Genomic DNA, 112073 nt, shown 5'->3' with positions numbered 1-112073 from the left:
AAATCACAAGGAATCATGATACCATGGGGATCCTCACCAGTCTGCGACATCTTCACATCATAGTCTTGAGTCTTGTTATAGATGTAGACTTGCTTCGAGAAATCTGTGAAGCTGAACGACGGATCGACTGTTATCACTTCTGATGGTAGTTCCGATTTATTTATACTCTGAGTATTGATAAACGTTGAGAGGTTGTCCACACCAAACAGAGCGTGAATCTCTGTGGTGGTATTCAATGTCTTACCATCGATGTTGCGCAGATAGAGTTCATCGTAAGCGCCACAAGCAGCAACAATGTACTTCACCTGACTTATGTTCAGGCGCTCAGCCTTGATTACCACGTCGTTCATATCGTAGTCACCCAAGTTGCGATCCTCGAAGCAGAACGTATATACATTATTTTTAATTTCCTGAGCTGCATCAACCTCCTTCAAGCCACCGTTAATTTCTACTATGATATCTACAAAGTTAACATCAGTACCTTCCTCAAACATCAGATAGACTCTCTGATTTGCTCCGAAGATGGCAGCGCGAGGATCGTCTAATAGCATACCCTTTTCAGTGGCCTGACTGAATTTTGGATACTGATTAATTTCCTTATTCAAACGTCCATCAGCATAAACTTCTCCATTATCCTCATTTTTATATGACTTGTTTTTATAAGCAGTTCCCTTACTTGGAGAGATGGCATCGTTATCTGTTGAAAAAGAATCCGCCCAATCTTTTCCATTATTTTTTCTAAACATGAAACCTACATAGTAGCCTTCAGGAATAACGAAGCTCTGAACGGTAACATCGTTTGTGTCATCGCTCTTGATATCACCGAAATATGGCAGCACATATTCGTGTACTTTAAAATAATCACCAACGCCTAAACCAATGCCACTAGCCGTCTTTGTAAGTTTACTATCAATACACTTGAATTTTGGCAAGTTCTTTATGAAAGCGATCTGCTCTTCATCCGATTTATCATTTAGCTCATTAGGATTGAAATAATAATAATAAACAGAAGAATTATTAATTTCGGTAGATAACATCTGTACAGGAGACACCGTAATAGGAGCCTTACCATCTGCAACGAGATAGTTCTTAGTCAACTCATATACAGGCGATGTACGGATAGTGTTCAGATTCATTGTCTTGTACTTACCATCTCTTCCTTTCTTTCCACCCAATGCTGCAAGAATGGTTTCAAGGCCTTGTTTTTCAGCATCAGTGATAGTTACATCACGATAGATGGCCGATTTTTCCACTTTCCAAGTTCCGTTACCACCTTCATTGCTCAGCATCCAAATACGCTCGTTGTCCCATTTACTATCTTTCCAAGGATCGATGACTGCTTCTTCACCTTCCTGACCAGCCATACGGGCACGCATAGCATTATAAGTCAAATAAGAGTTTTTATACTTCATCTTCAAACCTGCAGGATCTGGCAGAGTGGGCAAATCATATGCAGCTCTTGTGCGAGCTTTTGCAGGTTCTGTGAACTTCACATTAGCATCGCCAGCCTTAAAACCAGCCACATAATAGATACCTTTGCTGTCGACACAGGCGGCCACCAAGTCTGAGTATTCCGATGGGCAATCGTATGTAAGCGACACAGTCTGGCCTTTACTGATTTCAGCCTCGTTCAGTACACGAGCGTCTTCATTGAAATAAGGAGCCTCCGTCAAAATCTGTACTTTCACGATGTCGGCCATTGGAGCATCGGCAGTTACAGAAACTGTATACTTCTTTGTTGAACTCCAATCCTGGTTAGCACTAAATGTTGTTCCAAACACTTTAACAACGTTGGCATCAATTTCCTCCTGAGTTGCCTTGTTATTAGTAGGTGTAGGAGTTGGCTCTGGAGTTGGCACAGGCTCTGGCTCTGTGCCATCAAAACCCTTTACGCAGCCGGATAGGATTAATCCTAAAACTGCAATTGATAATAACTTCTTCATAAGCGTCAAATATTTAATAAATCAAATTGTTTTTTCTGTCATAATCTTCAATTATTTGATATACCAATCCTGGTTCGTAGCTCCAGATGAAGTTGACCAATCTATAAAGCCTGGGAAGAACTCATCTATGCGTTTGCTCTCGTTTTCACGCTTCAAGATAGTATTTTCAAATACACTGATATTTACACCATGCAGGTAGAACGCAAATGGATAATTACCCTCGCGAACGAAATACAAGCCCTTACTTGGGTCTGAGCAGTCATCGCCAGTACCAAAATAACTGGTATTCATCTTAGCAGTAGGAGCCTCCATTGGGATATGTACTTCCCAATTCTTCTCTCCTTCAGAACGATAGATGAAAGGTTTTATCAAAGCTATATCAGCAGACGAGCCTAATGGATTCTTATACGACAGTTCCAGTATATAGGTGGTTCCGAGTTCACCTTTGAAATCTGCTGTCAGATAATAAACATTGCCATCCTTAGTAAACGAGGTTTCCTCTGCTACAGTTGAACCTTTGGCAATCTTCTTCATAACAATCGATTGAGGAGTGGTCTTTGTTTCCAAAGTCAAAGCCAATCCACTTGTCAACTCTACATAATTCTGATAAGTGGTAAGATAGAATGTTTCCTTAATAATTTTTCCACTCTCATTAAACTCTTTCTCATGCTTAGCATTTACCAAAGCATCATTAAGATCATAGTCACCAGCGTTTGGCCACAGATCCTCGAAAGCATACACACCATTGGTTGAAGATTTTCTGTCTTCAATCTCTGGCAACTCAGCAAATACATTCACTGGCTTTAGAGCAAAAATCAAATCATCAAAATCCTGATCATCGTTGGCATCCTCAAACGACACAATAGTATATGTTTCACCATTAGATGCTTTATATCCAAACTTTGCGCCACGGCTCTCGCCATTAGGATTTGGGAATTTTCCTCCATCGGCAGAGTATGACAATCCATCAGTGGTAGCACACCATGTGTTATACTTATTGTTCCAATATTTAGGTCCCTCACATCTTATACAATAGTCGTTGCCCTGATTGCCCCATCCTTGGGTTCTCAAGATGAAACCGATTCTTGTGCCCCTAGGAAACACCTTGGTTGCACCCGTCTTATCATTATTGGCGATATTAGGATAATACATCAGTTGTACCGCATCACCTCGGTTTACACCAATATTTCCCTGATAAGATTCCAACTTCTTCTCTGTTGCTCTTGGCCAGTTACCATCCTGGGTATTAGGGAACACCATAATGACATTAATGTCCATAGGTTTAGTAGGCTTATTGTCATCTGTATAGTAATAGTAGCCTAATGTAGAGTTCCAGCATGTACCACTACCAAGAACAGTAAAAGAAACCTCAGAATCCTGCTCAAGCAGTAGGTCTGGAGATGAACAATACTCTTTATTCATTGCACTTCCCGATGTGAAAGCTTTGCCTACAACAGAGTAAAGGTCTTGCATCTCTTCTTCGCTGAAATAGAGCTTAGAATCGGCAGTAGTCTTATCGATGAGGTAGTCAGGACGGCCAGAAGCCGAATTCCATGTACCAAGCCAATTTTTCCATTCCTGATAGATTCTCGTCTTGCCATCAGTCTTAAGACCCATTTTTAGCTTTGCAATATCGTCTGTCGACTCACCAGGTCCCAATGCTCTAGTAATAGCACGAGTTGAGGCGACATTTATGTTTTCAGCAACCACAGATGCTGTTCCATTCTGCACATCAGCCTCCATCAGAAGCATTCCTGTAAAAAAATTACCTGTGGCGATATAAAGATGCTGGGCGTAAATGGGCAACTCGATAGTAGCACTATACTTGCCGTTTGCCCCCGTATAATCCTCAAATATAGGAGTAACATTCTCATTCCACTGATCATCTGGGGCATCCTCGACTGTCACGAATGGATTCTGGGTGTAAACACCAAAGAAAACCGGGCCATAAGTTTGAAATGCGGAATAATCTACATTGAGTTTTACCTTCTGAACAGTAGAGAAATCAAAAGTATTTGGAACTTTCGGTGTTGGGGTTGGTTCAGGAGTTGGTGTAGGCTCTGGTTCCATGCCATCAATACCCTTTACGCAGCCTGATAGGATTAACCCTAAAACTGCAATTGATAATAACTTCTTCATAAGCGTCAAATATTTAATCGATTAAATTGTATTCTTTTGGCAAAAATACTAAATATTTCCGCTATTTGCTAATATTTTAGAGACAAAATGTATTTTATTAACTTTTATTCACAATAGAATCTCTTTTACTCTCTTAATTTCACCCAGTAGGCGGTGCCGGTCATTTTGTGGGTGGTACATTACGTACAGTACGCCTTAGGGCGCACTGGAGTACGTCAACTAAAGTACTCGAGTGCGCCGTAAGGCGTACTAATCGTCCCAATTATATTGCTTCACGTATTTATCGAACGAGAGTTTTTTCAAGCCTAGTTCTTCGAGAACTTCCTCAATCAACTTGATATCAGCAGGCGAGCACATTCTCTCTCCTCGCCTACGTTCGAAATAACCTGTACGACCGAATTTACCTATCAAACGATACATAAACGTGGAATACTGACGTGGCAACATCTCTTCCTGCATATTCTTAAATCCACGTGCATATGTTTGTAATTCATCTGTACGATAAAACTCACATTCTTTAGATGATTTTGCAAGCAGCGGATTTACCATCCTAACTATATTGTACTTATCTGTTAACATATTCATTGCTAATGCGTGCAGGCAGTGAGCTGCTAGGGGGCAATTAGACTTGATACATACTGGATACCAGTCGGGAACTTCTTCAGATTTAATATTATTCATTGTTGTCTATTTTGTTATATGCAAAGGTATATAATAATCATGAGAACACAAAATAAAATCAGGGTAAATTTGGATATTTCGCAATTTTGCACTATCTTTGCCCCCATGATACATTACATTAAGTTACTTAGACCGCTGCAGTGGCTCAAAAACGTATTTGTGTTTGCGCCCATATTCTTCAGCACCAACCTGCTGAAGCCTGAGTATTTCTGGCCCACGCTAGTAGTGTTTGCATCGTTCTGCTTGATATCAAGCTCCATCTACTGCTTCAACGATCTGAAAGATGTTGAGGCAGACAGACTGCACCCTAAGAAATGTAAACGTCCGATTGCTTCGGGTAAGGTTTCCGTGATGGGCGGCTACACCATGATGATTGTATGTACCATTGGTGCCCTGGCACTACTGCCATTGGCTCAAAGCGAGAACACACCCTATCTTTATGCCGTAGTCATAGGCTACTGGCTGATGAACATTGCTTACTGCATGAAGTTGAAGCAATTTGCCATTCTCGACGTATCAATCATCGCCATCGGATTCGTGATGCGAGTATTGGTGGGAGGTATAGCCACAGACATCTGGATATCGCATTGGCTGGTGATGATGACTTTCCTGGTAACACTGTTCCTAGCCTTTACCAAACGTAACGACGACTACCGCATCTACGAACAGACGGGAACCAAACCCCGCGTATCGATTACCGGATATAACAAGACCTTTATCAACGAGGCCACAGCTATCATCGCCTCAGTTACCTTGGTGTGTTACATCATGTACACCATGTCGCCAGAGGTTATCCATCGTCTAGGTACGCGATATGTCTACCTCACATCTGGATGGGTGCTGGCAGGTCTGCTGCGCTATCTGCAGAATATGATTGTGTTTGGATTGAGTGGCAGTCCTACCAAATCGCTGGTTAAAGATCACTTTATCCAGTTCTGCATCTTTGGCTGGATAGCCTCGTTCTTCGTCATTATCTACCTGTAAAGATGAATAAGAAAGAAAGATACGATAAGATATTGGCGCATTTCCGCGAGAAAATGCCTGTAGTAACTACCGAACTGGATTTTGGCAGTACATTCCAATTGTTAGTAGCTGTGGTGCTGAGTGCTCAGTGTACTGACAAGCGCATCAACCAGGTCACCCCTGATCTGTTTGCCCATTACCCTGACGCCAAGGCGATGGCAAAAGCTGAGGAAGAAGAGGTGTTTGAGTGGATCAAGAGCGTATCGTACCCCAATGCCAAAGCTAGGCATTTGGTTGAGATGGCTAGGGTATTGATGGAGAAATACGATGGCGAGGTTCCTAGCACGCTCGATGAGCTGCTCACTCTACCAGGAGTGGGACGAAAAACAGCTAATGTGATTCAGAGTGTGGCTTTTGGAAAAGCGACACTGGCTGTAGACACTCACGTGTTCCGTGTGGCACATCGATTGGGGTTGGTATCACCAAGCGATAATACACCTTATAAGGTTGAGATGGCACTCACCAAGTATATTCCTGACGAGGATATACCTAATGCTCATCATTGGCTTTTGCTGCATGGGCGATACGTTTGTACAGCGAGGAAGCCTAAGTGTGATGTGTGTGAGATTAATACCCTGTGTGCAAAAAGAATATAGGAAGATATGGAGCTTGATCAGACCACCCCTAGCCCCTCCTGCTCAGGAGGGGAATCCGTAGGAGGCCCCTTTATTTAGCGGAACCACGATGACCACCTTTGCCCCAGTTACGGAAGGCTTTGCGATGGAACTGATCCTCTGCAATAATAGATTTATATACTTTTGTGGCTGATACCACCTTCAGGAACTTGTTGTGATAAGTCTGCTGGATGCTCTTCAGCTCCATCTCCAACTGGTCGCGACGCTGGATAGCGCGTTTGCTAGAAGCCTCGTCAGAAGGTGCCTTAAAGAGTTCACGCATCTCGTGATAAACAGCACGCTGTTTCTTCTGCATCTCACGATAAAGCGGGAAGAACTTTGCAGATTCCTCAGGAGTAAAGCCTGCCTCGTTAGTGATATACTGCTCCAAAGCAGCCTGGAATTTTTCAGGAGAGAACTTCTGCTGTTCCTCAGCCTTTGCACCAAGAACAACCATCAACATCATAACAACAGAAATAAGTAGTTTTTTCATCATTAAACACATTTTAATTACTTTCAGCCAAGTAGGCATAGATTTCGTGATTGTCGAGCATCATATAGTCTGCAGCTTCGTCGAAATACCCCTCAGCATTCTCCTGCTGCTGTGGCTGAGACACCACCTTTGCCTGAACGGGGGCAGCAGACGACACATCTACAGATGGGCGCCACATCCAAGCAGCTCCTGCCACCAACAAAGCACACACACCAGCTGCCGCATAGAAAACGGGGCGCATAAATACAGACTTAGCACGACGTTTAGGCTGCTCAGGCAGATTCTGCATCACCTGGGCAGTAAGGTTATCGAAATAACCCTCTGGAACACGGAACGGATTCCGCTTTCCAACCTTTTCCTGTATGTACATTTCTTCGTTCATCGTATATATGACGTATTGATATTCAAATAGTTTAATCGCGTTGCTTAAAATATTCAGTTATTTTTTTTACTGCTATATGATAGCTCGCTTTCAGTGCTCCTTCAGAGGTATTAAGTATCTTGCTGATATCGCTGTACTTCATCTCTTCAAAGTATCTCAGAGTGAAAACCGTGCGCTGCACATCTGGCAGCGATGCAATCGCCTCCTGAAGCATCGCCTCGGTAGCATCGCCATCAAAATAATCATCAGCCAGCAGTCCCTTGGCTACAGAAAGATCTTCAGCAGCAGCTGAGGCCAAGTGCTTGTTGCGACGCAACTGGTCGAGACTCTCATTGATGGCAATTCGAGTCAGCCAAGTCGACATCTTCGAATCGCGATTAAAGGTATCGTATGCATTCCATGCCTTCAGAAAAGTATTCTGAAGCACGTCGTTAGCATCTTCGTGAGTAAGCACGATACGACGTATCTGCCAATAAAGCTGCTCGCTATACTCGCGTACTATCGATTCGAACTCTCTGCGCTTATCCATTTGAGTTCCTTACTTATAACCTTATCGAATCCATAGACATCAGGCCAAAATTCGATGGTACCAGTCTTTGGATTAGGGAAGGCTGTATAATAAATAATGTATAGAGGCACATGGGGCGAAACGCCATGATACGAAATCAAGCGATAAGGGCGCTCAGCATCAGCGTGCTGACGTAGCCATGTGCGACCACGTTCTGTAACAGGTGGTATATCCATCGAGATGCGAATGCTCTCGCGTGTCCACTCATCAACATCAGGCAGCAGATAGCAAGCCAACTCGAACGGCTTCTGCACTCGAACACAACCATGCGACAATGTACGACGATCGCGCTGGAAAGCACCACGGTTATTGGTATCATGCAGGTAAATCGAGAAATTGTTAGGGAATCGGAATACGATTCTACCTAACGAGTTGCCTACTCCACCCTTCTGACTGATACGCAGATTGCCTGATCGCAGCGTTTCAGCACTTGCATCAGCCACATTCACCACCTCACCCGTACTCTTATCCGTAATAGTATAGCGATTGCGGGCAAAATAGGCAGAATCGCCTGCATGATGCAAAACCTCTGTTTTAATGATATTATGAGGAATAATCCATTCAGGGTTAACCTGCAGATAACTGATCTCGCTATTCAACAATGGCGTTTTAGTGGGAAATGCTCCGCAGCAGATACGCATATCAAGCACTGTATCGCCACCAAGCGCCCAAAGATGCTGAGCAGGAATGTTTACAAGTATCTGGCGCTGGTTGGGCTTAGGGTGTGGTATCTGCCAGCGACAACGCTCCATATTCACTGCTATCTGATGACGTCGCTCTGCATCAGTCGTCTTATCCATCTCATTGAGGAGTGCCTTATATATATAGGTATTAGGAGCCGACTCTATCAGATAAGACACTCTGTCGCTCTCTTTAACCTTCTTTGCAGCCTCTGTTGTATCAGGTGCTGCCACCTCGTAATCAAACACACGGGCAAAGGTTTCAGGATTGCCAACTTTAGGATCCAGGCGATTAAAGATTCGCGGACGCATAAATCCGAATCGTTGACCAGTAGCATAGCGGATATAAGCTTTCGTAAGATTTGCATCCAGTCGAGGTAACAGCTCATTAATGCTTACACCAACTGAATCAAAGGCCAGCTTATGTACGATTTCAAAATCGTTTGCTATCTGCGGGATCAAGAATGCGGCAGTATCCAGTCCGTTACGGGGCACCTCACGACTCAGGATAGCGAAGACAGAATCCGCATCCTGAAATACCCCCATACGATCGAACCACACACCCGTCAGCGTGCTATCCATCTGGTTCACATACTCTCCAAAGGCAGAACGGTCAGCCTCTGTCAACTCGCGGGCAGCCTTCTCATGGCAGGCCATCAGCAAGCAACAGACACCTAACAGAATGAAGGTTACTGAATAGAAACCTTGCGTACTACCTTGTCGACCTTTAATATGTAACACCCTTTAGTAAGATTTAAATTCACACGCTGATTTGGAGACTCAATATGATAGGTTTCCAAAATCTTGCCTGTGAGAGATATCACCTGAAGATCCTTACCCTGAGCACCACTTACTACAACAGATCTGCCTTCGATGGCAATCGTAATCGTAGCATCATCAACCTGTGCCAAAGGGGCTGGGTCGATGAACAAACTGGTAGCTGTTATAGGGGCAGCCATCAGGCATAATATGGTTGATATGAGTAAAAACTTCCGCATATACAACTATTTATAGTTGGGGCAAAGATAGTTAAATCTTCCGAATTGACAAAATTTTAAGCTAAAAAAGTGTAATTTCCAGGCTTTTATACATCAAAAACGTCCATTTCGTTGGTCAAAAAGCTATTATCAAACACTTCTTTGGCTTGATTCAGCAGAATTGTTTCGTCTTCATATCTGGAACTGTAATGCCCCAAAAGCAACTTACCCACCCCAGCATCGCGGGCCACCATAGCAGCCTGTCGGGCTGTGGAATGGCAATACTTCTCAGCTTGTGGCAGATGGTCATCACCATAGGTACTTTCGTGATAGAGCGTGCTTACCCCTTTCACCTCTTTCCAAAGATCTGGTATATAACGGGTATCTGAAAGATAGGCATAACTACGAGCAGGGGCAGCAGGCGTTACCAGTCTTGAATTAGGAATTACCTCACCATCAGGCATTGTCCAGTCAGCCCCACATTTGATATTATTCACCTGACTTCTTGGAATATCGTAACACTCTAACATTTCAGGACGGATATGGGGCTGCGAGGGTTTCTCGCTAATCAGATAGCCACAACAAGGCATGCGATGAATCAGAGGAATGCTCTCAACCGTGATGCTACGATCTTCGAAAACAACAGCACGTTTAGTGGTATCAACAGGATAAAAGGCCACCTCGAAGCCCAGATCATGTGTATAGAATTTTAACTGCCTGTCGAGTTCGTCTCCAAGTTCCTTTGGTCCATGAACATGCAGCTTCGCAGTTCGACCTAGGAGACCAAAGGTAGAAATCATACCTATCAGTCCAAAGCAGTGATCGCCATGTAGATGAGTGATAAACACGTGACTCAGTTTAGTAAAGCGTACTCTACCCTTACGCAGTTGCATCTGAGTACCCTCAGCGCAATCCAGCATCAGTACCTTTTCGCGTACCTCAACCACCTGCGACGAAGCATAATGACGCAGTGTTGGAAGGGCACTTCCGCATCCTAATATATGTACTTTAAACGGTTCCAATGTGTATTACAATTTCATATATTCATCCTGATGCTCTTCAAGCTTCAATCCATGAAGATCTGGAGCAGGTTTCTCTCTCCAACGAGAGTACTCCAAAGTTTCCTCTTCGTCCCGAGGCTTACCAATGGTTTTATAAACCAATGTATCAGCAGAGAGTTTCAAGATATCATAATAGTCAGTTTCCTCCGACTGGCCACCACCTTCACGTATAGAGGTAATCTCCAGTTTTCCGTTAAAGATGCGCCATGTACGATAAGTGATGTTTGTCATCTCTATTGACTCAGCCACACCACCCTCTTTGATGCGGATACCTATCTCATCGCTGCCATCAAGCGGATCTGGCATCACCCAGTTGCCCAACAGCAGATTAATATTGATGACTTCCGTAGCCTCGGTTTGTTTTTTATTGGTCATGATGGCCAAGCGATCACCAGGCCTAACAGAACCCAACATCTTATGGTCGTTCTGTGCTGGTGTAATATCAAGTGTCAGCGTATCACCATTATCCGTTACGACCTTCAGAGAAGAGGTCGAAGGAATACTTCCACAGAGCCCATAGATGGTATGATCGCGAATCAGGTCGTTCACATCAACAGTATCTTCCTCACGCTCAGCATGATGACCACCACCGCCACAACTCAAAAACATCACTGTAGCTAATGCTATACTCAAAAATACCAGTTTTTTCATATCGCCATTTTTAATTTCTCATTCTCTCATTTTTTCATTCTCTCATTTTCTTTGCTTCTTCCCAAAGACGGTCCATCTCTTCGAGAGTCATATCCTTGAGAGGTTTACCCATCTTGATGCTATGCGCCTCGATGTAGTTAAACCTATTGATAAACTTACGATTGGTTTTTTCGAGTGCATTATCAGGATTCAGTTTGTATAAGCGGGCAGCATTAATCACACTGAAAAGGAAATCGCCCAGCTCCTCGGTGGAGCGTTCCTTATCCTCGCGATTCAGTTCTGCTTCCAGTTCAGCCAACTCTTCATGAACTTTCTTCCAAACATCCTGACGGTCTTCCCAATCGAAACCTACGTTACGAGCCTTATCCTGAATGCGATAAGCCTTGATGAGTGATGGCAGCGCATCTGGTACTCCAGAAAGCACAGATTCATTACCATCTTTCTCCTTAAGTTTGATCTGCTCCCAGTTTTCCAAAATCTGGGTTACGCTAGTAACCTTTGATGAATCATCACTATTCACTTCCTTTGGAACAAAGGGTAGCGGCTTTGGATCTTCAGCATCTATCTGCGAGGGATGATAAACATGCGGATGACGGGTTATCATCTTGCGAGTGAGGGCATTGCAGACATCAGCCATATCAAACTGTTCTTTCTCTTCAGCTATCTTGGCATAGAAACAGATGTGGAGCAGCACATCGCCCAACTCCTTACAAATATCAGGTATGTCATTCTTAATCAAAGCATCGCAGAGCTCGTAAGTCTCTTCAATGGTATTGGGTCGAAGACTCTCGTTGGTTTGCTTTTTGTCCCATGGACAATTTGCTCTTAACGCATCTAAAACGTCAAGAAACCGCCCGAAAGCCTGCATTTTTTCTTCTTTTGTATGCATAAAACAATAATTATCCGTGCAAAAGTACTAATTTTTAATGGAAATTTAGTAATTTTGCAGCGATTTTTTAAGAAAATAGGCTTTTGAGCATAGAAATAACAAACAAATATATGGAATTAGCAAGTAAATACGACCCAAAAGAGGTCGAATCGAAATGGTATCAGTACTGGCTCGACAACAAACTCTTTGCCAGTAAACCCGATGGACGCGAACCTTACACAATCGTAATTCCGCCCCCCAATGTAACAGGTGTGCTCCACATGGGACACATGCTAAACAACACCATTCAGGATATTCTGGTGCGTAGAGCCCGTATGGAGGGTAAGAACGCATGCTGGGTACCTGGAACCGACCATGCTTCAATTGCCACTGAGGCAAAGGTGGTTAAGAAGCTAGCTGAACAGGGTATCAAGAAACGCGACCTGACTCGCGACCAGTTCCTTGAGCACGCTTGGGATTGGACCAATGAGCACGGTGGCATCATCCTGAAGCAGTTGCGCCGTTTGGGAGCCAGCTGTGATTGGGATCGCACTGCATTCACCATGGACGAGACTCGCAGCGAAAGCGTAATCAAGGTTTTCGTTGACCTCTATAACAAAGGACTCATCTACCGCGGACTTCGCATGGTTAACTGGGATCCTAAGGCACTGACAGCTCTTTCGACTGAGGAGGTTATCTATAAAGAGGAGCAGAGCCATTTATTCCATCTGAAGTACTATGTGGAGGGACTAGTAGAACTAGCAGATCTAGATAAACTAATAGAAGAAGGAAATATCATCCACAAGGATGAGAAGGGCTACTATGCTGTAGTAGCTACCACCCGTCCTGAGACTATCATGGGTGATACCGCTATGTGTATCAACCCCAAGGACCCCAAGAACCAGTGGTTGAAAGGTCGCAAGGTCATCGTTCCTCTGGTAAACCGTGTGATTCCTGTGATCGAGGACCGTTATGTAGACATCGAGTTTGGTACAGGTTGTTTGAAGGTAACACCTGCCCACGATACCAACGACTACATGCTGGGTAAGACTCACAACCTTGAGACTATCGACATTTTTAATCCTGATGGAACCATCAGCGAGCAGAGTCCTATATATGTAGGTATGGACCGCATGGACTGCCGTAAGCAAATCAGCAAGGATCTGCAGGAGGCCGGTCTGATGGAGAAGATTGAGGACTATATTAATAAGGTAGGTTACTCTGAGCGTAACCCTGACACAGCTATCGAGCCACGTCTCTCACTGCAGTGGTTCCTCAAGATGCAGCACTTTGCTGACATCGCTCTGCCACCAGTGATGAATGATGAGCTGAAATTCTACCCTGCCAAATACAAGAACACCTATAAGAACTGGTTGGAGAACATACAGGACTGGTGTATCTCTCGTCAGCTTTGGTGGGGTCATCGCATCCCTGCCTACTACTACAACGATCAAGACGATTATGTAGTGGCTGAGACTGCTGAGAAGGCCCTTGAGCTGGCTCGTGAGAAGAGCGGCAACGCCAATCTGCAGGCATCAGACCTTCGTCAGGACGAGGATGCACTCGACACATGGTTCTCATCATGGCTGTGGCCCATCTCACTGTTCGACGGTATCAACAAGCCAGGCAACGAGGAGATTAAATACTATTATCCCACCAGCGACTTGGTAACAGGTCCAGATATCATCTTCTTCTGGGTAGCACGTATGATCATGGCTGGCTATGAGTATATTGGCGACATGCCTTTCAAGAACGTTTACTTCACTGGTATCGTTCGCGACAAGTTGGGACGCAAGATGTCTAAATCGCTTGGTAATAGCCCTGACCCCATCGAACTGATCGAGAAATTTGGTGCTGATGGTGTTCGTATGGGTATGATGCTCAGCGCTCCTGCAGGTAACGACATCCTCTTCGACGAGGCACTCTGCGAGCAGGGTCGTAACTTTAACAATAAGATTTGGAACGCCTTCCGTCTGGTTAAGGGTTGGAAGGTTGCTAGTGATCCTAGCACGATTAATGAGGCTAGCATGACTAACAATAAGATTGCAGCAGAGTGGTTTGAGGCCAAACTGAAGCAGACTAACGCCGAGGTGAACGACCTCTTCAAAAAGTATCGTATCAGCGAGGCTCTGATGGCAGTATATAAACTGTTCTGGGATGAGTTCTCAAGCTGGTATCTCGAGATGGTTAAGCCTGCCTATATCAATGGTGAGCCTCAGCCTATCGACCAACAGACATACAACAAGACCCTTGAGTTCTTCGAGATTCTGCTGAAGATGTTGCACCCATTCATGCCATTCATCACTGAGGAGCTGTGGCAGCACCTCTACGACCGTAAGGATGGTGAGAGCATTATGCGTGTAAGTCTGGAGCTCCCCGCTCCTACTAAGGCCGACGATGAGTTGACGGCTCAGATAGAAAACGTTAAGCAGATTGTATCAGGTGTTCGTATGGTTCGTAACCAGAAGAACATTGCTCCAAAAGAGCAGCTCGACCTGCAGGTTGTTGGCAAGAACGACTACGCTGAGTTTGATGCAGTAACCATCAAGATGGCTAACTTGAAGGGTATCAACGTAGTAGCCGAGAAGGATGCTACCGCTTCAGCCTTCATGGTTGGAACAGATGAGTTTGCAGTACCTGTTGGTGACATGATTGATGTGGAGGCCGAGATTGCTAAGATGGAGGCTCAACTGCAGCACCTTGAAGGTTTTCTGGCAGGGGTGAAGAAGAAGCTTAGCAACGAGCGCTTTGTAGATAATGCTCCTGAGGCAGTAGTTGCGCTGGAGCGTAAGAAGCAGAGTGACTCAGAAGAGAAGATTGCTGCATTAAAAGAAAGCATTAACGCGCTGAAAAACAAGTAAGTTTGATCAGATCCCTTGTATTCCCCTCCTCTTGGGAGGAGGGGAAACAAGGGTTAAAGTCCTTTATTCAAGAATTCAATATAAGCTTGGATATCCTCATCATATGAACGGCTGCCCGCTAGCGGGTGGCCTTCTTCATTTAATATCACGTAGAATGGTTGGGCGTTAGCACCAAACTTTACTCGTTGCAGATAGCTCCACTTATCACCAACAGTACGCAGCGTGCGGTTCTGACCATTCTCCACCACTTCGATAGGTTCAGCAAGTGGCGTCTTATCGTCAACATACAATGAGATCAGAATATACTTGTTATTCAGAATATCAGCTACCTGAGGATCGCTCCATACAGCAGCCTCCATCTTACGACAGTTGACACAACCAAAGCCTGTAAAGTCGATGATAACAGGTTTGTGTTCAGCCTTGGCTGCAGCCATACCCTGTTCAAAATCCTTATATTTGGCTTCTGTCACCGTCTTTTGCAAGTTAAAGTCCTGTGTGTTCATAGGTGGTGCGAATGCAGAAATCGCCTTCAATGGAGCACCCCACAAACCAGGAATCATATAAACGGCAAAAGCTAATGATGCCATAGCCAAGAAGAATCGAGGCACATTGGTACGACGGTCATCATCGTCGTGTGGGAACTTCACCCATCCAAGAAGGTAAGCACCCAGCAAGCCAAAGATGATGATCCACAACGAGAGGAACACCTCGCGATCAAGGATATGCCAACCATAAGCCAGATCAGCTACACTCAGGAACTTCAGCGCAAAAGCCAATTCGATAAAGCCCAGTGTTACCTTGATGACATTCATCCAACCACCTGATTTAGGAGCGGACTTCAGCAACGATGGGAACATGGCAAAGAGCGTGAACGGTATGGCCAGAGCGATGGCAAAGCCCAACATACCTATGGTAGGTGCCACGATACTGCCCTGAGTAGACACTGCCACCAATAGGAATCCAATGATAGGACCAGTGCATGAGAATGACACCAAAGCTAATGTGAATGCCATCAGGAAGATGCTCAACAGACCTGTGGTGCTCTCAGACTTTTCGTCAATCTTTGTAGACCACGATGACGGCAGGGTTATTTCGAATGCACCTAGGAACGAGGCTGCAAATACCACCAACAGCAGACAGAAGAAGATGTTAAACACCGCATTTGTGGCTAAGGCATTCAATGCACTGGCACCAAAGAGCAATGTGACTGCCAGACCAAGCAATACATAGATCACCACGATGCTCAATCCATAGGTGGTAGCCTCGCGGATGGCTTTAGCTCTATCTTTGTTTCGCTTCAAGAAGAAGGAAACCGTCATAGGAATGATGGGCCATACACAAGGTGTGAACAGGGCAACAAAGCCGCCCAACAAGCCCTCGATAAATATCAGCCACCAAGCCATACTCTCAGTGGGGGCGGCATCGCCATTAAACGCCTGGAGTTCAGAGATAACTGGAACCCAAAGGTCGGTGGTGGCGATGGTGTCTGCTGGGCTAGCACCGCTAGCCTGACGAGCCATGCTAGTAGTACTAGCAGTATCAGCAGCAGATGTCTGCTGCTGCTCAGGCTGAGACTCAGCCTGAGACAGACTTGCATTTCCGGTTGCTTTCAACTGCGCCTCGGAGGGAGGGAGACAGGCCTGGTCATTGCAGGCACCATATTCTACATAGCAATCGATATTGTACTTGGGTTTGGTAAACTTAATCTTCTGTACGAAGGTAACAGCCTGTTCAAAGTAGCGTACCTCCATCTCGAAGAGTTTATCAAACTGCTTAATCTCCTTACCACGAGCCTGTAACTTACCCACAGTTTCTGCACCATCCATCTTAACTTGATGGAATGAGGCAGAGATAGGACCATCATTGCCCAAGCCTGTAGAATATACATGCCAACCTGCATCGATAGTTGCCTTGAAGATCAGTTCGGCCTCACCATTCTTCAGATCTTTCAACTGAGAAGTGAAGTGAACAGGGTCCATCATCTGGGCCTTGACACCCACCGTGGCAAGAACAAACAGAAGTATCGCAAAGAGTTTCTTCATATATACCTATTTATCTTATAAAGAGCAACTCACGATACTTAGGCAGCGACCATAATCCGTCTTCAACAATCATCTCCAGATGGTCAATCTCATAACGGATGGCATCCATCTTTGGACAAACGGTGTCATGATAGCTCATGGCACGCTCATGAATATTGTAGATACGATTAGCCACACGACGAGCCTCAGTCAATTCCTCAACCAACTGCTCAATACGCTGAGTACGTTCAGCAATCTCCTTAATCAGTTTCATGTTACGAGCAGAAAGTTTAGTAGCCTCATCCTTATCGAACACATCCTTCATGCCCTGAACGTTCTTAATGAGTTGACTCTGATAATGCGTGCTTACAGGAATGATGTGGTTCATAGACATGTCGCCCATAACACGCGCCTCAATCTGAACGGTCTTGACGTAAGTCTCCCACTTCACCTCGTTACGAGCCTCAAGTTCCTTGCGGTTCATCACCTTAGTCGATTCGAACATTTTTACGCTGGCAGCATCGAGATAGTGCTCAAAGATCTTCGGACAAGACTTCTCGACATCCAATCCACGCTTAGCAGCCTCAGCCACCCACTCGTCGCTATAACCATTGCCATCGAAACGAATAGGCTTACAGGTCTTGATATCCTCGCGCAGCACATCGACAATGGCCGAAAGTTTGCTCTCGCCCTTATTGATACGCTCGTCAACACGCTCTTTGAAGTTCTGCAGAGCCTCAGCAACAGCAGAGTTGAGAGCAATCATGGCAGAAGCACAGTTGGCTGACGAACCAGGTGCACGGAACTCAAAGCGGTTACCAGTGAAAGCGAATGGAGACGTACGGTTACGATCGGTATTATCGATAATCAGATCAGGGATCTGTGGGATATCAATCTTCATACCCTGCTTACCCTTGATGGTGAACAGATCGTCCTTATCTGATAGTTCGATATGATCCAGAATCTCAGTCAACTGTTTTCCGAGGAACGAGCTGATGATAGCTGGAGGGGCCTCGTTACCACCCAGGCGATGAGCGTTAGTTGCACTCATGATGGAGGCCTTGAGCAGTCCGTTGTGCTTATAAACGCCCATCAGTGTCTCAACAATAAAGGTCACAAATCGCAGATTCTCCTCAGGAGTCTTACCAGGTGCATGGAGCAGTGTGCCATTGTCAGCCGTCATACTCCAGTTATTGTGCTTACCACTACCGTTGATACCATCGAAAGGCTTTTCGTGGAGCAGTACGCGGAAACCATGATTACGAGCCACACGCTTCATCAGCGACATGAGCAACATATTATGGTCGACTGCCAGATTACACTCCTCGAAGATAGGAGCCAACTCGAACTGGTTAGGTGCCACCTCATTATGACGGGTCTTCACAGGAATAGCCAACTCAAGCGACTGAATCTCAAGATCCTTCATAAAGGCCTGAACACGATCTGGGATGGTACCAAAATAGTGGTCGTCCATCTGCTGGTTCTTGGCACTCTCATGGCCCATCAGCGTACGACCTGTCATTACCAAGTCAGGACGGGCTGAATACAAACCCTCATCAACGAGGAAATACTCCTGCTCCCAACCAAGATTAACCTGTACCTTCTTGACATTATCGTAGAAGTACTTACAAACATCTGTTGCTGCCTTATCCACAGCGTGGAGTGAGCGCAACAGAGGAGCCTTATAGTCGAGTGCCTCACCAGTATAAGCAATAAAAATAGTAGGGATACAAAGTGTATCGTCGATGATGAATACAGGCGATGTAGGATCCCATGCAGAGTAGCCACGCGCCTCGAAGGTATTACGGATACCACCATTAGGGAAGCTGGAAGCATCAGGCTCCTGCTGTACCAACAGCTTGCCGCTGAAGTTCTCTACCATTCCACCCTTACCATCATGCTCCACAAAGGCATCATGCTTCTCGGCAGTACCCTCGGTGAGTGGCTGGAACCAGTGTGTATAGTGAGTAACACCCATCTCCTGGGCCCATTTCTTCATACCTTCAGCTACAGCATCGGCAATCGAACGGTCCAAACGGGCACCATTATCTATGACATCGATGAGTTTGTTATAAACTGCGATTGGCAGATACTTATACATCTTTTCGCGCGTAAACACGTATTTGCCGAAATACTCTGAGGGACGCTCTGATGGAGCCTTCACCTCAACAGCCTTTTTCTTAAAGGCCTCCTCTACAACTTGGAATCTGAGTTGATTTGACATTGTTATATTTAGCTATTTAATCTATAAATCTTTTGGTGATGTCGCCATAGGCATCGATGCGACGATCGCGGAGGAATGGCCACCAACGACGCACCTGTTCTGAGCGATCCATATCCATCTCAACGATGATACTCTCCTCTTCATCAGTGGAGGCTTCGTAGACAATCTCACCCTGAGGGCCTGCCACGAACGATGTTCCCCAGAACTGAATGCCAGCTGTCTGGCCAGAAGGATCGGGCTCGAAGCCAACACGGTTGACTGCAATAACAGGCAGGCCGTTAGCAACAGCATGACCACGCATCACTGTCTGCCAAGCCATACGCTGGCGCTGCTGTTCCTCGGGCGTATCGCTGTCGGCATAGCCGATGGCTGTAGGATAGATCAGCATCTCGGCTCCCTGCATCGCCATCAGTCGGGCAGCCTCCGGATACCACTGATCCCAGCAAACCAGTACGCCCAACTTTCCTAATGATGTCTGTATAGGATGGAATCCCATATCACCTGGCGTGAAATAGAACTTCTCGTAGTATGCAGGGTCATCGGGGATATGCATCTTACGATACTTACCAACAATCTCGCCATTGCTTTCGATAACCACTGCCGTATTATGATACAGACCAGCAGCACGCTTCTCAAAAAGTGAAGCCACAATCACCACGCTCAACTTCTTAGCCAGCTCACAATAGAATGTAGTTGACGGCCCTGGTATTGGCTCGGCCAGGTCGAACAAATCCACATCTTCTGTCTGACAGAAGTAAAGGGTATTGTGCAACTCCTGGAGTACAATGAGTTGTGCACCACGTTTAGCCAAATCTGTGATACCCTCACCCAATCTCAGGATGTTATCCTTTGTATCTGCAGTATTATGCTGCTGCAGGAATCCAACTCTTATTTCTCTCATAATTTAGGATATTGCATTGTGCAGCAATGAAGAGAGCCATGCTGCTTAATTACACTATTACAATCTATACCAACGATTTCTCTATCAGGGAACACCTCGCCTATCAGTTTCATAGCCTCAGTATCCAAATCAGGTTGGTTATAGGTAGGCACCAGTACAGCACCATTGATAATCAGGAAATTGGCATAGGTAGCGGGCAGTCGCTCGCCATCCTCGTCATAAATGGCACGAGGTGATGGCAGTTTAACCAATTGATATGGTTCTCCCTCCATAGTACAGAAAGACTTCAGTTGTTCTTCCATCTTCTTCAGATCCTCATATTGTTCATCAGCCTCATCATCGCACCCTATATATAATAAGGTGTGATTGGGAGCAATGCGAACCAAGGTATCAATATGCCCGTCGGTATCGTCGCCTGTTAAATGCCCATAGTCTATCCAAAGTACACGCTCTGCACAAAGATCACGCTTGAGTCGATTCTCTATCTGAGACTTCGTCATGGGCTGATTTCTATGAGGAGCCAACAAGCAACACGAAGTGGTGAAGATTGTACCCTCACCATCACTCTCGATCGAGCCTCCTTCGAGTACGAAATCCAGACAATCCACATATTCTCCCTTCACCTTGCCTTCATCATAGATTCGACGATTGATGGCATTATCAAGCGCAGCCTCGAACTTCTCGCCCCAACCATTAAAGCAGAAATCTAACAGTCGGGCATGCCCTTCATCATCAACCAAAGTGATAAAGCCATGATCGCGCGCCCAAGTGTCATTTGTATTGAACATTGAACATTGAACATTGAACATTGGCTGGACGCCTTCGGGAGCGACGATTAATAAATCTTCGCGACTAGAGATGGCCGATGCCATTTCATTATATGTCTCTGTGATTTCCTCGAGCATCGGAGCCCAATCTGTCTTGGCGTGCGGCCAAGTCAGTTGTACCATAGATTGACTCTCCCATTCAGCGGGTAGTCGCCACTTTTTAGTTTCGTTTTTCGTTTCTATGCTCATAATTTTGGCGCAAAGTTACAAAAAAATAGGTAATTACTGATTGTGTGATAAGTTTTTTTTGTATTTTTGCACAAACAAAATGCCATGTTAGAGGTTAAAGACGCTACAATATCCGTTTCGGGGCAGATTCTGATACAGGATCTTTCCTTAATTGCCCCAGATGGAGAGATCACATGCATCACCGGACCAGAAGGTTCGGGCAAGACGGCTTTCCTCCGTACGTTGATGGGGTTTCTACCTGTAGACAAAGGCTTTGTGACTGTTGATGGCGAGTTGCTGACGGTTAAATCTGCACCAGCTTTCAGACAATTTATGTGCTATTTGCCACAGAATATCGATATGTTGCGCAATCAGCTATATCCTGCAGAAGCGACTGAGGCCAATCCCGATGAATATGGCGTATGGAATACGGTACTTCCATCTGCAGAAAAGACAGATGAAATCAAGCCTTTGTTGCCAGAGGAGATATATAAGTTGACCCATCAAATTATTCAAGAAGCAGAAGACAAACCTATTCTAATAGCAGACGAGCCTGCATTGCATCTATCGCCAGAGTTAGCAATGGAGACGCTACAGCTGATACAACAACAGGCAGCACAAGGCAAGTGTGTGCTGATAGCCAGCAGAAATCCTCAATTTGTGGCATACGCCAATAGAGTTATTGATTTAAACAAGTTCAAGTTATGACAACATCGTTGATTCTACATACCATTTTAGCACTATTATTGCTGATAATCCCCTTTGGAGCACTATATGTGTTGGATCGTCCCACCATCCGACCATTTGCTACCGCCTTGATACGGGGCATCATCCAACTATTAGTATTCTCGCTGATAGTATGGGGCGTTTATAAGATCAACAATACATGGATCATCATCATATGGTTTATAGCTATGGCAATATGGGGCGGACTGTTTGTGGTCAACAAATGCCGATTAGCGATTAAAGATTATCTGCTACCAGCGTGTGCAGGTTTGTTTGGCGGAACAATCGTTGTAGGATTATGGCTATTAGTGGCTGTACTACCTATCGCGGCTATCACTGCCAGATGGTTTATTCCTGTGATGGCAGTGCTATTGGGACATTCGTCAGCTATGTTGGTACGCGGACTCAGTAATTTTGTAACGATGTTCCAGCGTAATCGCGCCCAATACGATTTTCTGTTGGGCAATGGTGCTTCGCCATGGAAAGCCCTGACACCATTCATACGTACAAGCCTTTTGGCTATACTCTCGCCTACCATCGCCAACCTTTCGGCAATGGCACTTGCCACACTACCGCTACTATTCTGCGGTATGCTGATAGGCGGATTCACACCTATCAATGCTTTTGCCGTTATGTTATATACAATCATAGGATGTGTGGCATCATCGGTGTTATCACTCGGTATCACATTGGTTTTAGCTAAAAAAATGATATGTCGTTAGATATGAGAAAGCTATTTTTCGAGTTAATGCAGGTTTCAGTGGGGCAGTTGGATTGCGTGAGCCGTTTTCCTGAGCCCAACGAGTGGCGTAAATTTTATGAACTGGCTAAAAGTCAGGCCGTGATAGGTATATGTCATCATGGCGTTATAAAACTATTTGAATACGGACTTGTGGCTCCTCAGGAACTCTCGCTCGACTGGATGTCTGAGGCGGAAGAGATTAAAGAGCAGAATCGCGGTGGTACCCGACGCCTCATTACACTACAAGAAGAATTGCAAAAACATCATCTGCGCTCATCGGTGATGACCGGACCAGGGCTAACCAGATTCTACAACCGCGAACTCCAGTCACTACGTTATACCAAAGGCATCGACGTATATGTTTTCGGTTATAAAAATCAGATTGACCTGAACCAATGGGCCGATATGAATGTGCGCATCTTCCCCGAATTGCGTGCCGGCAAATCGAGTAAGCGTAACCACAGATTTGAGAAATGGCTGTTGCAGAACAACGACCTGATGTTCCGTAAGGCTGGTGAGCTAGTGGTTCCTTCACATTCGGCAACCATATTAATCCAGTTGGTTCACTTGCACAATCTGTTTCTCGAAAAACGACTATTGATGCGCAATCTGATGGACTTGTTCTTTGTTATCCGCTTTGCACAAGGCAACAGCACTGTTTTCAAGTTTCCACAGAACACATTAGAAGAAGTTATCAGGGATCTAGGATTAACCCGATTTACCCGCGGCATTATGTGGCTACTGAAAGAGGTGTTTAATCTTGATCCAAAGTTCATGCCATTTGAACCTCTTGAGGAAGAAGGACAATACCAACTGGGACAGATTTTGGGCGATGGATTTACTTTCCACAACTGGTGGCATCATCTGTGGCACTACACTTGGCATGAGTTGATGTAGTCTTAACGCCAAACAGATAATGCGCCAAGAAAGGACTAAGACGAATGATATAGCTTACACCCAGGCTAACTACCAATACGATAAGTGATATAGCAAGTATCACTAAGAACTCCATGAACTGACTATCATATGCCTTTACCTGTCCTGCATAAGGCATAAGGAATCGTGGCAGGAAAAAGTAATGCAACAGATAGACATCTAACGTTCGTGTACCCACATATTGTAATGGTTCTGAGATATGCAGACGTTTTAGCCATGAGGCAGAAAGACGGAAGAAGGTAAACACCATTATCATTCCTGTGATACCTCCACCATAGAAACGGAACATCTCGAACACCAGGTTATCCTTATGTGACGTTGATGCTATCAGGAAAAACAAAATCACAACAAATGCAATTACAACAGGCTTACTTGTCCATCGAAGAAAGACTTCGAAGTTTCTCTTTATCCACGCACCCAAATAAAAGAAAATAAAAAGGCGCCATGTAGTTACACTCAGGAAACCTCCAAGGTCGATAAGCCACAACTGGTATCCTTCGGAAGCCGAACGGATACTGTCGTAATATCTGGCATATACGAAAGCGGCAAGAGTTATTGCTATTGCAAAGAGCCAAGACCATTTCTTACTAATCCTGACAATAAGCATATAGAGTATAAAGTACTCAAACAACGCGAAGGTAAACCAATAGCCACCTTTCAAGGTTCCCAACTGATGAAAGAAAAACGGCGGAGGCGCCAATAACAGCAGGAAGATAAAGGTTGGCAAAAGCTGAACCATGGCCTTATGCTTTGCAACCTCTAAAAACGGGCGTTGAGCAACGGACTCGAACAGCCAACCGCTAATCATAAAGAAACAAGGCAATCGGAAGAGAATAAACACAGCATTATATCCCATCCGTGAATCTCCCAAACAGAAATGACAGATATGCGCAAAAACAACGAGAATCATAGTAAATCCTCGCATCGCATCGATGTATTCTATCCTATGTCTTGCCATATCTTGTGCAAAATTACGAAAAAGAATCCACAATATAGATTTTTTTTCGTAATTTTGCAACATGAACCGTATTAACTGGATAGATTGGGCAAAAGCTTTCTGCATGACAGTGGTAGTATTCTGCCACCTGCCTCAGCAGGAAGACACCTTCTATTTACAATATCTGGCATCAGTAATTCTTTCTACATTCTTCTTCATTTCCGGCTATCTGAAGAAAAAGAATCTTTCGATAAAAGAGTCTGCAAAGAAATACAGCTATTCGCTCCTTATACCTTATATTATATATAACGCCATTTACTATCCCTATTGGATGGTAAAATTCTACATAGAACATGGTGAATTAACATGGACAGACGCCATCAAGCCTATAACAGGCACACTATTGGGCCAACTCAATAGCAGCATCTCGTGCGAGCTAAATGGTGTAACATGGTTCTTGATAGCCCTATTCCTGATGCATATCCTAACAGACGTACTTAACAAGCACAAGCATGGCAAGTCAATAATGCTTATACTTTCAATCATCACGATGATACTATACGGAGCCAACAAATATTATCATTACGCTCCATACATAACCTATCATGGATTTATCCGTTGCCTTTGTTTCTTCTTCTTAGGCAACTTATTCCAACAATGGCACTATCTCCAATCACTAAATTTCAAAAAGGATTTAGCAATAGGCTCCACCACCCTACTGTTAAGCCTCATCCTATTCTACTGGCATATCAATGAAGAGCGCTTCATCCTCCACATTACACTATATTATGTGGTTAATCTCGTTTCCGTATATGCTTTCATCCACCTTAGCCGTTCACTAAACAACATTAAGAGTAAACTGATTACCCTCATATCCATCGGCACTCTTCTCATCTTCGGCCTCCACAGAATGATGATTGGCGTCATAGATTTTGGAATAGAACATATCCTCCATCGTTCAAACATCATTTATAACTGGTGCGAATGTCTCATAATAGCACTCATTATAGAAATTATGCTATTACCAATTATTATATACAGGAGAAAGTGGCTTATTCTTTTTGGCAAAGACGCTCGTATAATTCCTTCCACTTCGGTATAATTGAATACACAACAGATGAAAAGAACAGATAATACTCCCCCAAGCAAAAAGAATCTCAATATTGAAATTCTTAAAGTCTTATCAATGTTTATGGTTGTAGTATGGCATTTTTATGTTCATGGCTTAAAAATTGACCATACAGAGATTCAACCAGGGAGTGTTAGTACACTTAATTTTGGTATTTCTCAACTTATAATTGTGATATGTAGTGTATGCGTTAATCTATTTGTACTTGTAACAGGTTTTTTCCTTATTAATAAGAGTTTCAAGACTATCAGATTTGTAAGAATATGGTTCCAAACAGTATTCTATAGCGTTACCATAGATTTAGTCTTATACGCAACAAATTCAGAGACCAACTTAATATCAAATATTTGGACAGACATCATGCCAATATGCAACAATACCTATTGGTTTGTGAGACAATATCTTCGATTAATAATTATTGCCCCAATTATTTCTTTTTATTTATTACGATTAACCAAGACAATCCACCATCTTATTATGATTATTATTTTAGTTATCGTGCTCTTTTTGACCATAAGAAACCCTTTTTGCGATGGGCGATATATATCTGGATATTCCATTTTATGGTTCGTTATGCTATTTTATACAGGCGGATATCTGCATATCTATGGAACATCAAATAAATGGACAATCAGTACTAAAACATTTTGTATTTTGTTATTTTTAATATGGGCATATACAATCTTTGTTTTAGTGTACAAACATCTTTATAACAGCGATATATTGCATAATACTACTTACGAATATAACACATTCCCATATTTCTTATCTGTAATTCTATTCATAATTATCAAAAGAAGCAATCTTAACGGGAAAAGAAACTTAAATATATTTTACGATATTGCTCCTTTAACATTTGGGGTATATCTTATTCATGATAATAACAAGATACGTACCCTTATATGGGATCAGATATATTCTTGGGGAGCATTATATGACAGTCTTTTATTAACGCCTACAGCCATTTGTATTTCTTGTATAATCTTCACAATCTGTATATCAATAGACTACCTCCGAAAGGAGCTATTTAGAGTTCTCAGGATTGACATCCTTATTAATTTATTTTCCAAATTTATTGACAGCATCCTCATAAAAATATGGAACAAGATATCTGGAATTTTGAAAATTACCACCAACTCATAACAATTTATCCAAATCCCTATCTGGATATTATCAATAACGACGAACAAAACACTCATAATTGATATCGTTATTACCCATTATCATATAGTAGAAAATGGTCTATTTTACCAGGGGGAACAAAATAATTGGTAAATATTTGGAAAAATCATTTTGTTTTCGTAATTTTGCCCCAAATAAGAAATCATCATGGAAATAACAAACATAAAAATGATGGAGCCAAACGCCGTAGCAAATAGAATAAACTGGATAGACTGGGCAAAGGCCATAGCCATTACCTTTGTTGTATTCGGTCATACACCTGAAGAACGAGGCAGCTTTTTACTTAATTTTATTGTAATGTTTCACATGCCACTATTCTTTTTCATTTCTGGCTATCTTACCAAAAAGGAATACTTTAACAAAGAAACATTTAAAAAGTATACTCACACTTTAATTATTCCATATTTTATTTATAACATTATTACATACCCTTTTTGGGTATTCAGACATATCATAGAAAGCCCCAATGATGGGTGGTTAGAATTTGTGAAACCAATTCTTGGCACTATATTTATTCAACAGACAACTTTTTGCTCAAAACCACTTAATGGAGTAACGTGGTTTCTTGTAGCTCTTTTAATAATGAAAATTATTTTATCCTTTTGCAATAAATATGAATTTGGCAAATACATTCTCTTTATAGTATCGGTTATATGTATTATATCTTATATTTATAATGAATTCTATAAATTCACTACAGACTTAGTGCCCATAGGATTTGCGAAATGTATGCCATTTTATCTTATAGGTTATTTATGCAAAAGAAGAGAATATTTACCAACAACCTATCACAAATCAGATGGGATTATTTTTATACTATGCTTTACTATCAGTATACTATTTTACAACTTCAATAGAAATAATTTCAGCCTATCAACCTATGGATACTTATTTTGGACAATTTGTATCTTTGCAATTTGGGGATTCTTCTGCCTATGTAGGATTTTAGACCATATCCACACAAAATTCATCCTGACTATTTCTATTGGAACAATTGTCATCATGGGATTACATGGAACGGTTATTACCATTACAAATTTAATCTTTTCAAAACTATTAAATGTTTCTGGTATTACCTACCCATGGTATGTCGCTGTTTTGATTTCTATTGCAATTGTGATAATCTTCTACCCAGTTATTATCCTATTCAAGAAAAAATATCCTATTATGTTAGGAAAAAACAGTTTAAACTTTTAATTGTTTTGATATATGAATAATCCTCTTGTAAGTGTCATTATACCAAATTACAATCATGCTAAGTTTCTTGATCAGAGAATCAATAGCATTTTAAGTCAAACATATAATAATTACGAGATTATTATATTGGACGACAAGTCATCAGATAATAGTATAGAAATCATTCAAAAATATCGAGATAACGAACACGTTTCGCAAATAGTCATTAACGAAGAAAATAGCGGTTCAACTTTCAAACAATGGAAAAAGGGATTTAAGTTATCTCGGGGCGAACTAATATGGATTGCAGAAAGTGATGATGCATGTACTCCAGAATTATTAGAAACACTTGTTCATGAATTCAAGAAAGATCCAAAATGTGTAATTGCTTTCTGCCAGTCATATCTTTTAAATACCAATGGTGATATTATTGGCAAAGAAGGTCTCAATAAAGAGTTGCACGTCAATGGTTTATTTTTTATTAAACATTATCTGTGTCATCACAATTATATATCAAATGCTAGTTCTGCTGTATTTCGAAAAGACATATTACCCAAAATCGACTGGTCATTCTCAACATACCATGGAAGTGGAGATTGGCTAGCATGGATAGAGATATCAAGATTCGGAAATGTTGCATACATCAATAAAGCAATGAATCTTTTCCGGAAACATACAACAAACACAACTGCGAAATTAGCAATTGATGGCAGAGGTGAAGCAGAAGCTGCAGAGATATATAAATATTTGCGCAAGCAAAATTTAATCGGATTTAAAGAAGAATTCCGCGCTAGATTATCGCATATATATACTATAAAATACGGTAAACAACATTCTTTCTACAACAAAGAAACCAAAAAGGAACTAGCAAACGCTTGGAGAGCTAATATATTGATAAATGCCATAGACTGGACTATATTCCAAATACATAAAGTATTCGGCATTAATATAATTAAGAGATAACTAAAATGCTAACTAAATCCATCTTATGGCCTTTCCCACCAAAAATGTTATTCCAACAGAAAGAAACGGTGGTAAGACACTAATTACGTAAAAGAAGAGATTAAAACACCTATAGCGTTTAAACTTCAGGATCTGGAGTAAAGATGCCGGATGTTTCAATTCCTGTCGAATCTCCCGATTTGACAATGGTTCTGTAAAACGACGACGATGCCTAAGAGCAACACATGCTGCACGGAACTTGTGTTTAACAACTCTAGAGCAATGAACGTCATAGAAAGATCGATTCTTTAGTCTCTTACTTCTTTCAGTCATTTTGGCATCTGTAATAAAACGCTCTCTTATCTCTTGTGTAGGAATTCTGTCCCTTGCCTGATTGCCCATAATTGACCCAGGGCGAATGACATAATTATAAGTAACATCTGGTAGTAACACTGCGCATTCTATCTCAGAATAAAAATCCGACAAGAACAATGCATCTTCATCTTTTCTCGCAGCAAATCTCAGATTGTTTTTACGAAGAAAATCTGTTACAAACAGATTATTCCATGCATTTATACCTATATGCCATCTAAGATCTTGACACAAATAATCTGCAAATTTATCTTTTCCCCTAAGAACTTCCTTTGACTTATAAGTAAAAGTTGGTAGTTCTTCACCAGATCCATATAATATTTTCCTAGAAGAAGCCATAACAACATCTGCATTATACTCTTCCGCTTCATGTAACAATTTCTCTATTGCATAATTCTCAATATAATCATCAGAATCTAGAAAATATATATAATCTCCACTTGCATTATCTATAGCTGTATTTCTAGCTTCTCCTAGACCTTTATTTTTTTTATGACGAATTACCTTTATCAAATAGCCTTGTTTATGGGTATGCATCAGATCTGATACTATCTTCATTGAAGAATCTGAGCCACGATCATCAATAATTAAAATCTCCAGATTCTGATATGTCTGTTCAAACACAGACAACAAACACTTCTCAATATATAATTCTACATTATAAACCGGAATACCAATAGAAACAAGAGGCTCTTTCATACTACACTTTTTTATTGCAAATATAGTCAATATTTTAAAAACCAACACATTTTTAATTGGTCTTTTTATTATTTTTATGATTTAATTGTTGAAATAAATATTGCCATAATGGCATTATCTTAGATGCCTCAAATCGACGAGCCGAGTGTATTCCTATACTTCCCATTCTTTTTCTCATATCATGACTAGATATCAGCATACTTAACTTTTCTACAAAACCATTAATATCATCTTGTTTAATTAGAAAGCCATCAACACCATCAGAAATAATATCTGCCGGACCATATTTACAATTATAGGCAACAACAGGTAATCCACAACTCATTGCCTCAGGAATTACCAAGCCAAAAGGTTCAAATAATGATGTAGAGATTAGTATAGAACTCTTTCGATAACAATCAAATATAAAAGACGTTGGTGGATTAATACTTATACCTCCCACTCGTTTTGCTGAATCTTCAATATCTTTCTGCAATTCTCCCTCTCCATAAATATCAAGAACCCAGTCTGGATATTTGGGGTGAATCATAGACCATATCCGTATCGCCTCCTGAACACGTTTTTGATAGTCGAAACGTCCCACAAAAATAATTTTTTTTGATGATAAAGGAGAATTTGTTCCTCTATTCAAATGAACCATATTAGGTATTACGACGACAAAAGGATGATACTTCTTCCACTCATTAGCATCGCCATTAGTCAGTGCCACGACTACATCTGCCTTCTTTAAACTTTCCAGAAATATAAATCTGTTAATAACTTTGTGGAGATAGTTTCTTCCATTATTAATGGTACGACAACAAATAGAATGTGATTCCACAACTAAAGGAATAGCTCCCTTTACTTTAACAATACATGGAATCATATCTGCAGTAGTACATACAATTATGTCAGGACCTATGGTTTTAATTCTATCTGCTAATAATTTTTTATATCGCCATACCATTTGCCGTCTTACAAATAATCTCCTAAAAAGTCCATATTGATATTGACGATAAAAACAAATATTAAGATCTTCTACTTGAACTTTCTTATTCAACATATAGGTAAAAGGATGAGCGCCCTGATCCGTAGTTAGTATATATACTTCCATGTCAGACATTTCTGACAAATAGTTCATCTTATCAACAAGGATTCGCTCAATACCTCCCCAAACAGCCAAAGATCTAAATATATATAGAATTCTCATTTCCCAGTTTTTGACAACAAATCATTAAACAGAGTTTCCCATTCGGGCATAATGCGACCTTCAGAAAAGCGATAAGAAGATCTTATTGCAGCCTGCCCAATCTTGATACGCAAGTCTCGAGATTCAATCAACAAACACACTCTTTCTGCGAAATGATTTATATCCCTATTTCTGATTAAGAATCCATCAACTCCATCTGTAATGATCTCAGAAGGTCCTGACGGACAATCAAAAGCTACCACAGGCAAACCACAACTCATTGCTTCAGGCATCACCAAACCAAAAGGTTCAAAAATAGATGTATGAAGTAAAATCGAAGAATTTAAATAACATTTAAAAATATCACCTTCTGGTTGATGTATATGAAAATTATAATTTTCAAAATCTTCATCAGAAGAGAGAACATCTTTAATATCACCCGGTCCATACAAATCGATATGCCAATCGTGATGCTTGGAAAAGATTATTTTCCATATTTTATACAAATCTGGTATACCCTTTTGTTCAACATATCTACCAACAAAGATAACTCTTTTTGATTGTTGATCGCTGATTTTCCCCGTAGGATTCAAATGAACGACATTGAGTAGAACTTTTGTTTTAATAAAACCAGACCAATCCAACGTATCCTCCTTATTTAATGCAACCAGGAGATCATATTTAGATATAATCCTCTTAAGTTTCTGTCGCTGAATATAATGATTTATTCTTTTTAAAACGCTCTTACGTGTATTGCATAGACCCTCAAACAAATAACGCTTATCAATATGAGATTCTATTATTCTAACAAAAGGGTGCGGACATTTAGCGATAGCAGACAGAATATAAAAAAAGTAGGTCGAGGTTATGACTATATCAGGATTGATCTCAGACACAAAAGACAATAGACGTTTCGCATATAATCTATCTTTTATCCATCCTTTTATTATCCTACAAACAATATTCTTTTTATATAATTCCCAATAACAAACATCCAAGTCTATTCTTTTTATCTTATCTGACAGCGGGAATACCACAGAATGATTACCTTGCTGATTTGTTAGCAGAAAGACCTCATATCCATCTCGCTCTGCAAAGTAATTCATTTTATCAATCAATATCCGTTCTGTACCGGCAATATCTGTGAACTGTTGATAAGCATACACAATCTTCATACATTATTGACTAAATTATCAGCACTATCTTCGTAATGATCCTTTCGATAGAAAATTCGAGAGATGCCCTTACTTTGAATCCTAATATGATCGACAAAACTACGCCATAAAGACTGATTACCTATTGTTCCATAGCCTGTAATAGCTCGACATCTACTATCATAAACGAACTTAATCTTTCCATATTTTTTCAACGATAATGCCATTGAACCATCTTCACCACGAATTATGTCTACTCTATACTCCTCCTTTCGACCATAATCTGCATTATAAGCAAAAACAAGACCACGCACACTTAACTCAGGACGTTTAAAATGTTGAATCCACAAAAACAAGTCACGACACATTTCAAACATTTTTAGTCCTAATTTGCTATGATTTGCATCAGGGAAATAGCTCCATGTGGCAGAAACAGCAACAATACCTGGTTTCATCAATTGTTGAAGCATCAGTTCATAGTACATGGGAGGATAAATAGTATCGCTATCCACATCAAAATAGTACTTTCCTTTTGAATGTTGCAATCCACAGCGACGGGCATAACCACAAGAATGCTGATATTCTGTATAATATGGAATTCCAGACTTTTCAAAAATCTCTGCAGTCCTATCTTTTGAATCGTTGTCGACGCCAATAATTTCAACAGGATAATTACACTTTATCTCACTCAAAGCCCAAAGACATGCTTGCAAATGTGTTTCTTCATTATATCCTATAACTACAATAGAGGCTATTGGATTAGAACTCTGTAGAGCTGCAAGACGATCACGTGTCCCTTCAACAATATCTAAAGGAACTTCACTAAAAGGTTTCCCGTAAATAGATAGATACTTATTATACCAATTTGACATATAGTAACAATATTTGTTGGCGAAAATACATATTTTTTTGATATTAAACAAATAAAATTGGAAAAATTTGTGTAATCCATAAAAAAAATAGTATCTTTGTCGCAAAAAAAACAAGATGACGAAGTTTTTTAATACTAACAAAATAGGGCTTAGCATTATCATACCAGTTTATAATGTTGAGAATTATATTCATACATGTATAGAAAGTGCGTACAATCAAGACTTGGATGACAATTTATTTGAGTTAATAATAATTAATGATGGTACAAAAGACAACAGTATGGATGTTATAAGTGACATCGTCAATCAACACAACAATATAACTATCATAAACCAACAAAACCAAGGACTTTCCATCGCCCGCAATAATGGCATCGCAAAAGCATCTGGTGAGTACATCATTTTTTTAGATTCAGATGATTTGCTTTTAAGAAACAGTCTGCCAGAATTGTTAAACCTTGCATTGTCGTCAGAAGCAGACCTCGTAGTAGCAGATTATCAAGAAAAGAATAATGAAGAAATTGAAAATGATTCATATATTGTACCAGAGATTATCAATATTAAAGAAAAGACAGGAAAACAAATATTGCTCGAAGATCTCAATCCAAGAAAATGTTATGTTTGGCGAACATTGTACAGAAGAGAATTCTTGATAAAAGAAAATATACAATTTATCCCAGGTATTTTTTTCGAAGACATTCCATTTACACATAATTGTCTTCTTAATGCTAATAAATGTTTAATAACAAATCAAATCCTTTATATATACAGAAAAGGTAATCAATCCTCAGCGACATATAAGCTAACCCAAAAGAAAGCTCACGATATGTCCATCTCAATATCTAGTCTTTGGGAATTATCTAAAAAACAGAATTTAGAATCAAAAGTTTGTCATAGATTAAAAGACAATACATTTGTCGCATTTTCTATATTAATGTATGCAATTGTAAATGATATCGATGAGCATAAAATCAGACTTGAGATTATACATTACCTGAAGCAATTAATCCCAGACCTACATTTTAAACATGGTTTTAAACAAAGGATTATTGATTTTATGTATCATTACATGCCTCATACATATATATTTATACGATTGGCATATAAGATGTTATCACGTTTACTCAAATAGTCAATCAATAATACTAAATCAACTTTTTAATTTTACCGAGGCAATAAATGACAACCACACATAGTGTGGAAGGAAGTATACTTATCAGATACATCATCATGTTTTTAAGACGAGATTGTCTAAATAAAAAAATAGTCCTAAAAGTAGCTGGATGTTTCATTAATTGCCGTATTTCCTCATACGAGATAGAAGGTACAATAGCATCTTTCTTCTTCAAGATATGACAAGCTATATAGAAATCGGCTAACACAATATTATAACATCGGTTGGGATAATATGCCTTATTACTTAATACAGACGAGGTCTGTTTTAAATAATCGATTGTTTTTATATTTTTACAAACTTCGCTTTTTGATATAACATCTCTTTTTTGATAACGAGATAAAGAATTCTGATGACATATATAGGTATATGTAATATCAGGTAACAAAACTGCACGCGATATCATTGTAACCAAATCGAACGTAAAAACCATATCCTCCCAATAACTTGCATTAATAAATCTATGATGATTATCTTGAATGACAGACAACTTGACCAGATAATTACATGCAGAAGCTTGTATACCCGCATACTTGCGATATGCGAAACCAGCCAACTCATCTTCCTGCAATAATTTTATAGATGGATATTGGTACGTAATTATATTACCAGACAATTCTATTTTCGCGTACGAGCCAAAAACTATCTCGGCATTATATTGGTGGATATTCTGCATTAACAGCTCTATAGTATTAACAGCAATAGTATCATCAGAATCCATAAAGTACAAATACTCTCCCTGAGCTTCATCAATAATCTGATTACGAGATGCAGAAACACCAAGGTTTTCCTGATGACGAATAACTCGAATATCCTTTCCACGTGGATGTTTTTGTTCTATTTCAAATATGATGTCCAACGAGCCATCAAACCCTGCATCATCAATAATGAGGAATTCAATAGATTGATAAGTTTGAGCAAGTGCAGATTCCAACGCTCTGCGGATATAATCAACAGATTTATAAACAGGGATTCCTATCGTCACATCATACCCCATCTTTTTGCATTAACTCATCAAATAATAATTTCCATCGATTTCCAACAGATTCGATTTGATAACATCGAGATTTCTTACGTCCCTTAGCGCCCATATTCTTACGCAAATCCACATCATTCATCAGTTGAACTAGGCGACTTGAAAATAATTCTATATCAAATGTTGGAATCAAGAAACCTTCTTCACCATTAGTAACAATAGATCGAGGCCCATTTTCGCAATCAAAAGATATAACAGGCAAGCCACATGCCATAGCTTCGACTATTACCAATCCGAATCCTTCTGTCCTAGAAGGTTGAACCAGAATTGAGCTTTTTAAGTATTCTTCTTCTACATCTACAACACTACTATGAAGATGACAGCGTTTTTTATCAATCGACAAATCGTCCATCATTTTTACATATGGAGTTGGATCCCCCATAGCGAAAACATCAAGCTGCCAGTCTGTACTTTTTTTCTCTACTACAGACCAAATTCTTAACAGAATATCATATCCTTTTTCATAAGAATACCTCCCTATTGTAATAACCCTTTTTGAAGTTAATGAACTAGAGCCATTAACCTTTATCGATAACGGATCAGGAATCATTCTTATATTTGTGAGTTCAGGCCATTCTGCAACAGCATCGTTTGTCAAAACGATAAGTTTATCAAGTTTTAAAAGATTAGACACAACACGATCTTTCCACCACCAAAAGAATATCTTTTCGTAGTATTTTGAGAAACGGCTATCAATCTTTCTATAATTTGTTCGGCTTAAATGCTGTTCACCTATTTTCTTACTTCCGTCATTAATAGAATTAATAAAATTAATTTCCCTACGTAAAGTTGTTATTGTTATATCTGAGCGAATACTCATCAACTCCTTAGTCAACAACTTCCTATATTTCCTCTGCTTATGCAGATATAAAAGAGTCTTTCTAAAAAATGAAATATTCCATAGTTCTTCAAAATTAAGTCCTAAGTTAATAACTTTAACTTTATCAGAAAGAGGGAAAAAAGAATTACCATTTTTACCTTCTGTAACAATGACCGTAACATCATAACCTAAGACATCTGCAAAATAATTAGCTTTAACAGAGACCACACGTTCAGTTCCTCCTGCAGAATATAATGCAGGTGTACAATAAACTATCTTGTATTTATCATCTCTCATCTAAGATTTCTATTCTTTTTCGATGCAAAAATACAAATTTAAAGTGAAAAACACAAAAAAGTAGATATAAATTTGGCTATTATTTAAAATATGACTAACTTAGCCGAAGATTTTGAAAAAAGATAATGACAAAGGTTCTGTTTCTAATATTCCATGGGTTTGACCCAAATAATGGTATCAGCAAAAAGATATCATACCAAGTAAATGCCCTAAAACAATGTGGAAATGAGGTTCACTTATGTTACATGGACGAAGAAGAAACAAAAAAAAGGATTATTGATGGAAAAATAATTGCTGACTACGGGAATAGCTTTTTAAGTAAAATTCTTAAAAGAACGGAGTTCTCTACTGTTTCAAAATATGTAAAGAACAACCATATTGATTTTGTATATATTCGTTCAAATCACAATGCGAATCCATTTACTATTAGGATGGTAAAGCAAATGAAAGAGTCCGGAGCAAAGGTTGTTATGGAAATACCAACATATCCATATGATTCAGAATATGAAGCTCAGGGCATAAGCATACAAATAATCCAAGACAAAGTATTTCGAAACCAACTCGCAAAACAATTAGACGCCATAGTTACTTTTTCTGATTATGAACAAATTTTCGGACAAAGAACAATCAGAATATCAAATGGAATTGATTTTGATAGTGTAAAAATGAAGACAACTATCAATGATACATCAAAAGAACTTAATCTAATAGGAGTTGCTGAGATACATAGATGGCATGGATTTGACCGGTTAGTAAGAGGACTTGCAGATTACTATTCCAAACCACAGAATTATATAGTAAGATTCCACGTTGTTGGTTATTTCTTCTCAGCAGAAATTGAGACAGAATTTAAGAAGATAGTCATAGATAACCATATGGAAGATTATGTGATTCTATATGGAAAAAAGCACGGGGAAGAACTTGACGACCTTTTCGACAAATGCGATTTTGGCATAGGCAGTCTTGGCAGACATCGAGTTGGAATAGATATAATTAAGACTTTAAAAAATAGAGAATACGCTGCAAGGGGAATACCGTTTACATATTCCGAAACGGATAGTGATTTTGACACTAAACCATATGTTTTGAAAGTTCCTGCTGACGAAAGCCCAGCAAACATACAAGACATTATTGATTTCTACAATAAGAACTCTATGAATCCCCAACAGATTAGGGAATCTATTAAAGAATTATCGTGGAAGCATCAAATGGGACACGTTATAGAAGAGGTGCTAAGCCAATGACTTTCTCCATAATTGGCGCCATGTCATAATACTTATATTCGGCCAAATGACCACCAAGGAGCAAATTGGGAATTTGATCAGCCAATTCTTTGTATTCCAGATAAAGAGACATATTCTTATCATCGTTTACACTGTAGTATGGCTCCATGCCGTCTTTCCACTCGGTCGAATACTCGCGAGAGATAACTGTTTTGGGACATTTATAAACATCATCTCCAAACATCTCAAAGTGTTTATGCTCGATGATACGGGTATATGGCACCTCTGCATCAGTAAAGTTCATAACGGCATTACCTTGATAGTTAGGCATGTCAAGGACTTCTTCTTCGAAACGAACTGTGCGATATTCAAGTTTACCTAATCTATAGTCGAAGTATTCATCAAGTTTTCCGGTATACAACACCTTATCAGCAATCTGTTCCAAATGCTTGCGATTGTCAAAGAAATCCGTATTAAGCTTCACCTCAACACCATCAAGAAGGCCATCAATAAGTTTATTGAATCCTCCTATAGGTATACCTTGAAAGCGATCGTTAAAATAATTATTGTCATGAACGAAACGCACAGGTAGACGCTTAATAATAAATGCAGGGAGTTCACTGCATTTGCGACCCCATTGTTTCTCTGTATAGCCCTTAATAAGAATCTCATAGATATCCTTACCAATCAGCAACTGTGCCTGTTCTTCAAGATTTCGAGGTTCTGTAACGCCATCTGCTTTCATCTTTTCTAATGCTTCCTGGCGTTGTTCTTCTATCTTCGCTTGGGCCTCAGCAGGTGTAAGAACACCCCACATCTGATAGAAGGTATTCATATTGAAAGGTAGGTTATACTGCTTACCTTTATAGTTGGCAATAGGGGAATTAGTATAACGATTAAACTCAACAATGGAGTTGGCAAAATCCCAAACCTTTTTATTTGAAGTATGGAAAATATGAGCTCCATATTTGTGCACATTTATGCCCTCAATGTTCTCGCAATAGATATTACCGCCAAGATGATTACGTTTATCTATTACCAAACAGCGTTTGCCTCGAAGATGAGCTATACATGCAAAGGTTGCACCATAAATACCTGCTCCTACTATTAGATAATCGTATTCTTTTGCCATTTGATGAATCTTTTTGCTGCAAATATATGATAAAATTTGGAATAATCCAAAATTATTTGTACTTTTGTCAACGTAATAATACTATTTATAGTCTTATGAAGAGAATATGCTTTGTTGTTGATAGCATTTTCAGTATCGGTGGTGTGCAAAGAGTGACTGCTGTAATTGCCAAGGAATTGGCAAAAGATAATGATGTAAGTATTGTTACTTTTGATAAACCGGAACTACAGGATACTTCTCTTTATAACCTTAAAGAAGCGAATATCACTTATCGGTTCTTTAGTTATCCGAAGATTAGCAAACTGAAACGTCATCTATGCAAAGCGTATAGTGGATTATATCTAAAATTGCAACCGCAATGCAAATGGTGTTCTGACCTGTATGCACATAGTTCATATCCCTCAGAGTTGCGAAAAGCTCTATTGGCCGAGTTAAAACAAGGGCAGTATGATGTAATTATTGGGGTTCACGCACCATTGGCTGCAAGATTAGCAACAATAAAGAAACATCTGCATAGAACGAAATGCATAGGATGGTTGCATAACTCGTACGAGGCACTATTCGGAGAAGACTCACATTATTTTATTGGAGACAAAAGACGCAGACATTACATATATCAATTCAGGAAATTGGAAGATGTTGTACTACTGTGCAACCATGATGCTAATAATTATCATGACTATGATCCAAAGTTCAAGCCTACAGTCATTTATAATCCGCTGACATTAAAACCTGCAGAGGCTTCATCAGGTACATCAAAGAGATTCTTGGCTGTAGGACGTTTCTCTCATAAGCACAAAGGGTTTGACCTACTCATAAAAGCATTCAGCAGATTTGCGAAGAATAATAAAGACTGGAATCTTGACATTGTTGGAGAGGGGCCAGAAGAAAAACTCTATCGGGAATTAATTAAAGAACACGATATGGAGGAACGGATTACTATTCATCCGTTTACAAATAATGTACAATCATTCTATTCGAATGCACAGGTATACGTATTAAGTTCAAGATGGGAAGGTTTCGGACTCGTACTCGTTGAAGCTATGGCTCACGGTTTGCCTATTATATCATCTGATTTGCCTACAAGCAAGGAAATAATGGGTGATTTTGGAATGTATTTCGAGAATGGAAACATCGAAGAACTGGCACAGAAGTTGGAGGAGGCGACTCACATTGACTGGCAAGCAAAATCGAAGGAAGCACTCAATATTGCGCAACGTTTTGATATTAAAAATATCATTGAACAGTGGAAAGAGCTGATAGAATAATACCATTTTTTGAGAAATAATGCATAAAATTTGGAATAATCCAAAATATTTTGTACTTTTGTCAGCGTTAATTGGCTAATTCATGAACGTATGAAGAAGATATGTTTTATTGCAGATAGCATTTTCAAGTCGGGCGGCATGCAGAGAGTAACTGCTGTAATAGCCGAGGAACTGACTAAATATTATGATGTGACCATCGTAACATTAGAAGATCCTCAGCAAGAAGACTTGGCGATGTATAACCTTGAGAAATACCCTATTAAGTTTGTGTTTAGTCACTTTCCGAAATTGGAAGGTTGGAAGCGCATATCGTATCATGTGTATGATTATCTGTATAAAAACATACTACCCAAAACTGCTTGGACTTCTGACATGTATGCTCACAGCTCATTCCCAAGGGAAAGACGCGAAGCAGTGGTTAAGGTACTGAAAGAAGGAAACTATAATGCCATCATTGCTGTGAACTCATATCTATCGATGCGATTGGCTACAATTAAAAGAGATCTGGGTGGCGTGAAAGCCATCGGTTGGATATATAACTCGTTCAACGCATTCCTGAGAGAGGGTTCGCCTTACTTAGGAACAGAACTGAAGTATCACTACGGCAGACAGCTACAGAAGCTGGATGAAACAGTGTTGCTATATCTGCAGGATTCGGAGATGTACTACCATGCATATGGATTCTCGCCATTTGTGATACCCAACCCATTGACCATCAAGCCTGGTGAGCCGGCAAGTGCAAAGAACAGACGTTTCCTGGCAGTGGGCAGACTGACTCCTAATCATAAGGGATTTGATCTGCTGATAAAGGCGTTTGACAAGTTTGCACAGCATAATCAGGATTGGTACCTGGATATTGTAGGTGACGGACCAGAAAAGGACGCCCTGAACAAGATGATTGAAAACAGGTATCTGACAAGAAGGGTAAAGATACATGCATATACAGAGAACATACAACAGTTCTACTCACAAGCAAGTATCTATGTGTCAAGTTCAAGATGGAAAGACTTCGGACTGGTGCTGGTACAGGCCATGGCACATGGACTGCCCGTGATTTCATCAGACCTGCCATCGAGCAAGGAGATACTTGGCGATTTTGGTATTTACTTTAAGAATGGCGATGTAGACGAACTGGCTAAGAAACTGGAAGATGCTACATATATGGATTGGCAGCCTAAATCGGAAGAAGCTATGATGTTGGCACAGCGTTTCAACGTGAGTGTGATAGCGGAACAATGGAAAACACTGATTGAAAGCGATGGACAACGAGAGCGTAAGAGAAAAGTTTAAGCATAATCCCAAACTGAAAAAATTCATAGACTGGGTGATTATGAATCAGGTGGAGACTAGGCCACGGTGGTTCATAAGACTATTGGCCCCATTATATCAGCACAGAGGGAAGCACTCGGTAATACACCATTCAGCAAGAATGGACACTCCACCCTATCGAATCTTCAGTCTTGGAGACTACTCGGTGGTAGAATCATTTGCATGCATCAACAATGCGGTGGGCGATGTTATCATTGGCGACCATACCAGAATAGGGCTGCATAACACGATTATCGGGCCTGTGGATATTGGCAGCCATGTGAACCTGGCCCAAAGTATCACCGTTACTGCACTGAACCACAACTTTGATGATACCAACAAACGGATAGATGAACAAGGTGTGAGCACGAATCCAGTTACAATAGAAGATGACGTATGGATAGGGGCTAACGCTGTGATTCTGCCTGGAGTGACAATTGGGGAGCATTGTGTGGTAGCAGCAGGAGCTGTAGTAACAAAGGACGTTCCGCCCCACTCGCTTGTAGCAGGTGTTCCGGCAAAAGTGATGAAACAGATATGAGAATTGGCATCGAAGCTCAACGCGTGTTCCGCCGAAACAAACACGGAATGGATTATGTGGTTCTACAAGAGATCATAGAACTACAGAAGATAGACCATAAGAACGAGTATTTTGTGTTTGTGGCGCCTGGTGTTGACAGATGCCTGAAGGATACTGAGAACGTACATATTATTGTGATCGGTGAGAGTTTCTATCCCGTATGGGAACAGATTACCCTGCCCCGAGCTGCCAAGAAATACAATCTGGATATGCTACATTGTACCAGTAACACAGCGCCGATATTCTGCAAGATACCGCTGGTGCTTACACTGCACGACATCATATTCCTGGAGCCTAGAGATAAAAACAACAAGTCGCTATACCAGAACATGGGATGGCTATACAGACGAAAAGTGGTTCCAAAGATCCTGGAGAGATGCTTACGCATCATCACAGTATCGAACTTTGAAAAGCAGAACATCATACAGAAACTGAACATCCCCGAAAAGAGGATGGCAATGATATATAACGGCTACAACGAATGGTTTAAGCCGTTAAGAGATGTGGCTGACATCTACCAATCGTACATAGAGAAACCGGGGTACTTCTTCTTTCTCGGTAACACCGACCCAAAAAAGAATACAGAAAGAACACTTATCGCATATTCAAGATATCTGGAACAGTCTACCATTAAGCGAAAACTATTAATGGCAGATTTAGATAAGACATATCTTGAAGGTATTATAGAAAGGAATCACATAGAGAACATCCGCGAAAAGATAGTGATGCCAGGATATATAGTAAACAGCGACTTACCATATATATATAACAGTGCCTTTGCCTTTCTATATACATCACTACGAGAAAGCTTTGGCATTCCTCTGCTCGAAGCAATGGCATGCGGAACTCCTGTTATTACTTCTAACACATCGTCGATGCCAGAGATTGGTGGAAACGAAGCCATCCTCATCAATCCAGAGAACCCTGAGGAGATAACAGAGAAAATGCTTCGGCTGGAAACAGACGAAGAGTACTATCATACTCAGAAAGAGATAGGATTGAAAAGATCGAACCTGTTCTCGTGGCGTAAAACTGCAGAACAGCTGCTAAAACTATACGAGACCGTTTATAAGGAACTGCCGAACTCTAACATCAGCTGACGGGCATCGGCATTATTCTTGGTATTCAAACGGTAATACCCGCGACGACCCGTAGATTCGATTAAGGACTGTGGCAACTTAGAATTCTTGAGCAGATATTGCTGAACGTATGCACGAATCTCATTGAAGTCGGGCGTATAGAAAAAACTAAGATTCATGTTATAGACATGCTTGGACACCTGCATTACGCTGATGCCCTTGTCGCCTACACTTGTAAGGATACTTAATATCTGCTGATCGTACGTCATTCTATGCTTAAAAAAAGGCCGGTAAAAGCGATTACCGACCTTTTTTCTATGATTCGTTAAATGGCTTATGCCAAAGTAACTTTTTCACCATCATTAGCGAGCTTACCCTCTTTAAAGAGCCAACCCAGACCGAGAAGAGTCTCCTCCTCTGAAATCTTAGCTGCCTTAGCTATCTCCTTAACGGTAAGAGCCTTACCTGCTGCTGCAAGTGCCTGATATACATCACCTGCCTTGAAACCTACATTCTCTGCATTGATTGCAAGAACTGCCTTTGCGGCTGCCTTAGGAGCAGCGGCCTTCTTCACGGTTGTAGTCTTTTTAGCTGCGGCTGCCTTTGTCTCAGTAGCCTTTTTAGCTGTTGCTTTCTTTTCTGCCATAGTTCTAAAAAATTAATACTATATTGAAGTTTTACTTCTTGATTTTAATTTTCGTTTGCAAAAATACCGCTATTTTTTTAGATAACTCGCTGATAATTAGGCAATTTTAGCAGAATTTAAACTATTCTTGACGAATATCAAGGCGCAACTGAAGCTCATCCAGCTGTTTGGGGTCTAACTCGCCTGGAGCATCAAGCATCACATCACGACCGCTATTGTTCTTTGGGAATGCGATGCAATCGCGAATGCTATCAAGACCAGCCATCAGACTTACAAAGCGATCAAGACCAAAGGCAAGACCGGCATGAGGAGGTGCTCCATACTTAAACGCATTGATCAAGAATCCGAACTGAGCCATAGCGCGCTCAGGGGTGAAGCCCAGAATCTGGAACATCTTCTCCTGAAGTTTACCATCGTGGATACGGAGTGAACCGCCACCAACCTCAACACCATTGCAGACAAAGTCGTAAGCTACGGCACGAACCTTAGCTGGATCGGTATCAAGCAATGGAATATCGTCGGGGTTAGGCATTGTGAATGGATGGTGGGTAGCCATGAGGCGCTGCTCCTCATCACTCCACTCAAAGAGTGGGAAGTCGACAATCCACAGACAAACGAAATTGTCCTTATCGCGAAGTCCGAGACGATCACCCATCTCAAGACGAAGTGTGCAAAGCTGAACGCGAGTCTTGTTGGCATTATCGCCACTGAGAATCAGTACGAGGTCGCCATCCTTGGCACCACATGCCTCCTTAACCTTAGCCCAAACCTCTGGCTCGTAGAACTTATCGATAGATGACTTAACAGTTCCATCCTCGTTGAACTTAACATATACAAGCCCCTTGGCACCAACCTGAGGACGCTTCACGAACTCGGTGAGCTCGTCGAGCTGCTTACGAGAATAGTTAGCGCAACCAGGCACACAGATACCACCGATATAGTTGGCATCATTGAATACAGGGAAAGTACCAGTACCCTTGAGCTGATCCATGAGTTCAACAAACTCCATACCAAAACGGAGATCGGGTTTATCAGAACCGAAACGACGCATAGCCTCATGCCATGTCATACGCTGAAGGGGAGGAAGCTCTACGCCACGAACCTCCTTGAACAGGTGACGGGCCATATCCTCGAAGAGTTGGAGTACATCCTCCTGATCAACAAACGACATCTCGCAGTCGATCTGAGTAAACTCAGGCTGACGGTCGGCACGCAAGTCTTCATCACGGAAACACTTGGCAATCTGGAAGTAACGGTCGAAACCTGATACCATCAGGAGTTGCTTCAAAGTCTGAGGAGACTGTGGCAACGCATAGAACTGACCAGGATTCATACGTGAAGGAACCACAAAGTCGCGAGCTCCCTCAGGAGTAGAACCAATCAGAATAGGTGTCTCGACTTCGATAAATTCCTTACTATCAAGGAAATTACGAATCAGGATGGTCATGCGGTGACGCAGCTCGAGATTCTTACGAACAGCAGCACGACGAAGATCGAGATAACGATACTTCATACGGATATCGTCACCACCATCGGTATTATCCTCGATAGTGAACGGAGGTGTGAGACTCTCGCTCAATACATTCAATTCCTTAACCAAAATCTCAATATCACCAGTAGGCATCTTGGGATTCTTACTCTGGCGCTCGCTTACCTCACCTTTAATCTGAATACAGAATTCGCGGCCAAGTTTGTTAGCACGTTCACAGAGTTCAGCATCGTCAGCCTCATTGAATACAAGCTGAGTCAAACCATAACGATCGCGAAGATCAACGAAGGTCATGCCTCCCATCTTACGACTTCGCTGTACCCATCCGGCCAGTGTTACAACACTGCCTGCATCTTGGAGCCTAAGCTCACCACAAGTCTTACTTCTGTACATATTTAATTGCTATTTATTCATTTAAGGTGCAAAATTACATAAAAAAATGATAATAGACAAATATAATTCTTAATTCTTAATTCTTAATTCTTATTTTTTATATATCTTTGCACTGAATTATCATTTAAACGTCTAAAAAGATGAAGAAAATTGCATTTATAGCATTTATGATTGTGTGCGGACTGACAACTGCACTGGCCCAGAAACCTGCAGAAATCAAGTTCGACAAGTTGACTCACAACTTCGGAACATTCTCGGAGAAGAGCCCTATTGTTACTTACACCTTTACCTATACCAACGTAGGCGAGCAGCCATTGGTTATCAATCAGGCAGTGGCCAGTTGCGGCTGCACAGTACCTGAGTACACCAAGACCCCAATACAGCCAGGCGAGAAGGGCGAGATTAAAGTAACATACAACGGAGCTGGAAAGTTCCCCGGTCACTTCAAGAAGTCGATCACTATCCGAACAAACGGAGTAGTAGAAATGACCCGCCTCTACATAGAGGGAGATATGACTGAAGCTCAGTAAAAAAATAAGCCCGCTTTTATAGAGCGGGCTTTTTATATTTCAGAAGGCATAACTAAATCCGATAGAGCTATACTCCTTAAACTGCAGATATCCTAGATCATCATCCTTCGAGCCTGTATCGTCGAAACGAGGGAAGAGGAACAGATTGGCTGAGATATACTTTGACACACGAAGAGAGAAAGTATTTTCCCACTCAATCTCTGTACGCTTATATGATGTAAACGCATAGAGGCGAGATTTCCAAGATACAACATCATTAATCTTCCATGTAACATCGGCAGTTACCTGCGAACCGAAATCGATTAACGAGTGTTTACCTTCTTCCAAACCATAACTGGTAGAAAGCGCCAAACGATCAACATAACGGTAGTTGACAGCCAAAGGAGAAAGGTTGACGGTACCAGTAAGCCTCTTATTCTTTGAAGCCACCTTATAATCCATACCGAGACCAAGGTTCAAGTTGAATGGAGACATAAAGTCTGAATAGATATTAAGATCGTTTGCCTTCAAACCTCGCGTAAACTGAGTGTATGCCAAAACCTGCAAGGTATAGTACCAGTTCTTGGCTGCCTGAAGACCAACCTTACTAGTGAAACGAATCAGGTCTTCGTTAGACTTGAACTTATGAACCGAGTCGGTACGTGTATGCATGAATCCTAGTTTCAACTCCAACTTATTATCCCACTTCCATTTGTTCTTGTTATCATAATTGGCCTCTAAAGTAAGCGCACCCACCATCGAATAGTTGCTTTCACCACCTTTATACCAGTTGCCACTTACGTAGTTCTGCATGAACTGCAAGTAGCCATCGCCCTTTTTGGTCCAGAAATCAGGTTTCTGAATCAAAATTGCTGTAGGAACATCATCTGGAGTATCAATAACTGGACCTTCGACCTTTTCAACCAGTTTAACCTGATTTTTAATGGGCTTCTCAACGTCTCTGCGCACATTACCGGTTTCCTGTAACTCAGTCTCAGTAGAATTCACCAAATCCGGGCGATTCAGATAAATATGCATCAAGGCTGCATCAATAGCATCAGCAACGGGATCATTATCTGTTTTATCAGCCTCGATTGACAATGACTTGTTTGCAATGTTATGATAAAAAGTCATAGGAGCAAACAGACGAAAAAAACGTCCGTCTAACGTATCTTTCGGTTCGGCAGCAGAAGCGCTTAGCACCCCAAATACTGCAAATAATAATGCTACTTTTCTCATATCTGCTGCAAAGATACAATTTTTTGCCAATAGATTGCATTCATTTCGTATTTTTTTCGTAATTTTGCACCTTGATTTACGCGTACATTAATAAAAAAGCAAAATAGAAATGAATAAAGACACTATTATCGGCTTCGCCCTCATTGCGCTGGTGCTTATCGGCTTCAGTTGGTATAATCAGCCTTCGCAGGAGGAAATAGAGGCCGCAAGAAAACAAGACAGCATTGCAACAGCCGTGCAACAGAATGCCGCCAAGAAACAGAAAGCAGAAGAGGCTGCACGTAAAGCACAGGCTGAAGCAGCTGCTCAGGGTGACACAACAGCTGCATTCTATGCAGCACTTAACGGTAAAAACGAGTCTGTTGTTCTGAAAAACAACAAGGTTGAACTGACATTCAACACAAAAGGCGGCACACTGGCTAAAGCCGTTATCAAAGGTTTTGAGAATCTGGAAGATGGTATGGACGTAACGCTCTTCGACGAGAAGACCCAGCAGATGAACTTCATGTTGGCAGGAAAGTCGGAGAACATTATCACCAAAGACCTGTTCTTCACCCCATCGAACGTTACAGACTCTACCCTCACCATGACTGCTCAGGCAGGCAACGGCGGTAGCATCGAGTTCAACTACGTTCTGGGTAAGGACTATATGTTGCACTTCAACCTGAAGGCAAACGGATTGCAGGGTATGTTTGCTCCTAACTATCAGGAGATGAGCCTAGAGTGGAACGACCTTTGCCGTCAGCAGGAGAAGGGTTTTACGTTTGAGAACCGCTACACATCAGTTACCTATAAGGAAAAGGATGGTGGCACAGACTATCTGAACGAGACTTCAGAGAAGATAGATGAAAAGATTGACGAGCAACTGGAATGGGTTGCCTTTAAGAACCAGTTCTTCTCAGCAGCTCTGATTGCTAAGGATGATTTCGCAGCTAATTCACTGCTTACAAGTGTGCCTCAACAGAAGGGTTCTGGCTACTTGAAGCAGTTTAACGCCAAACTGAAGACAGCTTTCGATCCAACAGGAGCCAAGGCTTCGGAGTTCGAAATGTATATTGGTCCTAACGACTTCCGACTGATTAAGGAAGTTGAACAGCAGAGCACATTCGGCAAAGATCTGGACCTTGAGCAGCTGGTAAACCTCGGTTGGTGGCTGGTTCGCTGGATTAACCGTTGGTTCACCATCTACGTATTCGACTGGTTGACCTCATGGGGCTTCTCAATGGGTATCGTACTGATTCTGATCACCCTGTTGCTGAAGGTTCTTACCTTCCCAATGGTGAAGAAAAGTTATATGTCGAGTGCTAAGATGCGCGTGTTGAAGCCAAAACTCGACGAGGCTACCAAGCAATACGACAAGCCAGAGGACCAGATGAAGAAACAGCAGGCTATGATGCAGCTATATTCTCAATATGGCGTATCGCCACTTGGAGGCTGTCTGCCCATGCTGATTCAGTTCCCAATCTGGATGGCTATGTTCTTCTTCGTACCTAATGCTATCCAGCTGCGTCGCGAGTCGTTCCTTTGGATCAGCGACCTCTCGACCTACGACCCAATCATCGAATGGGGCACCAACATCTGGGGTATCGGAGATCACTTGTCGCTGACATGTATCCTGTTCTGTGTATCGAACGTTCTCTATTCATATATGACTATGCGCCAACAGAGAGACCAGATGGTTGGTCAGCAGGCTGAGCAGATGAAGATGATGCAGTGGATGATGTATCTGATGCCAGTAATGTTCTTCTTCATGTTCAATGACTACTCATCAGGTCTAAACTTCTACTACTTTATCTCATTATTCTTCTCGGCTGCCATTATGTGGACACTCCGTAAGACTACCAACGACGAGAAGTTGCTGGCTATACTTGAGGCAAAGTACAAAGAGAACAAGAACAACCCTCAGAAGAAGACATCTGGTCTTGCTGCCCGTCTGGAGGCCATGCAGAAGCAGGCTGAGGAGCTTCAGAAACAAAGAATGAACCAACAAAAAAGATAAACTGTATGAAGAAAAGTTTAGTTATTCTAATATTACTAGCCAATCTAGTATCACTAGTTAATGCGCAAGAGAACGTGAAAATAGGTAAGCAGAACATCAAACTGAGTAGCAACTTGATGACCCCTGAGGCTCTTTGGGCCATGGGACGCATTGGAGCTGCTGAGGCTTCGGCCGATGGCAAGCAGATTGTTTACCAGATTGGTTACTATAGTGTGAAAGCCAATAAGAGTCAGCAGAAGATTGCTATCATCAATGCTGATGGTACAGGCAACACCACTCTGACTACAGGCACAAAGAGTGAGACTGATCCTACTTGGTATCAGGGTAAGATTGCATTCCTTTCAGGTGGTCAGTTGTGGACCATGAATGCTGACGGTTCTGACCGCAAGCAGATTTCAAAGACCTCGAAGGATATCGAGGGATATAAGTTCTCGCCCGATGGCAAGAGAGTAATCCTACTCCACTCTCTTGAATTCAATGAGATTATCAAGAAGAATCCTGATGACCTGCCTAAAGCAACAGGTCGACTGGTAACCGATTTGATGTATCGCCACTGGGACCACTATGTAGAGAGCATCCAGCATCCTTTTGTTGCTGACGTGACTGAGAACGGTATCAAAGATGGTATCGACATTCTGGAGGGTGAGCCATTCGAGTGCCCCATGGAGCCGTTCGGTGGTATTGAGCAGTTGGACTGGAGTCCTGATTCTAAATCTATTGCCTATACCTGCAGAAAGAAGACTGGTTTGGCCTACTCAATCTCAACCGATTCTGATATCTACTTATATATAATAGGTACGCGCGAGACGAAGAACCTCTGCAAGCCTGCTGATTACAAGGCTCCTGAGGTTGATCCCACCAAGACTCTGAAGTACCAGAGCGTGAACGCTAAGGAGAATCTCCAGAACAACGTTGGTTACGATCAGAACCCCAAGTTCTCGCCAGACGGCAAGTATGTAGCTTGGACTTCGATGGAACACGATGGCTACGAGTCAGATCGTAACCGTCTGTGTGTCTACAACTTAGCTTCTGGTGAGAAGAAATACGTTACAGAGAGTTTCGACTCAAATGTAGATGACTTTGTATGGAGCGATTCTAAGGATGTGATGATCTACTTCATTGGTGTTTGGCACGCTACAGAGAACCTCTATGCTGTTAACTGGAAGGGTGAGCTGAAACAGATGAACACCATGGTTACACCTCAGTCTGCTTCTGGTTGCCAGGAGGGTAATGCTTGGGCCGACTTTGGTTCAATCCATCTGATGAACAATGGTAAGCAGCTGCTGATGGAGCGCCACTCTATCACCGCTCCTGCCGATCTTTATATTGTAACCCCAAACTTCAAGAAGCCTGCTAACACAGCTGTTAGTCAGCTTACTTTCGAGAACAAGCACATTACCGATCAGTTGGCTAAGCCTTCTGTTCAGCAGCGCTGGGTGAAGACTACCGATGGTAAGGAGTTGTTGGCTTGGATTATCCTGCCACCAAACTTCGATGCTTCGAAGAAATATCCTACCCTGCTGTTCTGCGAGGGTGGTCCTCAGAGTCCTGTTTCACAGTTCTGGAGCTATCGTTGGAACTTCTTTATCATGGCATCTCAGGGATATGTGGTTGTTGCACCAAACCGTCGCGGTTTGCCTGGATTCGGACACGAGTGGCTCGAGGAGATTTCAGGTGACTGGACCGGTCAGTGCATGGACGACTATCTGTCGGCTATCGACGATGCTGCCAACAATCTGCCATACGTAGACAAGGATCATCTGGGTGCCGTTGGTGCATCGTTCGGTGGTTTCTCTGTTTACTATCTCGCAGGTCACCACGACAAGCGTTTCAAGGCATTCATCTCTCACGATGGTGCTTTCAATCTGGCTGCTATGTACACAGAGACTGAAGAGAACTGGTTCTCTAACTGGGAGTACGACGAGGCTTACTGGCACCGTCCTCAGCTGCCTAACGCCAAAAAGACATATCACAACTCTCCACATAAGTTCGTTGAGAAGTGGGATACTCCTATCCTCTGCATTCATGGCGAGAAGGATTATCGTATCAACGCTACTCAGGGAATGTCGGCATTTAATGCTGCCCGCATGAAGGGGATTCCTGCCGAGTTGCTCATCTTCCCCGATGAGAATCACTGGGTATTGAAACCACAGAACGGAGTTCTTTGGCAACGTACATTCTTTAACTGGTTGGATCGCTGGTTGAAGTAAAATATTCCCAGTGTGGGAACAATTCATTCCCAGTGTGGGAACATTATGTTCCCAACGTGGGAATAATTTAAAGAGAAAGAAATAAAAAAAAACAATAATGACTCAAGCAATTCAGAAAACTCTTCGCGACAGCGCTGGCATGCGCTGGACTGCGCTATTACTTCTGGCACTCGCTATGTTCTGTGCCTACATCTTTATGGATATCCTCTCACCTATCAAGGACCTGATGCAGGAGACCCGTGGTTGGGATTCAACAGCATTCGGTACCATGCAGGGTTCAGAGGTATTCCTTAACGTATTCGTGTTCTTCCTCATCTTCGCAGGTATCATCCTCGACAAGATGGGCGTTCGCTTCACAGCAGTTCTTTCAGCTGCCGTTATGCTGGTTGGAGCCTGTGTAAAGTGGTATGCCGTTAGCGAAAGTTTCATGGGAACTGGACTCGAGGCATGGTTTAACAATCACCTGAACTATATCCCCGTATTCGACGAGCTGGGTGTATCGCCATTCTATGCTGGCATGCCTGCTTCGGCAAAGTTTGCAGCCTGCGGATTTATGATTTTCGGTTGTGGCTGCGAGATGGCTGGTATCACCGTTTCAAGAGGAATCGTTAAGTGGTTCAAGGGCCGCGAGATGGCTCTGGCTATGGGTTCAGAGATGGCTCTAGCTCGTCTAGGTGTTGCCACCTGTATGATCTTCTCGCCTTTCTTTGCCCGTCTGGGTGGCGAGGTAAGCGTTAGTCGTTCAGTTGCCTTTGGTGTAGTGCTGATGTGTATCGCACTCATCATGACTATCGTTTACTTCTTCATGGACCAGAAGCTGGATGCACAGACTGGTGAGGCTGAGGAGAAGGACGATCCATTCAAGATTAGCGACCTGGGTAAGATTCTTACAGATAGCGGTTTCTGGATTGTAGCTCTGCTCTGCGTACTCTACTATTCTGCTATCTTCCCATTCCAGAAGTATGCTGTAAACATGCTGCAGTGTAACCTTACACTGACCACTCCAGATGCTGATTCATTCTGGGCTCAGCCTGATGTAACCATCGTTCAGTATGTTATCATGCTGGTGGTTGCCGCTGCAGGTTTCGCTTCAAACTTCCAGAAGAAGGCTAACCTGAAGTTCGGTTTGTTGGGACTTTCAATCGTTGCACTTATCACCTATTGTTATATGGGTTACATGCGTCAGTCGGCCGAGAGTATCTTTGCTGTATTCCCACTGCTGGCTGTACTCATCACTCCTATCCTTGGTAGCTATCTTGACCATCATGGCAAGGCTGCTTCAATGCTGGTGCTGGGTTCAATCCTGCTCATCGCTTGTCACCTTACTTTCGCATTCGTTCTGCCTATGTTCAAGGACAATGCCGTTGGTGGTATCATCATCGCTTACACAACCATTCTGGTTCTTGGCGCATCGTTCTCACTGGTTCCAGCTTCGCTCTGGCCATCAGTGCCCAAGCTGGTTGATGCTAAGGTGATTGGTTCAGCTTACGCACTGATTTTTTGGATTCAGAACATCGGTCTGTGGCTGTTCCCACTGCTCATTGGTAAGGTACTCGACCAGACAAACCCCGGCGTTACCGATCCTACTCAGTTCGATTACACAGCACCACTGGTTATGCTGGCATCACTTGGTGTAGCAGCATTGATTCTGGGCTTCGTGCTGAAGGTTGTAGATAAGAAAAAAGGTATTGGTCTCGAACTTCCTAACATCACAGAGTAATATGAAAATAGGATTCGATAACGAGAAATATCTCAAGATTCAGTCTGAGCATATTAAAGAGCGTATTGCTCAGTTCGACGGAAAGCTCTATATGGAGTTAGGTGGAAAGTTGTTTGACGACCACCATGCATCAAGAGTTCTGCCTGGTTTCAAGCCCGATTCAAAGCTTCGCATGCTGGGCCAGTTGCGCGACAGCATCGAAATCGTGATAGTTGTCAATGCTGAGGACATCGAAAAAAACAAAGTCCGTGCCGACCTCGGCATCACATACGATGAGGACGTACTGCGTCTGCGCGATGAATTTATGAGCCGCAACTTCATGGTGGGCAGTGTCGTTATCACTCACTACAACGGACAGCATGCTGCCGACCAGTTCCGTCATCGTTTGGAGCGCGAGGGCATCAAGTCGTACGTTCACTACCCCATCGACGGCTATCCTCACAACGTGGAGCTGATTGCCAGCGACGAAGGTTTCGGTAAGAACGACTATGTTGAGACTTCACGTCCTCTGGTTATCGTTACTGCTCCTGGCCCTGGTTCAGGTAAGATGGCAACATGCTTGTCGCAGCTTTACAATGAGAACAAGCGTGGCATCCGTGCCGGATACGCTAAATTCGAGACTTTCCCCGTTTGGAATCTGCCCTTGAAGCATCCTGTCAACATCGCCTACGAGGCAGCTACTGCCGATCTTAACGATGTGAACATGATTGACCCATTCCATCTGGAGGCCTACAATAAGACCGCCGTGAACTACAATCGCGATATCGAAATCTTCCCCGTGCTGAATGCACTCTTCGAAGGTATCTATGGCGAGAATCCATACAAGTCGCCAACAGATATGGGTGTTAATATGATCGGCTTCTGCATCAGCGATGATGAGGTTTGCTGTAAGGCTTCAAAGGATGAGATCATCCGTCGATTCTACGATGCTACCAACAAGATGGCTGATGGTGCCGACAACGAGAGCGAGGTCAACAAGATACGTATGCTCTTTAATCAGGCCAAGATTACTACCGCCTTCCGACCTGTTACAACAGCTGCCTACGAGAAGAAACTGGAGACAGGACTTCAGTCTGCAGCTATTGAACTAGAGGATGGTACTATTATCACCGCCAAATCATCACCCCTGCTGGGTTGTAGTGCAGCTCTTCTGCTGAACGCCACCAAGCATCTGGCAGAGATTGACCATGAGGCAAAACTGATTCCACAGAGCCTCATCGAACCAGTTCAGAAAACAAAGATTGAATATCTGGGAGGTAAGAACCCACGCCTGCATACCGACGAGGTTCTGGTAGCACTAAGTGTGCTCTCGAACGACGACGAAAACTGTCGCAAGGCGCTGGAGCAGTTGCCCAAACTGCGTGGCTGCCAGGTACACACCACCGTCATGCTGAGCGAGGTTGATCGCAAGATATTCAAGAAGCTTGGCTGCGGACTGACCTGCGACCCTGTAAAGAAGAAGAAGTAATATATGTCAGAGGTCATCCGACATCGACTTAACGAATCTCCTTTTGCGAGATGGACAGTGCTCATCATCGTAGCTACGGCTATGATGATGGGCTACTTCGTTAATGACGTGATGTCTCCACTCGAGACATTGTTGGAGATGCCTCGCAGTCAAGGCGGACTAGGTTGGACTCCATCCGACTACGGTTTCTTCTCGGGTGCCGGAAGCTTTATCAATGTATTCCTGCTGATGCTTTTCTTCTCGGGATTGATCCTCGACAAGATGGGCATTCGTTTTACCGGTGTTCTGGCCTGCTCACTAATGGTCATTGGCACCATGATAAAATTGGTAGCCATCACCCATGAGTACGACATGATTCATATCCCTCTGTTTGACATCGATATGCCAGGAACTGTTGCAAGAGCCAGCCTAGGTTTCGCTATATTCGGTGTGGGATATGAAATGACCGGCATTACCGTGTCGAAAGCTATGGTACGTTGGTTTACAGGCCACGAGCTTGCTTTGGCTATGGGTATACAGTTGGCTATGGCACGTTTAGGAACAGCAGCCGCTCTTAGTATATCAGCCCCCATCGCACGACATTTCAAGCTTTCTACGCCACTGCTGGTATCGCTGGCATTTCTCATTATCGGATTGCTGGCATTTCTTGTATTCTGTGTGATGGATAAGAGGCTGGATGGTACTAGCAGGACGAGCAATACTAGTACTACAAGCATAACAAGTGAAGCTAGCGAGGAATTCCGTTTGGCGGATATAGGTATCACCCTTCGCAATCCTGGATTCTGGCTCATTACGCTTTTCTGCGTTTTATTCTATTCGGCCGTTTCGCCATTCTTAAAGTTCTCTACCAAACTAATGGTGATGAAATATGGCGTAGACGCAGATATCGCAGGGTTCTTTTCGTCGATAGCTCCATTTGGTACAATACTCATGACGCCATTGTTCGGATTTGTAAACGACCGATATGGTAAGGGTGTAACCCTAGTTATCACAGGCGCATTGATGCTTACTGCTGTTCACTTTGGCTTCTCATTGCCGATGCATAGTAGCACGATAGCCATTGCTCTGATGGTTATTCTAAGCATAGGATACTCTATGGCGCCTGCTGCTCTGTGGCCTTGTGTACCAAAGATTATACCACTAAAGTGCTTGGGAACTGCCTATTCCATGATTTTCTTTATCCAGAACTTCGGTCGAGCCATCATACCAATGTGTGTAGGACGAGCCAATGAGACCGACCCAAGTTACACCACATCGATGCTGATATTCGGCTTCACAGCCTTAGGTGCAGCCCTGACTGCTATCGCCATGCTGATTGTAGACCGACAAAAACACTACGGACTACAACAGCCTAACATCAAAAAGTAAATCTTACTATTAACGGTAGATGATCGCTATAGCCTGGCTGATAGCGCATACCATTATATGTTCTTCGAGGACGGTATCCACCATACTGCGTATCATCTTCCAATAAAAATAATGGAGAATGAATAACAGCTGAATACACCTTATTATATATAATAGGACTTGCCAGAATATGGTCTATACTCTCCCACTCGCCTTTATATTTATAAGTACCTCTAACGCCATAACCTCCTTTGGCATCTTTAGTAATATTCTGCAAATCATGCTGATAATATGGTAGCAAACTATAGCCATCTGCACCATCATTAAAATCGCCAGCTATCAATAGCTTGGGATTCTGGGAAACGGAACAAATCGAATCTATTGATTGGCACACCCTATCAGCCACCACCCGACGGAAAGGACGTGAATATTTCTCACCACCAAACTTACTCGGCTGATGAACCACAAACACATGTAGCGTATCACCCGAAACAGTCTCACCACAAACATAAAGGATATCACGGGTAGCACGCATACCTTTTATTGGTTCTACCCTAATAGGATAACTACGGATAGGTGCAAAAGTGAAAGGTGAATAAAGCAAAGCCACATCGATGCCACGCTGGTCGGGCGATGTCGTCATCAGATACTCATATCCTGCATGACGGAGTAATGACCTTTTTGTCAAGTCGCGCATCACCGAATCATTTTCGACCTCGCAGAGGGCAATCAAATCGGGAATACCATCTTCTGAACATGAAATTAATTCCTGAGCAATATTATTCAGTTTATGCCAATAGCGCTTCTTCGTCCAATGACGCGTGGATTCTGGCAGATACTCCACATCCTGCTTACCCTCGTCATGAAGATAATCAAACAGATTCTCGCAATTGAGTTCAACGAACGTGAAGAACCCTGAGAGTAAAAGACTTAAGAGCATTTACGTTTGATTTTCCAACCTAAAGCGGCAACAACAATACTTGTTAACGGCGAGAGGAAGTTGAAGAAACAATACGGAAGATAAGTAAGCGTAGCCACACCGAGAACAGTACTCTGAGTGAGACCGCAGGTATTCCAAGGAATCAAGACCGAAGTAACTGTAGCACTATCCTCACAAGTTCTACTTAACAAACGCGGTTCGTAACCTCTCTTTATATATTCATCCTTGAACATCGAGCTGGCCAACATGATTGACAGATACTGATCGGCAGTTGCTACGTTGCAGAACAACGATGTACCAACGGTAGATGCCACCAACGAAACCGTACTCTTGGCAAAGCGCAATACCTGTCGCATCAAATCCTGCAACTGACCAGTAGCCGTCAAAGCACCACCAAACGTCTGGGCACAGATGATCAGCCAGATAGTAGGCATCATTCCACCCATACCACTCGTTTGTACCAGGTCGTTCAACATTGGTACACCAGTTTCGATATGTGTACTGCCATAAACTACATGCATCATGCCTTTATACGAAGCTAGCAATCCCCAATCACCTGAACCAGAAATAGCATGAACCAGCGTTGGCTGCACCAACAGTCCGACGATAGCTGCTAACAGAATGGCCAGAAACAGCACCACCATCGAAGGCCAACGACGAGCAATCATCACACCCGTCAGTACAGGCACTATTAATAGCCAAGGCGAGATGACGAATGTATGCTGCAAACCTTTCATAAACTCATGCACATTACCATGACCAGAAACATTCATAGTAAAACCTGCAATCAGAAAAATAGTGAGCGAGATGCAGAATGTGGGCACGGTGGTATAGAGCATATAGCGGATATGAGTAAACAACGGCGTTCCAGACACACTCGAAGCCAGCACAGTAGTATCGCTCAAGGGCGACAACTTATCCCCAAAATAAGCACCAGTGATGATAGAACCAGCAATCCAGCCGTCATCAAAGCCATGGGCCTTACCGATACCCATCAAAGCAACACCGATAGTAGCAACGGTAGTCCACGATGAACCAATCATCAAACTAACTAATGCACACAACACACTACTGCTAACGAGAAATACCTCAGGACGGATAATCTGCATACCATAAAAAATCATCGTTGGTACAATACCCGACACCATCCATGTGCCGCCAATAGCTCCAATCAACAAAAGGATAATGATAGCCGGTGTACAACTGGCTATCTTATCCGTTATCTCTTTTTCCAGATTCTCCCATTCCAGTCGTTTAGTGAAATGACCTACTAAGACACTTACTGATGAAGCCACTAACAACGATACCTGACTAGCACCATCCAAAGTTGCGTTGCCAAAAACGGCAACGCAACATGTGATGAGTACTATTAGTACCAGGAATGGGATGAACTGTATCATTTAGCAAACCTTTTCCAGACGTTTCATCATTGCGAACATGAACAGCGCAGCTACAACACATACTGCAATGAACACGCCCCAAACTACGGTCAAGGGGATATCGCCCCAGAGGTAACCACCAACGCCTACGAGCTTGTTACCGATAGCGGTAGATACGAACCATCCACCCATCATCAAACCCTTCAACTTTGGAGGAGCCACTTTTGAAACAAACGAGATACCCATTGGGCTAAGCAGCAGCTCACCGAATGTCAGGATGAGGTAGGTGCTGATGAGCCAGTAAGGCGAAACAAATGTAGCAGCATCGCCAGCAGCCTTCTGCTCGTTAGGCGTCATCAGCCCCTGCGAAGCCAGCATCATCACGATGAATGCCGAAGCAGCCACCAACATACCATAAGCAATCTTACGTGGAGGTGTTGGTTCCTTACCCTTAGATGCCAGTGAAGCGAAAATAGCCATAGATACTGGAGTAAGAGCGACTACATAGAATGGGTTGAACTGCTGGAAGATAGGAGCAGAGATAGCAACCTCGCCAGTAGCCTGAGTATACTTATAACCCAGAATACCGAGCGCTACAATGATGATAGCAGCAGAAATACCCTTACCCTTTGGTGTCTTGCTCTGGAAGAGTGAGAAACCAGCATAAACGATGAAAATAATCATCACGAGGTTAATCACATCAAATGGCATAGTGTCAGCACCTGTAGCCGACTTAGCAGTAAACTCATCAGCAAAGTAAGTGAGCGACAGACCATTCTGGTGGAAAGCCATCCAGAAGAAGATAACTACAGCGAACACGAGACACAGAGCCACAACGCGCTGGGTTGTCTCCTCCTTGGTCAGCTCCGGCTCATTGCTTGCAGCCTGAGCCTTATCGGCCTTACCCTTGCCACCTTCCACATGACGGAATGTGCTACGGAAGGCGTAGTAGATGGCGATAGAAAGAATCAGTGAAGCACAAGCGATAGCGAAAGCAAAGTGGTAGCTGTCGTTAACGCTAGTTCCCAGATTCTGCTGCGACCACTCCATGATGCGAACAGCTGCTGTAGGAGCAAAAAGAGCACCGATGTTGATAGCCATGTAGAACAGTGAGAAACCGGCATCGCGCTTGTTAGCATACTGAGGATCGTTGTACAGATCGCCCACCATAACCTGCAGATTGCCCTTGAAAAGTCCGGTACCGAAGCCAATCAGAACAAGAGCTGCCAGCATCACAACCAGTGCGAATGTGTCGCCGCCAAGAGGGATTGATAACAGCAGGTAACCTGCAAACATGATCAAGATACCAATGGTAACCATACGACCGAAGCCGAAACGGTCAGCCAGCCATCCACCTACGATAGGCAGGAAGTAAACGAGCATCAGGAAATCGCTGTAGATTTCGCCTGCCCAACCGGCATCCAGACCATAGTTAGCTCTCAAAAACAATGCAAATACGGCGAGCATGGTGTAATAACCGAATCGCTCACCTGTGTTGGCCAAAGCCAACGCAAATAAACCTTTGGGTTGATTTTCGAACATAATTTATTATTTATTTGATTTTAGAATTCTTTGTTCTGATGATATCAAACAGATAGGTACACTTAATAACGATATTACCAAAGTTTGAACGCGAGAAATAATCGCGCTTGGTGTTACCGTATATGTTTCCTAGTCCGTAGTAGTAGCGACCTTCTATCATAAAGTGACCAAAGTGGCGATTGCTGAACTCCAAACCTGCGCCTACCGCAATACCATAGTCGAACTTATTCTCGACTGCCATGGTATCCTGAGCCACAACATGAGACGAGCGTAGATTGGCGTACTGATATGTACTGCTGCTAGGATTAAACTCAGGCTGATGAACATCAAAGTTACTCTCCGACTTGTCATTCACAAAGAATCCGATTTGTGGACCAAGGTGAATAAACGCCTGAAAGCCATTGCGCTCACGTCCCCACCCCAGTCTAGCCAACAGAGGAACCTGTACATAAGTCATTTTGCGCTTATAAGCCAGATTCTGTGTAGGATCAGTATGAAGTGGAACCGGCTGGTCATTTTTGTCCAATATACTTTCGTTCCAACCTATCTGTGCATAATTAAGCTCGGCGGTTACAGCACATATACTACTGAAATACTTCTCACAAGTATAGCGGGCAGTGATACCACCAGTGATACCACCTAACTGAGATTGAGGAACCTTTGTAACAAAAGCCACATTACTCATCACATAACCACCATTTACGCCAATAGCCAAATCATTTCGGTATTCTCCTACCTGGGCAACCGCCGTTGCAATGAAAAAATGAAAAAAAGAAATAACTAAAAACTTGCGCTTCATCATCCTGACATTCCTCATTTTTTAGAACTTAATGGTTTCAACCCGATTGTCGGGAGTATAGTGAACAAATAATTGTGTACGGCATCTCAAGCCACCATTACCGTAACGTTCAAATTGCAATGGAACCTGTACATATTCCGGATGACTCTTCTCACCTAAGAAATTCTTACCTTCGCGATGCAATCCGGTAAGGAAAAAATAAGCATGGTCGAAGCCGGTAATTGCAAATCTTGGCAGACTATTCATCATATCGGTATGAAAATTCCAGCGGAACTTCTGCTGCAGGCGTTTGGTTGATGCCGATAGCGGATTATAATAGAACACCGATGGAATATAAGTATTAAACTTATAATAGTTCTCCAAATGGGCACTTGTGTACATCAGCCAATCAGTATAACCAAACATGTTTATCAGCAAATCAGGATTGGTAACCTTGAGTCCATTAAGTTTCGAGAAAGCAATACCCAGTTCGGGTGAACGACCGGTATTCAGAATGACCACATTGGGCTTAGTACGACTGAAGGCCTTCGAAAAATCACTCTCACCCGACTTCAGATTAGTTATCGAGCACTCCATATTTTCCTGATCCAACTGCCGGCGAAGAGCTGATGTAAAGCTACCCTTCTGACTTGTAGAATCGTTGCAATCAATAATCACTGTGTGATAGTTCTTGAATCCCTTTACAAAGTGTTCGATGGTAGCAGCATCCTGGAAGGTACGACTTTGGTACACTTGATAAATATACTTATTATCGGCCAGTTGTGGTGCATTAATCGAGAACGGAATCAGCAGTTTAATCTTATGTTTCTCAACAAAAGCTGATATAGCATCCATCTGCTTTGAGTAGAGTGGACCGATAATCAAATCACATTTAGCAGCGTTTTCATCACTCAGAATCTTATTGATATCCCCATCTTCGGCAGCATTCCATGCATGTACATCTACTGATATACCTAATTTCTTAATGCTATCGCATGCCATCAGCACGCCTCGATAGTACTCTACCATGCGTTTACCGTCACCGTTTACATTGTGTAGAGGCAGCATCACGCCCAATCTGATGGCACGCTTGCGTACATCATCAACATCTTCTTCATTGGTTGGTTTTGCCACAGGTGCTTCCGTCTGAAGTGTGGGGAATGGAATTCTCAACACAGCCCCTTTCTTCAGTTCATAATCAGGAGCACTCATCTCTGGGTTGGCTTTCATCAACTGTTCGATGGTAATATCGTACATACGAGATATGCCGAAGATGGTCTCCTTCTTCTTTACTTTATGTAATCCGCGTATCTGTTCTGCCTCTTGGGCCAAAGCCACACTTACTGACAACCAGAAAGCGGCAAAGAACAAAAAATATCTTAAAACTCGCGTCATATTTTCAAATTTTAGTCATTTCGCGTACAAAAGTACAAAATAATTGTGAATTGGGGATGAATCTTTATGAAATATTTAGTAACTTTGCACTTTAAATGAATAAAATATGAGATTTTGGCAGATAATACTAACTGTTTTTGCGATGTTGACGTCGATTTCGGTTTCAGCACAGAGTGTCGAGATATCAGCAATATATGTTGACGACAATGGCGTGGAAACCGAGACCAGAAGTGATTTCGGCGGTCAAGCTCCACTCAGTGTATCGTTCCGTGCCAACCCTACAGATATGGAAGGTTTGAATCCAACTTACGAATGGCACTTCAGAATTGAAGGCGAGAGCAAGGACATGATGGTACGCTACGAGGAGAATACCGATTACACCTTTACCAAGGCGGGCAAAACATACATTACTCTTTATGCCAACCTCGGCAATGAAGAGCGCGACTCATCAAGAATCTGCGTAACCATCAGCGAGAGCAAACTCCTGATGCCTAACGCATTCTCGCCAAATGAAGATGGACATAACGACATTTATAAAGCAAAAGAATATCAGAGTATTGTGGAATTCCACGCGTACATATATAATAGATGGGGCCAGAAGCTATACGATTGGACCAATCCTGCCGAGGGATGGGACGGCACCCACAACGGCAAGCCCGTTAAAGAAGGTGTCTACTTTGTAGTGGTAAAGGCCCGCGGTGCCGATGGCATCATTTATAATATCCGTAAAGATGTTAATCTGCTTCGTGGATTTACGCAGAGCGAAAACTGAGATAGTGAGAAAATGAAGAGAGAAGACGATAAAATAAATGTGTACGGAGCCCGCGTACACAATCTTAAGAATATAGATGTAGAGATTCCCCGCAACTCACTAACCGTGATAACGGGATTAAGTGGCAGCGGCAAATCGTCGCTGGCTTTCGACACCATTTTTGCCGAAGGTCAGCGCCGATATATTGAGACGTTTTCGGCTTATGCCCGCAACTTTCTTGGCAGCATGGAGCGACCTGATGTCGACAAGATAACAGGTCTTTCGCCCGTCATCAGTATCGAGCAGAAGACAACCAACAAGAATCCCCGTTCTACAGTAGGAACCACCACCGAGATTTACGACTATATGCGATTGCTCTTTGCCCGCGCTGGTCGTGCCTATAGTTTTGCCACCGGTGAGGAGATGGTGCGTTATACTGAAGAGCGCGTGTTGGATATGATTACCCACGATTATGCTGGGCATAAGATTTACATTCTGGCGCCTGTAGTTCGTAGTCGTAAAGGTCATTATCGCGAACTCTTTGAGAGTATGCGCCGCAAGGGATATCTGCATATCCGTGTTGACGGACAGATGCAGGAGATAGTTCAAGGCATGAAGGTGGATCGATACAAAAACCACGACATCGAAGTAGTGATCGACCGCATGAAAGTGCCCGATACTCCCGATGAGGAACGTCTGAAAAAGTCTATCTCTATTGCCATGAAACAAGGCGATGGACTGATTATGATTCTCGATCAGGATACGAATCAGATTAAGCACTTCTCCAAGCGACTGATGTGCCCCACTACAGGAATCAGCTACTCCGACCCGGCACCTAACAACTTCTCGTTCAATTCGCCTCAAGGTGCATGTCCGCATTGTAAAGGCCTAGGCGTAATCAATCAGATTGACCTCGACAAGGTGATTCCCGACAAGAAACTCACCATCCGCGAAGGCGGCATCGTACCACTTGGCAAATACAAGAATCAGATGATTTTCTGGCAGGTTGAGGCCATTCTTGCAAAATTCGACTGCAACCTCAACACGCCTATCGGCGAAATACCCGACGATGCTATGACCGAATTACTCTATGGATCACTTGAGGATGTGCGTATCGATAAAGATCTGGTACATACATCAAGCGACTATTTCGTTTCGTTCGATGGCATCATCAAGTACCTACGCAACGTGATAGACAACGACGATTCAAGCGCCGGACAGAAGTGGGCCGACCAATTCCTGGCTGAATGCGAGTGCCCGGAGTGTCACGGTCAGCGATTGAATCGCGAGGCATTATCATATACCTTCGGCGGCCGCAACATTGCCGACCTCGCAACAATGGATCTCAGCGATTTGCGTGCGTGGATTGCAGAGATAGAGGAAAAAGGTGAGCAGGGAGAGGCTAGAGACCTATCTGAGAACGAATACAAAATCGCTAAGGAAATTCTGAAGGAAATCAAGACCCGTTTGGATTTCCTGCTTGAGGTAGGACTCGACTATCTCTCGCTCAATCGCCAATCGGCTTCATTGTCGGGGGGTGAGAGTCAACGTATCCGACTCGCTACACAGATTGGTTCACAACTGGTCAACGTACTCTACATTCTTGATGAGCCGTCTATTGGTCTGCATCAACGCGATAACGAACGCCTTATCCGTTCGCTGAAGGAACTACGCGACCTTGGCAATACAGTCATCGTAGTTGAACACGACGAAGACATGATGCGCCATGCCGACTACATCGTAGATATTGGTCCGCGTGCCGGACGTAAGGGCGGCGAAGTAGTGTTTCAAGGTACGCCCGACGATTTATTAAAGACAGATACCCTGACCGCTCAGTACCTGAACGGCATGACGAAAATAGAAATTGGCAAAAGACGACCAGGCTCTGGCCAGAGCCTGATACTTAAAGGCTGTACTGGTAATAACCTCAAGCATATCGATGCCGAGTTCCCACTTGGCAAGTTGATTGTAGTAACCGGTGTGAGCGGCTCAGGAAAATCAACGCTCATCAACGAGACTCTGCAACCCATTCTTTCGCAGCACTTCTACCGCTCGCTCAAGCGCCCCATGCCTTACAAGGCTATTGAGGGGTTGGAATATATAGATAAGGTAGTGAGTGTAGACCAAAGTCCCATCGGCCGAACACCACGCTCTAATCCAGCTACTTATACAGGTGTCTTTTCTGATATCCGATCGCTCTTTGTCAATCTGCCCGAGGCCAAAATCCGTGGTTATAAACCTGGCCGTTTCTCATTTAATGTGAAAGGTGGACGATGCGAGACATGTGGTGGAAACGGTTATAAAACCATCGAAATGAACTTCCTGCCCGACATTCAGGTGCCTTGCGAGGATTGTCATGGCAAGCGTTATAACCGCGAGACGCTCGAGGTACGTTACAAAGGTAAGTCGATAGCCGACGTACTTGATATGACTATCAATCAGGCTGTAGAGTTCTTCGAGAACGTGCCCGAGATTCTGCGTAAAATCAAGAGTATTCAGGATGTTGGTCTGGGCTACATCAAGTTGGGTCAGCCGTCTACCACCCTTTCTGGTGGCGAGAGTCAGCGCATCAAGTTGGCTACTGAGCTATCTAAGCGCGATACAGGTAAAACCATGTATATTCTTGATGAGCCAACAACCGGTCTGCATTTTGAAGACATCCGCATACTGATGCAGGTACTTCAACAACTAGTTGACCGTGGCAATACGGTTATCATCATTGAGCACAATCTTGATGTAATCAAACAAGCCGACTGGATTATCGACATTGGTCCTGAAGGTGGCCGCAATGGTGGTCAGATTTTGGCTACTGGAACGCCCGAGCAAGTAGCAAAAAGTAAGCGGGGCTATACACCCCGCTTTATCAAAGAAGTCCTTAAGAAGTAATTCTTACAACTTAATCAGACCGCCAAAGCCGCCTAACACATCCTTCTTAGCGCGGCTACGTACGGTAATCTTCTGCTGATTCTCGAAAGCATTCTTGATGGCAGGGCCACCGTCCTTTGTAGAGCAGCGAGACATTGTGCCACTAACAACTTCCAGCACTTTTACTTCACCAATCTTGCGGTCGACATTCTCGCCAGCTACCTGAATCTGAGCGAATACTTCGAATATCTGGCCCTTCTCAACGCCCATATCGCTACCAATGCTAACATAGCAGGTCTTCACGCCCTTCTTAGCGTCAACCTCGTCAAGAGCCTTGATAGTAGCCTCTACCTTGAAGTTATTCTGAACGAAACGTTCCATACGCTTCTTGGCATCGTTAGCAGCTGCTGTGATAGCCTCAGTCTCCGAGTCACCTGTACTGCTGTCTGTAAGGGTCTCAGAAATAACGGTGAAGCCAGACTCTGTATTAATCAATGTAAGCGTATAGTTCACGTTACCCTCATAATAATAAGAGGTTTTACCACTAATAGTCATCGACTTTTTAGCGCTGCTGACAGAGTTCAGAATACCCTCTACCATCCAACCGATACCATTCTCGTTCAGATAAACCAACAGGTCGTTCTTCACTGTAGGCAGATCAACCATAGTAGCGGCATCAACAACGTCCAATCTTTTCGTACCTACAAGACCTGATACGATAGATTGCTGTAGCGTATTTGCAACCGCATCGTTTGCACTACTCTTATTAACGAACTTCTCTACAAGCACCATCTGTTTTCCTTCTTGTGCCATAGAGCCTACTACACTCAGCAGCATAGCTGCCATAACAAAAAGCTTTTTCATCTTAGATTAATTTTTTAATTAGATATTTAGTTATTCTGCACTTGTTGTCGTTGAGTTCCTTTTCTTCAGAATCGACTTCACTGCAGGCTTGTGCTTTGCGGGTTCAGCCTGCTGCCCATTCTGGCCGGCAGCAGGAGTCTGAGCAGCTGGCACGAATTTTGGCAGAGTCTCAAATTTCTTAGCGGCATTATTAGCCATCTTCCAGTTGCGCCAATCATTCGAGCCCACAGGGGCCGTTACAGTTGGAGTCTGACTCTTATCGTTCGTTATAATCGAAGTCTCTGCTACATTCTTTGTCACATACTCACTCAGTTCGCCTAGTGTTACTGCACCACCTGTCTTCTGTAGTTTCTCCAGCAGAAAGTAAGTAAACATACCATGTTCTTTCGTGTTGAGAGGATAAGCGGTCTCGTTACCTTGAGCAGCCGAGAACACAACCATTTTTCCTGTTACAGGAGCACTTTTTGCTTTGATGGCTACACCACGGGCGGCCTTCATCATGTCGCCTTCGCGCTTTGATCCGCTGAAGCAGGCATCTAGGAATACAAGCGTCTGCGACGATGGCATGGCCCCCAAGCGCTTATACAGTGCCTCGGTACTCAGACCGCTTGTTGGCTCAGTGCTATAGCCGTCAACAGGCAGCAAATATGCCTTCTTACTATCTTCATCGGGCATACCATGTCCGCTGTAGTAAACAATGGCACGTGCCTCATTCTTCTTGACGTTGATAACCTTTTCCAACCACGCCAAATTATAGTTCATGTCGTTAAGCGATGCATCAGGTACATATTTAATATTCTGCTCGGGCACACCCAGTGTTTTCATCAGATAGCGCTTAAAAATAGCACCATCGTTCAGAGCGAATGGCACACCAGCCTCATGCTTGTAATGCTCGTTCGAAATGATGACCGCGAAGGTGTTAGGGTCTTGTTCTTCGTTTACTGCCACATACGTATCCACATCTCTCTGAGCCCATCCCATCTGAGTCATCGTGGCAAAAACTAAGGTTATAATAAACAGTCGTTTCATAACATTTATTATTTATAGGGTTATTCTATCGCTGCAAATATACGAACTATTTCTAGAATAAACAAATAAAAACAAGAAAAATTTAGTTATCTGTGTTTTTTACACACTTTCACCGCCTACTTTTTGTAAGCAAAACACACTTTTTGCTTTCATTTTATAAAAAAGTTGGCAAAAAGTTTGGCAGATTGAAATAATATATATACTTTTGCAGCCGAAGAAAAAAAAGTAGAAATATGATGTGTATACAGAACAACTTTTGGTGGTGGCGCTCTCGAGATTAAACAGTCGCGAGGCTCATAGCCGTGTATACATATAAGATATATAGAAGGCTCGTCGCGACTGCGGCGAGTCTTTTTTAGTTAAGAGTTAAGAATTAAGAATTAAGATATATGGAAAATTATTTTGCTGACGAGAGAGGTTTTTACGGAGAGTTCGGCGGTGCTTACGTACCCGAGATACTCTACAAGTGTGTTCACGATCTGCAGGATGCTTATCTTCCTATCATCGAGAGTCCTGAGTTCAAGCAGGAGTATCATGCGCTGCTCAAGGACTATGTAGGTCGCCCATCGCCTCTCTACTTTGCTGAGAGAATGAGTGAGAAGTACGGTTGCCAACTCTACCTGAAGCGCGAAGACCTGAACCACACCGGTGCTCACAAAATCAACAACACCATCGGTCAGATTCTGCTGGCTAAGCGTATGGGCAAGACCCGCATCATCGCTGAGACCGGAGCCGGACAGCATGGTGTGGCCACAGCCACCGTATGCGCACTGATGAACATGAAGTGCGAGGTGTTTATGGGTGCTACCGATGTAGAGCGCCAGCACACCAACGTAGAGCGTATGAAGATGCTGGGGGCCGAAGTTCATCCCGTTCGCACGGGTAACATGACGCTTTCAGACGCCTGCTCAGAGGCTATCCGCGACTGGTGCTGTCATCCTGCCGACACCTTCTATATCGTAGGTTCAACCATGGGTCCGCACCCCTACCCTGACCTTGTGGCTCGCATGCAGAGCGTCATCAGCGAAGAAATCAAATGGCAACTCCAGGAGAAGATTGGTCGCGACTATCCCGACTATCTCATCGCTTGCATCGGCGGTGGATCTAACGCTGCTGGCACCATCTACCACTATGTGAACGACGAGCGCGTAAACATCGTACTCTCAGAGGCAGGCGGTCATGGTTGGCAGACCGATTACACCGCTGCTACTATCCATAAGGGAACCACCGGCATTCTGCACGGCGCCAAGATGTTGGTGATGCAGGATGAGGACGGACAAATTCAGGAGGCCTTCACCATCTCAGCCGGATTGGATTACCCAGGCGTTGGTCCTATGCATTGCAACATGGCCAAGAAAGGTCGCACCAAGGTACTTTCTATTAACGACGACGAAGCTATCTATGCCGGCTACGAGCTCACTCGCATGGAGGGTATCATCCCCGCCATCGAGAGTGCCCACGCCATCGCAGCCCTCAGCAAGCTCACATTCAAGAAAGACGATGTGGTAGTGCTCACCGTCTCAGGCCGCGGCGACAAGGACGTAGAGACATACCTTAAAAATAAGGCAATGGCAAAAGAATACGGTAATTTTTAATGATTTTACCTACGGCTATATTAAATAATAATATTATGAATACTTTCAAATATACGACGACTTCGAAGACCATCCTGGCGGATTTATATACCCCAGTGGGCGTGTATATGCGTCTGCGCGACCTCTATCCACAGAGCGCTCTGATGGAGAGTTCAGACTACCACGAGAAGGATAACTCTCGTTCGTTCATCGGCATTGAGCCTATGGCTAGCGTAGCTATCGGTCACGGAATGACTACTGTTACATATCCCGATGGCAGCACTTTCCAACACGAGGTTAATAAGGAGTATCGCTCTGATAAGGCTATCCACCAGCTGATAGACCACATCGAGGTAACTGGCGACGATGCCAAGACTTGCGGTCTCTTCGGCTACACCTCGTTCAATGCTGTACGCTATTTCGAGGACATCCCCGTAAAAGATGAGACTCAGGCCAAGAACGATGCGCCCGACCTGCTGTACATATTATATAAGGTAGTGATTGTGTTCGACCACTTTAATAACACGCTGAAGCTCATCAGTCTTGATGGCGAACAGAAGATAGACGACGTGATGCGAGCTATGAACAAGGCCAACGTGAAGGCTTACGATTTCCATCCCGTGGGCGATGTACGCTCTACGTTGACCGATGAGGAGCACAAGGCCAACATCCGATTAGGCATTAAGCACTGTCTGCGTGGAGATGTATTCCAGATTGTGCTGTCGCGCCGTTTCATCCAGAGCTACGAGGGCGACGACTTTAAGCTCTACCGTGCCCTGCGCAGCATCAACCCTTCACCATATCTGTTCTACTTCGACTTCGGTGGTTTCCGCATCTTCGGTTCAAGTCCCGAGACACACTGCCGCATAGAGGGTCGCAAGGCTTACATCGACCCGATTGCCGGTACCACCAAGCGTACAGGCGATGCCGAGGCCGACCGCAAAGGTGCCGAATACCTGCGCAACGATCCTAAGGAGAATGCCGAGCATGTGATGCTGGTAGACCTAGCCCGCAACGACCTCAGCCGTAACTGTCATGGCGTGAAGGTAGACTTCTACAAGGACCTGCAGTATTACTCGCACGTGATCCACCTCGTTTCTCGCGTGAGTGGCGAGCTCGACGAAGGTGCCGATCCTATCAAGGCATTTATCGATACCTTCCCCGCCGGAACACTCTCAGGTGCGCCCAAGGTTCGCGCCATGCAGCTCATCTCGGAGTACGAGCCACACAACCGCGGTGCTTACGGTGGTTGCATCGGCTACATCGGTCTCGATGGCTCGCTGAATCAGGCCATCACCATCCGCACTTTTGTCTCGCGTAACGGCGAACTGTGGTTCCAGGCTGGCGGCGGCATCGTGGCCAAGAGCGATGAAGAGTACGAACTGCAGGAGGTAAACAACAAGCTCGGTGCCCTGCGCCGCGCTATCCTTATGGCAGAGAAGATGTGATATTAAAACCTACGGATTTTACGGATTAACAATTATGAAAATCGTTATCATAGATAATTACGACTCGTTTACATACAACCTGAGTCATTTGGTCAAGGAGCTTGGTGCCGAGGTCACCGTGCTGCGCAACGACCAGTTCCAACTTGAAGAACTCGAGCAGTTCAACAAGATTATCCTTTCTCCCGGTCCTGGCATCCCCAGCGAAGCTGGACTCTTACTCGATGTCATCCGCACCTATGCCGGCAAGAAGCCCATCTTGGGTGTTTGTCTGGGGCATCAGGCCATTGGCGAGGCTTTTGGCGGCCAGCTCGAGAACCTGAGCACCGTGTTCCATGGCGTGGCTACTCCTTGTCACATCATCGCCGATGACCCCATCTTCAGCGGCATCAATCGCGACATCACCATCGGCCGCTACCACTCGTGGGTGGTTTCGCGCCAAGGACTGCCCGACTGTCTGGAAGTGACTGCCGAGAGTGACGAGGGGCAGATCATGGCCCTGCGCCACAAGACGATGAACATTCGTGGCATACAGTTCCACCCCGAGAGTGTGCTCACCCCCGATGGTAAGAAAATGCTGCAAAACTGGATGTTTCTTTGATTGAACATTGAACATTGAACATTGAACATTAAAAAAGATATGGCACAGACAATGAAAGACATCCTGAACAGGATGCTGAACCACGAGGAACTGTCTCGTGAAGAAATGAAGAATATTCTGATTGGTATCACACAGAGTGAGTATCCCACCGAGCAGATTACAGCGCTGCTCACAGCCCTGCAGATGCGTGGCGTTACCGTCGACGAACTGCTTGGCTTCCGCGATGGTATCCTGGAGACAGGCGTTCCCGCCATTCTCAATGCCGACCGCTACATCGACGTGGTTGGTACCGGTGGCGACCGCAAGAACACCTTTAATATCTCTACCACCTCTTGTTTCGTCATTGCAGGTGCTGGCTACAAGGTGGCTAAGCACGGCAACTACGCAGCTACCTCTGTTTCAGGTGCGTCGAACGTTATTGCACACCACGGCATCAAGTTTACCGACGATATCGACAAGCTGAACCGCTCGCTCAACGAGGCAGGCATCGTTTATCTGCACGCCCAGCTCTTTGCCAAGGCCATGAAGTTTGTTGGTCCCATCCGCAAGGCGCTGCAGTTCCCCACCATCTTCAACCTGCTTGGCCCGCTGGTTAATCCTAGCCAACCTAGCTGTCAACTCTTAGGAGTTGCCAACCTCGACCAGATGCGTCTGTACAACCAGGTTTACCAGAAGATTGGTATCGACTACGGTATCGTGAACTCTATCGATGGTTACGATGAGATCTCGCTCACCGGCGACTTCAAGGTTACCACCAAGCAGTACGAGCGTATCTTCAAACCACAGGATCTGGGCTTCGAGATTGCCAAGCCCGAGGAACTCGTTGGTGGTGCTACCGAGGAGGAGGCAGCAGCCATCTTCGACAGCGTACTCGAAAACCGCGCCCTGCCCGCTCAGAAGAATATCGTGCTGGCCAACGCTGCCTTTGGTATTCAGGTGCTCGAGAAGGGCGAAAAGAGTATCGAGGAGTGCATTGCCATTGCCCGCGAGAGCATCGACTCTGGCGCCGCCCTCCACACCTTCAAGAAATTTGTAGAACTGAACAGTTAATATGGCAGACATTTTACAGGAGATAGTAGCCCACAAGCGTGTTGAGGTAGAGCGTTTTAAGCAGGAGCTGAGCGAGACGGAGATACATCGCCGCGTGGAGGCCATCCTCGACTTTGGCGTAGCCTCGATGAAAGAGGCGCTCACCGCTTCCGACTCAGGTATCATCGCCGAGTTTAAGCGCCGCTCGCCCTCCAAGGGCTGGATCAAGGAAGAGGGGCGAGCCGACGTTATTCCCCTGAGCTACCAGAAGAACGGGGCTTCGGCACTGAGCATACTGGCCGACGAGAAGTACTTTGGTGGCTGCGATGAGTTTATCAGCATCGCCCGCCGCAGCGGTGTCAAGATTCCCGTACTTTACAAGAACTTCGTTATCGACGAGTACCAGCTATTCCAAGCCCGCTTGTGTGGTGCCAGCGCCGTGCTGCTGATAGCCGCCGACCTCACGCTGGTCGAGTGCCGCCAGCTGCTGCGCACAGCCCATGAGCTTGGCATGGAGGTTCTGCTAGAGATGCACGCTGAGAGCGAACTGGACTACGCCGCCCTCGAGCCCGACATGTGCGGCATCAACAACCGCAACCTCGGCTCGTTCGTTACTGATGTACAAAACTCTTTCCGCCTAGCCGAGTTGCTGCCCCGCGATGCAGTCAAGGTCAGCGAGAGCGGCATCAGCAATCCCGACACCGTTCGCGCCCTGCGTGCCGCCGGCTTCCGTGGTTTTCTCATCGGCGAGAACTTCATGAAGGCCCCCGACCCAGGTAAAGCGCTTGCCGATTTTATCGGCAAAATTGATAATTGACAATTGATAATTGATAATTATGATTACCGACAATTATATCGTCAAGGTGTGTGGCATGCGTGATGTGGATAACATCCGCGAGGTCGAGGCGCTTGGTATCGACTGGATGGGCTTTATCTTTTGGCCAAAGTCCAGCCGCTACGTCAGCGAGGTGCCCGCTTACCTCCCTAAGAACTGTAAGCGCGTGGGCGTGTTCGTAGATGCCAGCATCGGCGATGTCATGTCGCAGGCAGAGACTTTCTCACTCGACATCATCCAGCTGCACGGCCAGGAGTCTCCCAGCTACATAGCGCAACTCACCTCGCACCTCTCCGCTCTTACCTCTATTAAAATCATAAAGGCACTCAATATTGCCACTACCGCCGATCTCGAGGCCACCAAGCGTTACGAAGGTGTGGTAGATTACTTTCTCTTCGACACCAAGGGCAAGATGGTTGGTGGCAACGGTGAGAAGTTCGACTGGAGCGTGCTCGAAGCCTACCACGGAAGCACCCCATTCCTGCTCAGTGGCGGCATCGGTCCCGATGATGCCGAGCGCGTCCGCGCATTTAATCACCCTAAGTGCATAGGCATCGATCTCAACTCAAAGTTCGAGCTCTCCCCCGCCCTCAAGGACGTCAATATGCTCCGAAACTTTCTCTCATCTTTTTAAATTGCAAAATAGTGAAATTGTAAAATAGTCAAATATAGTCATGAACAAAATTAATACGTTATTCGCAAATAGCAAGGACCGCAAGCTCCTGTCGCTCTATTTCTGCGCAGGCTGTCCTACACTCGAAGGCACTGCCGACGTCATCCTCACCATGCAGCGCCGTGGCATCGCCATGATCGAAGTTGGTATCCCCTTCAGCGATCCCCTAGCCGATGGCCCAGTCATCCAGAGTGCCGCTACCACAGCACTCAAGAATGGTATGAACCTACGCACTCTTTTCGCTCAATTACGCGAGATTAAAGATCTGGTCGAGATTCCTCTGGTGCTCATGGGCTATCTCAACCCGATTCTACATTACGGCATCGAGGATTTCTGCAAGAGCTGCGTAGAGAGCGGTGTCAGCGGTATGATTATCCCAGACCTGCCTTTCAAAGACTATCAGGAGGTGGTTAAACCCATTGCCGACAAGTACGATCTGCGCGTCATCATGCTCATCACTCCTGAGACCAGCGAAGAGCGCATCCGCTTTATCGACGACAACACCGATGGTTTTGTCTATATGGTTTCTTCGGCCGCCATCACTGGCGCTCAAAAATCGTTCGACGATGCCAAGCAAGAGTATTTCCGCCGTATCAACGCCATGCAGTTGCGCAATCCCCGCATGATTGGATTTGGTATCAGCAACAAGCAGACCCTCGAGGCTGCCCAAAGCAACGCTGCTGGCGCCATCATCGGCTCTAAGTTCGTCACCCTGCTCAACGAGAGCAAGAACGCCGACGAGGCCCTCGACAAGCTCTTCGATGCCTTGAAGAGTTAGGCGTTAATACCTGCTATGATTTTGTCTTACCCTGCGCTTAAGGGAGCTTTTAAATAAGAGACTCGCATCACTGCGTGTCTCTTTTTAGGTTACAATTGTCAGCTTTCTAAGTATGGTGCAAAGGTAATAAAAAAAATCGAAACCACCAAAATTTTAAAGTACAAACAGCCTATTTTGCAGGCTCAGTATTTCAGTATTTCAGTTTTCAGTTTCCTAGGCATGGGTTGATAGAGACAGATGATTAACTGTTAAAATATATTAATTATATATTTAATATTTATATATATACATATATATAAATATTAAAATTCAATTTGCCATAAAACACGGCTCATTATAAAACTGAAAACTGAAACTACTGAAACCGATGTCGGCAATGTGCAAAATAGAGGGGTAAAAACGTGCACTTTACAAGTCGATAATTTGGTAGAATGATGAAAAAGTTGTACCTTTGCATCATCAAAACAAGAAAGGCTGAGCGCGGCCATTAATAGTAAATTTTGCTAGGATTAAATCTAAAAATTGCGAGCATTAATAGTAACAATTGTTTCAGCTAATAGGCGACCAAAGGCTTTAAATAGCGAGCCATATAAACAACTAATAAATTATTAAACAAAATACACCCTGGGAGTACATAAATTGATAATACATTCTAAAGCGGATAGAATAAAAGTTACGCGCGAAGGGCAGTAAGTTAAACGTTTACGTAATGTTTTCGTGGCTGAAAAGCAGCAGGGTAGCAAAAAAATGCGTATCTTTGCACAAAAATCGAAAACAAATACTAACAATGAAGAAAATTTTAACAACGATGATGCTCTGCATGCTGATGCCTCTGATGGCTGCTGCCCAGCAGTGGAACGAGGCTCAGTACCGACAGATTGAGCAGAGCATTCGCGAACCTAAGTTTGCAAACAATGTGTACGTTATCACAAAGTATGGTGCAAAAACCACTAACACTGCCGCCAAGAACCAAAAGGCGATACAAAAAGCCATCGACCTCTGCTCGAAGAAGGGCGGCGGACGCGTGGTGATTCCTGCCGGACAGAAGTTCATGACGGGTGCCATCGAGCTGAAAAGCGGCGTGAACCTGGAGGTACAAGAGGGCGCCGTGCTGGAGTTTGCCTTCCAGCCCGAGCTCTACCCCATCGTCGAGACATCGTGGGAGGGACTGGAGTGCTTTAATCTCTCGCCCTGCGTATACGCGTTTAAAGCAAAGGATATAGCCATCACCGGTAAGGGTACCATTGACGGCGGTGGAAGCAACGACACCTGGTGGCCTTGGTGCGGAGCCGTAAAATTCGGATGGAAAGAGGGTATGATCAGTCAGAAGATTGAGGCTCGCCCACGCCTACTGAAGAACGGCGAGGACGGCATACCCATGTACGACGAGAAGGGCAATCGCAGCCCGGAGCGCGTGTTCGGCCCTAAGGACGGATTGCGCCCACAGCTGGTGAGCTTCAACAAGTGCGAAGGCATACTGCTGGAGGATGTAACCCTGCTGCGCTCGCCATTCTGGGTGATTCACCCACTCCACTCTACCGACATCACCGTGCGTCGCGTAAAAATGATAAACGACGGACCTAACGGCGATGGCTGCGACCCTGAGTGCTGCGACCGCGTACTGATAGAGGACTGCTACTTTAATACCGGCGACGACTGCATCGCCATCAAGAGCGGACGCAACCGCGACGGACGCGAACGCAACATGCCTTCGAAGAACATCATCATCCGCCGATGCGAGATGAAGAACGGTCACGGTGGCGTGGTGGTAGGCTCAGAGATTTCGGGCGGCTGCCAGAACGTGTATGCTCACGACTGCGTGATGGACTCACCCGAATTGGAGCGCGTGCTGAGAATCAAAACCAACTCATGCCGTGGCGGTGTAATTGAAAATATCAACATGCGCAACATCACCGTTGGTGTATGTAAGGAGGCAGTACTGAAGATTAACACCGACTACGAGCCCAGAGAGGTTTGCTGCCGTGGCTACTACCCAACAGTGAGAAATGTGCTGATGGAGAACGTGACCTGTCAGAAGTCGAAATATGGCGTGATGATTGTGGGCTACGAAGCCGACTCGCTATCATACACCGTGAACCACATTACCGTGCGCAACTGCCAGTTCGACGGTGTTTACGGCAAGCCCGTATATCAGGTGGGCAAGGCCGAGGCCATCAAATACGAAAATCTGATGATTAACGGCCAGCTGGTGCTGGAGCCAAAGCCCTACAAGAGCTACGCAGAGTGGATGACATACTCAGAGATGCAGCGCAATCCCAAGAGCTATCTGCTGGATTTCTCATACAGACCCAAATGGAGCTACGTAATGGGTATTGAGCTGGAGGCTATGCTCGACACCTATCTGAAATACGGAGGCGAGCAGATTCGCCGCTACTGTCAGGAGTACACCGACACGATGATTAACGCTAACGGCCAGATACGCAACTACGACCTGCTGGACTACAATCTGGACAACATACGCACTGGCCACTTCGTAACCCGCATGTATCAGCAATGGCCAGAGGCCAAGAATCTTAAGGCTATGCAGACCATGATGAAGCAGTTGCAGAACCAGCCACGCACCAAGGCCGACAAGGTGTTCTGGCACAAAGCCATCTACGCCTATCAGGTGTGGCTCGACGGCATTTTTATGGGTCTGCCTTATCGCTGTCTGACTGCGCCTATCACCACATCGGCCAAAGATGCTAAGAAGGGCGCTGTGAACAAGATTTACGACGACGCCGTGAACCAGCTGAAGACGACCTACGAGCGCACGCTGGACCCCAAGACGGGCCTGAACCGCCACGCCTACGACGAGACACGCAAAACCTTCTGGGCCAACAAAGAGACAGGACTCTCGCAGCACTGCTGGGGTCGCGCTCAGGGCTGGTACTCGATGGCGCTGATAGAAGTACTCGACGCGCTGCCCGAAAACTACGCTCGTCGCCAGGAGGTAATAGAATTACTGAAGAAAGATCTTGACGCAGTGATAAAGTGGCAGGACGAAAAGACAGGTCTTTGGTATCAGGTAATGGACTCACCTGAGCGCAACAAGAACTATCTGGAGAGCACTTGTTCTTCAATGTTTGCCTACGTGTTACTGAAGGCTTACAACAAGGGATATCTTGGCGAAAAATACCGCGATGCAGGCGTGAAAGCCTACAAAGGCATCATCGACAAGTTTATACGTGTGAATGCCGATAAGACCATTTCCCTCACCCAGTGCTGCTCAGTAGCCGGACTTGGCCCAGCTGCCACCCCCGAGGTAGAAGCAGCTTTGAAAAAAGTCAACCCCAAAGGAACGGTAAATGAGAACAAGCGTCGTGATGGTTCATTTGATTACTATCTGAGCGAGCCTATACGCGATAACGATGCCAAGGGCGTGGGTCCATTTATCTGGGCATCGCTGGAGTACGATAAGCTTTAATGGGAGTTAGCGGGAGTTAATTCCTGCTAACTACCTTTTTTCTATATTCGTAAAGCTCAATCGAGTTAACTATGTTCTGCCAGAGTACATAACATCCGGCACCCACTGAGGCAACGGGGTTCAGATATACATAGGCCACCCAGATGCTCAGAGCGGTATTCTTCTGGAACGAGGCTTGTCCGCCATCAATCTCATCGCCCAACTGGCGACCAATCCAGCGACCAACTAGGAAAAGCACAAAGCATAGAATCAACGACAGCACAGCTATCATAATCAACGTACGAAGCGCCGCATCGCTATGCACAATGTTTCGCACGGTGACACCCGAGGTAACAGCCAACTGAGCCGCCCAAAGGTAGAACGAGAGGTCGGGGATGGAAACAATCCACTCACACAATCGCTTTGCATAGTGCTGAACAAGCCATCCCAGCACTAGCGGCGCCACAAGCACCATAGCCAACTTCTGCAGGATGATAAAGAACACCTCCCAGAAACCAGCACTGGCACCACGCTCCAATAGCGGGAATACAGCAGGAATCATCAGGGCCGAAGCAAAGGCCGACATGACCACGTAGGCCGTCATGGTGTTGATATTGCCACCAATCTTGGCAGTAACAACGGGCGCTGCTGTAGCTGCGGGGCCAATGATACAAGTGAGCACACTCTCCCAAAGCAACTTCTGTTCAGGATCGGCATCCACCTGGAAGATAATCCACACGTTGAGCGCCACAATAGCTACCTGAGACACCAACACACCGATATGCCAGCGGTGAGGTCGCATCTGATGGAAGTCGATACGGCAATAAGTTGAGAACAATGTAGAGAACACCATAAAAGGGAAAATGGCATCTACTACCTGCCCTAACGCATCGCCCGCCCCATCGAGAAACGGCACATAATAAAACAGCAGATACACAACGGTACCCACAGCTATTGCCACCGGAAGTGTCCAGTCTTTAAGAAATTGCTTCAGTTTCATGCTGCAAAATTACTAATTATTTCCCACGGATTATAGGGTTTATATGGATTAATTACAAAAAAGGAGCTATTTTTTGACCATTTCAGAGAAAAATTTCCGTAAAATCCGTAAAATCCGTAGGTTTTTTGTATCTTTGCAGCCAATTATGAGTGTTACTGAATTTATACATCAAGATAAACAGGCCAGGCGATTCTCGTTCGAAGTGTTACCCCCACTGAAGGGAACAGGCACCGCTAAGCTCTTTGCCGATATCGACAAACTAAAGGAATTCGACCCCGCCTATATCAACATTACCACCCATCACTCTGAGTTTGTGTATCGCGAACTGGAGAATGGGCAGTACGAGCGTCGCCGCATCCGTCGTCGCCCTGGAACCATAGCCATTGCTGCAGCCATACAGCAGCGCTACGGAATACCCGTACAGCCTCATGTGATATGTAGCGGAGCTACCATCGAAGATATTGAGTACGAGCTGCTCGACTTGCAGTTTCTGGGTATTAGCGACCTGCTGTTGCTGCGTGGCGACAAGGCCAAGGAGGATAGCAGATTCCAGCCCACCCCTGGCGGACATGCACATACCACCGACCTGATGGAGCAGGTGAAGCGATTCAACGAGGGCTACTTTGCTGATGGCACCCCCATCAAGACCCCCGGACGCCCATTCGACTACGGTGTGGCTTGCTACCCCGAGAAGCACGAAGAGGCCCCCAACCTGGAGATGGACATGCAGTACCTGAAGCAGAAGCAGGATCTTGGTGCACAATATGCAGTTACACAGTTATTTTTCGACAACGAGAAGTACTACGCGTTTGTGGAGAAGGCTCGCCAGATGGGTATTACCATCCCCATCATCCCTGGCATCAAGCCTATGGCCAAACTGAGTCAGTTGACAATAGTGCCCAAGACGTTCCACTGCGATATACCTGAGCCATTGGCCAAGGAGGTAGTAAAGTGCAAGACTGATGACGACGCACGCCAGCTGGGCATAGAGTGGACCACAGAACAGTGTCGCGATCTATACGCCCACGGGGTGCATAATATACATTTCTACACCGTATCGGCCGTTGATTCAGTGGCAGAGGTTGTAAAGCGATTGTTATGAGTTTCGACGAGGTTATAGGACAGAAGGAGGCTGAGGAGCGATTGCTGCAGCTGGTGAGGGAAGAGAGACTCCCCCACGCACTGATGCTTTGCGGACCACAGGGATGCGGAAAACTACCCTTGGCGGTGGCCTTCGGCTGCTATCTGCTTGACAACGGCACTCCATCGGCCAAAGCCATGCTGGCCAAGCTGGAGCACCCCGACCTGCACTTTACCTACCCCACCATCAAGCTGCCATCGATGGGAAGCGAACATAAGCCCGTAAGCGACGACTTTGCCAAAGAGTGGCACGAGTTGGTGATGAGCGGACTCTACTTCACGATGGAAGAATGGATGACGGCCATGGGAGGCGAAAACCAGCAAGCCATCATCACCGCTGGTGAGAGCGACGATTTGGTGAGAAAACTCAGCTTGAAATCGAGCCAAGGCGGATATAAGGTCAGCATCATCTGGTTGCCAGAGCGTATGAACATAGAGTGCGCCAACAAGCTTCTGAAGCTGATTGAGGAGCCACCCAGCCAGACGGTGTTCATCATGGTGAGCGAGGAGCCCGACAAGCTGCTGGAGACCATCCGCAGTCGAGTTCAGAGAATAGACATACGAAAGATAGACAACGAGGATATAGAAAACGCGCTGATAGAGAAGCGTGGCATAGGTCAGGAAGATGCCCACCGCATAGCCCGACTAGCCAACGGCAACTGGATGAAAGCGATGGACGAGCTACAGGTGGGCTCGGAAAACGAACTATTCCTCGATATGTATATCATGCTGATGCGATTGGCTTATCAGCGCAAGATCAAAGACCTGCGCAAGTGGAGCGAGCAGATGGCCAGCATGGGGCGCGAGAAGCAGAAAAGATGGTTGATATTCTTTCTGCGTATGACGCGCGAGAACTTTATGTATAACTTCGGCGACGAGGAACTGGTGTATATGACCCAACGCGAGGAGGATTTCGCCAAGAACTTCGCCCGATTTGTGAACGAGAAGAACATTCTGCCTATCAGCGATCTAGCTAATCTGGCCATTCGCGACATCGGACAGAACGCCAACGGCAAGATTGTGTTCTTCGATTTTGCACTACAAATGATAGTACTGCTATTGCAGAAGTAATTGAACATTGAAGATTGAACATTGAAGATTGAACATTGAACATTGAACATTATATAATATGGCTGAGAACACTAAAGAACATACAGTAAGAGTAGGTTGCGACCGCGGATTGTGCCACCAGGCTGTGGGACGCCAAGACAAGCAGCTGAACACTTACGACTGGCTTGCAGATGTACCTGGAAACGCCAATACAACTGACCTGGTAGAGGTGCAGTTTAAGCACACCCGCAAGGGCTACTACCACAACGTGAACAATCTGGACCTGAAGAAAGGCGACATTGTGGCCGTAGAGGCAAGTCCGGGTCACGACATCGGTGTGGTAACGCTTACTGGCCGATTGGTAAAGCTTCAGCTGAAGAAGGTGAACATCAAGTCGCCCGACGATATCAAGCGCGTGTATCGCATAGCCCGCTCTAACGACATTGAGAAGTGGCACGAGGCCCAGGCACGCGAGCACTCAACCATGATTGAGAGCCGTAAGATAGCCAAGGGGCTTGGTCTCGACATGAAGATTGGCGACGTAGAGTATCAGGGCGATGGCAACAAAGCTATCTTCTACTACATTGCTGATGAGCGTGTAGACTTCCGCCAGCTGATTAAGGACCTGGCTCAGGCCTTCCACGTGCGCATCGAGATGAAGCAGATTGGTGCCCGTCAGGAGGCAGGACGTATTGGAGGTACTGGTCCTTGTGGTCGCGAGCTCTGCTGTGCCACATGGATGAAGAACTTCTCGAGCGTGAGCACCAACGCCGCCCGATTTCAGGACATATCGCTGAACCCACAGAAGTTGGCGGGTATGTGCGCCAAGCTGAAATGCTGTCTGAACTACGAGGTTGACGAGTATGTAGAAGCAGGTAAGAAGCTACCTGGCAAAGAGATTATCCTGCAGACGCAGGATGGCGACTACCATCTGTTTAAGAGCGACATTCTGGCTGGACTCTGCACCTACTCTACCGATAAGAACATCGCCGCCAATCTGGAGACGATCACCGCTGAGCGCGCAAAGGAGATTATCGAGATGAACAAGCGAGGCGAAAAGCCCGTATCGCTTGAGCACGATGCCAACAAGAAGAAGGAAGAAAAACCACATATTGACTTGGCAGGAGGCGACATCAGCAGATTTGACAAGGCCAAGAAGAAGAAAAAGAAGAAGAACAAGAACCGTCCTAACGACAAGAAGGAAGCGAAGGATGCGGAATAAAGCCAAGATATTTCTACTCGCGATTGCAGGACTGCTAACAGCAGCCTGCAATCGGGGTGTGATATACAACCACTACGAACACGTAGACAACGACGGATGGGAGCGTAATGACACCATACACTTCTACATCCCCCGTGTGCAGCAATCGGGCAACTATCGCCAGCAGGTGATGCTGCGTACGGATAACTCCATGCCCTTCCGCAGTCTTAGCGTTATTGTTGAGCAGGATATCTACCCACGTGGTCAGAAACTAAGAAAACGCATAGAATGCCCGCTGATAGAAGCCGACGGCCACGTGATGGGAAAAGGCATTGGCTGCTACCAATATACCTTCGACGTGGATAACGTAGAGCTATACGAGGGCGACTCGCTCCATATCTACGTGATGCACCACATGAAGCGCGAAACAATGCCTGGAATAAACGATGTAGGAATATTAATTTCGAAGTAGGTTGCGCCCTGCATCAATGCGGAGGAAGATGAACAGCAAGAGCGTGAAGCCCCACAACGACGAACCTCCGTAACTGAAGAATGGCAACGGAATACCAATTACAGGTGTGAGGCCAAGCACCATACCCACATTGATAAACACATGGAATAAGAATATACTGAGTACACAATAGCCGTAAACTCGGCCAAAACGATGCACTTGTCGCTCGGCCAGGTGTATCAATCGCCATATCAGCAACAAGAACAATATCAACACACCAGCAGAACCCACGAATCCCTCTTCCTCGCCCACGGTGCAGAAGATAAAGTCGGTATCCTGTTCAGGCACGTATTTCAGCTTGGTCTGGGTGCCGTTCAGGAATCCCTTACCCTGCAGTCCGCCCGAGCCAATGGCTATCTCGCTCTGATGCACGTTGTAACCCGCACCCTTCAAGTCTTCCTCCAGTCCCAGCAGCACGTTGATACGCACACGCTGGTGTGGCTCAAGCACATGGTTGAGTCCGTAGTCAGCCATATTGTAGAACAACAGCGAACCTATGGCGAAAGCAGCAATCCACAGATAGTTGCGGAAGCGTGTAGCAAGGAATCGGTATAACAGATAACCAATCAGCACCACACACAGTATCATCTCAATGATGTTGATGTCAAACGGGATAATAAAGAGTGCAAAAACCAGCGCCACGATAGTAGCAGCAAGTCCAACAAGCGACATACGTGTCGTATCTCGTTTATCGTTGCAATACACATATACCAATGCTGCTGAGAATATCTGTATCATCAGCAGCACGGCAAACTTTCCTACCGATGTTGGCGTAATGCTCAGCATCTCATCAGCAAAGCGGATACCCACCACAAAGTAGATAACCATAGCCACACCTGTAAACAAGATGCTACCTGGCATTCCCTCGCGGTACAACATCAGGAAGAACGACAGATAGACAAGTGCCGAACCCGTCTCGCGTTGCATCACGATAAACAGCATGGGGATGAAGATAACGGCTAGCGTCAAGCCAAAGTCCTTCCATTTGGATATGCTGAATCCATAGGTGTTCATAAGTTTGGCAAGCGCCAATGCCGTAGCAAACTTAGCAAACTCGGCTGGTTGTAGTCGTATTGGTCCTAATACCAGCCACGATCGCGATCCCTTGATACTATGCGGATTGAATATCGTTCCGAACAGCAGTATCAGCATGAAGCCGAATATGATGTAGGCAAACATATCGAGATAGCGATCGTCGAGCATCAGAATAACGAATCCCAGCACGATGGATGTGCCTATCCATACTATCTGCATGCCTGAACGGGTGTCGAGACTGAACAGGTCGGTATCGCCATAGCTATAGCTGGCTCCACACACACTTACCCATCCGAAGGTGAGCAGGGCGATATAGATGATGATCGTCCAGTAGTCGAGTGATCGGATGACGCCTTTTTCCTTTCTGTTACCTATCGCCTGCACCATAAGCTATTCTGCGTTCCTGAATGCCACGAGCCTTAGCCTCGCTGGCCTCAGAGAGTTTACCTTTTAAATATTTCTCCATAATGAGTCCACCAATGGGCACACCATAAGTGGCTCCCCATCCACCGTTCTCCACATAAACGGCTACAGCTATCTTGGGGTTGTCCATAGGCGCAAAACCCATAAACACCGAGTGGTCGTGACCTCGGTTCTGGGCAGTACCCGTTTTTCCGCAAGCATTAAAGTCGTACTTGCCCAGTTCTTTACACGTACCACCAAGCACCGACGAGCGCATACCCTGAACCACATAGTCGTAAGCCTCACGACTAGCCTTGGTGTAGTGCTTGCGGGTATAGGTAGTGTCAAGTTTCTCGCCCTGAACCTGCTTCACTACGTGAGGCACGTAGAAGTAACCGCGATTGGCTATGGTGGCACCAAGATTGGCTATCTGCAGCGGTGTAGCGTTAACCTCACCCTGACCAATAGCGATAGAGATAACGGTAAGTCCGTTCCACGAGCCCTTATAGGCCTTGTCGTAAAACATGGCGTTAGGAATCAGTCCACGTTTCTCGCCCGGAAGGTCGATACCCAGTCGGTATCCGAATCCCATCGACACCATATAGTCGCGCCAGGTGTTCATGGCATTCTGTACCGAACCATATTTCGAGATATTGGTGTTTATCATGTGATAAAGTCCCCAACAGAAGTATCCGTTGCACGATGTACTCAGTGCGGGCACCAAAGGCAGTGGCGCAGCATGTCCGTGACATCCTACATGCAATCCCCTGAAGTTAAATCCGTGGGCACAGGGATACATCGTGTGCGAGTTGATAACCCCCTCGGTCATAAACGTCAATCCCTGTGTAGTCTTGAAGGTTGAGCCAGGAGGATATTGTCCCATAATGGCACGGTTCAACAGCGGTTTCCACACATCCTGCTGTAGGGCGCGATGGTTCTTACTACGCTGGCGACCAACCATCATGCGTGGGTCGTATGTTGGCGACGATACCATACACAGCACCTCGCCCGTCGATGGTTCGATGGCCACAATGGCACCAATTTTTCCTTCCATCAGTCGCTCGCCAAGAGCCTGTAGTTCTGCATCGATACCCAGTGTGAGGTTCTTTCCTGGTATAGCGCGCTGGTCGAGGGCACCATTCTGGTAGCGACCCTGAATACGTCCGTGGGCATCGCGCAGCAGTATCTGTATACCTTTCTGTCCGCGCAGCTGTTTCTCGTACGAACGCTCTATACCCAGCTTTCCGATATAGTCGCCTGGCTGATAGTAATCGTCCTCCTCGATATCAGCGGGCGATACCTCAGCCACATCGCCCAGCACGTGGGCACCCATATTATAGGTATATTGGCGCACACTACGCTTCTGGATGTAGAAACCCGGAAAGCGATACATCTTCTCTTGAAACACGCTGAAGTCCTTATCGCTAAGCTGACTCAGAAACAACTGTTCAGTATAGCGCGAATAACCAGGATTCTTATTGCGGTCCTTCATCGTGGCCATACGGCGATCAAACTCCTCCTTGGTGATGCCAATTGCCTGACAGAATTCGAGTGTATCAAGGCGGTCCTTCACCTCGTTCATCACCACCATGATATCGTACGAAGGCTGATTATAAACCATCAGCTTGCCCGTGCGATCCATAATGGCGCCACGTGAAGGATATTCTATTTTCTTGAGGAAAGCGTTAGAGTCGGCACTCTTCTTATAGTCATCGCTGGTAATCTGAAGCATAAAAAGACGCACGATGTAGATGAACACAATCAATGCGGCCACCCCACCAATTACGTATTTGCGATATTCAAGATCGAAATCCTTCTGCTTCACCTGCTTCTTACACTTTCAATAGCTAAAATCAGCACCATAGTCAGTACGCTGCTAACCAGCGAACGCGCCAACCACATCAGCACATCAAAGAAGTTGAATGCCTCGAGCGCAAAAAACAGCATACAGTATAGCGTAGCGATGAGCGCACTCAGCATTAAGAACTTACTGAATCCCAGTGCCTTTATCGATGCCTCGAGTTCATCAGACGAATCGCGCGGAGCAATCAGCTCTATCAGATAGCATTGCGCTAGTCCAGCCAGCGTCATCACGCTCGATGCCAATCCTGGGGTGTTCGAGAAGATGTCGACCATCAGTCCTAACAGGAAACATGATACCAGCACAAGCCACTTTGGGAAATTGCGACGGAAGGTGATCGCAAAATAGACGTATAGCAACGGAGTGCCAACGCCTAAGAAATGCACATGATTCAGGATAAGCACCTGCACCACTAGCAATGATACAAACATCACCAATCTGTTTACAAGTTCTATCTTCATCGTCTTTAACTATTGTCGCTGTTTGAAACTTATCGAGTCGCGCGCAGCCTGCATCAGTGCAGCGCGTTCAGCAATACTCTTGTCGCTGATAACCACCACGTCGCGCACGTTACCAAAGTCGGTACTCAGTCGTACCTTCAGCTTGTACGACAAACCGTCGCTCGAGTTGTAGGCTTGCTCAATCTTACCCACCTGAACCCCAGAAGGGAAGATACTTGAGAATCCGCTGGTTACCATCCACTCGCCAAGTTTAAACTTAGCGTGGCGTGGCACATCCTCAACATAAGCCACCGATGGGTCGCCACCATACCAGTGCAGATAGCCAAAGTAGCCACGCCCGCGAATGGCACAACTGATGCGCGATGATGCAGCATTCAGGGCCGAGATAACCACCGAGTAGTGATCGCTCACCAGATAAACCACACCTACCACACCGTTGCCACAAGCCACACCCATGTCGGGCTCTACACCGTCCTTGCGACCTTTGTCGATGGTTATCAGGTTCTCCAGTTTGTGTATCGAGTTCTCAACCACCTTGGCAGGTATCAGCTGGTACTTACTCAGAAACTCCAAGCCCTTACGCTCCATGTCGGTCGTATCCTTGGTTGCTTCAGCATACAAGCGGCGCAGCTGGTCAAGTTGTCGCTCCTGATAGATATTACGCATCGTGAGCTCCTCGTTAACCTTTGCCATCGAGAGGTAGGAGGTCATCTTACTCTCTAGCTCGTAGGCCTTTCCTGCCACGGCGCTAGCACTCGAGAACCACACACTACCCTGATAGCTGTTGTACTGAAACAACAGAACAACACTGACTACTTCCAATATCAGGAAAACTAGCCAGTGATGATACTTGTATAGGAAATCCAGCAGATTGCGCATTCCCTATCTTATTATCTCATCAAGAAATTGAAACGATCAATGTTCTTCAGTGCGATACCAGCACCCTTTGCTACACTGTGCAAGGGATCCTCGGGCACGTGGAATGGGATGTGCATCTTCTCAGTGAGACGACGATCCAAACCGCGAAGCAGTGCGCCACCACCCGAAAGATAGATACCATTCTTCACGATATCGGCATACAGCTCTGGTGGTGTATTTTCGAGTGCTGAAAGCACAGCGTTTTCAATCTTAGCCACGGTCTTGTCCAGACAGTGGGCAATCTCCTGATAGCAAACGGGAACCTCCATTGGGAGTGCGGTAATACGGTTTGGTCCGTGTACCACAAAGTCCTCAGGAGCCTCATCGCCCAGATCGGTCAGAGCCGAACCTACGTTAATCTTGATACGCTCGGCCATACGCTCGCTCACCTTCACGTTGTGCTGACGATACATATACTCCTGGATATCAGCAGTCAGATCGTCGCCAGCTGTACGGATTGAGTTGTTCGAAACGATACCACCCAGCGAAATAACAGCAATCTCGGTAGAACCACCACCGATGTCAACAATCATGTTTCCTTCTGGTGCCTCTACGTCGATACCGATACCGATGGCAGCAGCCATAGGCTCGAAAATCAGGTAAACGTCGCGTCCGTCGGCATGCTCAGCTGAGTCGCGTACAGCACGCAGCTCAACCTCAGTTGAACCAGAAGGCACACCAATCACCATACGCAGTGAGGGTGAGAACAGACGGCTACCTGTGTGAACCATCTTAATCAGACCACGCATCATCTGCTCGCAGGCAGAGAAGTCGGCAATCACACCATCGCGCAGAGGACGGATGGTACGAATGTTCTCGTGAGTCTTCTCATACATCATCTTCGCCTCATTACCCACGGCAATCATCTTGTCGGTACGACGATCCAGTGCAACTACCGATGGCTCGTCAACCACAATCTTATCATCGCTGATGATAATGGTGTTGGCGGTACCAAGGTCCATTGCTATCTCTTGTACGAAACTAAAAAATCCCATATCCTAATTATCAACTGTCAGTTATCAATTATCAATTACTTAGCGGTCTTTACGAACCAGCCGTTGATGGCAGTATCGTAGTGACTGCTTACGCCAAATGCGCGGGTAGCGAACATACGGCGATCCTCGATGTCGGTCTGAGCGCCCTTCTTGTTCAGAATGTCGAGCAGCACGCTGTACTCAGCCTTGCTTGGTACAATAACCACATCCTTAAAGTTCTTGGCTCCAGCACGGATCAGAGAGATACCACCTATATCAATCTTCTCGATGATATCAGCCTCGCTGGCACCACTGGCCACGGTCTGCTCAAATGGATAAAGGTCAACAATCACCAGGTCAATCTCAGGAATCTCGTACTTCTTCATCTGCTCCTGATCGCCCTCATTGTCGCGACGTCCCAGAATACCTCCAAACACCTTTGGGTGCAGAGTCTTTACACGTCCACCCAGAATTGATGGGTAGGTTGTAACATCCTCTACTTTCTGGCACTCGTAGCCAAGTGATTCAATAAACTGCTGTGTACCACCAGTCGACAGGAACTTTACACCCTCATCGTTCAACTTCTTCAAGAGCTCATCCAGTCCGTCCTTGTGGAAAACACTCACCAAAGCGGTCTTAATTTTCTTACTTTCAGCCATTTTTCAATCTTATAACGTTATAAAAATTTCAATTTTGGCTGCAAAGGTACAAAAAGAAAACGGATTAACCTCGATTTCTTGGCGAAATTTTAGATTAATCCGTGTTAAAAATATGATAGGTCAATTATTTCAGCTTGAAATTCCTTACCCACTCGCGCATCGGCTCTGCAGCTTCGCTATGTTCGGGTTTATATCGCAACAGCACGGTTACCAGGCGTGTGGTGTCGTCTTCCAGCACCTTGCCGTAGTAGTCAAAGTCCTCGTCGCTACCCTCTTGTATGCTGTAGTCCTCGCCCACTTCTACCAGGTCGGCACCCATGGCCAGCATCAGCTGACTGGCAGGGCGATGCGAGCCCTTCAGCGAGTCGACCATCACCGATATCGACATCTCGTCGGCCATAAACACCTCTTGTCCGTACTCACCGGGCAAGTCTTGGTGATATAGGAACGATGGGTAGTTGATGTCGAGCCCCAGCTTGTCGCTGTGATACTTCAGCAGATCCCACTGCCCCATCCTGATGGTCATACTGTCGTCGCTGGTCAACTGCCCCACGCCTCCATAAGCCCGTGGTTGTCTCTGCCCTCCGCAGGCTGTTAAAATCCCAAGAAGGGCGAACAAAATAATTACTGAACACGTTTCTTTGTGTTCCATAAATTAAATTAAGTTCATGCCCAGTGCTTTGCACTGTTTCCTCATTTCCTCAGGCCAAATAGAAGCCTGAATCTCTCCGATATGACCTTTGTGCAGCAATACCATACAGAGTCGGCTCTGGCCGATACCACCACCTATACTCAGTGGCAGTTTGTCGTTCAGCAGTTGCTGGTGGAAGTACAGCTGTTCGCGCTCTTCCTTGCCTTCTATCTTCAGCTGGCGCAGCAAGCTCTCCTTGTCCACACGTATACCCATGCTCGACAGCTCGAAGCTGCGTCCCAGCACCGGATACCATATCAGTATGTCGCCATTCAGTCCGGCACGTCCGTCTTCGGCTATAGTGCTCCAGTCGTCGTAGTCAGGAGCGCGCCCGTCGTGCTTCTCGCCATTGCTCAACTTGCCTCCGATACCTATCACGAATACAGCTCCGTACTTCTCGCAGATGGCATCCTCGCGCTCTTTTGGCGTCTTGTCGGGATACTGCTGTACCAGCTCTTCAGCGTGTACAAAGTGTATCTTCTCGGGCAAGAAAGGCTTAATCTGCGGATAAGTCTCGCAAGTCAGATACTCTGTGCGACGAATGGCAGCATAGATACGCTCCACGATGTTCTTCAGGAATGCCAGCGTGCGGTCTTCCTTACGGATCACGGCCTCCCAGTCCCACTGATCTACATACAGCGAGTGCAGGTTGTCCAGCTCCTCGTCAGCGCGGATAGCGTTCATATCAGTATAGATACCATAACCTGGTTCTATCTTGTACTCTGCCAAACTCAGTCTCTTCCATTTAGCCAACGAGTGCACCACCTCGGCCTTGGCATCGCCCAGATCCTTAATGGGGAAACTCACGGGGCGCTCCACACCGTTCAGATCGTCGTTAATACCCAGTCCTTTCAGCACGAAGAGTGGCGCAGTTACGCGGCGCAATCTCAGTTCTGTCGATAGGTTCTGTTGGAAGAACTCTTTTATCAGTTTTATACCCTGTTCCGTCTGCTTCATATCCAGCAGCGGCTCATACATCACGGGTTTAATTACTTGTCCCATATTTACAGTTTATGCTTAAATTGCGTGCAAAGGTACACATTTATTATTAAAATGCAAGCAAAAACCCAATTATTTTTGCATTTTGACATAAAATATTTGATTTTCACTAACAAATTGCACATTCATCGTGCTCGTTAACAAATCATAATTATCAATTGTCAATTATCAATTATCAATTAAAATTCGTACTTTTGCAGTCGCTTTGCTTTCTGAGGCACCCGTAGTTTAAAGGATAGAATAACAGATTCCGGTTCTGTTGGTCACGGTTCGATTCCGTGCGGGTGTACTGCTATGCACGCAGAGCGCGCATAGCATTCAATACCGCTAGTACCGTTACTCCCACATCAGCAAATACCGCCATCCACATGGTGGCCACACCCATTGCTGCCAGCACCAGCACGGCCAGCTTGATGCCTATGGCCAGCCACACGTTCTGTCGGGCTATGCCTAGCGTGCGTCGGGCTATCTTGATGGCCAGAGCTATCTTCGATGGTTTGTCGTCCATCAGCACCACGTCGGCCGCCTCTATGGCCGCATCGCTACCCAGTCCGCCCATGGCTATACCCACATCAGCACGAGCCAATACAGGCGCATCGTTTATTCCATCGCCCACGAAGGCGAGGAGTGAGGAGTGAGGAGTGAGGAGTGAGGATAGTTTTTCTACTTGCGAAACTTTATCAGCGGGCATCAGTTCGGCGTGGTATTCGCTCAGACCGAGGGTTTGGGCTACATTGGCGGCCACTTCCTTACGGTCGCCCGTAAGCATCACCGTGCGTGTTACCCCCAGGTTGCGCAGGGCTTCTATCGCCTCCTTGCTGTCGGCCTTTATCTGGTCGTTTATCACTATGTGTCCAGCGTATGTGCCGTTGATGGCCACGTGGATGATGGTGCCCAGGTGGTGGCAGTCGTGCCATTTAGCACCCACGGTGTCCATCAGCTTCGTGTTGCCCACGGCCACTTCCTGCTCGCCCACACGGGCTATGATGCCCTGTCCGGCCATCTCGCGCACGTCGCTCACCTGGCATCCGTCGGTAGCCTCGTCGGGAAACGCATCCCTCAGCGCTGCCCCTATCGGATGGGTAGAAAAATGCTCCACGTGAGCCGCCAGATGCAACAGCTGGTGCTCGTCGAAACTATCGGGATGAACCGCCGTCACAGCAAACTGTCCGCGCGTCAGTGTGCCCGTCTTGTCAAACACCACGGTGTCGATCTTCGACAGCACATCCATATAGCTGGCCCCCTTTATCAGTATGCCGCGTCGCGATGCCCCACCTATGCCACCAAAGAATGTCAGCGGCACGCTGATTACCAACGCACAGGGGCACGATACCACTAGGAACATCAGCGCGCGATACAACCATGTGCTAAACGCGCCACCCAGCAGCGTAGGCACCACAGCCAGCGCTATCGCAGCCATCACCACGATGGGCGTGTAGATGCGGGCAAAGCGCGTGATAAACGTCTCACTCTTCGACTTGTTCTCGCCAGCATTCTCCACTAGGCGTATAATCTTCGACACCGTGCTCTCACCGTAAGGCTTGGTCACGCGTACACGTATCGCACCACTCAGGTTCACACAGCCCGATATCACCTCGTCGCCCTCAACCACGTCGCGTGGCATCGATTCGCCCGTCAGTGCCACTGTGTTCAGCGCACTTGCGCCCTCCACTATCACGCCATCCAGCGGCACCCGCTCGCCCGGCTTTATGATGATTATCTCTCCTACCTCAACCTCTTCGGGCTTTACGGTTATCTCGCGCCTCCGCGCCTCCGCGCCATCGTCCCCCCGACTCTCTACGTGGGCTGCATCCGGCTTTATCTCCATCAGATGTGCAATGCTATCGCGACTTTTTCCCTCGGCATAGCCCTCAAACAGCTCACCCACTTGGAAGAACAGCATCACAAACACCGCCTCTGGGAACTGCGTCTCGGCCCCCGGCAGAAATCCGATACACAGGGCGCCGATGGTGGCCACACTCATCAGGAAGTGCTCGTTAAACGGGTTGCCCTCCGTCAATCCCTCTGCCGCCTCTTTCAGCGTGTCGTGTCCTATTATTATATAAGGTATCAGGTACACCAGCAGCAGTTGCCACGTCTCCAGTTGTAGCCAGTGTTCTATCATCACCGCCCCCACCAGCAGCACCGCCGTGATAATAATCAGTCGCAGCTGCTCCTTAGTATCATGCTCGTGATGATGCTCATGCTCGTGATGATGCTCATGATGATGTCCATGTTCGTGATGCTCATGAACTCCACACGTCTTACATTCTATTTTTCCCATATCTTTTATTGTTATTTGTTTCTTTCTGGGTGCAAAGGTACAAACTTCCCTCTGCAACCCGGTTGCAAAGTTCATGCGTTGACACGAAGTATATCTGTTGATTATGTATTTATGGCACAGCAAAATTACAAATAAAATATATACCTAAAAAATAAACTACGAGTTTATTTAGTTAAATATTACTAATGTACAATAACACGCAGACAACGCAGTAACGCAGTAATGTCATTCATGCTCAGACGCGGTGACACGGTGACGCGGTGACATTAGAAAAATCGACTATGGAGGGCTGAGGAGGGAGAAATACTAATATATATTTCTATATTATATATTATATTATAATATAATATATAATATAGATTTTCTGACACCTAGTTCCTCGAACACACAATCCAAAAGTCACCGCGTCACCGCGTCACCGCGAGGTGGACACTTTAAAAACGAAGAATCTACGGTCCGACTATATACGTGCTCAGAAAACTGGCCGTAACACCATCGGTCATGAGATTACGTATATTTTGCCCGAAAATTACGGATGAAAGGCCACGAAGAACCTGAAGGCGCTGCACATCCGATTCCTGCCCGACCAGCAGGCCGAGACCAACATCTCGAGTCGTGAGTTCATCAAGTTTGCTGCAAAGATACAACAAAATTTATAAATACCATGCAGAAATAGAAAAAAAAAGTTCATTATTTGCCCAATATTTAGTAATTTTGTGGCCGCAATAATAACAGAAAAAAAAAGAGAAATGGATATCACAGAAAGATTTTTGAATTATACGCAGTTTGATACACAATCGGCGGAGGACAGCGAGACAGTGCCCAGCACGGCGAAACAGCTGGTGTTTGCAGAATACCTGAAGAAGGAACTGGAGCACGAGGGACTGAGCGACGTGGAGATGGACGACAAAGGCTACATATACGCCACGCTGAAAGCTAACACCAAAGATAAGGTGCCCACCATAGGATTTATATCGCACTACGATACAAGCCCCGACTGCTCGGGAGCAAACATACACCCGCACATAGTAAGGAATTACGATGGCAGCGACATACTGCTTGGTTTCGAGAAAGGAGGAACGACGAACGAAGAACGAGAGATCAAGATGACACCAGAGAAGTTCCCTGAGCTGCTGAAGCACACTGGCGAAGACCTGATAGTGACAGACGGCACCACACTGCTGGGAGCCGACGACAAGGCGGGCATAGCCGAGATAGTGGAGGCGATGTGCTATCTGCGCGACCACAAGGAGATACGCCATGGCGACATACGCGTGGCCTTTAACCCCGACGAGGAGATAGGTATGGGCGCACACCACTTTGACGTGGAGAAATTCGGTTGCGAGTGGGCCTACACCATGGACGGTGGCGACGTGGGCGAGCTGGAGTTTGAGAACTTTAACGCTGCCAGCGCCAAGGTACACATAAAGGGTGTGAGCGTGCATCCTGGCTACGCCAAGGGTAAGATGATTAACGCCAACGCGCTGGCTGCTGAATTTGCCCAGATGCTGCCACACGACGAGACACCCGAGACCACCGAGGGCTACCAGGGATTCTACCACCTGCTGGGCATACAGAGCAACGTGGAGAGCGCCACAATGAGCTACATCATTCGCGACCACGACCGCGAGCGTTTTGAAGACCGCAAGCGCCTGATAGAGGCTACTGCTGCCAGCATGAACGAGAAATACGGCGAGGGCACAGTAGAGGTGGCCGTGAAGGACCAGTACTACAACATGAAGGAGAAGATAGACCCGCAGATGCACGTGATAGACCTGGTGCTGCACGCCATGCAGGAGTGCGGGGTGGCGCCAAAGGTAAAGCCCATACGTGGTGGTACTGACGGGGCGCAGCTGAGCTTTAAGGGTCTACCCTGCCCCAACATTTTTGCTGGTGGCGTGAACTTCCATGGACCATACGAGTTTGTACCCATTCAGTCGATGGAAAAAGCAAAAGATGTGATTGTTAAAATCTGCGAGCTTGTTGCCGATTTTAATAACTAGGAGTTTGCAATAACGCGTCGAGCGATGCTTGCTCGCCTACAACCCAGATGATATCACCCTCGCGGAAGCGGCGGTTTGGACTATAGGGGGAAAGGCTTTCCTTTCCCTCTTCTAATCCTACAACCATACAGCTGTAGTCGTCGCGGATGCGGCTCTCGATGAGCGTCTTGCCCACAAACTGACTATCGGCACCGATGATGAGTTGGCGCAGCTTCATCTCGCGCTGTTCGATATTAAGCTCCTCGCCCAGGAGTTCGGTCTCGATGGCCTCGCGGAAAGCCGTGAACTGCTGGTCGCTACCGATGACCTGCAGCACATCGCCAGGGAACAGGATGTTATAGCCATCGGGGATATTGATACGACGCCCGCCACGCAGGATACTGCTGACGTGAACACCATACTTCTTGCCCAGATTGAGCTGAGACAGCGTCTGCCCCATCCAACTGGAATTGGCTGGCACGGTGAACTCGGCAATGTGGATATCGCGATCGAGCAGTTTGCCCTCGTAGAGCGGACGCTTCTTGCCATGCACCTGAGCCTCGATGTCGCGCGAACGGAGATTCTGCACAAAGAGGCGCTCGAGAGTGATGGAGCGGTGCTTGGTGCGGCGCGACAGCACGACAAGCACCACCACAAGAAGGCCAATGGTAATCATGAGGGCTGGCTTGAAACGGCTGAGGAAATTGCAGATGTAGAAGATAAAGCCCACGGCTATCATAACACGCACAACCACAGTAAACGCCAAGGGTATGCGATTGCGATAGCTCTCGGCCCACAAGGCCTTCCACTCCTCGCTACGATTCTTCTTCATGACCATGGCGCGCAGGAACGGTGCAATGAGCATGACAGTGAGCAATCCAGTAATGGCATTGGCATACCAATGGAGCTCCCATCCAGGCAGCAGCTTGCGCGTAAAGGGCAGCACAAAAGTGAACATGAGCGCAATGGTGGCTGAAGTGAGAATAGAATAGACCAGGGTGTTGATGGACATCTGAGTGAGCAGACGCTTCCACTTGCTTTCTTCCTGACTATGGGTATCGCCAATGGTGAGCTGATTGAGCGTCTTGATAAGCTTACTGGGCAGATGGCGCTCAAGATTATTATAGGCAGGCGTGGCCAGACGAATCATATAAGGTGTGAGGAAGGTGGTGATGACGGATACGGCCACAACCACAGGATAAAGGAAATCGCCAATAACACCCAGCGACAAGCCCAGCGAGGCGATGATGAACGAGAACTCACCTATCTGAGCCATAGAGAAACCACAACGGATGGCCGACTTAAGCGACTCGCCACCAAGCATGAACGAGATGGTGCCAAACAAACTCTGACCCACGATGATGGTGAGTACGAGGCAGAGAATAGGAATGGCGTACTCGACCAAGATCTTAGGATCGACCAGCATACCTACCGACACGAAGAACACGGCTCCGAAGAGATTCTTGACGGGCTCGACAAGCTTTTCGATACGCTCGGCCTCGATAGTCTCGGCCAAGATGCTACCCATGATAAAGGCTCCGAAGGCAGAACTGAACCCCACCTTGGTAGAGAACACGGCCATGGCGCAGCAAAGGCCCAGGGCCACAATGAGCAGCACCTCGTTATTAATCTCCTTGCGCACCTGGCGCAGCATGATGGGGATGGCAAAAATGCCCACCACCAACCACAGAATCAGGAAGAAACCGATGCGGATGATGGATTGCAACATCTGACCGCCACCCACATGGTCTCCCTCGGCCGCGGCACTCAGCATGACCATCATGACGATGGCCAGAATATCCTCGAGTATGAGCACACTCATCACCTTGCTGGCAAAGTGCTGCTGGCGCAGACCAAGGTCGTCGAAAGCCTTATAGATAATAGTGGTAGACGACATGGCGAGCATACCGCCCAGGAAGATGCAGTCCATCTTGCCCCACCCGAACAGATTGCCCACGATGACGCCAAGCATCATCATACAGAAGATGATGGTGATGGCGGATATGACGGGCGAAACGCCCATCTTGAGTATCTTCTTGAACGAGAAATCCAGTCCCAACGAGAACAAGAGGAACATCACGCCGATATCGGCCCACAGATGCACATTGGCCACATCGGCCACCGAGGCGGTGTAAGGCATGTTAGGACTAACCAGGAAGCCTGCTACGATATAACCAAGAACAAGGGGCTGCTTGAGGCGTTTGAATATCAGCGTAACAATACCTGCCACAATCAGTATCAGCGCCAGGTCTTGTATCAGTGTTGGAAGCTCGGACATATTTTTTTAATTGATATTATCAATTATATTAGTACCATTGAACGGCGTTGGAGTAGCTGGAGCGCTTGTCGTATTTGAGCGCATCGGTAAGCGTAGAGGCGTTACAACGGAACGAGAAGTTATAACTTGTGTAAGGAGCAAGAACCACCGAGCACGACATATTGAAGCAGTGCAGGTCGCGATTAAGCGAAGCTGTGGTCATTGAAATCTTCTTATTATCGAAGTCGTAGCCAGATGAGAACGAGATGTTCCATCCGTCGCTGATGCGCAAGTTACCACTCACATTCAGGTTCTGAGTGAACTTATAGGGGTAGCGCATGGTATTGTAGTTGAACTTGCTCAGCGTTTGATCCTCGCGCATGGTGATACCATAGCCGAAACTCAAGCTCCAAGGCATCTGGAACGCCATATAGCCATCCTCGTCGGTCTCGGCCTTCGAACTGCTCTTGCGCTTGGCTGAATGCTTAGCCTTCTCCATATCCTTGTCGACATTGGTCTCTACATCAGGATCCCACTCATCGTCGTCGCCATTGTTGCTCTTGTTGTCCTTCTTCTTATCCACCTTTTCGCCACGCAGACGCTTGAAGAATCGGGCCACCTTTTCGTTGCTGAGCGTATATGACAAGTTCTGCGAGATGCCCTGGAATCGACCAAGCTTACCCATGCCCCAATAGGTCTGATGCTCAGATACGCGTGGTGTAGCGCCAACGCTGTCGGCCTCGTAGACATACGATGCAAACACAGCACTGAGGTTCAGGGTATAACTCTTAGAGAGCTTGAGGCGGAGCGAGGTTGACAAATCGCTCCAAGGACGAATATCGGCCGCCATGTTATACGACATAGACATGCGGAACTCATCGATGAGCGAAATCTTCTTGAAACCTGTAGAGTCGTCGTCGCTACGCACCTTCATCTCAAGATTGTTCGAGAGGTCCATCGAGATGCTACCCGTCTTACCCTTACCGGGAACGCCATAGGCACCTATCTGATAAGGCGAATACTCAACCATGGTGACGTTGCCCTCGGCATCGGTCTTCTGATACTGCTCGTAGTAGCCATAGCGCGAGGCGCTGAAATCAGGAGCGTAGCTGAAGCTGACACTTGGCGTGAGGACGTGGCGGATGGCTACAATCTTATCGCCAAACAGCTTGCGGTTAGGCACATACATACCATACAGCTTGGTAGAGGCACCCAGCGAGAAATTCCAGTTGTAGACATTATAGAATCCACTAAGCGTGTCGACAACCTCCTTCTGATTAACGGCATCCCACGACTTATGTGTCTTATTGAAATAAGTGCGATCGGTGAAATTGAACGAGGGGTTGAGGTTGAGATAGCCAAACAGCGTGAAATTGCCGCTGATAGGTATCTGATGCTGCATACCGTTCTTCCAATCCTTCGACAGTGAAGAGTGCAGCAGCTTATCCTCCTTGGTAGAGATAGAGTTGCTGAGATGACCTGTATACTGCATCGAAATCTTCTCGTACCACTTCTCGGCTCCTACCCTCTTTTTGCGCTTGAAGGGATAGAAACGAGAGATAGAGATATTCAAATCGGGCAGTGTGAGCGTGATAGAAGAATCGCGCATGTTCTGGTTCAAGTTGGCGGTGGTGCTGAGCGTCATGCCAATGCTCGAGAAGGTGGTGCTCCACGAAACAGAAGAGGTACGTGTAGACTGGGTGAGCGATTGGGGATTGTACATCGACGAAAGATTATTCTTTTCATAGCTCGATGTGGCGAAGTTGACGCTGGCCGAGAGCTGTGAATAAGGATTGGCCTTAGCATCCTGACGATGGCTCCACTGAATCTTAAAGCTGGTTTGCTTAGTGTAGTCGTCCATATTCTTCTCGCCATTGATGGTGTTCTGATAGCTGGCCATGAACGAACCGCTGTACTTATAGCGCTTGCGATAGTTAGAGGCTGCTGAGAGTCCCCACGAACCTTTGGTATAGATTTCACCAATCAGTTTCAGGTCCATCTTATCGTTGATGGCAAAGTAATAACCACCATCGCGCAGATAGAAGCCACGCTCGGTTTCATCGCCATAAGTAGGCATAATCAAACCACTAGAGTAACTCTTGGTGAAAGGGAAGAAACCATAAGGGATGGCGAGTGGCAGGGGCACATCGGCTACCACCAGATAGGTGGGGCCAAACACCACATCCTTACCTGGGCGCACCTTGGCACGCGACATGGCGAGATAGAAATCGGGATGCGGATCGTCGCAAGTGGTGTAGCGGCCGTGCTGCAGGAACATCTCACCGTTTTCGCCACGCTTTGAGAGTTCGCTGGTAAGGAAGCCCTCTTGCTGCTGAGTATAAACGCTGGATATCAAGCCTTTCTTAGTCTTGAAATTAAAGGCCATGGTATCGCTCTGATACTCGTCGCTACCCATCTTGAAAACGGGCGTACCCACGAGCTCGTTCTTAGTAGTGTCCATAGTACCCGTGGCATGAACCAAGCTGCTGTCGAGACTCATATAAATCTTATCGCTGGCCAAGTCCATGTTCTGGTACTTAACCTTAGAGTCGCCAAAGAGATGAGCCAGACCAGATGCGGCCTCGTAAGTGATAGAGTCTTCGGCCGAATACTCTACGGGCGCATCTATACCATTCTTACGTTTCTTATTGATGCTATCCTGTGCCAACGAATCGTCGACAGCCTTGTTATGACGGAATATAGCGAGTTGGATAGAGTCCATGGAGAGCGTATCCTGCGATGCCAGGGCCTTGATAGTATCAGATGAGATACTATCGATAGCGATGCCAGCAGCTGGGATACTATCATTGACTTCCGAGTTCTTAGTGACCCCGGAAATCAACTTCATTGGCACCTCCGCCATCATCATCAGGATGACGAAAGTGAACACAATCAGTACTGATTTTCTTTTCACGGGTGCAAAATTACTAATAATTCTGCGATTTCAGCCATAGATTAACAGAGATTATCACAAATTTATGGCTTTATTCAAACAAATCAACCCATTTTAGGAATTTTAGCACACCTTTGGCCCCGAATTTCTCTAAACTCTGTGCTGTTTCTACCACGCTGCGCACATGATCGATATGCGATTTAGAATAAAACTTATCGGCATAGCAAATTACCTGCTCTTCCATGGTGTCGGGCTCATAACTACGGTCGAGCGGCAAAGGCAGATTCTGAGTCTCAATCTGCTGCTTAGTGAGGCCAGTACCAGTGTGGCGCTCGCACACCAGCGCATGGCGCACAAAGCCCTCCTCACGCAGTATCTGTCCGCCTATATAGCCATGACAGATATATGGCTCGGTTCCGAAACACTGGATGCTAGGGGCATTGCAACGATAAATACCAATATCGTGCAGCATGGCAGCCTCTTCGAGAAACTCCACATCGAGCGGAAGTTCGGGATGTTTTTTGGCAATCTGCAAACACCTATCGGCCACTTGGCGAGAGTGTGTAAGCAATATCCGTCGGAGTTCAGACTCCGACGGATAATATTTATCTATAATAGATTGGTAATCCATTATGCTTCGCGCTCAATCCAGGCGATGGTGTCGCCCTGACGGATGTTCTGACCTGGCTTAACAGTGATATCAACCAACTTGCCACCCATAGCAGCAGGGATCTCTACAATCTCACCCCACTTGGTCTGCAGATAGCAGAATGGCTGACCTTCCTTATATTTCTGACCGATGAATGGCTCAACGCATGGTGCGAGAACACCTTCGCCACCAAAGCCCCACAACAGCTGACCAGCCAGAGGTGCCTTTACAGCATCGGCCTTGGCGTGCTTAATAGCATCGATCTCCTCCTGTGAAATCTTCTGACCGCCACCAAGCTTAGCGTCCTTGGCCTTCTGGATATCAGCCAACAGCTGCTTCTTGGCCTGACCACTGCGGAATGGGCGATACTGCTCTGGGTGCATAGCCAGCTCGAAGAGCTCCTCATCGTCCTGTCCGTAATCCCAACCGTTCTCGTCCATCTCCTTACGGAAGCCATCGAGAGCGTTCTCGAGCAGTGTGTGAGGATCGGCATCAGTAAACTTACGGTTTTGCTTCTCAGCCAGCTCAACCAGCTCAGGAGCGATAGTACCAGGCACCTTACCACTCTTACCAAGAATCATACCCCAAATAGCGTCGTCCATCATCACATAACGACCCTTACCCTGCTCCATGGTGAGGAGGTTCATCAGAGCGATGTTCTTAGTGTACTGAGAGAATGGAGTTACCAATGGGGGATAACCAACCTTTGGCCATACATACTCAACCTCGTTGAACAGCTTAACCAGCATATCGTCCATGGTGAGAGCTGATTCGCCCTTCTTCTCGCGCTCCTTGTTGATCATCTTCTGGATAGGACCAAGATCGGCCATCATAGAGCCCATCATACCACCAGGCAGACCACTACCAAGCAACAGAGATGACATGTGCTTGTTAGCAGGATTGATAAAGCAACCCAACCAGTCGTCGATGAACTCCTGAGTGAGTGTGCGAGCCTGCATGTAAGCGTTCATATTCAGATCGGCCACCTCGAAGCCCTCGTTCTTCAGCATTGACTGAACAGAGATGATATCTGGGTGAACCTTACCCCATGACAGAGGCTCGATGGCGGTATCGATGATATCAGCACCATTGTTACAAACCTCAAGGATTGAAGCCATCGACAGACCAGGACCAGAGTGACCGTGGTACTGAATGATGATGTCAGGGTGCTTGGTCTTGATAGCCTTGGTGAGGGCACCCAGCATAGCAGGCTGTCCGATTCCAGCCATATCCTTCAAACAGATTTCCTCTGCACCAGCAGCAATCACCTCATCGGCAATAGCAGCGTAGTAATCAACGGTGTGAACAGGTGATGTGGTGATACACAGTGTAGCCTGTGGTGTCATGCCACCCTCCTTGGCCCATTTAATACTTGGAATGATGTTACGTGTATCATTCAGTCCACAGAAAATACGAGTGATATCAACACCCTGAGCGTGCTTTACCTTATACATCAAGGCACGAACATCATCAGGTACTGGATACATACGGAGTGCGTTGAGACCACGGTCGAGCATGTGAGTCTTAATGCCAACCTCGTTGAAAGGCTTACAGAAAGCACGTACTGCGAGGTTTGGATTCTCACCTGCCATCAGGTTTACCTGCTCAAAGGCTCCACCATTGGTTTCTACTCGGGCGAAACAGCCCATATCGATGATTGCGGGAGCGATGCGTTCCAGCTGGTCCTTACGAGGCTGGAACTTACCAGAACTCTGCCACATGTCTCTGTAAACGAGACTGAATTGAATCTTCTTCTTTGCCATAATTCAAGTTACTATTGCAATTTTTGAATGCAAAATTAGCAAAAAATTCCCATATAGCGCAAAAAGCCCTGCAAATTTTATATTTTTTTGCAGGGCTATACTTTAAAACGTATGATTCATGAGTCGCTGCTCAGCTAGGGTTTCGTATTTTGTGCCGGGGCGACCGTAGTTGGCGTAGGGGTAGATGCTGATACCACCACGAGGCGTGAAAAGACCAATCACCTCGATGTACTTGGGCTCCATCAAACGTACCAAATCCTTCATGATGACATTCACACAATCCTCATGAAAATCGCCATGATTACGAAAACTGAACAGATACAGTTTCAGACTCTTCGACTCTACCATTCTCTCGCCTGGAATATACATAATCTTGATCTCAGCAAAATCAGGCTGCCCTGTAATAGGACAAAGCGATGTGAACTCAGGACAGTTGAACTGTACCCAGTAATCATTGTCAGGGTGCTTGTTAACGAACGTCTCCAACACCTCGGGCGCATAATCCGAGCGATACTCAGTCTTCTTACCCAGCGCCTGCAATCCTTCTTGTTCTCTCATCATAACTCCTTAACTTTAAAAATGTTATATGCCACATCGGTATCAAACACATCCTCGTTGTCGTGCTTCTTAGTGAAGTTTACCACACGAATGGTTATTGGAAGCGCCACAATCTCGTAGATGGTCTTCAGCGTTACCTGAGTGATGACCAGCGATGGCATCTCCTCCCAGGGAATAACACCACCAAGTGCCAAGGGGAAGAAGATAATAGAATCGGTTAACTCGCCAAAAATGGTACTCAAAACCGCACGAGCCGAAAAATTCTTACCATCCGAGTTAAGCTTCATCTTACTCATGACATAAGCATTCATAAACGAACCAGCCAAAAATGCCAGAAACGACGCTCCAGCAATACGCGGTGCAAGTCCGAATATCTGATGGAAACCCTCTTCACCATGCCAGTATGCAGCTCCTGGAATCCAGTCGGCGATGGCACCAAACACTACGAACATGAAGTTCATAGCAAATCCCATCCAGATGAGCAGACGTGTGCGGCGATAGCCCCACACCTCGCAAACCACATCATTAATGATGTAGCTAACTGGGAACACAATCAGACCAGCAGTCATGTTAGCAGGTCCGAACGAAATCTGTTTTGTCTCCAACACGTTTGCCGTAATCAGGCACACGCAAAATAGTATGCCGTAAAACATAAACAGCACACTAATCCTCTGATTGTCCTTTAATTTTTCCATTTTCTTGTTTTGTTAAAGAGGGTGTTCAAGTACCCCTGTTATCCGTTATAATAAATAAACTAGCCAAGCCATATATGCCACAAATGCCAGAATAAGCAGCCATCCTTCTCTGCGCGACACATAGTACTTGGTTATAGCAAAAATCCACATCAGTCCGATACTAACAAGCATGGTCATCAAATCGACAATGGTAATACCCATGATGCGCATAGGGTGAACCACAGCCGTAATGCCTAGTATCAACAGAATATTAAACACATTCGAACCTATCACATTACCTATAGCGAGGGCCGAACGACCTTTATATGCAGCGACTACACTTGTGGCAAGTTCTGGGAGCGATGTGCCTCCAGCCACAATGGTGAGTCCTACTATACTCTGGCGGATGCCAAAGCGATGAGCCACATACGTAGCACCATCGACAAACAGATGACTACCACCTATGAGACAAGCCAGACCTACTACTATCCAGGCTAGGTTTATCCATAGGCGTGAGTAGTCGCGAGGCTCCTTTACAGGCTCTACGCCCAACTCTTCCTCACGCAGTTTCAGTTCACCTGAATTAATCGCCATGCGGAAGGTATAGAACATAAATGCCAGAAATCCTACCAATAGTATAAGACCATCCTGACGACTGATCTCGTTACCCCAAAGGTGGGGCGAGCTCATATCATCGAAACACAGAATGAACAGCAACAACGATGCTACAATAGCAAAAGGAATGTCCTTTTTTACCGTGTTAGGAGCCACTGCAATAGGAGCTACAGCTGCCGAACAACCCACTATAAGCAGAGTATTGAAGATGTTAGAACCTAACACATTACCAACAGCAAGATCGGATGTACCTTTAATAGCAGATACCAGACTAACAAACAACTCGGGCGCAGATGTTCCAGCAGCCACAATGGTGAGTCCAATCACAATCTCAGGAACTCGCATGCCACGAGCCAAAGACGATGCGCCTTCAGTAAGACGGTCGGCACCCCAGATGATGAGCACCACACCAATAATGATGAATCCGATGTTAAGCAGTGTCATTGCATTTAAGTTTTTATTCCATGTCGTTGATAAACGCGTCGAGACTACGGCGGTCCTTCTTTGTGGGGCGACCAGTGCCACGAGCACGATCTACAAATCCGCTAATGCGGGTCATCTCCAGCAGTTCATACTGCTCTGGGGCAGTAACATTTTCGTATATCTCTGGCAGAAGCTTTGCCCCTACCCTCTGTTCGATGGTTTTAAGGATACGGAACGAGTAAGTGATAGGAGGTTTACGCACGCTGACGGTCTCGCCAACTTTTACCATACGCGAGGGTTTTACGTTTACTCCTTCGATGGTAACACGTCCGTTCTTACATGCATCAGCAGCTATCGTGCGAGTCTTGAAGATTCGCGATGCCCACAACCATTTATCTATTCTTGCCTCTTCCATATCTCACATCCTCACCTTCTCACTTCTTCCCCAGCTTATTATACTGGTTCATCGTCAAATCGATACCAGCCAGCACAAAACTCTTAATAATCTCGCAAGCAGTGTCGATACTGGGCTGAAGTATCTTCATATCCTCCTCGTCGTACTTACCAAGCACCCAATCTACCTGCATGCCACGTGGGAAATCATTGCCAATACCCATACGCAAGCGAGCGTAGTTCTGGCCTATCAACTGCTGGATATGCCCCAGACCGTTGTGCCCACCATTAGAGCCACCCGCCTTCAAACGGAATGCGCCAAGTGGCAGTGCTACATCATCGCTGATGACTAGCAAACGACTCTGATCTATCTTCTCTTGATTCAGCCAATAACGTACGGCATTTCCACTCAGATTCATATAGGTAGAGGGTTTGAGCAGTATCACTTTACGCCCTTTGAGCGAAGTCTCTGCTACAAAACCATAGCGCTTATCGGCAAAAACAATATTGGATGCCTTAGCAAAAGCATCCAATACCATAAAGCCTGTATTGTGGCGGGTGTTCTCGTACTCGTCGCCGATATTTCCCAAGCCTACAATTAAATACTTGTCCACTTAATAATTATCAATTGTCAATTATCAATTATCAATTGAAATTACTCAGCTGTAGCTGCAGCAGCAGAACGAGAAGCACGTGTAGCCTTAACTGAGCATACAACAACCTGAGCAGGAGTAGCAATCTGCAGACCCTCGAAGTTCAGCTCAGCTACCTTGATAGCCTTACCAAGCTTCAGCTCGGTTACGTCTACATTCAGAACCTCAGGAATCTGCTTGTAAGGAGCTGTAACGTTCAGTGTACGAACAGCCTGGCTCAAGCGACCACCATCACGAACACCCTGAGCATGACCAACGAGCTTAACAGGAATACCAATTGTGATTGGCTTCTCCTCGTTTACCTCGTAGAAATCTACGTGCAGCAGTGCATCAGTTGTTGGGTGGAACTGAAGCTCCTTCATAACTGCCTTGTGATCCTCACCATCGATAGTGATGTTTACAACGTAAACGTCGGGTGAATAAACTACGCGACGGAGCTGAGATGCTGGAATGGCAAATGCCAAAGCCTCAGGTGCACCGTTCTCACCCTTCTTCTCACCATAAAGGTTACAAGGTACAAGACCTTCCTTACGCATTTCCTTGCTGGCCTTCTTGCCAGTTGTGGCACGCTTCTGGCCACTTACGCTAATTTCTTTCATAATTTGTGTTACTCTAAATTAAGTTGTTAAAAATTACGTTTTGCTTAATTCGCCATCACACGAATCCGGACATACCTATCCGAAAAGCGGTGCAAAGGTACGACTTTTTTCCGAACCAACAAAATATTTGGCTAAAAAACCTCAATTTTCTATGATTTTCTTGCAGAATTAGCTTTTTATTAGTAATTTTGCAGCCGGATTTGCGTTCACTAACGGCGCATTATATATATTATAAGGTAAAAAAAATAAAAACATCAAGTGAGATGATTAACAGAGAAATTATTAGAATCAAGATTGTTCAGTTAACCTATGCGTACTATCAAAACGGTAACAAGAACATCGACACGGCTGAAAAAGAATTATTTTTCAGTCTCTCGAAAGCTTATGACCTCTACAACTACATGTTGGCGCTTATAGTAGCCGTCAATAAGGAATCAGCACGCCGCAACGAAGTACTGGTGCAGCGAGCCAAACGTGAGGGAACAACCGAACCATCACAGAAATTTGTGTTCAACCGTTTTGCAATCCAGTTAGCCGAGAATAAGCAGCTCGAAGAATTTATGAGCACCCAAAAGAGCGGATGGGACGAGAATGCCACATTCGTAGCTTCGCTGCTGGAGAAGATAGAGCAGAGCGACATTTATCAGGATTATATGAACAGTACCGATGACAGCTATGATGCCGATCGTGAGCTTTGGCGCAAGCTGTATCGCACATTTATACAGGACAACGATGAGATTGACTCTATCCTTGAGGACATGAGCCTATACTGGAACGACGATAAGACCATCGTAGACACCTTTGTACTGAAGACTATCAAGCGTTTCGAGGAGCAGAATGGTGCTAAGCAGGAGTTGCTGCAGGAATGGGATAGCGAAGAGGAGAAGGACTTTGCCCGCAAGATTTTCCGTGCAGCCATTCTGAATGCTGACGAGTATCAGCGCGCCATGAGTGAGGCTTCGCGCAACTGGGATTTCTCACGTCTGGCTTTCATGGATATTATCCTGATGCAGATTGCCATCGCTGAGATGATGACCCTGCCAAACATCCCCATCAGCGTTACCATCAACGAATATGTAGAGATAGCCAAGTTCTACTCTACCCCAAAGAGCGCTGGATACATCAACGGTATGCTCGATGGTATTGCACGCAATCTGGTTGAGAGCGGCCGTCTGGCTAAATTCATCGAGCCAAAGAAGGAGAAGAAAGATTATAAACCCAAAAAACAAATAACTAAGAAAAATGACTAGTATCGTATTAGCTGCACAAGCAGCACAGGGAGGCGGAATGAGTATGATTATCATGATGGTAGCTATCTTTGCCATTATGTGGTTCTTCATGATCCGTCCACAGCAGAAGAAACAGAAGGAGATTCAGAAGTTCCAGAACGAGCTTACTGAGGGTACCGAAGTAGTAACAGGTGGTGGTATCCACGGCACTGTTAAGAGCGTTGATCTGGCTAAGAACACTGTTGACGTGAAGATTGCACGCGACGTGGTTGTTACTGTCGAGAAATCTTCTGTTTTCAAAGACATGGCTAGCACCGTTCAGAACAAGTAAATGAAGATATTCGGAATACTACGATATGCCAAAATGCTCCTTTTTAGCAAAGCTAATAAGGAGTTCGTAGTGTTTCTGGTATTTCTGGCTCTTTCGGGTATATTCTGGTTGCTGACAACGCTTAATCAGGTCTATGAACGTGAGTTCAACATCCCTGTATCAGTAGTTGGCATTCCAAAGAATGCTGTGCTTACAAGCGAGGAGACCGATACTGTTCGCATGACTATTCGCGACAAAGGAATAACACTCCTTACTTATATGTATGGCGACATACTGAAGAAAGTACAGGTTAGCTTCAAGACCTACTCAAAAAGCAATGGCACTGGTGTTATTACAGCATCCGAACTGCAGAAGCTTGTATATCAGCAGTTGGCAAACGGATCGCGCATCACAAGTGTAAAACCTGAGAAGCTAGAGTTCTATTACAACTACGGTGCAAAGAAGAAAGTACCCGTTAGATGGAGCGGACGCGTGATTCCAGAAGAAATGTTCTTCATATCGCGTGTTGCCTACCATCCTGACAGTATAACCATCTATGCATCGCGTGAGAAACTCGACAGCATCAATGTTATCTACACTGAGCCTCTTAACTACGCCAACTTCCGCGACACGCTAACAGCAAACTGCGAATTGGCTAAGATTAAAGGCGTAAAGATGATTCCTGACAACGTCAAGGTTACATTCTTTACCGATGTGCTTACCGAGGAACAGATAGAAGGAGTGCCTATCAAGGCCGTTAACATGCCTGTAGGCAAGTCGCTCCGCACATTCCCAGCCAAAGTCAACATCAGCTTCGTAACAGGTGTGAGTGTGTATCGTAATCTCAAGCCTACCGACTTTGTCGTAGTAGCTGATTACAATGAGATTATCAATCACCCTACCGAGAAATGCCACATCTACTTAAAGAGTGTGCCTCGTGGCATATCCAGAGCACGCTTGGAGATTGGCATGGTAGACTATCTGATAGAAGACGCAGAATGAAGGTAGGTATTACGGGTGGCATCGGTAGCGGTAAGAGCTACGTATGCAAGCGACTACAAGCTCATGGCATACAGGTGTTCGATTGTGACGCGGTAGCCAAGCAGCTCATGCGAACAGAGCCCACCCTACGCCAACAACTTACAGAGTTGATAGGCCCCGACACATATACTGCAGAAGGCAACCTTAACAAGGCTGAGGTGGCGCGATTCCTGCTCTCATCGCCAAGTAATGCAGAGGCTATCGATGCCATTGTTCACCCCGCAGTATTCGAAGCATTCAAAAAGAGTGGCCTCAACTGGATGGAGAGCGCTATACTCTTCGAATCGGGTGCATACAGACTTGTGGACAAGGTAGTGGCCGTAGTTGCTCCAAAAGAGATTCGCATCAAGCGCGTCATGGATCGCGACAACATCAGTCGCGAGAAGACCTTGGAATGGATGAACCGTCAGATGGATCAACAGGAAGTTATCAGTAAAGCCGACTTCGTGGTAATGAACGATGGCGAGACAGATTTAGACAATCAAATAATTAAAATTATAGAACAATGCAACAAACAGTTTTAGCAATTGCAGGTAAGCCAGGACTTTACAAGCTGGTTACCCGCGGAAATAACAATCTGATAGTAGAGGCTCTCGATGCTACTCACCGTCGTATGCCAGCTTTTGCTACCGATCGTATCACATCTCTTGGCGACATCGCTATGTTTACTGAGACTGATGATGTGCCCCTGACTGATGTTCTTGAGAACTTGAAGAACCTCGAGGGTGGCAAGAAGGCCAGCATCAACGAGAAGAAGGCTTCTTCAGCTGAGCTGCACGAGTACTTCTCAAAGGTTCTGCCAGAGTGGGATCAGGACCGCGTGAAGGACAGCCACATCAAGAAACTCATCACTTGGTACAATATCCTTATCGAAGCCGGCATCACCGATTTCAAAGACGCCGAGCCTGAGGCTGAAAGCGCTGAGTAAATTTTATTTAAGCCTACGGATTATACGGATTATGCGAATTATTTTTTCATTTAATTAAATCCGTAAAATCCGTAAAATCCGTAGGTTATATTATTATTTTATAGCCTCAAACACCTGTTTGATTTTTTGTTCGCGATGTTCTACGCGGACTTCTATTCCAAACTTTTCGTGTATATGTTCGGCCAGATGCTGGGCAGAATAAACAGAGCGATGCTGTCCACCAGTACAGCCAAACGAGAACATCAACGAAGTAAACCCTCGCTGCATATAACGACGCACATGATTATCAGCCAATTTATACACCGAGTCAAGGAATGTCAATATCTCACCATCATCCTCTAAGAATCTTATTACTGGTTCATCAAGACCTGTAAGCTTCTTATACGGCTCGTATCGACCTGGATTGTGCGTACTACGGCAGTCAAACACATATCCGCCACCATTTCCACTCTCATCTTCAGGTATGCCATTGCGATACGAGAAGCTGTAAACCTTTACCACCAGTGGTCCCTGAGCATCGTATTTTGAGAATGTGGCAGGGCCATCCTGTGGGTGGGCCTTGTATGGATTCAAATCTGTAGTCTTGTAACCATCAGCACGACTTGCCACAGCCTCTATCTGCTGGAACTGTGGGAGCTCGGTTAGCTGACGTAGAATATCCATCAGATATGGATAGTGGAACTGTGTTGATGATGCCAACAACTCACGCAGGTTCTGTATAGCAGGTGGAATCGACTCGATAAAGTGTTTTTTCTGTTCAAAATATCCTCGGAATCCGTATGCTCCAAGTACTTGCAGTGTGCGGAACAGCACGAAGAGCGAGAGGCGGTTAACAAAGTGACGTACCGTTGGCACCTCGATATAGTCCTTCAACGAGTTGTAGTACTCGTATACCAATTCGCGACGCAGCTTGTGAGGATACTTTGCCGAGGCCTGCCATAGGAACGACGCGACATCGTAATAGTAAGGGCCCTTTCGCCCCCCCTGATAATCGATAAACCAAGGATTTCCATCGTGGTCAAGCATCACATTACGGGCCTGAAAATCTCGATACAGGAATGTGTCGCCTTGCTCCGATGTCAGATCTTTCGCCAGCAATCGGAAGTCAGCCTCCAACTTTAGCTCGTGAAAGTCAATCTCAGTAGCCTTCAGGAAGCAGTACTTAAAATAGTTCAGGTCAAACAGCACACTGTCAACATCAAACTCAGCTTGCGGATAGCAGTTCGAGAAGTCTAACCCGTGTGCACCGTTCATCTGCATATTAGGCAGCTCGCGAATAGTTCGCTTCAGCAGTTCCTGTTCCTTTAGCGTGTATCGTCCGCCTGCCTCGCGACCACCACGTATCGCATCGAATAGCGACATGCTACCAAGATCGGTCTGCAAGTATCTTAGTTGGTCATCGCTAGCCGCAAGAATCTTTGGCACAGGTAGTTTTAGACTTGTAAAATGCTTAGTCAGATAGATAAACGCGTGGTCTTCGTCGCGACTTGTACCAATCACACCCACCACCGTTTGTCCATTCTTGTCCGTCAGTCGGTAATACGAGCGGTTGCTGCCGCCCCCGGGAATCTGCTGAACATTAGCAGGCTCAGCACCCCTCCATTGCTTATATAATTCTAAAAGTTTCTCCATGATGCTGCAAAGGTAATAATAAGCATGCAAATAACCAAATGTATTGCCATTTTCCTAATAAAAAAGGAACAACTTTTTCTGTTGTTCCTTACTTTAGTATAATAAATTTCAAATACTTAGAAACGAATGCTACGCCATGTATCCGACAGATTCTCAGACGGCTTGGTTGTTGGAGTCTGCTTCTTATGCATCTTCAGTTCTCTAGCCTGAGAAGATACGTTTTTCTTTATATGGTCAGACAGCTCACCAAATGTAATTGTTCCATTTGTATTCTTAAGAGCCTGCAACAGGAAGTAAGTAAACAATCCGTGTCCCTGCTCTGGATAGCCTTGGGCAGTTTCATTGCCTTG

Annotated in this window: 99 protein-coding genes and 1 tRNA gene (1 of these 100 only partly in view); 43 read left to right on the top strand and 57 right to left on the bottom strand. The window is 45.3% G+C overall.

All coding sequences use genetic code 11. The annotated features are described in order from the left end of the window. The 3 genes from BUB86_RS04900 to BUB86_RS04890 all read right to left on the bottom strand — a co-directional run. A partial coding sequence (locus tag BUB86_RS04900) for a hypothetical protein (protein ID WP_217653219.1) occupies positions 1–1943 on the bottom strand: 1943 nt, incomplete at its 3' end. A 51-nt stretch (positions 1944–1994) separates the two neighbouring features. Next, positions 1995–4082, bottom strand: a complete 2088-nt coding sequence (locus BUB86_RS04895) for an LruC domain-containing protein (RefSeq protein WP_073206353.1) — start codon at positions 4080–4082, stop codon at positions 1995–1997. 249 nt (positions 4083–4331) lie between these two features. After that, complete coding sequence (locus BUB86_RS04890) at positions 4332–4763, bottom strand: DUF6078 family protein (protein ID WP_081373103.1); 432 nt, start codon at positions 4761–4763, stop codon at positions 4332–4334. A 105-nt stretch (positions 4764–4868) separates the two neighbouring features. On the opposite strand from BUB86_RS04890, the gene BUB86_RS04885 reads away from it, so the two are divergent. Together BUB86_RS04885 and nth are read left to right on the top strand one after the other, a co-directional pair. Then, entirely contained in the window at positions 4869–5747 is an 879-nt protein-coding gene (locus tag BUB86_RS04885; protein ID WP_073206351.1) for a UbiA prenyltransferase family protein, read from the top strand. 2 nt (positions 5748–5749) lie between these two features. Next, on the top strand, positions 5750–6382 hold the full coding sequence (gene nth / locus BUB86_RS04880) for an endonuclease III (RefSeq protein WP_073206348.1): 633 nt from the start codon (positions 5750–5752) through the stop codon (positions 6380–6382). Between the two features lie 70 nt (positions 6383–6452). Here nth and BUB86_RS04875 read toward each other — a convergent pair whose 3' ends face one another. The 8 genes from BUB86_RS04875 to mazG form a co-directional block, all read right to left on the bottom strand. After that, entirely contained in the window at positions 6453–6896 is a 444-nt protein-coding gene (locus BUB86_RS04875; RefSeq protein WP_073206346.1) for a hypothetical protein, read from the bottom strand. Positions 6897–6906: 10 nt separating this feature from the next. Then, entirely contained in the window at positions 6907–7263 is a 357-nt protein-coding gene (locus tag BUB86_RS04870; RefSeq protein WP_175549413.1) for a hypothetical protein, read from the bottom strand. A 43-nt stretch (positions 7264–7306) separates the two neighbouring features. Beyond that, positions 7307–7804 carry an RNA polymerase sigma factor gene (locus BUB86_RS04865; protein ID WP_073206340.1) on the bottom strand — a complete coding sequence of 166 codons (498 nt, stop codon included), beginning with the start codon at positions 7802–7804 and terminating at the stop codon, positions 7307–7309. Beyond that, on the bottom strand, positions 7774–9264 hold the full coding sequence (locus BUB86_RS04860) for a L,D-transpeptidase family protein (RefSeq protein WP_139261417.1): 1491 nt from the start codon (positions 9262–9264) through the stop codon (positions 7774–7776). Before BUB86_RS04860 ends, BUB86_RS04865 begins: the two co-directional genes overlap by 31 nt. Beyond that, on the bottom strand, positions 9213–9521 hold the full coding sequence (locus BUB86_RS04855) for a T9SS type A sorting domain-containing protein (protein WP_139261415.1): 309 nt from the start codon (positions 9519–9521) through the stop codon (positions 9213–9215). Before BUB86_RS04855 ends, BUB86_RS04860 begins: the two co-directional genes overlap by 52 nt. 86 nt (positions 9522–9607) lie before the next feature. Then, a complete protein-coding gene (locus BUB86_RS04850) occupies positions 9608–10522 on the bottom strand; it encodes a ribonuclease Z (protein WP_073206332.1) in 915 nt (304 codons plus the stop codon). Positions 10523–10528: 6 nt separating this feature from the next. Next, positions 10529–11212 (bottom strand): lipocalin family protein, encoded by a 684-nt coding sequence (locus tag BUB86_RS04845; RefSeq protein ID WP_081373102.1) that lies wholly within the window; start codon positions 11210–11212, stop codon positions 10529–10531. A 34-nt stretch (positions 11213–11246) separates the two neighbouring features. Next, positions 11247–12101: a nucleoside triphosphate pyrophosphohydrolase gene (mazG, locus tag BUB86_RS04840; RefSeq protein ID WP_073206325.1), complete on the bottom strand. Its 855-nt coding sequence runs from the start codon at positions 12099–12101 to the stop codon at positions 11247–11249. Between the two features lie 110 nt (positions 12102–12211). Between mazG and BUB86_RS04835 the strand changes: the two genes are divergently transcribed. After that, positions 12212–14941 carry a valine--tRNA ligase gene (locus tag BUB86_RS04835; protein ID WP_073206323.1) on the top strand — a complete coding sequence of 910 codons (2730 nt, stop codon included), beginning with the start codon at positions 12212–12214 and terminating at the stop codon, positions 14939–14941. Positions 14942–14994: 53 nt separating this feature from the next. Here the strand turns inward: BUB86_RS04835 and BUB86_RS04830 are convergent, their stop codons facing one another. From BUB86_RS04830 to BUB86_RS04815, 4 genes are read right to left on the bottom strand one after another with little or no spacing between them, the layout of a single operon-like run. Further along, entirely contained in the window at positions 14995–16983 is a 1989-nt protein-coding gene (locus BUB86_RS04830) for a protein-disulfide reductase DsbD family protein (RefSeq protein ID WP_073206320.1), read from the bottom strand. Between the two features lie 10 nt (positions 16984–16993). After that, positions 16994–19186 (bottom strand): glutamine synthetase III, encoded by a 2193-nt coding sequence (locus BUB86_RS04825; RefSeq protein WP_073206316.1) that lies wholly within the window; start codon positions 19184–19186, stop codon positions 16994–16996. Positions 19187–19202: 16 nt separating this feature from the next. Beyond that, entirely contained in the window at positions 19203–20087 is an 885-nt protein-coding gene (locus tag BUB86_RS04820; RefSeq protein ID WP_073206314.1) for a carbon-nitrogen hydrolase, read from the bottom strand. Continuing rightward, positions 20084–21103, bottom strand: a complete 1020-nt coding sequence (locus BUB86_RS04815) for an agmatine deiminase family protein (RefSeq protein ID WP_073206310.1) — start codon at positions 21101–21103, stop codon at positions 20084–20086. Before BUB86_RS04815 ends, BUB86_RS04820 begins: the two co-directional genes overlap by 4 nt. A gap of 84 nt (positions 21104–21187) precedes the next feature. On the opposite strand from BUB86_RS04815, the gene BUB86_RS04810 reads away from it, so the two are divergent. Genes BUB86_RS04810 through BUB86_RS04800 form a run of 3 tightly spaced genes read left to right on the top strand, consistent with a single transcriptional unit; the run spans position 21188 to position 23447 of the window. Beyond that, positions 21188–21790 carry an ATP-binding cassette domain-containing protein gene (locus BUB86_RS04810; RefSeq protein WP_073206308.1) on the top strand — a complete coding sequence of 201 codons (603 nt, stop codon included), beginning with the start codon at positions 21188–21190 and terminating at the stop codon, positions 21788–21790. Further along, on the top strand, positions 21787–22530 hold the full coding sequence (locus BUB86_RS04805; protein ID WP_073206305.1) for an ABC transporter permease: 744 nt from the start codon (positions 21787–21789) through the stop codon (positions 22528–22530). The genes BUB86_RS04810 and BUB86_RS04805 overlap by 4 nt, the downstream gene beginning before the upstream one ends. A gap of 2 nt (positions 22531–22532) precedes the next feature. Then, positions 22533–23447: a nucleotidyltransferase family protein gene (locus tag BUB86_RS04800; RefSeq protein ID WP_175549412.1), complete on the top strand. Its 915-nt coding sequence runs from the start codon at positions 22533–22535 to the stop codon at positions 23445–23447. Here the strand turns inward: BUB86_RS04800 and BUB86_RS04795 are convergent. After that, a complete protein-coding gene (locus BUB86_RS04795) occupies positions 23389–24444 on the bottom strand; it encodes an acyltransferase family protein (RefSeq protein WP_175549411.1) in 1056 nt (351 codons plus the stop codon). The two genes, BUB86_RS04800 and BUB86_RS04795, sit on opposite strands and share 59 nt — an antisense overlap. 61 nt (positions 24445–24505) lie before the next feature. Between BUB86_RS04795 and BUB86_RS04790 the strand changes: the two genes are divergently transcribed. From BUB86_RS04790 to BUB86_RS04775, 4 genes are all read left to right on the top strand, one after another. Then, positions 24506–25525, top strand: a complete 1020-nt coding sequence (locus BUB86_RS04790; RefSeq protein ID WP_073206297.1) for an acyltransferase family protein — start codon at positions 24506–24508, stop codon at positions 25523–25525. Between the two features lie 15 nt (positions 25526–25540). After that, positions 25541–26695 carry an acyltransferase family protein gene (locus BUB86_RS18275; RefSeq protein WP_073206294.1) on the top strand — a complete coding sequence of 385 codons (1155 nt, stop codon included), beginning with the start codon at positions 25541–25543 and terminating at the stop codon, positions 26693–26695. Between the two features lie 186 nt (positions 26696–26881). Continuing rightward, the gene (locus BUB86_RS04780; RefSeq protein ID WP_073206289.1) at positions 26882–27931 is read left to right on the top strand and encodes an acyltransferase family protein; all 1050 of its coding nucleotides are present in this window, start codon (positions 26882–26884) and stop codon (positions 27929–27931) included. A gap of 12 nt (positions 27932–27943) precedes the next feature. Continuing rightward, a complete protein-coding gene (locus BUB86_RS04775; protein ID WP_073206285.1) occupies positions 27944–28873 on the top strand; it encodes a glycosyltransferase family 2 protein in 930 nt (309 codons plus the stop codon). Positions 28874–28885: 12 nt separating this feature from the next. Here the strand turns inward: BUB86_RS04775 and BUB86_RS04770 are convergent, their stop codons facing one another. From BUB86_RS04770 to BUB86_RS04755, 4 genes are read right to left on the bottom strand one after another with little or no spacing between them, the layout of a single operon-like run. Further along, the gene (locus BUB86_RS04770) at positions 28886–29923 is read right to left on the bottom strand and encodes a glycosyltransferase family 2 protein (RefSeq protein ID WP_073206283.1); all 1038 of its coding nucleotides are present in this window, start codon (positions 29921–29923) and stop codon (positions 28886–28888) included. A gap of 52 nt (positions 29924–29975) precedes the next feature. After that, entirely contained in the window at positions 29976–31112 is a 1137-nt protein-coding gene (locus tag BUB86_RS04765; protein WP_073206280.1) for a glycosyltransferase, read from the bottom strand. Continuing rightward, complete coding sequence (locus tag BUB86_RS04760) at positions 31109–32266, bottom strand: glycosyltransferase (protein ID WP_073206277.1); 1158 nt, start codon at positions 32264–32266, stop codon at positions 31109–31111. Before BUB86_RS04760 ends, BUB86_RS04765 begins: the two co-directional genes overlap by 4 nt. Continuing rightward, positions 32263–33117 carry a glycosyltransferase family A protein gene (locus BUB86_RS04755; RefSeq protein ID WP_073206275.1) on the bottom strand — a complete coding sequence of 285 codons (855 nt, stop codon included), beginning with the start codon at positions 33115–33117 and terminating at the stop codon, positions 32263–32265. The genes BUB86_RS04760 and BUB86_RS04755 overlap by 4 nt, the downstream gene beginning before the upstream one ends. Before the next feature lie 115 nt (positions 33118–33232). Between BUB86_RS04755 and BUB86_RS04750 the strand changes: the two genes are divergently transcribed. Then, positions 33233–34249 carry a glycosyltransferase gene (locus tag BUB86_RS04750; protein ID WP_073206273.1) on the top strand — a complete coding sequence of 339 codons (1017 nt, stop codon included), beginning with the start codon at positions 33233–33235 and terminating at the stop codon, positions 34247–34249. A 13-nt stretch (positions 34250–34262) separates the two neighbouring features. On the opposite strand, the gene BUB86_RS04745 is transcribed toward BUB86_RS04750, so the two are convergent. Next, positions 34263–35288: a glycosyltransferase family 2 protein gene (locus tag BUB86_RS04745; RefSeq protein ID WP_073206270.1), complete on the bottom strand. Its 1026-nt coding sequence runs from the start codon at positions 35286–35288 to the stop codon at positions 34263–34265. Beyond that, positions 35278–36444, bottom strand: a complete 1167-nt coding sequence (locus tag BUB86_RS04740; protein WP_073206267.1) for a glycosyltransferase family 4 protein — start codon at positions 36442–36444, stop codon at positions 35278–35280. The genes BUB86_RS04745 and BUB86_RS04740 overlap by 11 nt, the downstream gene beginning before the upstream one ends. Positions 36445–36569: 125 nt before the next feature. On the opposite strand from BUB86_RS04740, the gene BUB86_RS04735 reads away from it, so the two are divergent. Continuing rightward, positions 36570–37688, top strand: coding sequence for a glycosyltransferase family 4 protein (locus BUB86_RS04735; RefSeq protein WP_073206264.1), 1119 nt, complete (start codon positions 36570–36572; stop codon positions 37686–37688). On the opposite strand, the gene glf is transcribed toward BUB86_RS04735, so the two are convergent. After that, a complete protein-coding gene (gene glf / locus BUB86_RS04730) occupies positions 37663–38799 on the bottom strand; it encodes a UDP-galactopyranose mutase (RefSeq protein WP_073206261.1) in 1137 nt (378 codons plus the stop codon). The genes BUB86_RS04735 and glf overlap by 26 nt on opposite strands. A gap of 95 nt (positions 38800–38894) precedes the next feature. Here glf and BUB86_RS17150 point away from each other — a divergent pair, with 95 nt between their 5' ends. The 4 genes from BUB86_RS17150 to BUB86_RS04710 all read left to right on the top strand — a co-directional run bounded on the left by BUB86_RS17150 (position 38895) and on the right by BUB86_RS04710 (position 43055). Further along, positions 38895–40067 (top strand): glycosyltransferase family 4 protein, encoded by a 1173-nt coding sequence (locus BUB86_RS17150; protein WP_073206379.1) that lies wholly within the window; start codon positions 38895–38897, stop codon positions 40065–40067. A 90-nt stretch (positions 40068–40157) separates the two neighbouring features. After that, positions 40158–41357 carry a glycosyltransferase gene (locus BUB86_RS04720; protein WP_073206258.1) on the top strand — a complete coding sequence of 400 codons (1200 nt, stop codon included), beginning with the start codon at positions 40158–40160 and terminating at the stop codon, positions 41355–41357. Beyond that, complete coding sequence (locus tag BUB86_RS04715; protein WP_073206255.1) at positions 41326–41916, top strand: acyltransferase; 591 nt, start codon at positions 41326–41328, stop codon at positions 41914–41916. Before BUB86_RS04720 ends, BUB86_RS04715 begins: the two co-directional genes overlap by 32 nt. Next, positions 41913–43055 carry a glycosyltransferase family 4 protein gene (locus BUB86_RS04710; RefSeq protein WP_073206251.1) on the top strand — a complete coding sequence of 381 codons (1143 nt, stop codon included), beginning with the start codon at positions 41913–41915 and terminating at the stop codon, positions 43053–43055. Before BUB86_RS04715 ends, BUB86_RS04710 begins: the two co-directional genes overlap by 4 nt. Here the strand turns inward: BUB86_RS04710 and BUB86_RS04705 are convergent. The 3 genes from BUB86_RS04705 to aspS all read right to left on the bottom strand — a co-directional run bounded on the left by BUB86_RS04705 (position 43022) and on the right by aspS (position 45562). Then, entirely contained in the window at positions 43022–43303 is a 282-nt protein-coding gene (locus BUB86_RS04705) for a hypothetical protein (RefSeq protein ID WP_073206248.1), read from the bottom strand. The two genes, BUB86_RS04710 and BUB86_RS04705, sit on opposite strands and share 34 nt — an antisense overlap. Positions 43304–43368: 65 nt before the next feature. Next, positions 43369–43680: a winged helix-turn-helix domain-containing protein gene (locus BUB86_RS04700; RefSeq protein WP_073206244.1), complete on the bottom strand. Its 312-nt coding sequence runs from the start codon at positions 43678–43680 to the stop codon at positions 43369–43371. Between the two features lie 121 nt (positions 43681–43801). Next, entirely contained in the window at positions 43802–45562 is a 1761-nt protein-coding gene (aspS, locus tag BUB86_RS04695; RefSeq protein WP_073206242.1) for an aspartate--tRNA ligase, read from the bottom strand. Between the two features lie 140 nt (positions 45563–45702). Between aspS and BUB86_RS04690 the strand changes: the two genes are divergently transcribed. After that, a complete protein-coding gene (locus tag BUB86_RS04690) occupies positions 45703–46092 on the top strand; it encodes a DUF1573 domain-containing protein (RefSeq protein WP_073206239.1) in 390 nt (129 codons plus the stop codon). A 39-nt stretch (positions 46093–46131) separates the two neighbouring features. Here the strand turns inward: BUB86_RS04690 and BUB86_RS04685 are convergent, their stop codons facing one another. Then, entirely contained in the window at positions 46132–47310 is a 1179-nt protein-coding gene (locus BUB86_RS04685) for a DUF3078 domain-containing protein (RefSeq protein WP_073206236.1), read from the bottom strand. 109 nt (positions 47311–47419) lie between these two features. Between BUB86_RS04685 and yidC the strand changes: the two genes are divergently transcribed. From yidC to BUB86_RS16985, 5 genes are all read left to right on the top strand, one after another. Further along, a complete protein-coding gene (yidC, locus tag BUB86_RS04680; RefSeq protein WP_073206234.1) occupies positions 47420–49309 on the top strand; it encodes a membrane protein insertase YidC in 1890 nt (629 codons plus the stop codon). 5 nt (positions 49310–49314) lie between these two features. Beyond that, on the top strand, positions 49315–51519 hold the full coding sequence (locus BUB86_RS04675; protein ID WP_073206231.1) for an alpha/beta fold hydrolase: 2205 nt from the start codon (positions 49315–49317) through the stop codon (positions 51517–51519). A 97-nt stretch (positions 51520–51616) separates the two neighbouring features. Next, a complete protein-coding gene (locus BUB86_RS04670; RefSeq protein ID WP_073206229.1) occupies positions 51617–53239 on the top strand; it encodes an MFS transporter in 1623 nt (540 codons plus the stop codon). A 1-nt stretch (position 53240) separates the two neighbouring features. Continuing rightward, the gene (locus BUB86_RS16990; RefSeq protein ID WP_081373099.1) at positions 53241–54707 is read left to right on the top strand and encodes a DUF1846 domain-containing protein; all 1467 of its coding nucleotides are present in this window, start codon (positions 53241–53243) and stop codon (positions 54705–54707) included. A 3-nt stretch (positions 54708–54710) separates the two neighbouring features. Further along, on the top strand, positions 54711–56075 hold the full coding sequence (locus tag BUB86_RS16985; RefSeq protein WP_081373098.1) for an MFS transporter: 1365 nt from the start codon (positions 54711–54713) through the stop codon (positions 56073–56075). On the opposite strand, the gene BUB86_RS04660 is transcribed toward BUB86_RS16985, so the two are convergent. From BUB86_RS04660 to BUB86_RS04640, 5 genes are read right to left on the bottom strand one after another with little or no spacing between them, the layout of a single operon-like run. After that, a complete protein-coding gene (locus tag BUB86_RS04660; RefSeq protein ID WP_073206226.1) occupies positions 56065–56994 on the bottom strand; it encodes an endonuclease/exonuclease/phosphatase family protein in 930 nt (309 codons plus the stop codon). The genes BUB86_RS16985 and BUB86_RS04660 overlap by 11 nt on opposite strands. Beyond that, positions 56985–58394, bottom strand: coding sequence for a Na+/H+ antiporter NhaC (gene nhaC, locus BUB86_RS04655; RefSeq protein WP_073206224.1), 1410 nt, complete (start codon positions 58392–58394; stop codon positions 56985–56987). The genes BUB86_RS04660 and nhaC overlap by 10 nt, the downstream gene beginning before the upstream one ends. Next, the gene (locus tag BUB86_RS04650) at positions 58395–59915 is read right to left on the bottom strand and encodes a peptide MFS transporter (protein ID WP_073206221.1); all 1521 of its coding nucleotides are present in this window, start codon (positions 59913–59915) and stop codon (positions 58395–58397) included. A 10-nt stretch (positions 59916–59925) separates the two neighbouring features. Next, positions 59926–60717, bottom strand: coding sequence for a porin family protein (locus tag BUB86_RS04645; protein WP_081373097.1), 792 nt, complete (start codon positions 60715–60717; stop codon positions 59926–59928). A gap of 18 nt (positions 60718–60735) precedes the next feature. Beyond that, on the bottom strand, positions 60736–62088 hold the full coding sequence (locus tag BUB86_RS04640; RefSeq protein WP_073206219.1) for a LysM peptidoglycan-binding domain-containing protein: 1353 nt from the start codon (positions 62086–62088) through the stop codon (positions 60736–60738). 106 nt (positions 62089–62194) lie between these two features. On the opposite strand from BUB86_RS04640, the gene BUB86_RS04635 reads away from it, so the two are divergent. Together BUB86_RS04635 and uvrA are read left to right on the top strand one after the other, a co-directional pair. Further along, positions 62195–62860 carry a gliding motility-associated C-terminal domain-containing protein gene (locus tag BUB86_RS04635; protein WP_073206216.1) on the top strand — a complete coding sequence of 222 codons (666 nt, stop codon included), beginning with the start codon at positions 62195–62197 and terminating at the stop codon, positions 62858–62860. Positions 62861–62872: 12 nt separating this feature from the next. Then, positions 62873–65725 (top strand): excinuclease ABC subunit UvrA, encoded by a 2853-nt coding sequence (gene uvrA / locus BUB86_RS04630; protein WP_073206214.1) that lies wholly within the window; start codon positions 62873–62875, stop codon positions 65723–65725. A gap of 3 nt (positions 65726–65728) precedes the next feature. Here uvrA and BUB86_RS04625 read toward each other — a convergent pair whose 3' ends face one another. Then, positions 65729–66568: a hypothetical protein gene (locus BUB86_RS04625; RefSeq protein ID WP_073206212.1), complete on the bottom strand. Its 840-nt coding sequence runs from the start codon at positions 66566–66568 to the stop codon at positions 65729–65731. A 30-nt stretch (positions 66569–66598) separates the two neighbouring features. Next, a complete protein-coding gene (locus tag BUB86_RS04620; protein ID WP_073206210.1) occupies positions 66599–67597 on the bottom strand; it encodes a caspase domain-containing protein in 999 nt (332 codons plus the stop codon). Positions 67598–67986: 389 nt separating this feature from the next. Between BUB86_RS04620 and trpB the strand changes: the two genes are divergently transcribed. The 8 genes from trpB (at position 67987) to BUB86_RS04580 (ending at position 77959) form a co-directional block, all read left to right on the top strand. After that, positions 67987–69192: a tryptophan synthase subunit beta gene (gene trpB / locus BUB86_RS04615; RefSeq protein WP_073206207.1), complete on the top strand. Its 1206-nt coding sequence runs from the start codon at positions 67987–67989 to the stop codon at positions 69190–69192. Positions 69193–69227: 35 nt separating this feature from the next. Further along, the gene (locus BUB86_RS04610; protein ID WP_073206205.1) at positions 69228–70619 is read left to right on the top strand and encodes an anthranilate synthase component I family protein; all 1392 of its coding nucleotides are present in this window, start codon (positions 69228–69230) and stop codon (positions 70617–70619) included. Positions 70620–70653: 34 nt separating this feature from the next. Then, entirely contained in the window at positions 70654–71217 is a 564-nt protein-coding gene (locus BUB86_RS04605; protein WP_073206202.1) for an anthranilate synthase component II, read from the top strand. A gap of 51 nt (positions 71218–71268) precedes the next feature. Next, a complete protein-coding gene (trpD, locus tag BUB86_RS04600) occupies positions 71269–72267 on the top strand; it encodes an anthranilate phosphoribosyltransferase (RefSeq protein WP_073206374.1) in 999 nt (332 codons plus the stop codon). A gap of 1 nt (position 72268) precedes the next feature. Then, positions 72269–73063, top strand: a complete 795-nt coding sequence (gene trpC / locus BUB86_RS04595; RefSeq protein ID WP_073206201.1) for an indole-3-glycerol phosphate synthase TrpC — start codon at positions 72269–72271, stop codon at positions 73061–73063. Positions 73064–73082: 19 nt separating this feature from the next. Further along, entirely contained in the window at positions 73083–73715 is a 633-nt protein-coding gene (locus BUB86_RS04590) for a phosphoribosylanthranilate isomerase (protein WP_073206198.1), read from the top strand. A 40-nt stretch (positions 73716–73755) separates the two neighbouring features. After that, complete coding sequence (gene trpA, locus BUB86_RS04585; protein WP_073206196.1) at positions 73756–74532, top strand: tryptophan synthase subunit alpha; 777 nt, start codon at positions 73756–73758, stop codon at positions 74530–74532. 787 nt (positions 74533–75319) lie between these two features. After that, positions 75320–77959 (top strand): glycoside hydrolase family 88 protein, encoded by a 2640-nt coding sequence (locus BUB86_RS04580; RefSeq protein ID WP_073206193.1) that lies wholly within the window; start codon positions 75320–75322, stop codon positions 77957–77959. A gap of 16 nt (positions 77960–77975) precedes the next feature. Here BUB86_RS04580 and BUB86_RS04575 read toward each other — a convergent pair whose 3' ends face one another. Beyond that, positions 77976–78938: a bile acid:sodium symporter gene (locus BUB86_RS04575; RefSeq protein ID WP_073206191.1), complete on the bottom strand. Its 963-nt coding sequence runs from the start codon at positions 78936–78938 to the stop codon at positions 77976–77978. 145 nt (positions 78939–79083) lie between these two features. Between BUB86_RS04575 and metF the strand changes: the two genes are divergently transcribed. The 4 genes from metF to BUB86_RS04555 are packed head-to-tail and all read left to right on the top strand — an operon-like array spanning position 79084 to position 82801. Further along, positions 79084–80040 (top strand): methylenetetrahydrofolate reductase [NAD(P)H], encoded by a 957-nt coding sequence (gene metF, locus BUB86_RS04570; RefSeq protein ID WP_073206189.1) that lies wholly within the window; start codon positions 79084–79086, stop codon positions 80038–80040. Then, positions 80037–81149 carry an ATP-binding protein gene (locus tag BUB86_RS04565; RefSeq protein WP_073206187.1) on the top strand — a complete coding sequence of 371 codons (1113 nt, stop codon included), beginning with the start codon at positions 80037–80039 and terminating at the stop codon, positions 81147–81149. The genes metF and BUB86_RS04565 overlap by 4 nt, the downstream gene beginning before the upstream one ends. A 58-nt stretch (positions 81150–81207) precedes the next feature. Then, entirely contained in the window at positions 81208–82350 is a 1143-nt protein-coding gene (locus BUB86_RS04560; protein ID WP_073206185.1) for a stage 0 sporulation family protein, read from the top strand. Further along, positions 82340–82801: a gliding motility lipoprotein GldH gene (locus BUB86_RS04555; protein ID WP_073206182.1), complete on the top strand. Its 462-nt coding sequence runs from the start codon at positions 82340–82342 to the stop codon at positions 82799–82801. Before BUB86_RS04560 ends, BUB86_RS04555 begins: the two co-directional genes overlap by 11 nt. Here BUB86_RS04555 and rodA read toward each other — a convergent pair. The 9 genes from rodA to BUB86_RS18270 form a co-directional block, all read right to left on the bottom strand. Further along, positions 82787–84262: a rod shape-determining protein RodA gene (rodA, locus tag BUB86_RS04550; RefSeq protein ID WP_073206180.1), complete on the bottom strand. Its 1476-nt coding sequence runs from the start codon at positions 84260–84262 to the stop codon at positions 82787–82789. The genes BUB86_RS04555 and rodA overlap by 15 nt on opposite strands. After that, entirely contained in the window at positions 84243–86102 is a 1860-nt protein-coding gene (mrdA, locus tag BUB86_RS04545; protein WP_073206178.1) for a penicillin-binding protein 2, read from the bottom strand. The genes rodA and mrdA overlap by 20 nt, the downstream gene beginning before the upstream one ends. Then, on the bottom strand, positions 86099–86599 hold the full coding sequence (gene mreD / locus BUB86_RS04540; RefSeq protein ID WP_073206175.1) for a rod shape-determining protein MreD: 501 nt from the start codon (positions 86597–86599) through the stop codon (positions 86099–86101). The genes mrdA and mreD overlap by 4 nt, the downstream gene beginning before the upstream one ends. Before the next feature lie 9 nt (positions 86600–86608). Continuing rightward, on the bottom strand, positions 86609–87478 hold the full coding sequence (gene mreC / locus BUB86_RS04535; protein WP_073206172.1) for a rod shape-determining protein MreC: 870 nt from the start codon (positions 87476–87478) through the stop codon (positions 86609–86611). An 11-nt stretch (positions 87479–87489) separates the two neighbouring features. Further along, positions 87490–88512 carry a rod shape-determining protein gene (locus BUB86_RS04530; protein ID WP_073206169.1) on the bottom strand — a complete coding sequence of 341 codons (1023 nt, stop codon included), beginning with the start codon at positions 88510–88512 and terminating at the stop codon, positions 87490–87492. A gap of 35 nt (positions 88513–88547) precedes the next feature. Further along, complete coding sequence (locus tag BUB86_RS04525; protein WP_073206166.1) at positions 88548–89150, bottom strand: IMP cyclohydrolase; 603 nt, start codon at positions 89148–89150, stop codon at positions 88548–88550. A gap of 124 nt (positions 89151–89274) precedes the next feature. Beyond that, positions 89275–89802 (bottom strand): hypothetical protein, encoded by a 528-nt coding sequence (locus tag BUB86_RS04520; RefSeq protein ID WP_139261411.1) that lies wholly within the window; start codon positions 89800–89802, stop codon positions 89275–89277. 3 nt (positions 89803–89805) lie between these two features. After that, on the bottom strand, positions 89806–90843 hold the full coding sequence (asnA, locus tag BUB86_RS04515) for an aspartate--ammonia ligase (protein ID WP_073206160.1): 1038 nt from the start codon (positions 90841–90843) through the stop codon (positions 89806–89808). A 2-nt stretch (positions 90844–90845) separates the two neighbouring features. After that, positions 90846–90965, bottom strand: a complete 120-nt coding sequence (locus tag BUB86_RS18270) for a KxYKxGKxW signal peptide domain-containing protein (protein ID WP_081373096.1) — start codon at positions 90963–90965, stop codon at positions 90846–90848. 92 nt (positions 90966–91057) lie between these two features. Between BUB86_RS18270 and BUB86_RS04510 the strand changes: the two genes are divergently transcribed. After that, a tRNA-Arg gene (locus BUB86_RS04510) sits at positions 91058–91129 on the top strand. Between the two features lie 3 nt (positions 91130–91132). Here BUB86_RS04510 and BUB86_RS04505 read toward each other — a convergent pair. Beyond that, complete coding sequence (locus BUB86_RS04505; RefSeq protein WP_073206371.1) at positions 91133–92965, bottom strand: heavy metal translocating P-type ATPase; 1833 nt, start codon at positions 92963–92965, stop codon at positions 91133–91135. Between the two features lie 908 nt (positions 92966–93873). Here BUB86_RS04505 and pepT point away from each other — a divergent pair. Then, positions 93874–95127 (top strand): peptidase T, encoded by a 1254-nt coding sequence (pepT, locus tag BUB86_RS04500; RefSeq protein ID WP_073206156.1) that lies wholly within the window; start codon positions 93874–93876, stop codon positions 95125–95127. On the opposite strand, the gene BUB86_RS04495 is transcribed toward pepT, so the two are convergent. The 10 genes from BUB86_RS04495 to BUB86_RS04450 form a co-directional block, all read right to left on the bottom strand. Then, a complete protein-coding gene (locus BUB86_RS04495) occupies positions 95117–97384 on the bottom strand; it encodes a cation:proton antiporter (protein WP_073206153.1) in 2268 nt (755 codons plus the stop codon). The genes pepT and BUB86_RS04495 overlap by 11 nt on opposite strands. A 28-nt stretch (positions 97385–97412) precedes the next feature. After that, a complete protein-coding gene (locus BUB86_RS04490) occupies positions 97413–100232 on the bottom strand; it encodes an LPS-assembly protein LptD (protein ID WP_081373105.1) in 2820 nt (939 codons plus the stop codon). Positions 100233–100347: 115 nt separating this feature from the next. Then, entirely contained in the window at positions 100348–100887 is a 540-nt protein-coding gene (locus BUB86_RS04485; RefSeq protein ID WP_073206147.1) for an HD domain-containing protein, read from the bottom strand. Beyond that, the gene (locus BUB86_RS04480) at positions 100887–102668 is read right to left on the bottom strand and encodes an oxaloacetate decarboxylase (RefSeq protein WP_073206144.1); all 1782 of its coding nucleotides are present in this window, start codon (positions 102666–102668) and stop codon (positions 100887–100889) included. Before BUB86_RS04480 ends, BUB86_RS04485 begins: the two co-directional genes overlap by 1 nt. Positions 102669–102770: 102 nt before the next feature. After that, on the bottom strand, positions 102771–103229 hold the full coding sequence (gene queF / locus BUB86_RS04475; RefSeq protein ID WP_073206141.1) for a preQ(1) synthase: 459 nt from the start codon (positions 103227–103229) through the stop codon (positions 102771–102773). Next, positions 103226–103921, bottom strand: a complete 696-nt coding sequence (locus BUB86_RS04470; protein ID WP_073206139.1) for a queuosine precursor transporter — start codon at positions 103919–103921, stop codon at positions 103226–103228. Before BUB86_RS04470 ends, queF begins: the two co-directional genes overlap by 4 nt. A 45-nt stretch (positions 103922–103966) precedes the next feature. Continuing rightward, a complete protein-coding gene (locus tag BUB86_RS04465) occupies positions 103967–104959 on the bottom strand; it encodes a calcium/sodium antiporter (protein ID WP_073206133.1) in 993 nt (330 codons plus the stop codon). Positions 104960–104972: 13 nt separating this feature from the next. Next, positions 104973–105353 carry an RNA-binding S4 domain-containing protein gene (locus BUB86_RS04460; protein ID WP_073206128.1) on the bottom strand — a complete coding sequence of 127 codons (381 nt, stop codon included), beginning with the start codon at positions 105351–105353 and terminating at the stop codon, positions 104973–104975. A gap of 19 nt (positions 105354–105372) precedes the next feature. Continuing rightward, positions 105373–105945, bottom strand: a complete 573-nt coding sequence (gene pth, locus BUB86_RS04455) for an aminoacyl-tRNA hydrolase (protein WP_073206126.1) — start codon at positions 105943–105945, stop codon at positions 105373–105375. Positions 105946–105986: 41 nt separating this feature from the next. Continuing rightward, the gene (locus BUB86_RS04450; protein ID WP_073206123.1) at positions 105987–106583 is read right to left on the bottom strand and encodes a 50S ribosomal protein L25/general stress protein Ctc; all 597 of its coding nucleotides are present in this window, start codon (positions 106581–106583) and stop codon (positions 105987–105989) included. A 263-nt stretch (positions 106584–106846) separates the two neighbouring features. Here BUB86_RS04450 and nusB point away from each other — a divergent pair, with 263 nt between their 5' ends. Genes nusB through BUB86_RS04425 form a run of 5 tightly spaced genes read left to right on the top strand, consistent with a single transcriptional unit; the run spans position 106847 to position 110091 of the window. Continuing rightward, complete coding sequence (nusB, locus tag BUB86_RS04445) at positions 106847–107833, top strand: transcription antitermination factor NusB (protein WP_073206368.1); 987 nt, start codon at positions 106847–106849, stop codon at positions 107831–107833. Beyond that, positions 107826–108143: a preprotein translocase subunit YajC gene (yajC, locus tag BUB86_RS04440; protein WP_073206120.1), complete on the top strand. Its 318-nt coding sequence runs from the start codon at positions 107826–107828 to the stop codon at positions 108141–108143. The genes nusB and yajC overlap by 8 nt, the downstream gene beginning before the upstream one ends. Then, positions 108144–109124: a CdaR family protein gene (locus BUB86_RS04435; protein WP_073206118.1), complete on the top strand. Its 981-nt coding sequence runs from the start codon at positions 108144–108146 to the stop codon at positions 109122–109124. Then, positions 109121–109687: a dephospho-CoA kinase gene (coaE, locus tag BUB86_RS04430; protein ID WP_073206115.1), complete on the top strand. Its 567-nt coding sequence runs from the start codon at positions 109121–109123 to the stop codon at positions 109685–109687. Before BUB86_RS04435 ends, coaE begins: the two co-directional genes overlap by 4 nt. Continuing rightward, a complete protein-coding gene (locus tag BUB86_RS04425; protein ID WP_073206110.1) occupies positions 109669–110091 on the top strand; it encodes a DUF5606 domain-containing protein in 423 nt (140 codons plus the stop codon). The genes coaE and BUB86_RS04425 overlap by 19 nt, the downstream gene beginning before the upstream one ends. A gap of 93 nt (positions 110092–110184) precedes the next feature. Here BUB86_RS04425 and BUB86_RS04420 read toward each other — a convergent pair whose 3' ends face one another. After that, a complete protein-coding gene (locus BUB86_RS04420) occupies positions 110185–111723 on the bottom strand; it encodes a phosphotransferase (protein ID WP_073206107.1) in 1539 nt (512 codons plus the stop codon). A gap of 116 nt (positions 111724–111839) precedes the next feature. Next, positions 111840–112073: the 3' portion of a leucine-rich repeat protein gene (locus tag BUB86_RS04415; protein WP_081373094.1), read on the bottom strand. Its footprint extends 1278 nt past the window's final position; 234 of the gene's 1512 nt are visible here — the last part of the coding sequence; its start codon lies off the right edge, out of view; the stop codon is at positions 111840–111842.

Source organism: Xylanibacter ruminicola, from assembly GCF_900142525.1.
In the GTDB taxonomy this organism is placed as follows: Bacteria; Bacteroidota; Bacteroidia; order Bacteroidales; family Bacteroidaceae; genus Prevotella; species Prevotella ruminicola_A.
The sequence above is the reverse complement of the archived record's forward strand: the minus strand, read 5'-3'. Positions and strand labels throughout refer to the sequence as shown.

Coding starts and splice junctions, on each gene's coding strand:
- yidC (WP_073206234.1), top strand. CDS start 47,420: ATGAATAAAGACACTATTATCGGCTTCGCCCTCATTGCGCTGGTGCTT.
- BUB86_RS04845 (WP_081373102.1), bottom strand. CDS start 11,212: ATGAAAAAACTGGTATTTTTGAGTATAGCATTAGCTACAGTGATGTTT.
- BUB86_RS04530 (WP_073206169.1), bottom strand. CDS start 88,512: ATGGGATTTTTTAGTTTCGTACAAGAGATAGCAATGGACCTTGGTACC.
- BUB86_RS04605 (WP_073206202.1), top strand. CDS start 70,654: ATGAAAATCGTTATCATAGATAATTACGACTCGTTTACATACAACCTG.
- BUB86_RS04765 (WP_073206280.1), bottom strand. CDS start 31,112: ATGAGAATTCTATATATATTTAGATCTTTGGCTGTTTGGGGAGGTATT.
- BUB86_RS04660 (WP_073206226.1), bottom strand. CDS start 56,994: ATGCTCTTAAGTCTTTTACTCTCAGGGTTCTTCACGTTCGTTGAACTC.
- BUB86_RS04675 (WP_073206231.1), top strand. CDS start 49,315: ATGAAGAAAAGTTTAGTTATTCTAATATTACTAGCCAATCTAGTATCA.
- BUB86_RS04855 (WP_139261415.1), bottom strand. CDS start 9,521: ATGCGGAAGTTTTTACTCATATCAACCATATTATGCCTGATGGCTGCC.
- pepT (WP_073206156.1), top strand. CDS start 93,874: ATGGATATCACAGAAAGATTTTTGAATTATACGCAGTTTGATACACAA.
- BUB86_RS04720 (WP_073206258.1), top strand. CDS start 40,158: ATGAAGAAGATATGTTTTATTGCAGATAGCATTTTCAAGTCGGGCGGC.
- BUB86_RS04560 (WP_073206185.1), top strand. CDS start 81,208: ATGGCTGAGAACACTAAAGAACATACAGTAAGAGTAGGTTGCGACCGC.
- BUB86_RS04685 (WP_073206236.1), bottom strand. CDS start 47,310: ATGAGAAAAGTAGCATTATTATTTGCAGTATTTGGGGTGCTAAGCGCT.
- BUB86_RS04760 (WP_073206277.1), bottom strand. CDS start 32,266: ATGAAGATTGTGTATGCTTATCAACAGTTCACAGATATTGCCGGTACA.
- BUB86_RS04470 (WP_073206139.1), bottom strand. CDS start 103,921: ATGGAAAAATTAAAGGACAATCAGAGGATTAGTGTGCTGTTTATGTTT.
- rodA (WP_073206180.1), bottom strand. CDS start 84,262: ATGGTGCAGGCGATAGGTAACAGAAAGGAAAAAGGCGTCATCCGATCA.
- trpD (WP_073206374.1), top strand. CDS start 71,269: ATGAAAGACATCCTGAACAGGATGCTGAACCACGAGGAACTGTCTCGT.
- BUB86_RS04870 (WP_175549413.1), bottom strand. CDS start 7,263: ATGTACATACAGGAAAAGGTTGGAAAGCGGAATCCGTTCCGTGTTCCA.
- BUB86_RS04790 (WP_073206297.1), top strand. CDS start 24,506: ATGAACCGTATTAACTGGATAGATTGGGCAAAAGCTTTCTGCATGACA.
- BUB86_RS04490 (WP_081373105.1), bottom strand. CDS start 100,232: ATGATGATGGCGGAGGTGCCAATGAAGTTGATTTCCGGGGTCACTAAG.
- BUB86_RS04865 (WP_073206340.1), bottom strand. CDS start 7,804: ATGGATAAGCGCAGAGAGTTCGAATCGATAGTACGCGAGTATAGCGAG.
- BUB86_RS04575 (WP_073206191.1), bottom strand. CDS start 78,938: ATGAAACTGAAGCAATTTCTTAAAGACTGGACACTTCCGGTGGCAATA.
- BUB86_RS04635 (WP_073206216.1), top strand. CDS start 62,195: ATGAGATTTTGGCAGATAATACTAACTGTTTTTGCGATGTTGACGTCG.
- BUB86_RS17150 (WP_073206379.1), top strand. CDS start 38,895: ATGAAGAGAATATGCTTTGTTGTTGATAGCATTTTCAGTATCGGTGGT.
- BUB86_RS18270 (WP_081373096.1), bottom strand. CDS start 90,965: ATGTGCAATTTGTTAGTGAAAATCAAATATTTTATGTCAAAATGCAAA.
- BUB86_RS04815 (WP_073206310.1), bottom strand. CDS start 21,103: ATGAGCATAGAAACGAAAAACGAAACTAAAAAGTGGCGACTACCCGCT.
- BUB86_RS04485 (WP_073206147.1), bottom strand. CDS start 100,887: ATGGATTACCAATCTATTATAGATAAATATTATCCGTCGGAGTCTGAA.
- BUB86_RS04745 (WP_073206270.1), bottom strand. CDS start 35,288: ATGGGGTATGATGTGACGATAGGAATCCCTGTTTATAAATCTGTTGAT.
- BUB86_RS04750 (WP_073206273.1), top strand. CDS start 33,233: ATGACGAAGTTTTTTAATACTAACAAAATAGGGCTTAGCATTATCATA.
- BUB86_RS16990 (WP_081373099.1), top strand. CDS start 53,241: ATGAAAATAGGATTCGATAACGAGAAATATCTCAAGATTCAGTCTGAG.
- BUB86_RS04890 (WP_081373103.1), bottom strand. CDS start 4,763: ATGAATAATATTAAATCTGAAGAAGTTCCCGACTGGTATCCAGTATGT.
- mreD (WP_073206175.1), bottom strand. CDS start 86,599: ATGAAGATAGAACTTGTAAACAGATTGGTGATGTTTGTATCATTGCTA.
- BUB86_RS04610 (WP_073206205.1), top strand. CDS start 69,228: ATGAATACTTTCAAATATACGACGACTTCGAAGACCATCCTGGCGGAT.
- BUB86_RS04805 (WP_073206305.1), top strand. CDS start 21,787: ATGACAACATCGTTGATTCTACATACCATTTTAGCACTATTATTGCTG.
- trpB (WP_073206207.1), top strand. CDS start 67,987: ATGGAAAATTATTTTGCTGACGAGAGAGGTTTTTACGGAGAGTTCGGC.
- BUB86_RS04480 (WP_073206144.1), bottom strand. CDS start 102,668: ATGGCAAAGAAGAAGATTCAATTCAGTCTCGTTTACAGAGACATGTGG.
- BUB86_RS04735 (WP_073206264.1), top strand. CDS start 36,570: ATGACAAAGGTTCTGTTTCTAATATTCCATGGGTTTGACCCAAATAAT.
- BUB86_RS04875 (WP_073206346.1), bottom strand. CDS start 6,896: ATGATGAAAAAACTACTTATTTCTGTTGTTATGATGTTGATGGTTGTT.
- BUB86_RS04895 (WP_073206353.1), bottom strand. CDS start 4,082: ATGAAGAAGTTATTATCAATTGCAGTTTTAGGGTTAATCCTATCAGGC.
- BUB86_RS04505 (WP_073206371.1), bottom strand. CDS start 92,965: ATGATAGAACACTGGCTACAACTGGAGACGTGGCAACTGCTGCTGGTG.
- BUB86_RS04795 (WP_175549411.1), bottom strand. CDS start 24,444: ATGGCAAGACATAGGATAGAATACATCGATGCGATGCGAGGATTTACT.
- BUB86_RS16985 (WP_081373098.1), top strand. CDS start 54,711: ATGTCAGAGGTCATCCGACATCGACTTAACGAATCTCCTTTTGCGAGA.
- BUB86_RS04835 (WP_073206323.1), top strand. CDS start 12,212: ATGGAATTAGCAAGTAAATACGACCCAAAAGAGGTCGAATCGAAATGG.
- BUB86_RS04830 (WP_073206320.1), bottom strand. CDS start 16,983: ATGAAGAAACTCTTTGCGATACTTCTGTTTGTTCTTGCCACGGTGGGT.
- BUB86_RS04755 (WP_073206275.1), bottom strand. CDS start 33,117: ATGTCAAATTGGTATAATAAGTATCTATCTATTTACGGGAAACCTTTT.
- BUB86_RS04525 (WP_073206166.1), bottom strand. CDS start 89,150: ATGGCTGAAAGTAAGAAAATTAAGACCGCTTTGGTGAGTGTTTTCCAC.
- BUB86_RS04495 (WP_073206153.1), bottom strand. CDS start 97,384: ATGTCCGAGCTTCCAACACTGATACAAGACCTGGCGCTGATACTGATT.
- BUB86_RS18275 (WP_073206294.1), top strand. CDS start 25,541: ATGAAAAGAACAGATAATACTCCCCCAAGCAAAAAGAATCTCAATATT.
- BUB86_RS04520 (WP_139261411.1), bottom strand. CDS start 89,802: ATGGAACACAAAGAAACGTGTTCAGTAATTATTTTGTTCGCCCTTCTT.
- BUB86_RS04425 (WP_073206110.1), top strand. CDS start 109,669: ATGCAACAAACAGTTTTAGCAATTGCAGGTAAGCCAGGACTTTACAAG.
- mazG (WP_073206325.1), bottom strand. CDS start 12,101: ATGCATACAAAAGAAGAAAAAATGCAGGCTTTCGGGCGGTTTCTTGAC.
- trpA (WP_073206196.1), top strand. CDS start 73,756: ATGAACAAAATTAATACGTTATTCGCAAATAGCAAGGACCGCAAGCTC.
- BUB86_RS04670 (WP_073206229.1), top strand. CDS start 51,617: ATGACTCAAGCAATTCAGAAAACTCTTCGCGACAGCGCTGGCATGCGC.
- BUB86_RS04460 (WP_073206128.1), bottom strand. CDS start 105,353: ATGGAAGAGGCAAGAATAGATAAATGGTTGTGGGCATCGCGAATCTTC.
- nth (WP_073206348.1), top strand. CDS start 5,750: ATGAATAAGAAAGAAAGATACGATAAGATATTGGCGCATTTCCGCGAG.
- BUB86_RS04650 (WP_073206221.1), bottom strand. CDS start 59,915: ATGTTCGAAAATCAACCCAAAGGTTTATTTGCGTTGGCTTTGGCCAAC.
- asnA (WP_073206160.1), bottom strand. CDS start 90,843: ATGGGACAAGTAATTAAACCCGTGATGTATGAGCCGCTGCTGGATATG.
- BUB86_RS04420 (WP_073206107.1), bottom strand. CDS start 111,723: ATGGAGAAACTTTTAGAATTATATAAGCAATGGAGGGGTGCTGAGCCT.
- BUB86_RS04705 (WP_073206248.1), bottom strand. CDS start 43,303: ATGACGTACGATCAGCAGATATTAAGTATCCTTACAAGTGTAGGCGAC.
- BUB86_RS04740 (WP_073206267.1), bottom strand. CDS start 36,444: ATGAGAGATGATAAATACAAGATAGTTTATTGTACACCTGCATTATAT.
- BUB86_RS04590 (WP_073206198.1), top strand. CDS start 73,083: ATGATTACCGACAATTATATCGTCAAGGTGTGTGGCATGCGTGATGTG.
- BUB86_RS04625 (WP_073206212.1), bottom strand. CDS start 66,568: ATGAAAAAGCTTTTTGTTATGGCAGCTATGCTGCTGAGTGTAGTAGGC.
- BUB86_RS04770 (WP_073206283.1), bottom strand. CDS start 29,923: ATGAAAGAGCCTCTTGTTTCTATTGGTATTCCGGTTTATAATGTAGAA.
- BUB86_RS04645 (WP_081373097.1), bottom strand. CDS start 60,717: ATGATGAAGCGCAAGTTTTTAGTTATTTCTTTTTTTCATTTTTTCATT.
- BUB86_RS04700 (WP_073206244.1), bottom strand. CDS start 43,680: ATGGCAGAAAAGAAAGCAACAGCTAAAAAGGCTACTGAGACAAAGGCA.
- trpC (WP_073206201.1), top strand. CDS start 72,269: ATGGCAGACATTTTACAGGAGATAGTAGCCCACAAGCGTGTTGAGGTA.
- yajC (WP_073206120.1), top strand. CDS start 107,826: ATGACTAGTATCGTATTAGCTGCACAAGCAGCACAGGGAGGCGGAATG.
- queF (WP_073206141.1), bottom strand. CDS start 103,229: ATGATGAGAGAACAAGAAGGATTGCAGGCGCTGGGTAAGAAGACTGAG.
- aspS (WP_073206242.1), bottom strand. CDS start 45,562: ATGTACAGAAGTAAGACTTGTGGTGAGCTTAGGCTCCAAGATGCAGGC.
- BUB86_RS04620 (WP_073206210.1), bottom strand. CDS start 67,597: ATGAAACGACTGTTTATTATAACCTTAGTTTTTGCCACGATGACTCAG.
- nusB (WP_073206368.1), top strand. CDS start 106,847: ATGATTAACAGAGAAATTATTAGAATCAAGATTGTTCAGTTAACCTAT.
- BUB86_RS04565 (WP_073206187.1), top strand. CDS start 80,037: ATGAGTTTCGACGAGGTTATAGGACAGAAGGAGGCTGAGGAGCGATTG.
- BUB86_RS04775 (WP_073206285.1), top strand. CDS start 27,944: ATGAATAATCCTCTTGTAAGTGTCATTATACCAAATTACAATCATGCT.
- BUB86_RS04555 (WP_073206182.1), top strand. CDS start 82,340: ATGCGGAATAAAGCCAAGATATTTCTACTCGCGATTGCAGGACTGCTA.
- BUB86_RS04435 (WP_073206118.1), top strand. CDS start 108,144: ATGAAGATATTCGGAATACTACGATATGCCAAAATGCTCCTTTTTAGC.
- coaE (WP_073206115.1), top strand. CDS start 109,121: ATGAAGGTAGGTATTACGGGTGGCATCGGTAGCGGTAAGAGCTACGTA.
- BUB86_RS04710 (WP_073206251.1), top strand. CDS start 41,913: ATGAGAATTGGCATCGAAGCTCAACGCGTGTTCCGCCGAAACAAACAC.
- BUB86_RS04450 (WP_073206123.1), bottom strand. CDS start 106,583: ATGAAAGAAATTAGCGTAAGTGGCCAGAAGCGTGCCACAACTGGCAAG.
- metF (WP_073206189.1), top strand. CDS start 79,084: ATGAGTGTTACTGAATTTATACATCAAGATAAACAGGCCAGGCGATTC.
- BUB86_RS04820 (WP_073206314.1), bottom strand. CDS start 20,087: ATGAGAGAAATAAGAGTTGGATTCCTGCAGCAGCATAATACTGCAGAT.
- BUB86_RS04715 (WP_073206255.1), top strand. CDS start 41,326: ATGGACAACGAGAGCGTAAGAGAAAAGTTTAAGCATAATCCCAAACTG.
- BUB86_RS04885 (WP_073206351.1), top strand. CDS start 4,869: ATGATACATTACATTAAGTTACTTAGACCGCTGCAGTGGCTCAAAAAC.
- BUB86_RS04825 (WP_073206316.1), bottom strand. CDS start 19,186: ATGTCAAATCAACTCAGATTCCAAGTTGTAGAGGAGGCCTTTAAGAAA.
- uvrA (WP_073206214.1), top strand. CDS start 62,873: ATGAAGAGAGAAGACGATAAAATAAATGTGTACGGAGCCCGCGTACAC.
- BUB86_RS04800 (WP_175549412.1), top strand. CDS start 22,533: ATGAGAAAGCTATTTTTCGAGTTAATGCAGGTTTCAGTGGGGCAGTTG.
- BUB86_RS04640 (WP_073206219.1), bottom strand. CDS start 62,088: ATGACGCGAGTTTTAAGATATTTTTTGTTCTTTGCCGCTTTCTGGTTG.
- BUB86_RS04465 (WP_073206133.1), bottom strand. CDS start 104,959: ATGACACTGCTTAACATCGGATTCATCATTATTGGTGTGGTGCTCATC.
- nhaC (WP_073206224.1), bottom strand. CDS start 58,394: ATGATACAGTTCATCCCATTCCTGGTACTAATAGTACTCATCACATGT.
- BUB86_RS04580 (WP_073206193.1), top strand. CDS start 75,320: ATGAAGAAAATTTTAACAACGATGATGCTCTGCATGCTGATGCCTCTG.
- BUB86_RS04810 (WP_073206308.1), top strand. CDS start 21,188: ATGTTAGAGGTTAAAGACGCTACAATATCCGTTTCGGGGCAGATTCTG.
- glf (WP_073206261.1), bottom strand. CDS start 38,799: ATGGCAAAAGAATACGATTATCTAATAGTAGGAGCAGGTATTTATGGT.
- BUB86_RS04690 (WP_073206239.1), top strand. CDS start 45,703: ATGAAGAAAATTGCATTTATAGCATTTATGATTGTGTGCGGACTGACA.
- mreC (WP_073206172.1), bottom strand. CDS start 87,478: ATGCGCAATCTGCTGGATTTCCTATACAAGTATCATCACTGGCTAGTT.
- BUB86_RS04780 (WP_073206289.1), top strand. CDS start 26,882: ATGGAAATAACAAACATAAAAATGATGGAGCCAAACGCCGTAGCAAAT.